115 protein-coding genes, 1 tRNA gene, 1 other RNA gene and 2 riboswitches (1 of these 119 running past the window's edge) are annotated in these 115343 nt (G+C 41.2%); of the genes, 95 read left to right on the top strand and 22 right to left on the bottom strand.

The window, feature by feature from the left end; translation table 11 throughout:
- Positions 1-1025, top strand: partial view of a PDZ domain-containing protein gene (locus BLW54_RS00580; protein WP_035506108.1) — the 3' portion only. The gene continues 163 nt to the left of window position 1, outside the view; 1025 of the gene's 1188 nt are visible here — the last part of the coding sequence; the start codon falls outside the window, past its left edge; it ends in the stop codon at positions 1023-1025.
- Positions 1026-1263: 238 nt separating this feature from the next.
- On the top strand, positions 1264-2103 hold the full coding sequence (locus tag BLW54_RS00575) for an ABC transporter ATP-binding protein (protein ID WP_035506106.1): 840 nt from the start codon (positions 1264-1266) through the stop codon (positions 2101-2103).
- A gap of 140 nt (positions 2104-2243) precedes the next feature.
- On the opposite strand, the gene BLW54_RS00570 is transcribed toward BLW54_RS00575, so the two are convergent.
- The gene (locus BLW54_RS00570) at positions 2244-2894 is read right to left on the bottom strand and encodes a haloacid dehalogenase type II (RefSeq protein WP_074732966.1); all 651 of its coding nucleotides are present in this window, start codon (positions 2892-2894) and stop codon (positions 2244-2246) included.
- Between the two features lie 230 nt (positions 2895-3124).
- Here BLW54_RS00570 and BLW54_RS00565 point away from each other — a divergent pair, with 230 nt between their 5' ends.
- The gene (locus BLW54_RS00565; protein ID WP_035507589.1) at positions 3125-4012 is read left to right on the top strand and encodes a COX15/CtaA family protein; all 888 of its coding nucleotides are present in this window, start codon (positions 3125-3127) and stop codon (positions 4010-4012) included.
- Positions 4013-4159: 147 nt separating this feature from the next.
- Here BLW54_RS00565 and BLW54_RS00560 read toward each other — a convergent pair whose 3' ends face one another.
- On the bottom strand, positions 4160-7360 hold the full coding sequence (locus tag BLW54_RS00560) for a DEAD/DEAH box helicase (protein ID WP_074732965.1): 3201 nt from the start codon (positions 7358-7360) through the stop codon (positions 4160-4162).
- 328 nt (positions 7361-7688) lie between these two features.
- Here BLW54_RS00560 and BLW54_RS00555 point away from each other — a divergent pair, with 328 nt between their 5' ends.
- The 35 genes from BLW54_RS00555 (at position 7689) to BLW54_RS00385 (ending at position 43893) form a co-directional block, all read left to right on the top strand.
- Positions 7689-9275, top strand: coding sequence for a peptide chain release factor 3 (locus BLW54_RS00555; protein WP_035506102.1), 1587 nt, complete (start codon positions 7689-7691; stop codon positions 9273-9275).
- Between the two features lie 219 nt (positions 9276-9494).
- Positions 9495-11474 (top strand): excinuclease ABC subunit UvrB, encoded by a 1980-nt coding sequence (uvrB, locus tag BLW54_RS00550; protein WP_035506100.1) that lies wholly within the window; start codon positions 9495-9497, stop codon positions 11472-11474.
- A 7-nt stretch (positions 11475-11481) separates the two neighbouring features.
- The gene (gene uvrA, locus BLW54_RS00545) at positions 11482-14358 is read left to right on the top strand and encodes an excinuclease ABC subunit UvrA (RefSeq protein ID WP_035506099.1); all 2877 of its coding nucleotides are present in this window, start codon (positions 11482-11484) and stop codon (positions 14356-14358) included.
- A gap of 66 nt (positions 14359-14424) precedes the next feature.
- On the top strand, positions 14425-14796 hold the full coding sequence (locus BLW54_RS00540) for a YojF family protein (protein ID WP_035506097.1): 372 nt from the start codon (positions 14425-14427) through the stop codon (positions 14794-14796).
- A complete protein-coding gene (gene bshB2, locus BLW54_RS00535) occupies positions 14789-15445 on the top strand; it encodes a bacillithiol biosynthesis deacetylase BshB2 (RefSeq protein WP_035506096.1) in 657 nt (218 codons plus the stop codon). The genes BLW54_RS00540 and bshB2 overlap by 8 nt, the downstream gene beginning before the upstream one ends.
- Positions 15446-15553: 108 nt before the next feature.
- Positions 15554-16591, top strand: coding sequence for a DUF4097 family beta strand repeat-containing protein (locus BLW54_RS00530; RefSeq protein ID WP_035506094.1), 1038 nt, complete (start codon positions 15554-15556; stop codon positions 16589-16591).
- Positions 16592-16623: 32 nt separating this feature from the next.
- Complete coding sequence (locus tag BLW54_RS00525) at positions 16624-16977, top strand: phage holin family protein (protein ID WP_081866989.1); 354 nt, start codon at positions 16624-16626, stop codon at positions 16975-16977.
- A 281-nt stretch (positions 16978-17258) separates the two neighbouring features.
- Positions 17259-18191 carry an HPr(Ser) kinase/phosphatase gene (gene hprK / locus BLW54_RS00520; RefSeq protein ID WP_035506091.1) on the top strand — a complete coding sequence of 311 codons (933 nt, stop codon included), beginning with the start codon at positions 17259-17261 and terminating at the stop codon, positions 18189-18191.
- A gap of 14 nt (positions 18192-18205) precedes the next feature.
- Positions 18206-19039 (top strand): prolipoprotein diacylglyceryl transferase, encoded by an 834-nt coding sequence (lgt, locus tag BLW54_RS00515; protein ID WP_074732964.1) that lies wholly within the window; start codon positions 18206-18208, stop codon positions 19037-19039.
- Positions 19040-19053: 14 nt separating this feature from the next.
- Entirely contained in the window at positions 19054-20010 is a 957-nt protein-coding gene (locus tag BLW54_RS00510; RefSeq protein WP_074732963.1) for a nucleoside recognition domain-containing protein, read from the top strand.
- On the top strand, positions 19985-20623 hold the full coding sequence (gene ppaX, locus BLW54_RS00505; protein ID WP_074732962.1) for a pyrophosphatase PpaX: 639 nt from the start codon (positions 19985-19987) through the stop codon (positions 20621-20623). Before BLW54_RS00510 ends, ppaX begins: the two co-directional genes overlap by 26 nt.
- Before the next feature lie 4 nt (positions 20624-20627).
- Positions 20628-21149, top strand: a complete 522-nt coding sequence (locus BLW54_RS00500) for an acyltransferase (RefSeq protein WP_035506086.1) — start codon at positions 20628-20630, stop codon at positions 21147-21149.
- Positions 21146-21706, top strand: a complete 561-nt coding sequence (locus BLW54_RS00495) for a glycerol-3-phosphate responsive antiterminator (protein ID WP_074732961.1) — start codon at positions 21146-21148, stop codon at positions 21704-21706. Before BLW54_RS00500 ends, BLW54_RS00495 begins: the two co-directional genes overlap by 4 nt.
- Positions 21707-21815: 109 nt before the next feature.
- Complete coding sequence (locus BLW54_RS00490; RefSeq protein WP_035506083.1) at positions 21816-22631, top strand: MIP/aquaporin family protein; 816 nt, start codon at positions 21816-21818, stop codon at positions 22629-22631.
- Positions 22631-24127: a glycerol kinase GlpK gene (glpK, locus tag BLW54_RS00485; RefSeq protein ID WP_035506081.1), complete on the top strand. Its 1497-nt coding sequence runs from the start codon at positions 22631-22633 to the stop codon at positions 24125-24127. The genes BLW54_RS00490 and glpK overlap by 1 nt, the downstream gene beginning before the upstream one ends.
- Positions 24128-24386: 259 nt before the next feature.
- Positions 24387-26054: a glycerol-3-phosphate dehydrogenase/oxidase gene (locus tag BLW54_RS00480; protein WP_074732960.1), complete on the top strand. Its 1668-nt coding sequence runs from the start codon at positions 24387-24389 to the stop codon at positions 26052-26054.
- A gap of 88 nt (positions 26055-26142) precedes the next feature.
- Positions 26143-26964 (top strand): hypothetical protein, encoded by an 822-nt coding sequence (locus BLW54_RS00475; protein ID WP_074732959.1) that lies wholly within the window; start codon positions 26143-26145, stop codon positions 26962-26964.
- A 231-nt stretch (positions 26965-27195) separates the two neighbouring features.
- The gene (locus BLW54_RS00470) at positions 27196-27588 is read left to right on the top strand and encodes a MerR family transcriptional regulator (protein ID WP_035506076.1); all 393 of its coding nucleotides are present in this window, start codon (positions 27196-27198) and stop codon (positions 27586-27588) included.
- Positions 27585-29102 carry a class I adenylate-forming enzyme family protein gene (locus tag BLW54_RS00465; RefSeq protein ID WP_074732958.1) on the top strand — a complete coding sequence of 506 codons (1518 nt, stop codon included), beginning with the start codon at positions 27585-27587 and terminating at the stop codon, positions 29100-29102. The genes BLW54_RS00470 and BLW54_RS00465 overlap by 4 nt, the downstream gene beginning before the upstream one ends.
- A gap of 12 nt (positions 29103-29114) precedes the next feature.
- Positions 29115-30767: an acyl-CoA dehydrogenase family protein gene (locus BLW54_RS00460; RefSeq protein WP_035506073.1), complete on the top strand. Its 1653-nt coding sequence runs from the start codon at positions 29115-29117 to the stop codon at positions 30765-30767.
- 266 nt (positions 30768-31033) lie between these two features.
- On the top strand, positions 31034-32218 hold the full coding sequence (locus BLW54_RS00455) for an ATP phosphoribosyltransferase regulatory subunit (RefSeq protein WP_081866990.1): 1185 nt from the start codon (positions 31034-31036) through the stop codon (positions 32216-32218).
- Entirely contained in the window at positions 32211-32864 is a 654-nt protein-coding gene (hisG, locus tag BLW54_RS00450) for an ATP phosphoribosyltransferase (RefSeq protein ID WP_074732957.1), read from the top strand. Before BLW54_RS00455 ends, hisG begins: the two co-directional genes overlap by 8 nt.
- The gene (gene hisD / locus BLW54_RS00445) at positions 32848-34122 is read left to right on the top strand and encodes a histidinol dehydrogenase (protein ID WP_074732956.1); all 1275 of its coding nucleotides are present in this window, start codon (positions 32848-32850) and stop codon (positions 34120-34122) included. The genes hisG and hisD overlap by 17 nt, the downstream gene beginning before the upstream one ends.
- A complete protein-coding gene (hisB, locus tag BLW54_RS00440; protein ID WP_035506067.1) occupies positions 34119-34712 on the top strand; it encodes an imidazoleglycerol-phosphate dehydratase HisB in 594 nt (197 codons plus the stop codon). The genes hisD and hisB overlap by 4 nt, the downstream gene beginning before the upstream one ends.
- The gene (hisH, locus tag BLW54_RS00435) at positions 34712-35344 is read left to right on the top strand and encodes an imidazole glycerol phosphate synthase subunit HisH (RefSeq protein ID WP_035506065.1); all 633 of its coding nucleotides are present in this window, start codon (positions 34712-34714) and stop codon (positions 35342-35344) included. Before hisB ends, hisH begins: the two co-directional genes overlap by 1 nt.
- Before the next feature lie 12 nt (positions 35345-35356).
- Complete coding sequence (hisA, locus tag BLW54_RS00430; protein WP_074732955.1) at positions 35357-36088, top strand: 1-(5-phosphoribosyl)-5-[(5-phosphoribosylamino)methylideneamino]imidazole-4-carboxamide isomerase; 732 nt, start codon at positions 35357-35359, stop codon at positions 36086-36088.
- Positions 36089-36847: an imidazole glycerol phosphate synthase subunit HisF gene (hisF, locus tag BLW54_RS00425; protein ID WP_074732954.1), complete on the top strand. Its 759-nt coding sequence runs from the start codon at positions 36089-36091 to the stop codon at positions 36845-36847.
- A complete protein-coding gene (gene hisIE, locus BLW54_RS00420; RefSeq protein ID WP_074732953.1) occupies positions 36844-37467 on the top strand; it encodes a bifunctional phosphoribosyl-AMP cyclohydrolase/phosphoribosyl-ATP diphosphatase HisIE in 624 nt (207 codons plus the stop codon). The genes hisF and hisIE overlap by 4 nt, the downstream gene beginning before the upstream one ends.
- A gap of 89 nt (positions 37468-37556) precedes the next feature.
- Complete coding sequence (locus tag BLW54_RS00415) at positions 37557-38573, top strand: tetratricopeptide repeat protein (protein WP_035506059.1); 1017 nt, start codon at positions 37557-37559, stop codon at positions 38571-38573.
- Positions 38574-38748: 175 nt separating this feature from the next.
- Positions 38749-39699 carry a thioredoxin-disulfide reductase gene (trxB, locus tag BLW54_RS00410; RefSeq protein ID WP_074732952.1) on the top strand — a complete coding sequence of 317 codons (951 nt, stop codon included), beginning with the start codon at positions 38749-38751 and terminating at the stop codon, positions 39697-39699.
- A gap of 491 nt (positions 39700-40190) precedes the next feature.
- On the top strand, positions 40191-40658 hold the full coding sequence (locus tag BLW54_RS00405; protein WP_035506056.1) for an 8-oxo-dGTP diphosphatase: 468 nt from the start codon (positions 40191-40193) through the stop codon (positions 40656-40658).
- 17 nt (positions 40659-40675) lie between these two features.
- Positions 40676-41560, top strand: a complete 885-nt coding sequence (gene rapZ / locus BLW54_RS00400) for an RNase adapter RapZ (protein ID WP_035506054.1) — start codon at positions 40676-40678, stop codon at positions 41558-41560.
- A gap of 3 nt (positions 41561-41563) precedes the next feature.
- Complete coding sequence (gene mgfK, locus BLW54_RS00395) at positions 41564-42517, top strand: gluconeogenesis morphogenetic factor MgfK (protein ID WP_074732951.1); 954 nt, start codon at positions 41564-41566, stop codon at positions 42515-42517.
- A gap of 34 nt (positions 42518-42551) precedes the next feature.
- On the top strand, positions 42552-43508 hold the full coding sequence (gene whiA, locus BLW54_RS00390) for a DNA-binding protein WhiA (protein ID WP_035506050.1): 957 nt from the start codon (positions 42552-42554) through the stop codon (positions 43506-43508).
- A gap of 130 nt (positions 43509-43638) precedes the next feature.
- Positions 43639-43893, top strand: a complete 255-nt coding sequence (locus tag BLW54_RS00385) for an HPr family phosphocarrier protein (protein ID WP_035506048.1) — start codon at positions 43639-43641, stop codon at positions 43891-43893.
- Between the two features lie 95 nt (positions 43894-43988).
- Here BLW54_RS00385 and clpP read toward each other — a convergent pair whose 3' ends face one another.
- The gene (clpP, locus tag BLW54_RS00380; RefSeq protein WP_035506046.1) at positions 43989-44579 is read right to left on the bottom strand and encodes an ATP-dependent Clp endopeptidase proteolytic subunit ClpP; all 591 of its coding nucleotides are present in this window, start codon (positions 44577-44579) and stop codon (positions 43989-43991) included.
- A gap of 420 nt (positions 44580-44999) precedes the next feature.
- On the opposite strand from clpP, the gene BLW54_RS00375 reads away from it, so the two are divergent.
- The 11 genes from BLW54_RS00375 to BLW54_RS00325 all read left to right on the top strand — a co-directional run bounded on the left by BLW54_RS00375 (position 45000) and on the right by BLW54_RS00325 (position 54350).
- Positions 45000-45075: transfer RNA gene (locus tag BLW54_RS00375), tRNA-Arg, on the top strand.
- Positions 45076-45342: 267 nt separating this feature from the next.
- A complete protein-coding gene (locus tag BLW54_RS00370; RefSeq protein WP_035506044.1) occupies positions 45343-45570 on the top strand; it encodes a hypothetical protein in 228 nt (75 codons plus the stop codon).
- An 81-nt stretch (positions 45571-45651) separates the two neighbouring features.
- Entirely contained in the window at positions 45652-45873 is a 222-nt protein-coding gene (locus BLW54_RS00365; RefSeq protein WP_074732950.1) for a glutaredoxin family protein, read from the top strand.
- Between the two features lie 152 nt (positions 45874-46025).
- Complete coding sequence (locus tag BLW54_RS00360; protein ID WP_074733348.1) at positions 46026-47054, top strand: sugar-binding transcriptional regulator; 1029 nt, start codon at positions 46026-46028, stop codon at positions 47052-47054.
- Positions 47055-47092: 38 nt separating this feature from the next.
- Positions 47093-48100 (top strand): type I glyceraldehyde-3-phosphate dehydrogenase, encoded by a 1008-nt coding sequence (gene gap / locus BLW54_RS00355; protein ID WP_035506038.1) that lies wholly within the window; start codon positions 47093-47095, stop codon positions 48098-48100.
- A 179-nt stretch (positions 48101-48279) separates the two neighbouring features.
- Positions 48280-49461 (top strand): phosphoglycerate kinase, encoded by a 1182-nt coding sequence (locus BLW54_RS00350; RefSeq protein WP_074732949.1) that lies wholly within the window; start codon positions 48280-48282, stop codon positions 49459-49461.
- Positions 49462-49482: 21 nt separating this feature from the next.
- Entirely contained in the window at positions 49483-50244 is a 762-nt protein-coding gene (tpiA, locus tag BLW54_RS00345) for a triose-phosphate isomerase (protein ID WP_035506035.1), read from the top strand.
- Positions 50237-51772 (top strand): 2,3-bisphosphoglycerate-independent phosphoglycerate mutase, encoded by a 1536-nt coding sequence (gene gpmI / locus BLW54_RS00340; protein WP_035506033.1) that lies wholly within the window; start codon positions 50237-50239, stop codon positions 51770-51772. The genes tpiA and gpmI overlap by 8 nt, the downstream gene beginning before the upstream one ends.
- Before the next feature lie 14 nt (positions 51773-51786).
- Positions 51787-53073 (top strand): phosphopyruvate hydratase, encoded by a 1287-nt coding sequence (gene eno / locus BLW54_RS00335; RefSeq protein WP_035506031.1) that lies wholly within the window; start codon positions 51787-51789, stop codon positions 53071-53073.
- Positions 53074-53162: 89 nt separating this feature from the next.
- On the top strand, positions 53163-53750 hold the full coding sequence (locus BLW54_RS00330) for a YdcF family protein (RefSeq protein ID WP_244153454.1): 588 nt from the start codon (positions 53163-53165) through the stop codon (positions 53748-53750).
- Positions 53751-53759: 9 nt separating this feature from the next.
- The gene (locus BLW54_RS00325; protein ID WP_074732948.1) at positions 53760-54350 is read left to right on the top strand and encodes a nitroreductase family protein; all 591 of its coding nucleotides are present in this window, start codon (positions 53760-53762) and stop codon (positions 54348-54350) included.
- Between the two features lie 5 nt (positions 54351-54355).
- Here the strand turns inward: BLW54_RS00325 and ytzI are convergent, their stop codons facing one another.
- From ytzI to BLW54_RS00295, 6 genes are all read right to left on the bottom strand, one after another.
- Entirely contained in the window at positions 54356-54517 is a 162-nt protein-coding gene (gene ytzI / locus BLW54_RS00320) for a YtzI protein (RefSeq protein WP_074732947.1), read from the bottom strand.
- Between the two features lie 67 nt (positions 54518-54584).
- Entirely contained in the window at positions 54585-56303 is a 1719-nt protein-coding gene (ptsP, locus tag BLW54_RS00315; RefSeq protein ID WP_074732946.1) for a phosphoenolpyruvate--protein phosphotransferase, read from the bottom strand.
- 4 nt (positions 56304-56307) lie between these two features.
- The gene (locus tag BLW54_RS00310) at positions 56308-56574 is read right to left on the bottom strand and encodes a phosphocarrier protein HPr (RefSeq protein ID WP_035506024.1); all 267 of its coding nucleotides are present in this window, start codon (positions 56572-56574) and stop codon (positions 56308-56310) included.
- 56 nt (positions 56575-56630) lie between these two features.
- A complete protein-coding gene (locus BLW54_RS00305) occupies positions 56631-58505 on the bottom strand; it encodes a PTS fructose transporter subunit IIABC (RefSeq protein WP_074732945.1) in 1875 nt (624 codons plus the stop codon).
- A gap of 6 nt (positions 58506-58511) precedes the next feature.
- Complete coding sequence (pfkB, locus tag BLW54_RS00300; protein WP_035506020.1) at positions 58512-59435, bottom strand: 1-phosphofructokinase; 924 nt, start codon at positions 59433-59435, stop codon at positions 58512-58514.
- A complete protein-coding gene (locus tag BLW54_RS00295) occupies positions 59432-60181 on the bottom strand; it encodes a DeoR/GlpR family DNA-binding transcription regulator (protein WP_035506018.1) in 750 nt (249 codons plus the stop codon). Before BLW54_RS00295 ends, pfkB begins: the two co-directional genes overlap by 4 nt.
- 453 nt (positions 60182-60634) lie before the next feature.
- Here BLW54_RS00295 and secG point away from each other — a divergent pair, with 453 nt between their 5' ends.
- The 3 genes from secG (at position 60635) to rnr (ending at position 64244) form a co-directional block, all read left to right on the top strand.
- Positions 60635-60868, top strand: a complete 234-nt coding sequence (gene secG, locus BLW54_RS00290; RefSeq protein ID WP_035506016.1) for a preprotein translocase subunit SecG — start codon at positions 60635-60637, stop codon at positions 60866-60868.
- 307 nt (positions 60869-61175) lie between these two features.
- Positions 61176-61919 (top strand): alpha/beta hydrolase, encoded by a 744-nt coding sequence (locus tag BLW54_RS00285; protein WP_035506015.1) that lies wholly within the window; start codon positions 61176-61178, stop codon positions 61917-61919.
- Positions 61920-61958: 39 nt separating this feature from the next.
- Complete coding sequence (rnr, locus tag BLW54_RS00280; RefSeq protein WP_035506013.1) at positions 61959-64244, top strand: ribonuclease R; 2286 nt, start codon at positions 61959-61961, stop codon at positions 64242-64244.
- Positions 64245-64291: 47 nt separating this feature from the next.
- Here rnr and BLW54_RS00275 read toward each other — a convergent pair whose 3' ends face one another.
- Positions 64292-64711 carry a Thoeris anti-defense Tad2 family protein gene (locus BLW54_RS00275; RefSeq protein ID WP_074732944.1) on the bottom strand — a complete coding sequence of 140 codons (420 nt, stop codon included), beginning with the start codon at positions 64709-64711 and terminating at the stop codon, positions 64292-64294.
- Positions 64712-64798: 87 nt separating this feature from the next.
- Complete coding sequence (locus tag BLW54_RS00270) at positions 64799-65671, bottom strand: GNAT family N-acetyltransferase (protein WP_074732943.1); 873 nt, start codon at positions 65669-65671, stop codon at positions 64799-64801.
- A 157-nt stretch (positions 65672-65828) separates the two neighbouring features.
- On the opposite strand from BLW54_RS00270, the gene smpB reads away from it, so the two are divergent.
- The gene (smpB, locus tag BLW54_RS00265; RefSeq protein ID WP_035506008.1) at positions 65829-66293 is read left to right on the top strand and encodes an SsrA-binding protein SmpB; all 465 of its coding nucleotides are present in this window, start codon (positions 65829-65831) and stop codon (positions 66291-66293) included.
- Between the two features lie 97 nt (positions 66294-66390).
- Positions 66391-66752: a transfer-messenger RNA gene (gene ssrA, locus BLW54_RS00260) on the top strand.
- 116 nt (positions 66753-66868) lie between these two features.
- Here the strand turns inward: ssrA and BLW54_RS00255 are convergent.
- Positions 66869-67321, bottom strand: coding sequence for a YndM family protein (locus BLW54_RS00255; RefSeq protein WP_231622334.1), 453 nt, complete (start codon positions 67319-67321; stop codon positions 66869-66871).
- Between the two features lie 462 nt (positions 67322-67783).
- Here BLW54_RS00255 and BLW54_RS00250 point away from each other — a divergent pair, with 462 nt between their 5' ends.
- Together BLW54_RS00250 and BLW54_RS00245 are read left to right on the top strand one after the other, a co-directional pair.
- The gene (locus tag BLW54_RS00250; protein WP_035505909.1) at positions 67784-68917 is read left to right on the top strand and encodes a zinc-dependent alcohol dehydrogenase; all 1134 of its coding nucleotides are present in this window, start codon (positions 67784-67786) and stop codon (positions 68915-68917) included.
- Positions 68918-69093: 176 nt separating this feature from the next.
- Positions 69094-69714 (top strand): YpjP family protein, encoded by a 621-nt coding sequence (locus BLW54_RS00245; RefSeq protein WP_035505907.1) that lies wholly within the window; start codon positions 69094-69096, stop codon positions 69712-69714.
- Between the two features lie 41 nt (positions 69715-69755).
- On the opposite strand, the gene murB is transcribed toward BLW54_RS00245, so the two are convergent.
- Entirely contained in the window at positions 69756-70676 is a 921-nt protein-coding gene (gene murB, locus BLW54_RS00240) for a UDP-N-acetylmuramate dehydrogenase (protein WP_035505906.1), read from the bottom strand.
- Between the two features lie 262 nt (positions 70677-70938).
- Between murB and BLW54_RS00235 the strand changes: the two genes are divergently transcribed.
- The 3 genes from BLW54_RS00235 (at position 70939) to BLW54_RS00225 (ending at position 73697) form a co-directional block, all read left to right on the top strand.
- Positions 70939-71097, top strand: a complete 159-nt coding sequence (locus BLW54_RS00235; protein ID WP_071414068.1) for a DUF1540 domain-containing protein — start codon at positions 70939-70941, stop codon at positions 71095-71097.
- A 195-nt stretch (positions 71098-71292) separates the two neighbouring features.
- Positions 71293-72990 carry a dihydroxy-acid dehydratase gene (ilvD, locus tag BLW54_RS00230; RefSeq protein WP_035505904.1) on the top strand — a complete coding sequence of 566 codons (1698 nt, stop codon included), beginning with the start codon at positions 71293-71295 and terminating at the stop codon, positions 72988-72990.
- A gap of 134 nt (positions 72991-73124) precedes the next feature.
- Complete coding sequence (locus tag BLW54_RS00225; protein WP_074732942.1) at positions 73125-73697, top strand: histidine phosphatase family protein; 573 nt, start codon at positions 73125-73127, stop codon at positions 73695-73697.
- Between the two features lie 78 nt (positions 73698-73775).
- Here BLW54_RS00225 and BLW54_RS00220 read toward each other — a convergent pair whose 3' ends face one another.
- On the bottom strand, positions 73776-74189 hold the full coding sequence (locus BLW54_RS00220; RefSeq protein ID WP_074732941.1) for a VOC family protein: 414 nt from the start codon (positions 74187-74189) through the stop codon (positions 73776-73778).
- A gap of 595 nt (positions 74190-74784) precedes the next feature.
- Here BLW54_RS00220 and aceB point away from each other — a divergent pair.
- From aceB to hpaB, 3 genes are all read left to right on the top strand, one after another.
- On the top strand, positions 74785-76377 hold the full coding sequence (gene aceB / locus BLW54_RS00215; protein ID WP_074732940.1) for a malate synthase A: 1593 nt from the start codon (positions 74785-74787) through the stop codon (positions 76375-76377).
- Between the two features lie 13 nt (positions 76378-76390).
- Positions 76391-77683 carry an isocitrate lyase gene (aceA, locus tag BLW54_RS00210; protein WP_074732939.1) on the top strand — a complete coding sequence of 431 codons (1293 nt, stop codon included), beginning with the start codon at positions 76391-76393 and terminating at the stop codon, positions 77681-77683.
- A 213-nt stretch (positions 77684-77896) separates the two neighbouring features.
- The gene (hpaB, locus tag BLW54_RS00205) at positions 77897-79336 is read left to right on the top strand and encodes a 4-hydroxyphenylacetate 3-monooxygenase, oxygenase component (RefSeq protein ID WP_074732938.1); all 1440 of its coding nucleotides are present in this window, start codon (positions 77897-77899) and stop codon (positions 79334-79336) included.
- Positions 79337-79347: 11 nt separating this feature from the next.
- Here the strand turns inward: hpaB and BLW54_RS20575 are convergent, their stop codons facing one another.
- Entirely contained in the window at positions 79348-79485 is a 138-nt protein-coding gene (locus BLW54_RS20575) for a hypothetical protein (protein WP_167358776.1), read from the bottom strand.
- A 125-nt stretch (positions 79486-79610) separates the two neighbouring features.
- On the opposite strand from BLW54_RS20575, the gene BLW54_RS00200 reads away from it, so the two are divergent.
- A complete protein-coding gene (locus tag BLW54_RS00200) occupies positions 79611-79826 on the top strand; it encodes a YozQ family protein (RefSeq protein WP_035505893.1) in 216 nt (71 codons plus the stop codon).
- A gap of 2 nt (positions 79827-79828) precedes the next feature.
- On the top strand, positions 79829-80086 hold the full coding sequence (locus BLW54_RS00195; RefSeq protein WP_035505891.1) for an alpha/beta-type small acid-soluble spore protein: 258 nt from the start codon (positions 79829-79831) through the stop codon (positions 80084-80086).
- Positions 80087-80148: 62 nt separating this feature from the next.
- On the opposite strand, the gene BLW54_RS00190 is transcribed toward BLW54_RS00195, so the two are convergent.
- Positions 80149-80529: a hypothetical protein gene (locus tag BLW54_RS00190; protein ID WP_035505890.1), complete on the bottom strand. Its 381-nt coding sequence runs from the start codon at positions 80527-80529 to the stop codon at positions 80149-80151.
- Positions 80530-80664: 135 nt separating this feature from the next.
- Here BLW54_RS00190 and BLW54_RS00185 point away from each other — a divergent pair, with 135 nt between their 5' ends.
- Positions 80665-81261: a serine/threonine-protein kinase gene (locus tag BLW54_RS00185; protein WP_035505888.1), complete on the top strand. Its 597-nt coding sequence runs from the start codon at positions 80665-80667 to the stop codon at positions 81259-81261.
- Between the two features lie 354 nt (positions 81262-81615).
- Here BLW54_RS00185 and BLW54_RS00180 read toward each other — a convergent pair whose 3' ends face one another.
- Complete coding sequence (locus BLW54_RS00180) at positions 81616-82374, bottom strand: TrmB family transcriptional regulator (RefSeq protein WP_035505886.1); 759 nt, start codon at positions 82372-82374, stop codon at positions 81616-81618.
- 310 nt (positions 82375-82684) lie between these two features.
- Here BLW54_RS00180 and BLW54_RS00175 point away from each other — a divergent pair, with 310 nt between their 5' ends.
- From BLW54_RS00175 to BLW54_RS00155, 5 genes are all read left to right on the top strand, one after another.
- Entirely contained in the window at positions 82685-83848 is a 1164-nt protein-coding gene (locus BLW54_RS00175) for an MFS transporter (RefSeq protein ID WP_035505885.1), read from the top strand.
- Between the two features lie 260 nt (positions 83849-84108).
- Positions 84109-84285: a YfhD family protein gene (locus tag BLW54_RS00170; protein WP_071414069.1), complete on the top strand. Its 177-nt coding sequence runs from the start codon at positions 84109-84111 to the stop codon at positions 84283-84285.
- A 184-nt stretch (positions 84286-84469) separates the two neighbouring features.
- Positions 84470-85381, top strand: a complete 912-nt coding sequence (locus BLW54_RS00165; RefSeq protein WP_244153453.1) for a glycine betaine ABC transporter substrate-binding protein — start codon at positions 84470-84472, stop codon at positions 85379-85381.
- Between the two features lie 202 nt (positions 85382-85583).
- Positions 85584-86390, top strand: a complete 807-nt coding sequence (locus BLW54_RS00160; RefSeq protein WP_035505884.1) for a VLRF1 family aeRF1-type release factor — start codon at positions 85584-85586, stop codon at positions 86388-86390.
- 477 nt (positions 86391-86867) lie between these two features.
- Positions 86868-87074, top strand: a complete 207-nt coding sequence (locus BLW54_RS00155) for a cation transporter (RefSeq protein WP_035505883.1) — start codon at positions 86868-86870, stop codon at positions 87072-87074.
- 170 nt (positions 87075-87244) lie between these two features.
- On the opposite strand, the gene BLW54_RS00150 is transcribed toward BLW54_RS00155, so the two are convergent.
- Together BLW54_RS00150 and BLW54_RS00145 are read right to left on the bottom strand one after the other, a co-directional pair.
- Positions 87245-87574, bottom strand: coding sequence for a spore coat protein (locus BLW54_RS00150; RefSeq protein ID WP_035505881.1), 330 nt, complete (start codon positions 87572-87574; stop codon positions 87245-87247).
- 12 nt (positions 87575-87586) lie between these two features.
- Positions 87587-87847: a ferritin family protein gene (locus BLW54_RS00145; RefSeq protein WP_035505880.1), complete on the bottom strand. Its 261-nt coding sequence runs from the start codon at positions 87845-87847 to the stop codon at positions 87587-87589.
- 242 nt (positions 87848-88089) lie between these two features.
- On the opposite strand from BLW54_RS00145, the gene BLW54_RS00140 reads away from it, so the two are divergent.
- The 8 genes from BLW54_RS00140 to BLW54_RS00105 all read left to right on the top strand — a co-directional run bounded on the left by BLW54_RS00140 (position 88090) and on the right by BLW54_RS00105 (position 96601).
- The gene (locus BLW54_RS00140; RefSeq protein ID WP_035505878.1) at positions 88090-89007 is read left to right on the top strand and encodes a proline dehydrogenase family protein; all 918 of its coding nucleotides are present in this window, start codon (positions 88090-88092) and stop codon (positions 89005-89007) included.
- A gap of 213 nt (positions 89008-89220) precedes the next feature.
- A complete protein-coding gene (locus BLW54_RS00135; RefSeq protein WP_035505874.1) occupies positions 89221-91620 on the top strand; it encodes a 3-hydroxyacyl-CoA dehydrogenase/enoyl-CoA hydratase family protein in 2400 nt (799 codons plus the stop codon).
- Positions 91621-91641: 21 nt separating this feature from the next.
- Complete coding sequence (locus BLW54_RS00130) at positions 91642-92817, top strand: acetyl-CoA C-acetyltransferase (protein ID WP_035505872.1); 1176 nt, start codon at positions 91642-91644, stop codon at positions 92815-92817.
- Positions 92818-92834: 17 nt separating this feature from the next.
- A complete protein-coding gene (locus BLW54_RS00125) occupies positions 92835-94616 on the top strand; it encodes an acyl-CoA dehydrogenase FadE (RefSeq protein ID WP_035505871.1) in 1782 nt (593 codons plus the stop codon).
- 364 nt (positions 94617-94980) lie between these two features.
- Positions 94981-95337: an arsenate reductase family protein gene (locus BLW54_RS00120; RefSeq protein ID WP_035505868.1), complete on the top strand. Its 357-nt coding sequence runs from the start codon at positions 94981-94983 to the stop codon at positions 95335-95337.
- Positions 95338-95419: 82 nt separating this feature from the next.
- Positions 95420-95803, top strand: a complete 384-nt coding sequence (gene gcvH / locus BLW54_RS00115) for a glycine cleavage system protein GcvH (RefSeq protein WP_035505867.1) — start codon at positions 95420-95422, stop codon at positions 95801-95803.
- Between the two features lie 125 nt (positions 95804-95928).
- Positions 95929-96276, top strand: coding sequence for a toprim domain-containing protein (locus BLW54_RS00110; protein ID WP_035505865.1), 348 nt, complete (start codon positions 95929-95931; stop codon positions 96274-96276).
- Between the two features lie 19 nt (positions 96277-96295).
- The gene (locus tag BLW54_RS00105) at positions 96296-96601 is read left to right on the top strand and encodes a thioredoxin family protein (protein WP_051744071.1); all 306 of its coding nucleotides are present in this window, start codon (positions 96296-96298) and stop codon (positions 96599-96601) included.
- A gap of 97 nt (positions 96602-96698) precedes the next feature.
- Here the strand turns inward: BLW54_RS00105 and BLW54_RS00100 are convergent, their stop codons facing one another.
- Entirely contained in the window at positions 96699-97118 is a 420-nt protein-coding gene (locus tag BLW54_RS00100) for a TlpA family protein disulfide reductase (RefSeq protein ID WP_035505863.1), read from the bottom strand.
- A 91-nt stretch (positions 97119-97209) separates the two neighbouring features.
- A riboswitch (SAM riboswitch) is annotated at positions 97210-97317 on the top strand.
- 286 nt (positions 97318-97603) lie between these two features.
- A riboswitch (SAM riboswitch) is annotated at positions 97604-97715 on the top strand.
- Positions 97716-97792: 77 nt separating this feature from the next.
- On the opposite strand from BLW54_RS00100, the gene BLW54_RS00095 reads away from it, so the two are divergent.
- The 12 genes from BLW54_RS00095 to BLW54_RS00045 all read left to right on the top strand — a co-directional run bounded on the left by BLW54_RS00095 (position 97793) and on the right by BLW54_RS00045 (position 108023).
- A complete protein-coding gene (locus tag BLW54_RS00095) occupies positions 97793-98818 on the top strand; it encodes a methionine ABC transporter ATP-binding protein (RefSeq protein ID WP_035505862.1) in 1026 nt (341 codons plus the stop codon).
- Positions 98811-99479, top strand: a complete 669-nt coding sequence (locus BLW54_RS00090; RefSeq protein WP_035505860.1) for a methionine ABC transporter permease — start codon at positions 98811-98813, stop codon at positions 99477-99479. The genes BLW54_RS00095 and BLW54_RS00090 overlap by 8 nt, the downstream gene beginning before the upstream one ends.
- A gap of 28 nt (positions 99480-99507) precedes the next feature.
- Positions 99508-100362, top strand: coding sequence for a MetQ/NlpA family ABC transporter substrate-binding protein (locus BLW54_RS00085; RefSeq protein ID WP_035505858.1), 855 nt, complete (start codon positions 99508-99510; stop codon positions 100360-100362).
- A gap of 67 nt (positions 100363-100429) precedes the next feature.
- Positions 100430-100795 (top strand): carboxymuconolactone decarboxylase family protein, encoded by a 366-nt coding sequence (locus tag BLW54_RS00080; protein WP_074732937.1) that lies wholly within the window; start codon positions 100430-100432, stop codon positions 100793-100795.
- 196 nt (positions 100796-100991) lie between these two features.
- Entirely contained in the window at positions 100992-101162 is a 171-nt protein-coding gene (locus tag BLW54_RS20570; protein WP_155996950.1) for a YuzK family famiily protein, read from the top strand.
- Positions 101163-101403: 241 nt separating this feature from the next.
- Positions 101404-102183: a Fe-S cluster assembly ATPase SufC gene (sufC, locus tag BLW54_RS00075; RefSeq protein WP_035505856.1), complete on the top strand. Its 780-nt coding sequence runs from the start codon at positions 101404-101406 to the stop codon at positions 102181-102183.
- A gap of 19 nt (positions 102184-102202) precedes the next feature.
- Complete coding sequence (sufD, locus tag BLW54_RS00070) at positions 102203-103510, top strand: Fe-S cluster assembly protein SufD (RefSeq protein ID WP_035505854.1); 1308 nt, start codon at positions 102203-102205, stop codon at positions 103508-103510.
- Complete coding sequence (locus tag BLW54_RS00065) at positions 103510-104730, top strand: cysteine desulfurase (RefSeq protein WP_035505852.1); 1221 nt, start codon at positions 103510-103512, stop codon at positions 104728-104730. The genes sufD and BLW54_RS00065 overlap by 1 nt, the downstream gene beginning before the upstream one ends.
- Positions 104720-105163 carry a Fe-S cluster assembly sulfur transfer protein SufU gene (gene sufU, locus BLW54_RS00060; RefSeq protein WP_035505850.1) on the top strand — a complete coding sequence of 148 codons (444 nt, stop codon included), beginning with the start codon at positions 104720-104722 and terminating at the stop codon, positions 105161-105163. Before BLW54_RS00065 ends, sufU begins: the two co-directional genes overlap by 11 nt.
- A 29-nt stretch (positions 105164-105192) precedes the next feature.
- Positions 105193-106590 carry a Fe-S cluster assembly protein SufB gene (sufB, locus tag BLW54_RS00055; RefSeq protein WP_035505849.1) on the top strand — a complete coding sequence of 466 codons (1398 nt, stop codon included), beginning with the start codon at positions 105193-105195 and terminating at the stop codon, positions 106588-106590.
- Positions 106591-106974: 384 nt separating this feature from the next.
- Positions 106975-107613: a hypothetical protein gene (locus BLW54_RS00050; RefSeq protein WP_035505843.1), complete on the top strand. Its 639-nt coding sequence runs from the start codon at positions 106975-106977 to the stop codon at positions 107611-107613.
- A 152-nt stretch (positions 107614-107765) separates the two neighbouring features.
- Complete coding sequence (locus BLW54_RS00045; protein WP_181949640.1) at positions 107766-108023, top strand: hypothetical protein; 258 nt, start codon at positions 107766-107768, stop codon at positions 108021-108023.
- 672 nt (positions 108024-108695) lie between these two features.
- Here BLW54_RS00045 and BLW54_RS00040 read toward each other — a convergent pair.
- On the bottom strand, positions 108696-109352 hold the full coding sequence (locus BLW54_RS00040; protein WP_035505839.1) for a hypothetical protein: 657 nt from the start codon (positions 109350-109352) through the stop codon (positions 108696-108698).
- Between the two features lie 1473 nt (positions 109353-110825).
- Here BLW54_RS00040 and BLW54_RS00030 point away from each other — a divergent pair.
- The 5 genes from BLW54_RS00030 (at position 110826) to BLW54_RS00010 (ending at position 114563) form a co-directional block, all read left to right on the top strand.
- Entirely contained in the window at positions 110826-111617 is a 792-nt protein-coding gene (locus BLW54_RS00030; RefSeq protein ID WP_074732936.1) for a phosphatidate cytidylyltransferase, read from the top strand.
- Positions 111618-111839: 222 nt separating this feature from the next.
- Positions 111840-112193, top strand: a complete 354-nt coding sequence (locus tag BLW54_RS00025; protein WP_035505834.1) for a hypothetical protein — start codon at positions 111840-111842, stop codon at positions 112191-112193.
- Positions 112194-112422: 229 nt separating this feature from the next.
- The gene (locus tag BLW54_RS00020; protein WP_074732935.1) at positions 112423-113241 is read left to right on the top strand and encodes a MerR family transcriptional regulator; all 819 of its coding nucleotides are present in this window, start codon (positions 112423-112425) and stop codon (positions 113239-113241) included.
- A gap of 61 nt (positions 113242-113302) precedes the next feature.
- Positions 113303-113986 (top strand): DUF554 domain-containing protein, encoded by a 684-nt coding sequence (locus BLW54_RS00015; protein ID WP_074733346.1) that lies wholly within the window; start codon positions 113303-113305, stop codon positions 113984-113986.
- 166 nt (positions 113987-114152) lie between these two features.
- Positions 114153-114563 (top strand): NUDIX hydrolase, encoded by a 411-nt coding sequence (locus BLW54_RS00010; protein WP_035510688.1) that lies wholly within the window; start codon positions 114153-114155, stop codon positions 114561-114563.
- A gap of 455 nt (positions 114564-115018) precedes the next feature.
- Here the strand turns inward: BLW54_RS00010 and BLW54_RS00005 are convergent.
- Positions 115019-115343, bottom strand: a 325-nt coding sequence (locus BLW54_RS00005) for an IS3 family transposase (RefSeq protein WP_139254039.1), incomplete at its 5' end; no start/stop codon positions are given.

The raw sequence follows: 115343 nt of genomic DNA, 5'->3' as shown, positions 1-115343 counted from the left end.
AGAGCACGTGGGGAGTGGCTTTGGGTGGAGGAGTAATTCTCTCATTGATCGCGGTTGGCGCTGGTATAGTGATTAGTTACTCGCTTCTTATCTTTATCTCAGCTATCCTACTGCTAGTAAGTGTGAGAGGCAGGTTAAGATGGTACTCTTCTGTTTATACACTGGGAGGGGCCTATCTTCTTTTACTTGTTTTGCCGTATCTCCCTGAGAACTTATCTACATACACCTGGATACAAACCTTGAAGGGCACTCCTTTAACCTTAATTGCCGTATTACTGGCTGTGCTTTTATTCACGGAGTCAATACTTATTTTACGAACATCAACACCTCATACCTTCCCAGAGCGATTAAAAGGCGCCCGTGGGATGTGGGTAGGACAGCATCGATCAAGGAAAATGACCATTGTTCCCTTCTTTGCCCTGCTGCCTGGAGGGGGTATTGAACCCATCACTTCTTGGTGGCCAATGATATCGCTAGGCGGAGAAACGTACGGGTTCATCCTTATTCCTTTTGTGATGGGATGGGAGTGGAAGGTACGGGCGCAATCGCCTGTGCTCGCGGCAAAAATAATAGGAAGGCATACATTCTTTTTATCGTTGATCATCATTGGTTTAGCGATCGGAAGCTTTTTTGTCTACTTTTTATCTTTAGCAGCGGTAATTATCGGTTTGTTAGGCCGCGAAGCTATTTTACTAGTGCATCGAATGCGTGAAAACAAAGCTCCTTTTTTCTCTTCCACGATGAGGGGGATTCGAATTCTAGGAATCATTCCGGGAAGTCCGGCCGATCAAATGGGACTGGTCCCCGGGGAGTTGATTGAACGCGTTAATGCGATTCCTGTAAGCACAGAATTGCAATTCTATGAAGCCTTGCAAAATTCAGGAGCTTTTACAAAAATTGAAGTTCGGGACGAATGGGGAGAAATACGCCATGTTCAACGGGCAATGTATGAAGGAGAGCATTACGAGCTAGGACTTGTCTTCGTTGAACCTCCGGCACGCGAGGCATCTATTGGGCTCTTTTAAGAAAAACAATAAGCGGTACTTCAGCATCTCTGAAAATAAAGGAATAAAGGTTTTTGTTCTTATTACGGCCCGTCACGCATACAATTTTCACAGTTCGGTGATGAAAATGATTCTCAAATTCATTGACAGAGTGGAATCAAGCCCATAAACTAGAAAGTAGAGAAAATAAAAAATTCGTGATTTATTATAAAACTCCAACAGCGATAGATTTCGTGAGACATAAAGGAGAGGTCAGTTTATGGATACACTGTTGGCTAACAATTTAACTCTAGGCTATGGAGATTCCATCATCATAGATTCTTTGGATATTAAAATTCCGAAAGGTGAAGTGACCGTACTCATCGGTGGAAACGGTTGCGGAAAATCGACACTCCTCCGTTCAATGGCTCGTCTCCTGCGCCCGAAATCAGGGGAAGTCGTACTGGATAGTTCCGATATTTCCAAGATGCGTACAAAAGATGTGGCGAAAAAGATGGCGATTCTTCCTCAAAGTCCGACGACTCCTGAAGGTCTCAGTGTCTATCAGCTCGTAAAGCAGGGGCGTTATCCCTATCAAGGCTTTGCTAAGCGCTGGTCTGATGAAGATGAAGCGGCTGTTACGCAGGCACTTGAGGATACAAACTTGATGGAATTGAAGGACCGCACAGTCGATTCTCTATCAGGTGGCCAGCGTCAGCGCGCATGGATTGCTATGACACTTGCTCAGGATACCGATATTTTGCTTTTGGATGAACCGACAACATATTTAGATATGACCCACCAAATTGAAATCCTTGATCTATTGTTTGATTTAAACCAGGATAAAGGTCGTACAGTCGTTATGGTTCTTCACGACATCAACCTCGCTTGCCGTTATGCGGACCATATTATCGCTGTAAAAGATAAAACGGTCTATGCGCAAGGGAAGCCGGAAGATGTTGTCACTTGTGATATGATGCAGCATGTTTTTGAAATGCTTTGCGATGTAAGAGAAGATCCTTTGTTCGGTACGCCTATGTGTATTCCACACGGGAAAGGTCGTTGCTTAATCAAACAGGCACAAGCGGAAGCCCAAGCCCAACAAAAACAAACGGTATAGATAAATGGACATAGATCTTCTAAGGAGCAATACGTGTTGGCGTATTGCTCTTTTGTTATGAGTTTGAAAGAGTTCTTGTTTTGGAAGTAAAAACAAGCAGATCTCCTGTATAGAACAAGGGGTCTGCCGAAACTCGTTTGTTATATGAGAATGTCATTTAATTGGTTGATGAGATAAGTGGGTTGGATGCCGATTTCTGGCCATTTTTGTTTTTTTCGGTTGACCCAGGCGGTATGAAAACCATAGGATGCCGCTCCAGTAATGTCCCAAGGGTTGCTGGAAAAGAAGAGAATTTCATCTTTGTTAACTTTCAGCGTTTTATGGGCGTATTGATAAGCCTTTGGGTGTGGCTTGTAAATATTAATGTCGTTAGCACTTAGCAGGTCGAAGTCTTTTGTCAGCCGGTTGTTTGCGAGAAGTGGATCAAGCATGGCACGCGTGCCATTAGAGAAAATGGTAAAGGTTTTGTCCGTATGGTTTTCTTTTAGAAGTGGTACTTCATCAAAAGGGAGAAGTTGTGTGTACTCGTGCATTAGTTCTTCAACGATATCAAACTCAGCGTCAATATTGTTAATAGCGAGAGCATCAAGAAGCGCCCACCGTGTTATATCATTGAAGGGTTTATATTCCTGAATAAGCTGACGGACGAGAAAATAATGAACCTGTCTGTTTCGCCATTCTTCACTAACAGAAGGGCCTTGGTCAGGGAAGAATTGATGAATTTTTTTCATGACACTGTGAACATCAAATAAGGTTCCGTAAGCGTCGAATACATAGGCTTTATATGACATAGACTAAGACTCCTTTCCTTGGAATAGAATTCCCTTTTGATAGTAAGGATAAACACGGGAGATCGTAAAATGAGGGGAAGTAGAGCTTTGATATATAAGGCCTTCATGCGTTCACAAAAAGTTCATGACTCATGACTGCGCTTTCCTTTCTCTATCATCCAGAATTCATGATATGATTTACTTAGGAAGCTTAGAATCCCATAATGATTATAGAGAGAAAGGGTAAGACGATGAAGAAATTTTCCATACTAACTACGTTTGTCACGTTTCTTGCATTAATTCTCGGAAATCTTGTTGTGGCGACAAATTCAGGAGATGCATGCGGAACGACGTGGCCGGTCTGTAATGGTCATGTGATCCCGGACTTTACAGATTATCACGTATTAATAGAGTATTCTCACCGTTTGATGGTTCCACTGCTTGTATTTCTTACTGCTATTAATGCGGTTGGTGCCATCTATAAATACCGTAAACAAAAATCTGTATTTGTTTTAGCTGTCCTAAGTCTAGTTTTACTTATCTTACAGTCCATGATCGGCGGGCTGAATGTGCTGCTGGGTACACCTCCAGGATTCACCACGTTCGATGTTACCTTCAGTCAATTGCTGTTGATTGTACTAGTCTTGTTAAGTTACAGCTTGCATGAAAAGAAAATCGAACTGAATCGGACGAGCTGGGAATCTGTTTCGATGAGTTACCGTGCTTTTTTAATTGGCTACATGGCCTATGTAGCCCAAGTGATTCTTGGGGCATTTTTCAAGCACAGCCGAGCAAGTAATGTCATGATGGACATTCCAGCCATGGAATATTTAATTACCAGTGAATCCGTGGCTAATGCTGTTTACTCCTTGCACTGGGTAGCAACATTCGTTGTTATTGTTGCAGCGATATGGTTTGTTATTTATGCATCGAGGTTCAACTATCACATTTTGCTGTCATGGTTGTATTTAATTTCGCTTCTGCTTAATGCAGTGGTTGGCTTTATCATCGTTGTGACAGGGAATGTTGTTCTTGCTTCCTCCATGCACATGCTTATTTCCACCGTAACCATGGTAATTGGGGCATGTATTCTAGGTGGATACTGGTTCAAACTCCAAAAGAAAACATTGAACGCCTAAAACAAAGCTGCCTATGATGGCAGCTTTTGTTTTAGGTTTGTATGGAAATTTTTGTATGGCCTGGTGTGGAAATATCCGCCACACCAGGTCATACAAAAAATACCAATTTAAAAGGAGAAAAGGAGCTGCCCAACGGGCGGCTCCTTTTTAGTTGAATAGTTGTTTGATTTCTTCTTCACTGAGGGACGTAAGCATGGACTCTCCTGGTTGAATGATTTGATCGACGAGATCACGTTTCTTTTGTTGTAGTTGATAAATCCGTTCTTCAATCGTTCCTTCTGAAATCATTCGGATAACCTGGACGACTTTTTCCTGACCAATGCGATGGGCACGTCCGGCCGCCTGTTCTTCAATCGCAGGGTTCCACCACAAATCATAAAGAATTACAGTATCAGCCCCTGTTAAGTTCAAACCGGTTCCTCCTGCTTTTAAGGAAATGAAAAAGGCATCTTTTTCACCTTTGTTGAACGCTTCGACCATTTCCATCCGCTTCTCTGATTTTGTACGGCCATCCAAGTAGAAGGAGTCCAGGCCTTCTTTAGTGAGTTCATCGTGCATCAGAGTAAGCATACTGGAGAATTGAGAGAAAATCAGTAGGCGATGCCCACTGTCTTTTAATTCTCTCGTTAATTCTTTCAATTGCTCCAGTTTTCCGGATGCCCCCTCGTAATTTTCCAAAAATAAGGAAGGGTGACAACAAATTTGCCGTAATCTTGTAAGGCCGGCAAGGATTTCGAGTTTGCCTCGCTGGATGCCTTTGGTTGCGATTGTCTCCTGAATATCGTCCTGAATCCGTTCCAAGTAGGCGAGGTAAACTTCCTTCTGTTCCCGAGTGAGTTCGGAATATTGGACGGTGTCAATCTTATCCGGCAATTCATCCAATACCTCTGTTTTCATTCGACGCAAAATGAATGGGCGTGTCATTAATGAAATTTTCTCTGGCTTCAATTGGAAGAACTTTTTCTTACTTGTGAAAAATCCCGGCATGATCGTACGGAAAAGGGACCAAAGTTCCTGTAGGGAATTTTCAATGGGCGTCCCGCTCAAGGCAAAGCGATGACGTGCTTGGATTGATCTTACAGATACAGCAGTCTTAGTCGTTTCGTTTTTAATCGCCTGAGATTCGTCAAGGATCATGGCGTGAAATTTTTGGTCTTCGTAGGCAGAAATGTCCTGCCTTAATAAAGGGTAAGACGTGATCCAAATATCTTTTTCAGGTGCCTCAGCGAGGGCCTTTTTTCTTGCTGCCGGATCGCCTGTCAAAATCTGTACAGATAACTGTGGGGCGAATTTTTCCAGTTCTTTTTTCCAATTGTAGACGAGAGACGCTGGCGTGATGATCATGGCTGGGTTTGTCATCGACCCTTTTACCTTTTCATCTAACAGGTAAGTAATGGTTTGAATCGTCTTCCCCAATCCCATGTCATCCGCAAGTACTCCTCCTAATCCGTAATGGCTGAGCATTTTCATCCATCGAAACCCTGTGAGCTGATAGGGGCGTAGGTCCGCCTGCAATGCAGCAGGGGGCTCAATCTCAAAGGACTGTGGGGATTTAAGTCGGTCCACAAGTTCCTGGAAGAGCTGGTTTCTTTCCGCTTCCTCAGGCTGCAAGGCATCCTCAACTTGTAAACTGCGTGCTGTGGATACTTGAATATGACTTTCCTCTAAATCTTTCGTATTCAAGTCGAGATCATCGACAAGCTTTTGGAAGCGCTCGAAAGAATCTGAAGTAAGAGCCATAAGCGCACCGTCTGATAACCGGTAATACTTCTTACGTTCAATGACTGCTTTCAATGCTTCTGTGACATCATGATCGCTAATGCCATCAATTGTGAAATTAATATCCAGCCAGCCGCCGTCGCTTTCAAGCTGGACCGATGTCTGAAGTTCATGATGTGAATCTTCGAGTAGAGAACGTACGGATGAGGAAAGGTAAACCTCACTATATTCCTTAAGCTTGGGTAAATATTGATAAAGGAATAGATCGAGCTGGTCTTCATCTTCAATGTAGACCATTTCACCGTCGAACTTGAATTCAGCCGCTTCGATGACTTGCATAATCTGCTGTTCTGTTTGCCTGTCTCTACGAACTATCGTTTGATTGCTGAGCGGCTGCTCATTGAATGGATCGATCGTCAAATCTCCGTAATGAAATTTCACCTCAACGGTTAATGTCCAATGGTTAAAATTTAAATAGGTTTCAGCAACTAATGGTTCTTGGATAATTTTTTCCTGAGCTGACCGGTCCAGCTGAATATGAGCGATGGTTTCTAATTCAGGCAGGACATAGGAAACGATCCCTTCCATGTCGTTCTGGCTGACGGTATGGTTCCCGTTAGAATTGTAGGGAAGAATGGTGTAGAGCGTTCGCATGACCTCTTCTTTGTCAGGTTCAATCGGATGAAACGTTCCCTGTTTATATAAAAGGTGGTAGTCAGCCAAGTAATCGTAGTCTTTTAAATGGTTCATGTGCATATGAAAATGTCCACGCTCTTCTGACACGTAGAAGGACAGGTGTGGGAATTCCTCAAAACGTATAACGCCCATGTTTTCTCCACGATCGATGACTTCTGCCTGTTGTTCTTCCAACAAAGGAAGCAATTGAGTCACTAGAGCTGGCGAAACTTTAAGTACTTTCGGTTCTGCTGAGTTCCATTGCTGTTCATAAAATTGTTCTTGTTCATATGCCCGCTGCAACAGTCTGAGAATTTTTTTGTCTAGTTCGGAAAAAGTGTGTTCAGACGGGTCATAAGTAAACTTTTTAGTAATCCGGTATGATTGTTCTTTACGTATATAGTCAAGCAAGTCGCGAATATTTTTTATGACATAGGGATAATCTTCGCCCAGTTTCAATTCGATACCCAGGCTCTTGGATCCTAGAATAGACTGAAGGTGTAGATAGTATTGAATTTGAAGAGGTTTCTTCAAATCCTGGGCCCCACGATTTTCCTGGCGTTGTCTGAACGCTTCAAACAAGCTGACGGCAAACATCCGATCCTGGCTGTTGACACTGGTTTGTGACTTCCTGCCTTTTTCTGCCAATTTTGGCGCAAGATCCTCTAACGTTCTTTCCCTGATGGCAATTAAAACAGCTGCAATATGTTTGCACGTGTAATACGTCGAATAGGCGGCACATTCACACGTCGCTTCCACATCCTCGTCCTCAAAAAAGAAAACACGGACTTCATAGTCGTGGGTACCTGCGACTACAGCCCGCCAAGAGCGTATGGCACTATTATGAGAAAGGCCATACACTTTCCCTCTTTCAAAATACTGTTTACCACGAGTGTAGAAAGTCTGGCCGGTAATTTTCTTAATATCGTTCGGTTGTAATAAGTAACTCTGCATAACTGGCATCCTTACTATCAGTTTTTATCCCTATTATAACAGGTTTGGAAACTTAGGGAGAATGAGAGGAATTGAAAATAATTGTCAGACCAGGTCATCCAGATTCTGGATGACCTGGTCTGACAATTATTTCCTTGTAACTTTTGTATATAGCTTATTGTGATTGATTTTAATGGTAGGTTATGCTAACTTTCAAAGTATAATAAAAAAATCGACGAAGGCGCTTAAAAGTGTGAGCGCTTTTTTTATGGAGTGAATCTGCCGATGTAAAACGTATATCCTACCCAACCTAAAATATAGAAATTCTGAAAAAACGGAGGATATCACGATGAGTCAAATCCAAGAAGAAATGAAAAAACGCCGGACGTTTGCTATTATCTCCCACCCGGACGCCGGAAAAACAACAATGACCGAGAAAATGCTTTTGTTCGGTAATCTAATCCGCTCAGCGGGTACCGTTAAAGGGAAAAAATCAGGAAAGTTTGCAACCTCGGACTGGATGGAAATTGAGAAACAGCGGGGAATTTCTGTTACGTCCAGTGTGATGAATTTTCCATATAAAGATTACCAGGTAAATATCCTTGATACACCTGGTCACGAGGACTTCAGTGAAGATACGTACCGGACACTGACGGCTGTTGACAGTGTTGTCATGGTTATCGATGGAACAAAAGGAATTGAGGCACAAACGCTTAAACTATTTAAAGTCTGTAAAATGCGCGGCATTCCAATTTTTACGTTTATTAACAAGATGGACCGCGAAGGACGCGAACCGTTCGAGTTGATGGAGGAAATTGAAGAAACGCTTAATATTGAGACCTATCCAATGACATGGCCGGCAGGGATGGGGAAACGTTTCCTCGGTGTGTTCGACCGTCATAATGAGCAATTTGTACAATACACAGGAAACGAAGAGGAAGAATATATCCCTTATAGTGAACTCGATCAGCACCCTGAGTTGACTGAAAATGTGACCTTCCAGGAAGCAGAAGAAGAGATGGAACTTGTTGCAGAAGCCGGGGACCACTTTGATATGGAAAAAGTGTTGCGTGGTGATCAGACGCCTGTCTTCTTCGGAAGTGCCCTCGCTCCGTTTGGAGTGGAGACGTTTTTCAATTCCTTCATTGATATGGCGCCTGAACCAGCGCCGAGAAAATCGACAGAAGGCGTGGTTTCTCCAGATCATGAAGAATTCTCCGGTTTTATCTTTAAAATCCAGGCGAATATGAATCCACAGCACCGTGACCGGATCGCCTTTGTCCGCATATGTTCTGGTAAATTTGAACGTGGCATGAACGTAACTTTGTCACGAACAGGAAAAGCGTTCAAGCTGGCTCAGTCGCAACAATTTGTCGCTTCCTCCCGCGGTACAGTAGAAGAAGGGTATGCCGGAGATATTATTGGTATATACGATCCGAATGTCTACCGCATTGGCGATACGATTGTGACTGGGAAATCGAAGTTTGAGTATGATGAACTTCCGCAATTCCCGCCGGAACTCTTTAAAAAAGTAACAGCAAAGAATGTTATGAAAGCAAAACAGTTCCGCAAAGGACTGGAGCAGCTCGTTCAGGAAGGTGCCATTCAGTTGTTTAAACGTTACCGGTTCGAAGATTACATCATCGGAGCTGTCGGAGAACTTCAATATGAAGTGTTTGAATATCGAATGAAGAACGAATACAATGTTGATATCGAACTGACACCATTAGGAGAACGGATCCCACGTTGGCTAAAAGAAGATCAGGTGGATGAATCCTTATTTGATGAGCGAAATATGCTTGCAGAAGACAGAGAAGGCAACCCGCTTGTCCTCTTCAAGAATGACTTCTCTCTAAGATGGTTCCAAGATAAGAACCCAGACATCCAATTAGTAGATCTATTTGAAGTAAACGAATACAATCAAACACTAGAATAAGCATCCTCTCAGAAAGCACTCTGTACACAAACAGAGTGCTTTCTTGTTTGTGGTATGGAATAAATTGGGTGACCTGGTGTGGAGATTCCTTCCGTACCAGGTCACCCAGTTATTTACAAATAAGTTCAAACGCGAATGTTTGTTCGTTAGATGTTAGAATGGTAAACTGTTGTGGTAAACTAAAAAGTACGAGTATAGACAAGAACGGAGGTTTTCGTCGTGGAGGGTAAGTTTGAATTAGTTTCACAGTATTCACCTCAAGGAGATCAGCCGCGAGCGATTGAAGAACTTGTTCAAGGAATTGAACGGGGCGAGAAACACCAAACGCTGCTTGGTGCTACAGGTACAGGAAAGACATTTACGATGTCTAATGTGATTGAGCAGGTTAACAAGCCTACTTTAATCATTGCCCATAATAAGACATTGGCAGGGCAGTTGTATAGTGAGTTCAAAGAGTTTTTCCCGAATAATGCTGTCGAATATTTTGTCAGTTACTATGATTATTACCAGCCTGAAGCTTATGTCCCTTCATCAGATACGTTTATAGAAAAAGATGCAAGCATCAATGATGAGATTGATAAATTACGGCACTCCGCTACTTCTGCTTTATTCGAGCGGAATGATGTCATCATCGTAGCGAGTGTATCTTGTATTTATGGTCTAGGTTCTCCCGACGAATACCGCAGTCAAGTTCTTTCGATAAGGGCAGGTATGGAAAAAGATCGGGATGAACTTTTGAGAAACCTTGTCGACATTCAATATGCAAGAAATGATATAGACTTCCAGCGTGGAACGTTTCGGGTTAGAGGCGACTCTGTAGAGATCATCCCTGCTTCAAGAGAAGAACACGCGATGCGAGTGGAATTTTTTGGAGATGAAATTGATCGCATCCGTGAAGTGGATGTACTGACAGGAGAAGTGATCGGCGACCGTGAACATGTCGCTATCTTTCCGGCCTCCCACTTCGTAACGCGTGAAGAAAAGTTGAAAAAAGCCATTAAGAATATAGAAAAAGAATTAGAAGGACGCCTCAAAGAGTTGCGCGATCAGGATAAACTGTTGGAAGCTCAACGTTTGGAGCAAAGGACAAACTATGACATTGAAATGATGAACGAGATGGGCTTTTGCTCTGGAATTGAAAACTATTCAAGACACTTGACTTTCAGGGAAGAAGGAGCAACTCCCTATACATTGCTTGATTATTTTCCTGAGGATTTTCTCATAATGGTGGATGAATCCCACGTTACTCTCCCGCAAGTAAGAGGGATGTATAACGGGGACAAGGCGCGGAAGCAAGTCCTGGTGGATCACGGTTTCCGATTACCTTCGGCGCTTGATAACCGGCCTCTTATGTTCCCGGAATTCGAAGATCATATCAATCAAATTGCGTATGTATCAGCGACTCCCGGACCTTATGAAATCGAACATACACCAAAAATGATTGAACAAATCATCCGTCCTACAGGGCTATTGGATCCGGAAATTGACGTTCGTCCAATTCATGGTCAAATTGATGACCTCATTGGAGAAATTAACAAGCGCAAAGACCGTAATGAACGTGTGCTTGTGACAACTTTGACGAAGAAGATGTCTGAGGATCTAACTGATTATTTGAAGGAGCTGGGAATAAAGGTTGCTTATTTGCACTCGGAAATAAAAACCTTGGAGCGAATTGAGATTATTCGTGATTTACGTGTTGGCAAATATGATGTCCTTATTGGAATTAACTTACTTCGAGAGGGCTTGGACATTCCTGAAGTTTCCCTTGTGACTATTTTGGATGCTGATAAAGAAGGCTTTTTACGTTCCGACCGTTCCCTTATTCAAACGATTGGACGAGCCGCACGGAACGAAAATGGCCGGGTGATTATGTATGCCGATAAAATTACAAAATCGATGCAGTTTGCCATCGATGAAACTTATCGCCGGCGTGAAAAACAAATCGCTTATAACGATGAACATGGCATTACGCCAAAAACGATCAATAAAGAAGTACGCGATGTTATTAAGGCAACGAATGTTGCAGAGGATGAAGCCAGTTACGAGACAGGCAAGAAACCTTCAGAAATGACGAAGAAAGAACGACAGGAAATGATCGATAATTTGGAAACAGAAATGAAACAAGCCGCACGCGATCTCGACTTCGAACGTGCTGCCGAACTGCGTGATGTGCTGTTGGAATTAAAAGCGGAGGGATGAGAAGAGTATGGCCAGTAAACATATTAGTATTAAAGGAGCCCGCGCTCACAACTTGAAAAATATCGATATCGATATCCCTAAAAACAAGCTGGTCGTGATGACCGGCCTGTCCGGATCAGGGAAATCGTCCTTAGCCTTCGATACCATATACGCGGAAGGTCAGCGTCGTTATGTTGAATCACTTAGTGCCTATGCCCGGCAATTTTTAGGGCAGATGGATAAACCAGATGTCGACTCCATCGAAGGTCTATCACCAGCCATTTCAATTGACCAGAAAACGACGAGTCGAAATCCACGTTCTACGGTCGGGACCGTCACCGAAATCTATGATTATCTGCGCCTTTTATTTGCCCGTATTGGTCGTCCGACATGTCCAAAGCACGGTGTGGAAATTAGTTCACAGACGGTGCAGCAAATGGTGGATCGCGTGATGGAATATCCAGAGCGGACTAAACTGCAAATTCTTGCTCCTGTTGTCTCAGGACGAAAAGGAGAACATGTGAAAATCTTTGAGCAGCTGCAAAAAGAAGGATACATCCGTTTGCGTGTAGACGGGGAAATGCGCGAAATTTCCGAGGAAATAAATTTAGATAAGAATAAAAAACACTCGATAGAAGTCGTTATTGACCGGATTGTAGTCAAAGATGGAGTGGAAGGTCGACTTTCTGACTCCATTGAGACTGCCCTTAAGCTTGGAGGCGGCCATACACTTGTTGATGTAATAGGTGAAGAAGAGCTCATGTTCAGTGAACACCATGCCTGCCCAATTTGCGGCTTCTCTGTTAGTGAGTTGGAACCACGCATGTTTTCATTCAACAGCCCGTTCGGTGCCTGTGACCGTTGTGATGGGTTAGGCACCCAATTGGAAGTGGATCTCGACCTTGTCATACCAGACCGGAGTCGTACGCTCAATGAACATGCGATAGCTCCATGGGAACCACAAAGCTCTCAGTATTATCCACAGCTCTTAAAAAGTGTAGCGAGCCATTATGGCATTGACATGGACAAACCATTCAACGAATTGTCCGAAGAGCATAAAGAAAAAATTCTGTATGGCAGCGGTGATGAAAAAATTCATTTTCGCTACGAAAATGATTTTGGTAAAGTACGGGAAAACGATATCTTCTTTGAAGGGGTCCTTCCAAATATCGCCCGTCGTTATAGAGAAACGAGTTCTGATTATATTCGTGAACAGATGGAAAAATATATGGCTCAAAAGCCTTGTCCAAAATGTAAAGGAAACCGCCTGAACGAAGAAGCTCTTGCCGTGCTGATTAACGGGAAGCATATTGGACTTACCACAGATTTTTCTGTGATAGAAGCGAAAGAGTTCTTTGAGTCTCTGGAACTAACGGAAAAAGAGGAGACAATCGCCCGCATGATTCTTAAGGAAATCTGCGAGCGGTTAAGCTTCTTAGCAAATGTAGGTTTAGATTATCTTACGCTTTCTCGTTCAGCAGGTACGTTATCAGGTGGAGAAGCGCAGCGTATTCGTCTTGCGACTCAAATCGGTTCCGCCCTCACTGGTGTCCTTTATGTACTGGATGAGCCCTCCATCGGTCTCCACCAGCGTGACAATGATCGATTAATTCATACACTTAAACGGATGCGTGACTTGGATAACACATTGATTGTTGTAGAACATGATGAAGACACCATGCTAGCTGCCGATTATCTCATTGATATCGGACCAGGGGCCGGTGCTCACGGGGGTGATATCGTCACTCAAGGTACACCGAAACAGGTGATGAAAAGCCGTAAGTCGTTGACAGGTCAATATCTGTCAGGGAAAAAATTCATTCCTCTTCCAACTGAACGGAGAAAGCCGGATGGACGCTTTTTGAAGGTGAAAGGTGCGGAAGAGAACAACTTGAAAAAGGTGAATGCTGACATTCCCTTAGGTTTATTTACCGCTGTTACAGGAGTATCCGGTTCTGGTAAAAGTACATTAATTAATGAAATCTTGTATAAATCCTTATCCATGAAACTTCATAACGGAAAACAAAAGCCTGGCAAGCACAAGACCATTGAAGGAATGGACCAGTTAGATAAAGTGATCGATATTAACCAGTCACCAATCGGCCGTACCCCTCGGTCTAATCCGGCAACTTATACAGGAGTTTTTGATGATATTCGAGATGTTTTTGCCCAGACAAATGAAGCAAAAATCAGAGGTTATAAAAAAGGCCGCTTCAGCTTCAACGTTAAAGGTGGGCGCTGTGAAGCCTGCCGGGGGGACGGGATCATTAAAATTGAAATGCATTTCCTTCCAGATGTCTATGTACCATGTGAAGTGTGTGATGGGAAACGATATAACCGGGAAACCCTTGAAGTGAAGTATAAAGGCAAAAGTATTGCTGATGTTTTAGGCATGACAATTGAAGAAGCCTTGGATTTCTTTGCCAATATTCCAAAGATCAAACGTAAACTCCAGACAGTGGCCGACGTCGGTCTTGAGTACATTAAACTTGGACAGCCAGCAACGACCCTCTCTGGTGGAGAAGCCCAACGTGTGAAACTCGCAAGTGAACTTCACCGCAGATCCAACGGTAAATCCTTTTATATATTGGATGAGCCGACAACAGGTCTTCACGTGGATGATATTTCACGACTGTTAAAAGTACTGCAAAGGTTAGTGGAAAACGGAGACTCTGTTCTGATCATTGAACATAACCTTGACGTGATCAAAGAAGCGGACCATATTATTGACCTTGGGCCTGAGGGTGGAGAGAACGGTGGAAGAATTATTGCCAGTGGAACACCTGAGCACGTTGCCGAGCAAGAAATTTCTTATACAGGCCGCTATTTGAAACCTATTTTAGAGCGGGACCGCAGACGGATGGAAGAGAAATTAAATGCCCGTGAAACAGTCAGCCAAAAGTAGATGTTTTGACGCTTGTTTATAAATTGAGTATCGTTAAACAAGAATCGTTTGACGGGAGGAATACATGTGGAAGCTATTCAGCAGAAAGTTGTACAGGATAAAATCGATCAACTATCAGATAAAGAAGTATATGTCCATTTAGAGACAACGAACGGAGCTTATGCCAGTCACTTTGATGAAAGTGCTTATAATGTAGGGGCATTTATCCGTAATGCCAAAGTTAAATATCAACATGGCAAAATTGTCAGTACCGGCGGTTCCTACCGTGTTGGTCTGAAGCTTGATCTTGGATGGGTGTATGCAGAAGGTGTGACAGATTTTGAAATTGATGAAAAAAATCGACTGCTTATGGCAGGGCATGACCGTGAGGGGCGCCTGATGGTTGCTTTGGAAATCAGTGAAACACCATTTTCATATGAGGCTGATCCGGATGAGTAAGGAAAAAGTAGTCGTGATTTTCCCGCATCCAGATGATGAATCATTTGGTGCATCTGGGACAATCTCAAAGTTTCGTGATGAAGGGGTGCCCGTCACTTATTTGTGCGGGACTCTTGGTGAAATGGGGCGAAATATGGGGAACCCTGTGTTTGCGAATCGGGAAACTCTTTCCACTTTCCGGAAAAAAGAGCTGGAGGAGGCTGCTAATCAGCTAGATATAGAGGTGGAAATGCTTGGATACCAAGATAAAACCTTAGAGTTTGAACCTCGGGATCTAGTGGCAAAGCACTTGAAAGAGCGTTTGGAAGCTTTAGAAGCTACGATTGTCATCACACACTATCCAGGGTATGCGGTCCACCCGGACCATGATGCTCTGGGTGCTGCTGTAGTGGATGCAGTCAGACAAATGGATGAGAGTCGACGCCCGGAAGTTTGGATGCATGCGATTTCGAATCATTCCAAGCAAGATCTTGGCGAACCGGAAATCATTTATGATGTACGGCCGTACTGGAAGCGGAAATTGGCTGCCATTAAGGCCCATTTGTCTCAAGCAGATGGGATGATGAATCTGATCGAAAATCATGAACAGACTTCAGAACAGCTGGAACGTTTAAAAACCGAACGTTTTTACCGCTATACTTTTTCATAATTTTAAACACCTGGGAAAGGCAATTGACTTGTTTTTCCAGGTGTTTTTAGTTTTTGAATCTTTTATATAGGGAATAACGTAAAAGGGGATATAAAGGAGCTGATACTCATGAATGAAGAACGTATGAAAATCTTGCGAATGATCGAAGAAGGGACCATTTCTGCTGAAGAAGGAGCCAACCTCCTCAGTGCAGTAGATGAATCGTCAAAAAAGGATTCAGCGCAGACCCAACAAGAAAAGAATAGATATGGAATTAGAAGCTTCTTAGGTGATGCTATGGAAAAAATTAAAAATGCAGATTTTGATTTATCCTTCGGTGAATATGTTGAATACCATGATGAAACCATATTTTATCAAGAATCTTTCAATGATGTCGATCTGTCTATTTCCAATGGTTCTGTAAAGATACACACCTGGGGAAAAGACGAAGTAAAAGCTTCCTATGGGGTGAAAGTGTATCAAGTGGAGAATGAGGAAGAAGCAAAAGAGAGATTTCAGGAAGAGGTTCAAATTGCCATAAAAAATGGAGTCTTCCGTCTAGCGAGTCCATCAAAGAAACTAAAAATAAATGTAGAATTGTTTCTTCCTGAGAAAATATATGCCTTTATTAAGTCACAATTAACAAATGGTAAGCTAAACATAGAAAATATCGAGAGTGATCACTTCCAACTGAAAACATCCAATGGACCGGTGTATGGGGAACGTGTTTCCGGGAAGACATGTAAAATCCAGACAGGGAATGGAGAGATTGAGTTGAAAGGCAGCCGGTTTGATGATTGTGAAGCAGATACCATTAATGGAGCTATAAAGATTACCGGGGATGTGGGTAAGATCGATGCTTCTGCCGTGAGTGGGGCCATTACGATTGACCACAAGGGAAAAGGTGCTCACACAGGGTTTTATAAGACAACAACAGGCCGTATTCAGGTTTCCCTTCCGTCCGAGAAAAGAATAGATGGAGTGTTAAAAACAAAAATTGGTTATGTTTCTTGTGAATTAGAGAATTATAAAATATTGAAAGACAAAAAAGATGTAATAAATAAAATGTTGGAGTTCGAAGCGTACGAACAATTTGAAGAGGCATATCATATAGAGGCAGAGACGAAAACAGGATCTGTAACCCTTCAACCACCTGTTAAGCTCTGATTAAAGATTACTGGTAAAGGAAGGTGGAAGTTTTGAAAAATTGGTTGATTCATATCGTTGTTAACGCGGTAGCCATTATTGCAGTTGGCGCACTCTTTTCTTCCGTAGAAATTGACGGTGTTGGTGGTGCGTTGCTGGCTGCACTGATTTTGTCCATACTAAATGCTATCGTAAGGCCAGTACTGGTAATCTTGACACTGCCGATTACTATCCTATCACTTGGTCTATTTCTCTTTATCATTAATGCTTTAACCTTATGGTTGACCGACCTGTTTCTAGGGAGAACCTTTGAAATTGATGGATTCGGGATGACCATTGTAGCTGCCATTATCATATCTCTTATTAATCTAATATTGAATAGCTTAATTAAGGATATGAAAAAATAAGACCCCGTACCGTATGATTCCCTCATACGGTATTTTTTGTTGATTAAACTCTGCGTAAAATGGCTGATCCTGAAAAAACGGTTCGCATGTTCGGACTGGCCATACACTAAATTACATTTTCGTTTCTTTTCTCTCACCTCCTTTCTTCATCCCAAGCATCTTAGGCATCGGTACTCTGGACCATTTAGAAAAGGTGCGGAGAAATATATACCTATCCAAGATTTCACGAAAACGTGCTACAATAGGGGACAGTGATTGATGAAAGAGGAGGTTAATGGACAATGAGCAAGGTCCGTACACAAGATTTGTTAGAGCAATTTGCACTTGAACTCGTTGCCGGTGTTGACGGCGTCCACCGTGAAATACATATGAGTGATATTTCTAGACCTGGTGTAGAAATGACGGGATACTTCAAGTTTTATCCGAAAGATCGCTTGCAATTATTAGGGAAAACAGAACTTTCTTACTTTAATGAACTGACAAAAGAACAGCGGAAAGAACGTGCAGAAAAGCTTTGTACGGATGTGACACCTGGGATCGTTATTACGCGGGGAATGGATATACCAGAAGAGCTTCGTACTGCAGCTAATGAAGCTGGTGTACCGCTTATGTTGTCGCCTTATAAAACGACAAGAGTCATCAGTCGTCTCACAAACTATTTGGAATCCAAGTTTGCTCCTTTCACAGCCATCCATGGTGTTCTCGTCGACATTTATGGAATCGGTGTCTTGATTACAGGGCAAAGTGGTGTCGGTAAAAGTGAAACAGCGTTGGAGTTAGTGAAACGCGGTCATCGCCTTGTTGCTGATGATAGTGTAGAAATTCGCCAGGAGGACTATGATACATTGATCGGAAATAGTCCACCTTTAATCGAGCATTTATTGGAAATTCGGGGACTGGGCATTATTAATGTCATGACATTATTTGGAGCAGGGGCGGTAAGAAGCTATAAGCGGATAACACTCGTCATAAACCTTGAATTATGGGATAAAAACAAACAGTATGATCGTCTGGGGTTAGAAGAAGAAACAATGAAGATTATGGATGTACAAGTTCCGAAAGCGACGATCCCTGTTAGACCCGGTCGTAACCTTGCTGTCATAATCGAAGTTGCTGCAATGAACTTCCGACTGAAGCGGATGGGTGTAAATGCGGCAGAGGAATTTTCTGAGCGTTTGACTAAAGTTATTGATCAGGATCAAAACCAAGGGTAAGGGAGGAAACCATAATGACTTGTACACCTGAACCGTTGAATCCGGTTTTCCTCCAATTAGGTCCAATCTCCATATACTGGTATGGCCTAATTATTGCAACTGGTGCCTTTTTAGGACTATGGATTGCAACGAGAGAAACCGAGCGCCTAGGCTTAAAAAAAGATTATATGGTGGACATTGTTGTTTTTGCCATTCCTGCTGCGATTGTATGTGCAAGGCTTTACTATGTCATTTTTGAATGGGATCGCTATGCCGGTGGGCCGTGGTGGAAAGTTTTCGCTGTATGGGAAGGCGGTATTGCCATTCATGGTGCGTTAATTGGATCAGTATTGACGGCTTATCTTTATACAAAAATAAAAGGACTTTCGTTCTGGAGAATGGCAGATATAGCAGCCCCTAGTATTATTGTCGGTCAGGCGATCGGACGCTGGGGCAACTTTATGAATCAGGAAGCCCATGGAGGACCTGTCTCTGAATCCTTTTATAATCACTTTATGCAGTACTTGCCTGGGTTCATCAATCAACAGATGTGTATTGATGGAACCATCTATCACCCGACATTCTTATATGAATCCGTTTGGAATATCATTGGATTTGTTCTTTTACTCGCTTTGCGTCACAAGTTCAACCCACGGCGTGGTGAAGTGTTCTTAAGTTATGTGATATGGTATTCTGTCGGTCGTTTCTTCATAGAGGGAATGCGTACGGATAGTCTGTATTTATTCGGAGAAATCCGGACAGCGCAGTTTATTTCCATTTTGCTCGTTATTGGGGCCATTGTTTTGATAACTTTCCGCCGAAAGAGTGGGATGGCTGATAAATATTATAACGGAAAGAATGTAAAATAAGGGAGCAGGGTAACATGAAGGGCATTTTACAACGTGGTAGTAAAAAAGGGGTGGAGCTGACGTGGACGCTTGGGAAAGTCATTTTTCCTGTTACGTTAATAGTTACCATTCTGCAATATACACCGGTTCTGCCTTGGGTGATGGAAAAGCTGGAACCCTTGATGGGGTGGATCGGATTATCCGGTGAGGCTGCTGTTCCCCTTGTACTTGGTAATTTCTTAAACCTTTATGCTGGGATTGCAGCCATTATCTCGTTTGAATTCACGGTCAAAGAAGTTTTCATTATGGCCGTGATGATGTCATTTTCTCATAATTTGATAATTGAATCGACCGTAGCTAAAAAGGTAGGGGTGAGCTGGTGGATTGTGGTGGGGGTTCGACTTGGTCTCGCCTTTTTTTCTGCTGCTCTTATCAACCTTTTTTGGAAAGGTGGCAGTGAGGTTGCTAAGTATGGCCTGGCCCCTGAAAAGTCAGCAGACCCCAGTGGTTGGAGCGAAATCATTCTACAAGGATTGCAGACGGCCATTATGGGCATCCTGCAGCTCGCGTTGATTGTTATTCCACTCATGATTTTCATGCAGTACCTGCGTGAAAAAGGGTGGTTGGACCGTTTTTCTGCCTGGGTCGCACCGGCTACAAAGTTTCTTGGAATGGAACGGAATACCTCTATGACCCTTGTGGCTGGGTTAACGATCGGATTAGCTTATGGGGCTGGCTTAATGATTCAAGCTGTGGAAGAAGACGGAGTGTCGAGAAAGGATATGTATTTAGCCATCCTTTTCCTGGTATCCTGCCACGCAGTAGTAGAAGACACACTGGTATTTATTCCTCTTGGCATTCCTGTTTGGCCATTATTGGTGATCCGTTTATTAACAGCGATTGTTTTGACGGCTGCGGTCGGTTTTGTTTGGAACAGACTACAACAGAAAAGAAAGGATCCTTCCAATGAGCATACGTACCATTCTGTTTGATTTAGATGGAACTTTAATCGATACCAATGAGTTGATCATTGCTTCTTTCACACATACGATAGAACAATATTCAGACCGCCCTTATGAGCGGGAAGAAATTCTGGATTTTATTGGTCCCCCTTTGAAAGAGAGTTTACAAAAAATTAATCCCGCTCGTGTAGAAGAAATGGTCGAGACCTATCGAAAGCATAATATTGAAAATCACAATCATTTTGTCAAAGCCTATGAAGGTGTTGTGGAGACCATCGAATCTTTGAAAGCAGAGGGATACAAGCTTGGAATTGTCACAACCAAAATGCGAAACACAGTTCAAATGGGGTTAGAGTTAACAAAATTGGATGATCTTTTTGAAACAGTTATTACATTGGATGATGTTAACAATGCGAAACCTCATCCTGAACCAATCGTGAAGGCTTTGAATAACCTGGATGCTCAGGCTTCTGAAGCGTTGATGGTCGGTGATAATACCCATGATATTGAAGCGGGACAAAATGCTGGAACGAAAACGGCAGGTGTAGCATGGACCATTAAAGGGAGAAAAATTTTGGACGACTTGAACCCGGATTACATGCTTACGAACATGCGTGACCTATTAAAAATAACAGGAGGATGACATTATGAGGAAAACGGAACGGTACCCGGTCAAAGGTGCTAACTCTCTTTGGCATATTTATAAGACGGTCCCGTTTTTCAAAGTGGTCAAAAATTTTGTTATCATTCAACTTGCCCGGTATACCCCTTTTCTTGGAATGAAAAATTGGTTGTACCGGACATTCCTTCATATGAAAGTGGGAGATCAGACAGCTTTTGCTCTGATGGTCATGGTAGATATTATGTTTCCGGAAAAAATAAAAGTGGGGCGAAATACAGTGATTGGATATAATACGACGATTCTCGCCCATGAGTATTTGATTGAGGAGTACCGACTTGGAGATGTTCATATTGGGGATGAAGTGCTGGTTGGTGCGAATACCACCATACTCCCTGGTGTGACGGTAGGGAACAGGGCTGTAATATCTGCAGGTACACTCGTTCATAAAAACGTTCCGGAAGGTTCATTTGTCGGGGGCAACCCCATGCAGCTGATCTATACGAAGGAGCAAATGGAAGAACGCAAAAGAAACGAGGGAGAAGGATGACTCTTACACAGTCCGTTCTACCTGCAGTAAAAAAGATTAAGGAATTTGAAGCCCTTTTACAAAGTAACACGGATTATATTATTCTTTTGGAAAGTCGTCTCGGGCTCTTAAGAAAGCTGGTAAGAGTCGGACAGAAAGCCGGTAAGAAAGTTTTCGTCCATGTCGATTTAATCCAAGGGTTAAAGGCTGATGATTATGGAATGGAGTACATTGGTCAGGAAGTTAAGCCTGACGGCGTCATATCAACTAGAGCTCATGTCATTCAGCAAGCGAAAAAGTACCACATTCTTTCTGTGCAGCGACTATTTTTAATAGACAGCCAGGCCATTGAGCATAATGTGAAAATCATCCAAAAAACAGCCCCTGATTTCGTAGAAGTTTTACCAGGGATTTTACCGGGAATGATAAAAGAAATCAGGGAACGTATAGGAGTTCCTGTTATAGCCGGTGGGTTGATCCGTAATTATGATGAAGTTGAACAGGCCTTGGCATCGGGGGCTTCTGCAGTCTCTACTTCGCGTTCTGATTTATGGCGTTTTACCAACAAGAATACATAACATCACCTTTCGTGAATGAGACTGACGAATCCACACAATGATTAGGGGAGACTAATAATTGTGTGGTTTTTTGTACGCCTATTGTGGTACACAGAAAGGAGGGTAAATCATGAATGAATTCATGGGTGAGTTAATTGGAACAATGATCTTAATTATATTCGGGGGCGGGGTTATTGCTGGTTCCAACTTGAAAGCGACAAAAGCAGAAGGGAACTGGGTGTTGATTACAATTGCCTGGGGGCTTGCGGTAGCGATGGGTGTCTATGCCGTAGGGCAAGTGACAGGTGCCCATATTAACCCGGCTGTGACTCTTGGCTTAGCAACTGTCGGAGATTTCCCATGGGACAAAGTACCGATGTATATAACAGCTCAAATGGCCGGCGCTTTTATTGGGGCTGTTATCGTGTTCTTCCATTATTTACCTCACTGGAAGGATACCGAAGACCAGTTGGCTATCAAATCGATTTTCTGTACAGATCCGGCTATTAGAAGCCCTATCTCCAACCTGGTCAGTGAAATTATTGGTACTTTTTTGTTGGTCATGGGCATCCTTTTCATAGGAGCCAATGATTTTACTGATGGATTGAACCCGCTGATTGTAGGTTTGCTCATTGTGGCGATTGGTATGTCACTCGGTTCAACAACCGGGTATGCGATCAACCCGGCTCGGGATTTAGGGCCGCGTCTGGCTCATGCTTTTTTACCGATCCCCGGTAAGGGAGGCTCCGATTGGGGTTATTCTTGGATTCCTGTTCTCGGACCGGTGATTGGAGGGATGTATGGAGGTTTATTTTATCAAGCCATTTTTGAAGGTGATACGAACAAATGGTTCTGGATGGGGACCGGTGTTATAATAATTATTTTCCTTTCATCCATGCGGGTGGAATTAAAGAAAGTACATCAACCTGAAAGAGGAGTGGAATAATGGGGAATTATATTTTATCAATTGACCAGGGGACGACAAGTTCACGAGCGATCTTATTTAATCATGAAGGAGAAATTATAGAAACAGCTCAGAAGGAATTTGAACAGTATTTTCCTAAGCCGGGCTGGGTTGAACATGATGCGAATGAAATTTGGACGTCTGTTCTAGCTTGTATTGCTGACGTACTTAGAAAATCAGATGTTGAGGCAGACCAGATTGAAGGAATTGGGATTACGAACCAACGTGAAACGACTGTGGTTTGGGACAAAAATACAGGGAAACCGATTCATAAAGCCATAGTATGGCAGTCCCGTCAAACCCAAGGGATTTGTAATGAATTAAAAGACCAGGGACTTGAAAAGACTTTCCGTGATAAAACAGGACTGTTGTTAGATCCTTATTTCGCAGGTACAAAAGTCAAGTGGATCCTTGATCATGTTGACGGTGCAAGGGAAAAAGCAGAAAATGGGGACCTTATGTTCGGGACAATTGATACATGGCTTGTGTACAAGCTTTCTGGTAAAAAAGCACACGTGACAGATTATTCGAATGCGTCCCGAACATTAATGTATAATATTTTTGATTTGAAATGGGACGATGAGCTCCTTGAGATCTTAGATGTTCCGAAAGATATGCTGCCAGAGGTGAAACCATCTTCTGAAATATATGCGAAAACGGTGGATTATCACTTTTTCGGGAAAGAAGTTCCAATTGCAGGTATAGCCGGCGATCAGCAGGCAGCTCTATTTGGTCAAGCTTGTTTTGAAAAGGGAATGGGTAAAAACACCTATGGTACAGGAGGTTTTATGCTGTTAAATACAGGTGAAGAAGCGGTCAAATCTGAAAATGGACTATTGACCACACTCGCCTGGGGTGTTGACGGAAAAGTAGAATACGCTCTGGAAGGAAGCATCTTTGTTTCGGGTTCGGCTATCCAATGGCTCCGTGACGGCTTGAAAATGGTTGAATCTTCACCGGAAAGTGAAGAAATTGCCGGCCAGGTGACATCAACAGAGGGTGTTTATGTTGTTCCCGCATTTGTAGGCCTAGGTACGCCCTATTGGGACAGTGAAGCGCGTGGTGCGGTGTTCGGTTTAACACGTGGCACAACAAAGGCTCATTTTGTAAGAGCAACACTGGAGTCTCTTGCCTATCAGACGAAAGATGTGGTCGATGCGATGATCGAGGATTCTGGAATTGAAGTGAAGAAGCTTCGTGTCGATGGAGGTGCTGTGAAAAATAATCTGCTCATGCAGTTTCAGAGTGATTTGTTGGATGTCACGGTTGAACGCCCTCAAGTCAATGAAACGACAGCGCTTGGGGCTGCTTATCTTGCTGGTCTTGCTGTTGGTTTCTGGAAAGACCGTAAGGAAATCGCGAGCCAGTGGAGAGTGGAACGCGAATTTGAACCTAGTATGAAAGAAGAGAAAAGTAAGAAACTATATAAAGGATGGCAAAAAGCTGTGGAAGCAACAAGGGTATTTAAAGAAGAATAATCCTTTGAAAACATCTCCCTCTCTGATATAATAGAAGCACAAGTTAATGGAAACGGTCGGAGATACGGAGAGACCACGGAGCTTTATGCAATCTGCATAAGGGTTTTCGTGGTCTCTTTTTTTATTTCACAAATGCAGTCGAGGGTACAAATGAAAAGATTCAACCGTGTCTGGGTAATCTTACACATAATCTTCGCTCAAAAAGGGAATACCCGTATCAGACCATAAATATGAAGACAACGGAAGAAGGAGAGATCGTATGCTATCATTTTCTAGTTATGAAAGAGAAAACCAGTTTAACCGCTTAGCTCAGGAAGAATGGGATGTCCTTGTCATTGGCGGGGGGATTACCGGCTCAGGAATCGCTCTAGATGCTGCAAGCCGTGGTATGAAAACAGCGGTTGTTGAAATGCAGGACTACGCTACAGGAACATCCAGTCGATCTACAAAGCTTGTGCATGGTGGCTTAAGATATTTGAAACAATTTGAAGTTAAAATGGTCGCAGAAGTTGGGAAAGAGCGTGAGATTGTTTATGAGAATGGTCCACACGTTACGACGCCAGAATGGATGTTGCTTCCATTCCATGAAGGTGGAAACTTTGGCCCATTCTCCACAAATATTGGCCTTCGGGTCTATGATTATCTTGCAGGGGTGAAAAAGTCCGAGCGCAGAACGATGATGAGTGCGGAGGAAGCCCTGAAGCGCGAGCCTCTTATTAAAAAAGAGGGACTAAAAGGTGCTGGATATTATGTGGAATACAAGACAGATGATGCCCGTTTAACATTGGAAGTTATGAAAAAAGCGGTGGAGTATGGCGCTTGTTCAGCCAACTATGCCAAAGTTGTAGACTTCATCTATGATGAGAACGGATCGATCGTTGGGGCAAAAGTTGAAGACACAATTACGGGTGAGCAATATCATGTTAAAGCGAAAAAAATTATCAATGCAGGCGGACCATGGGTAGATGAGCTTCGTGAAATTGATGGCTCAAAAAAAGGAAAGACTTTGCATTTGACGAAAGGTGTTCACCTTGTCTTTGATCAATCCGTCTTCCCATTAAAACAGGCGATTTATTTTGACAGCCCGGACGGCCGGATGATTTTCGCTATTCCTAGAGGTGGAAAAACCTATGTGGGGACGACAGATACGACCTATGATCAGGAAATTGCTCATCCAACAATGACAAAAGAAGATCGTGATTACATTCTTGATGCAATGAAGACGATGTTCCCATCTGTGGATGTCACACCAGATGATGTGGAATCCAGTTGGGCAGGCTTGCGTCCATTGATTCATGAAGAAGGAAAAGATCCTTCTGAGATCTCCCGTAAAGATGAAATCTTTGTCTCTGACTCTGGCCTCATTTCCATGGCTGGAGGGAAGCTTACTGGTTACCGAAAAATGGCCCAGACAGCTGTCAACCTTGTCCGTGATCAGTTGATGGAAGAGTTCGGTATACGCTATTCTGATTCCGAGACGAAGAAGATGCCGATTTCCGGCGGTGATGTTGGTGGTTCCAAAGGCTTCAAGAAATTCAAGGAAGAACGTCTTCAAATTGGAGAATCCCTGGGACTCAGCGAAGAAGAAGCGGACAAGTTGATCCAGCTTTATGGCTCTAATGTCGATACAGTCTTTAACCATTATAAAGACCGTAAAGAAGAAGCAGGTGAAGAAGGGATTGACCCTGTTGTATTCGCCCAACTCACTTATGCTCTTGAAGAGGAAATGACGTATAAACCTGTGGACTTTTTCGTACGCAGAACAGCCGCTCTCTTCTTTAACATTCAATGGGTAAGGGAGCATAAAACAGCGGTGATTGAATACATGGCTAAAACTCTTAACTATAATGAACAGCAAAAGCAAGAATACACAGAGCAGCTTAATCAATTATTAGAAGAAGCGGTTACTCCGATTGAATATGTTTAAAGAGGAAAGACTCCCCGAACTGTGGGGAGTCTTTTTTTTGGAACTTTTTTCTTCCTTAATTCGTAAAGGATAGAAAAGGAGGAGTACGATGACAATGGTTCAACAAATGATCTACGAGGATGCAAGACGTCAATTAATGGCGGGCGCATTTTTTTCAATGACTTCATTCATTTTTATTGTGGGTCTGATATTTTATAGATCCGGCAGTTTTTTAATTGCACTAGTATATAGTTTTATTTTTTCGATTACAGGGATAGCATTATTGAAAGCCGGATATAACGATTTACAAAAATCTAAAAAGGTAGAGGGGAACTTTTATTCCGATCATACCTTATCAACGATCAAGAAAGTACCTGCTCGAATGTATATGGGTCGAACAACCATCCAATCCTTTCAGTCCGGATTGTTTGCTATGGATGGGACATCTTACGGTGAAATTGCAGAAGATGTAGAAGCCAAACAAAAACCTTTTTACAAGTTAGCTGGTTTATTCTCTTATGATCAATTAAGGCCTGCTGTCTTCACCTATACCAACGAAGGTCATGAACCATTATACCGGGTGGAAAAGAAAGGCGGCTTTAAGTGGAGAGGTTATGTTCAAAATTCAAATGGGCAATATGTGGCTTACACAAAAGAATCGAAAGAAAAGGCGACAAAACAGCGAATAACGAGTTATGTTGAATCGGGTGGATGCCGGTGGAGTGCCAAGGGGGACGAATACATTGGTCATTTCACCATTAAGGATCAGGAAGGAAAGGTTTGGGCAGTTATTAAAAGAGGAGTGATTCCCCGTGAAGCTGCTGATCTTTTTGAACGTATGCCTGGATACTTAGTGGAATGGAAGGTTCGTGAAAATATCCCTTCCTCTCTTGTCGCCTTCCTCTTTTTATTACACTCCAGAGCGAGATAGATTCTTATATGAAACCGACATGTATGCAGCACTTTCACAATAGTGAAGGTGTTTTTTCGTCTAAGAGAGTGTGTATTAACCTTTGGTGGTAAGAGCCAGCCACCCCACTTACGCATAAGGCGCCTTGGGTGTTGTTCTTCTATAATTTCCATATTTTTATAGTTGAACTTTACGTTCACGTAAATGGTATAGTTTAATTGTTAGAATTTTCATTCATTGCGAGGGGATCGAATGACGGAACGGCTATCCATACAAAAAGTAGCTGAAAAGTTCGAAGTAACCCAGAGAACCATTCGTTACTACGAAGAACGCGGGCTTATCAAGCCTTCTCGAAATTCAGGGGGACATCGATCTTTTTCTCCGAAGGATGTGACACGTCTCGGGCTTGTTTTTCGTGGGAAGAAGTATGGTTTTCAGTTGGATGAAATCAAAGAGATGATTCACCTGTTCGATCAGGATCCTTCTGGAGTTAGGCAGCTCGAACGCACGTTGGATTATGGACATGAGAAGTTGCGGGAGGTGGACGATCGGATTCATGAACTGCAGGAGTTGAGAGCAGAGATGAGGCAGTGGCTGGTGAAATTTGAAGAAGAACTAAGAGAACGGAGAGGAGATCCTGTATGAATCTTTCTGAATTGTTGGCCTATCAATCTCGCAAATACCCGAAAAAGGAAGGGATCGTTACTCCAAAAGAATGTTTGACCTATGCAGAATGGAACGACCAGGTTAATCAATTGGCGAGAGCTTTGACACGATTGGGTATTCAAGCCGGAGATAAAGTAATGATTCATATGCCGAATACCAAGGAGTTTGTGGTTAGCTATTTTGCCATTCATCGTTTAGGGGCGGTCGTGGTGCCAGTTAATGCACGTCTTGTGAGGAGTGAGGTTTCGTATATTTATGACCATAGTGATGCCGTTGCTCTACTTACAGATGAGGGACTCATTGATCAAGTAAGAGGGCTTGCAGATGAAAAAGTCGGAGTCTTTATCAAGACAGGATCAGCGGAAGGGGTGTGGCATTCCTTTTCGGAACTCCTTGATAAAGAAGATCCGATAGAAATAGTTAATGAAGCCCATGAAGATGAAGAAGCATCCATATTATATACATCCGGGACAACCGGGCAGCCTAAGGGAGTAGTTTTTACCCATAAGAATATATGGACGGTCTCTTCGATGATGGCCGTTGAATTAGAAATGAAGCCATCGAGCCGTATGCTCCATATGATGCCTTTTAGTCATTCCGCACCCCTCCATTTATTTTTAGCAGGCGGTACGTTCGTCGGTGCCACCCACATCATTGCTCCCACTTTCACTCCTGATTTATTACTGCACCTTGCTTCGACTGAAAGAGCTACACACTTCTTTGGTGCTCCTGTTGCCTACTTGTTGACAGCTAAACATCCAAAAGTAAAGGAAACAGATTTAAGTTGGATGAAATACTGGACTTATGGCGGGGCCCCCCTTTCCAAAAATGAAGTCCAGTTTGTGAGAGAACAACTGGGGACAGACAGCCTTTGCTGCTTGTACGGTCTCACAGAAGCTGGACCTAGTGGTACTTTATTGCTTCCCCAGGACCATGAGGAGAAGGCTGGAAGTGTAGGAAAGAGGGCCGCCCTTCATTGTGAGTTCCGGATTGTGAATGAGGATGGACAAGAAGTAGAAGAAGGAGAAGTTGGCGAAATAGCCCTCAAAGGAGAAGGGATTATGAAGGGGTATCACAAAGATGGTCAAAAGACATCCGCTGTGTTGAGAGATGGGTGGCTTCTTACGGGAGACATGGGGAAGTTAGATGAAGATGGATTTCTATGGGTCATCGATCGGAAAAAAGATCTGATTATCTCTGGGGGTGTAAATATCTACCCTCGCGAAGTTGAAACCATTTTACTGAAGCATCCCCACATTGAGGATGTGGCAGTGGTTGGAGTTCCCCATCCTGACTGGGGCGAGACAGTCAAAGCGCATATCGTTCAAACCGGGCAGATGGCCGACTTGGAAACAGAGTGTCCAAATTTCTTAAAAGAACACCTGGCCGATTATAAAATTCCAAAGCTCTATGAGGAAAGGGTAGAATTGCCCAGGAATGCCACAGGTAAACTATTGAAACATCGTTTGCGTGAACAGGCAAAGCAAGTGTAGGGAGGGCGTGTCATGAATTTTTATGAAAGCGATGAAAATCTAAAGAGTCTGTTACGTACCAAATGGGATGACTCCTTCTATGAGTGGGCGGATAAAAAACTGAGACAGTTCGGCAGCAGGTGTGCTGGTGAAATTGACGAACGGGCTGTGCACACGGATCGAGAAGGTCAGCCTAGGTTGTACAAGTATGACAAAATGGGTAATGATATCTCGGAAGTCTGGTTGAATGAAGGTTACAAAAAAACAGTGCAAGAAACATATGGGGAAGGGATTGTGGGGTACTTACACAAAAATATACCCGAACTTGGACGTAAAGGGGATTATACGTACTCTTTTGCTCAAGGATATCTACTTTCTCAAGCGGAACCAGGGTTTTATTGTCCGGTCACCTTAACGATGGCCACCGCGTATTTAATTGACCATTATGCAAGTAAAGAGCTAAAAGACCATTACCTGCCTCATGTGCTTTCGACAGGCGAGGTAGATCTTTTTGAAGGTGCGACATTCCTTACCGAACGGCAAGGAGGATCAGATGTTGGAGCGAATGAGGTGGAAGCAGTCAAGGAAGGAGATCATTACCGTATTCACGGGGAAAAGTATTTTGCCAGCAATGCCGGTGCCTGCGGTGTGGCCATGGTCCTTGCAAGAACTGAAGGTGGCGTATCAGGGACGAAAGGGCTCAGTCTTTTCCTGGTGCCGTGGCGAAAAGAGGATGGAACTTTGAACGGCATTCAAATCCGGAGACTAAAAGATAAATTGGGTGTTCGTGCAGTTCCATCAGCGGAAGTGGAATTTGTAGGAGCAAAAGCTTATATGGTTGGAGAAGCAGATAGTGGTTTTTACTACATGATGGAAGCCTTAAATCTTTCCCGGGTTTGTAATGTCGTTGCTTCTATTGGAATTATGCGTCGTTCACTGGTGGAAGCTAGCCATTATGCGAAAAAAAGAAAGGCCTTTGGAAGCTCATTGATTGCATATCCAATGGTCAAAGATACACTTGTCTCCTTGACCGTAAATCAGGAAGTAGCGACTCAAACTGTCTTCGATTTAGTCCATAGTTTTGAGAAAGAGGCTCGAGAACCTGAAAACACGAGTGCGAGAAACCAAATTCTTAACCGTCTTCGAATCGCCATCATGAAAAAGGAAACAGCTGAGCAGGCGGTGACATTTACCCATGAGGCAATTGAAATGCATGGGGGGAATGGGTATATCGAAGACTTTGTCACACCAAGATTATTGCGTGATGCTCAGGTGTTGACCGTTTGGGAAGGAACAGCAAACATCCTGGGTCTCGAAGTTTTGAAACTCTTCAATAAGTACCAAGCCCATGAATTATTTATTCAGGATGTTATTGAACGAATCATAGGCCGGACGAAAGAACATATCCTGGTCAAGGAGGCTGTTCATAGCTTTGCTGATTACGTGGAGAATGTCCTTAAGCAATCTACTGAAGTGCAGACTTACTATAGTAAAGGACTGGCTGAAAAGACAGCCCTTCTATATGAGGCGGTCGTTGCGCTGGAAATGGTTGAGAAAGGAGGAAGGAGTCAAAAAATTGCTGAACTGTTTATTCATCATCATTTTGGAGAAGAAAAACCCCAAGCCCATCCGCTCGCTCTTCTCTATGCTGATGAAGTGTTAAATGTGAATAAAGCACACACGTGATTGGAGCAACCGAGTATACCTTTTAGGGGTGTACTCGGTTTTTTCATTTCTGAAGGTTGATTTTTCACTAGGGGACTGAAAAAGAAGTAATTTGGAAGTTCCGATCTTCTTATTTATTTTAGCAGCTTTTGGAAGAGAGCGAATTTGTTGAGCGGTTTCTGCTATGATAAGAAAAGGATATCTGTAAGAGAATTCTCAATTGACGCTCAATCTTTATCATGTTAGCATATTAGCAAGTTAAAGGATTTGGGAAAGGATGAATTCCATTGGTAAAAAGGTTGATGTTTGAAAAACCACTGGGAATGCGGGACACGCTTCCCTTTTTTTATAAACAAAAATCAAAAGCACGAAAAAATCTATCGGATGCCATTTCATCATACGGCTATTCGTTTATGGATACGCCAATCATGGAATATCATGAAACGGTTGGAAAAGTGAGTGCCACCCTTGATCAACAGTTGTTCAAACTTTTGGATCAACAGGGTCACACCCTTGTGCTAAGACCAGATATGACTTCGCCAATAGCCAGGGTCGCAGCTTCTCAATTGAAGAATTCTGAGTTTCCACTCCGTCTAGCTTACGAGGGACCTGTATTTCGTGCCCAGCAGACAGAGGGAGGGAAGCCGGCTCAATTCGAACAAGTAGGAACGGAATTAATCGGGGATCATTCCTCTTATGGGGATGCCGAAGTTATTGCCCTCCTTGTAGAATCTCTTCAAAAGACAGGGCTTGATGATTTTGTTATTACAGTTGGACACATTGGTTATGTGAAGGCTTTTTTTACAGATTTGCTCGGCGATGACGAAGAAACGATTGACACTCTTTTAAACAATTTATACCGAAAAAATTATGTCGGCTACAGGGAGGCTGTGAAAGAAGTACCGGTGCAGAAAGACAAAAAGGATGCACTTCTACAACTGTTGTCGTTAAAAGGTGGGGAAGAGATTTTTGAAAGCAGTCGATCGCTGGCACGGAATCAGGCGTGTATGCAGGCGGTCAATGAATTGAAACAGCTTTATCGTCTTCTTCAGGAGTATGAAGTAGAGAGGTATATCCATTTTGATTTGAACTTAATCAGCCATATGGATTATTACACAGGTATATTATTTGAAGGATATGCACCAAATCTTGGAGCTCTGCTTTGTAACGGTGGCCGGTATGATACATTGCTTCCTTCCTTTCAGTTAAGTGCATCCGCTACTGGATTCGCGGTTCATCTTGAACGTCTTTTGGAGGCATTGAACGAGCAGGAAACAAAGGATGAACGAATCGGAGTGATCGTGGATGATGACACATACAATAAGGGAGTTGTGGAATCGAAACGATATCGTCGAGAAGGTCTGTGCGTTCTTTTGCAGCATGTCGATCAAATTCCAGATATTAAAGCCTTCAAGGCGGAACTTTCAAGAACGATTGATTTGACAAAGGATGGGGGGGAGTTTGATGAGTAAACCACTGACGATTGCCATGCCCAAGGGGCGTATTTATGAAGAGGCTGCTGAACTTATGAAAAAGGCAGGCTATGAACTTGCAGCGGATATGGATGAATCACGGAAATTAATTTTGGAATTTCCTGAACAGAACATCCGTGTCATGATGGCCAAGCCGATGGATGTAGTGACGTATGTAGAATATGGAGCAGCCGATATTGGTATTGCCGGTAAAGATGTCCTCCTTGAACAGGACCGGGATGTATATGAAGTCCTGGATTTAAAGATCAGTCCTTGTTACGTGGCTGTTGCTGGTCTTCCCGATCAGCCGATGAGCAGGATTGCACCAAAGATTGCTACCAAATATCCAAAAGTCGCTTCTGACTATTTCCGTGAGCAAGGGGAGCAAATTGAAATTATTCCATTGAATGGTTCCATCGAGCTTGCCCCGTTAATTGGATTGGCAGACCGGATTGTGGATATTGTCTCTACTGGACGGACACTCAAAGAAAATGGTCTTGTCGAATATGAGAAAATCACCACTATTACTTCACGTTTGATCGTTAACCCTGTCAGTTATCGGGTCAAAAGTACTGAGATTGAAGAAATGGTCACGAAATTAAGTGAAGTTATGGAGAGGGGAAGCGCTGATGAAGGTTATCAATAAATCAGATATGAAGTCTTTGAAGCGTTCGGTCGACCAAGGCACGGAAGAGCAGCGAAAAGCCGTTCAGGAGATCATCGCCCAAGTGAAACGACGCGGAGATGAGGCGGTTAAAGAATACACGGTACGCTTTGACCAAGCAGTCCTCAAGTCATTGAGGGTATCTCAAGAAGAATTTGAACAGGCCTATGAATCACTAGAAGGTGAAATGGTTCAGATTTTACAGGAAGCTGCGGACAATATTTATTCGTTTCATGAAAAACAACGCTCTTCCTCCTGGTTTGAGAGTGCTGAGGACGGAACTATTTTGGGTCAAAAAGTTACACCGATTGAAGCAGCCGGCGTTTATGTTCCTGGAGGGACGGCCGCTTATCCTTCTTCTGTTTTTATGAATGTGATTCCTGCCCAAGTCGCAGGGGTGGGACGGGTCGTGATGGTTACTCCTCCAGGACCAGATGGGGAAGTTCCTGCAGGTGTGTTAGTTGCTGCTCAAATGATTGGTGTCGATGACGTGTATAAAGTTGGGGGTGCTCAGGCAATCGCTGCTCTTGCATACGGTACGGAAACGATTCCCTCTGTCGATAAAATCACAGGCCCGGGGAATGTGTTTGTAGCCCTTGCTAAAAGAGAAGTTTTCGGCGATGTTGATATCGATATGATCGCAGGCCCAAGTGAAATTGCCATATTGGCTGATGATCATGCCCACGCCTCGGAAATTGCTGCAGATCTTTTGTCACAGGCCGAACATGATGCCCGTTCCTCAAGTGTCCTTGTTACAACGAGTGAAAGGCTAGGGAAAGCCGTAGAGAAAGAAGTGCAGAAGCAATTAAATACCTTACCACGAGCTGATATTGCCAGACAAAGTGTGGAAAATTACGGAATGATCGTGCTTTGCGATTCATGGGAAGAAGCGTTGGATACAGTCAATAAGATGGCTCCAGAACATTTGGAAATTGTCTCTAAAGAACCGTTTCAAGATCTCGGAAAAATCAAACATGCAGGCGCAATTTTTCTTGGACCTTACAGCAGTGAACCGATCGGTGATTACTTTGCTGGACCGAATCATGTCCTTCCTACAAACGGCACGGCTCGCTTTTCAAGCCCGCTGAATGTTGACGACTTTGTGAAAAAGTCGAGCGTCATTTCCTACAGCAGTCAGGCGCTTCAAAATAATGCTGATAAAATCGCACGATTCGCTCGACTGGAAGGATTGGAAGCCCACGCACGCGCAGTAGAAACACGTAAGGAGCGATGGAAATGACAGATACAAGATCTGCTAGAATTGAACGGAAAACAAGAGAAACAGAGATACAGCTTGATTTATCTATAGATGGAAGAGGTCAGGCTAATTTGGATGTACAAGTCCCTTTCCTCTCCCACATGCTTGAGTTGTTCACAAAGCATGGACTTTTTGATTTATCTGTCGTCGGTCGTGGAGACGTTGAAGTAGATGATCATCACCTGACAGAGGACATCGGAATATGTCTCGGTCAGGCGATCAAAAAAGCTATTGGTGACAAATATGGAATGAAACGTTATGGATCAATGACACTACCGATGGACGAGACCCTTGTAACAGTAGCGGTGGATTTGAGTGACCGTCCACACCTGGAGTGGCGGGCCGAGCTTCCTAAAGATCGCGTTGGGACATTTGATACGGAAAATGTTCACGAATTTTTTTGGAAGCTTGCTGTAGAAGCTAGAATGAATTTACATATCGTTCTTCATCATGGTCATAACACTCACCATATTATAGAAGCGATGTTTAAAGCATTGGCTCGCGCCCTTGATGAGTCAACTCAGATTGACCCGCGTGTCAAAGGGGTGCCGAGTACGAAAGGAAGTTTATGATGATAGGCGTGATTGATTATGGCATGGGAAATTTGTTTAGTGTGTCAAAAGCCCTGGAAAGGATTCATGTGGAATACAAGCTTGGAGATCGTCCACAAGCTATTGAAGGCTGTGATGGATACATTCTTCCAGGTGTCGGAGCTTTTCCTGACGCCATAAGTGCTCTGGAGGAGCACGATTTCATTGATTTTATTAAGGAAAAAGTGACGGATGGAGTACCGGTGTACGGGATTTGCTTGGGGATGCAGCTGCTCTTTGATAGCAGTGAAGAAGGCGGGAGGAATACGAATGGTTTAGGTCTATTCCCGGGCACTATCACCCGCTTCCCGGGAATCGATGAACAAGGACGTTCTTACAAAGTCCCGCATATGGGCTGGAATGAGCTGGAGATTCACCATCCTGGGAAGGCACTCATGACCGATGTTGAAGAAGACCATGTCTACTTCGTTCATTCGTTTGTTGTGAAGACGGAAGAATCGTCAATTTTGTATGCGACAGCTGACTATCATATGGAAGTTCCAGCAATTGTCGGAAAAGGTAACCTTGTGGCAAGTCAATTCCACCCGGAAAAAAGCGGGAAGCCTGGTATGCAATTATTAGAGAATTTTTGTAAAGTAATGTGTAAACAGTGAGGGGTTTTATAGATGAGCTTTACGATTTATCCAGCCATTGATATGCGGCATGGAAAGTGTGTACGTCTGGAACAAGGCGATTTTGATAAAGAAACGGTCTACGGAGAGGATCCTTTTGAAGTAGCAAAAGAGTTTGCTGAAGAGGGATCTTCATGGATTCATATGGTGGACCTTGATGGAGCTAAAGAAGGTTCAAAGCAAAACGCCAAGCACGTACTAAAAGTAGCAAAGGAGCTGGACTGCCGTGTTCAGATCGGCGGGGGGATCCGTTCTGAGGAAGATGTACGCTTCTATCTGGATCGTGGTGTTGACAGAGTAATCATCGGTTCTCTTGCCGTTCGTAATGTTCACACGACGAAGAAGCTCCTTGCAAAATATAAGGAGCGGATCGCCATCGGTCTGGACGCACGGGATGGTTTGGTATCCACTGCTGGGTGGCTGGAGCAGTCTGAGGTGAAAGCAACAGAATTAGGGAAAGACTTAGCCCGGGCAGGAGCAAAAACATTCATTTATACGGACATTTCCAAAGACGGTATGTTATCAGGACCAAATACGAAGGAAATTGTCCGATTAGCGGAAGAAACAGGTGTCGATGTCATTGCATCCGGTGGGATAAAAGATTTGGAAGATCTTGTGGACCTGAAAACATATAGTGACCGCCATGTGATTGGATCGATTGTAGGCAAAGCCTTATATACAAAACAGTTCACGTTAAAAGAAGCCTTACAAGTGGAGGTGGAGTGAATGCTCTCCAAACGAATCATCCCTTGTTTGGATGTGAAAGAAGGACGTGTCGTTAAAGGGATTCAGTTCGTAGATATCCGCGATGCAGGGGATCCTGTTGAACTGGCAAAAGTGTATGACGAGCAGGGAGCGGACGAGCTTGTGTTTCTCGACATTTCCGCAAGTCATGAAGGAAAAAAAACGATGATTGATGTCGTACGGTCGGTAGCTTCTGAACTAGCGATCCCATTTACGGTAGGTGGGGGAATTCGAACGTTGGAAGACATAAAAGTAACGCTAAGAAATGGAGCCGATAAAGTCTCCTTGAACTCTTCAGCCGTAAATCGTCCTGCACTTATCACCGAAGGCGCCGACTATTTTGGTAGCCAGTGTATTGTTGTCGCTATAGATGCTAAATACGATGAGGCGTCCGAAAATTGGCACGTTTATACCCATGGGGGGCGGACACCGACAGATTGGCTTGTGACTGACTGGGCGAAAGAAGCTGTCCAATTAGGAGCCGGAGAAATTTTACTCACTTCCATGAATAAAGACGGAGAAAAGTCTGGGTTTGATCTTCCGTTATTAAGAGCTGTACAAGACGTTGTTCAAGTCCCTGTTATCGCTTCTGGCGGTGCAGGTTCAAGCGAACATTTTTATGACGTATTTACGGAAGTAGATGCAGACGCAGCCCTTGCGGCTTCCATTTTTCACTATAAAGAAACCTCCGTACAAAATGTCAAAGCTTATTTGAAGAAGAAAGGAGTGCCTGTACGATGAATATAAACGATATTAAATTCGATGAACAAGGGCTCGTTCCTGCGATTGTTCAGGATGCAAAATCAAAATCTGTCCTGACTTTAGCTTATATGAATGAAGAATCATTGAAAATAACGCTGGAGATTGGAGAGACTGTCTTTTTCAGTCGCTCTCGTCAGGAACTATGGCACAAAGGAGAAACCTCTGGAAATACCCAACAGGTGTCGAGTATTCACTATGATTGCGATGAGGATGCATTGCTGGTTCAAGTACTTCCAGCCGGGCCAGCTTGTCATAAAGGGAATTACACCTGTTTTACCGAGGAGCTGACAGATGCTTCATTCACCCAAAAAGAGGACCGTTATCAAATTCTTGATGAGCTGCAGACCGTGCTGGCAAATAGAAAGGCGACTCTTCCAGAAGGATCCTATACCTCATCCCTGTTCCAGGAAGGGGTCGATCGTATAGCTAAGAAAATCGGTGAGGAAGCAGGAGAAGTCATCATTGCTGCTAAAAATGATAACCCTGAAGAAATTGCATTAGAGTCTGCTGATTTGCTCTTCCATCTCTTGTTGATCTTAACGGATCGTGATGTTCCATTGGATGATGTTTTGACTGTACTCGAGAACCGCCATTCTTAAATAGATTACATTTTTCTCCTATTTCTCAGCACTGTTTTATGTTATACTGCATAATTAGTGAGATTTGAAACGGAAATAGGGGGACAGTCATGACCACAACAGTTAAAGGGACAACAGCACAACAGGATACGAATGTCATCCCATTTGTACCTACAGGGTCATTTTATTTTTCTCATGGGATTCAGGCTTTCCAAAAGCGTCGTTTCAGTGCTGCTGTCAAGTGGCTGAAAAAAGCGATCGAAGCCTCTCCCGATGAACCATTATATCCATGCCAACTTTCGGTCGTATACACGGAAGTTGGCTCTTATCATGCAGCCAATCAGGTATTAACAGAGGTTTTGGCGGAACACGGTAAAGAATATGTGGACTGTTACTATCTGATGGCCAATAATTACGCGCATCTCGGGCTTCTTAGCGATGCAAAAAAATATGTGGATACCTACCTTGAGCAACCTGGGGATGGGGAGTTCGAAGAAGCTGCTAAGCAGTTGAAAGAAATGCTTGACTCCTTAGAGGAAGAAGATGAGGATGACGACTGGGCGTTTGAAGACGAAGATGAACTTCTAATCTACCAAGAAACGGCCTTTTATCACCTTGAACATGAAGAATGGGAATACGCATTGAGTGTGTTGAGCGAAATGATGCAACTATTCCCGGAGTTTAATATAGCGAAACATAAATATGCCTATGCTCTATTTATGAATGGGGATCAAAAAGAAGCCATCCAGTTCGAACAGGAGAACCTTGAAAAAGACTCATCAAACATCCACTGTCATGTGAATTTGGCTACATTCTATTTGAAAATGGGGATGGCGAATGAAGCAACTTTTCATATAGAACGACTCCTTAATGTATTTCCTATGCATGAACAGCAAAAACTAGCAGTAGCTGAAACTTTGGCGAGGGCAGGTTATTACAAAGAAGCGGTCGAACGTTTTCGTTCGCTTCAGGATAAACAAGTTGTCCGCCGGAGGGTCTACTACAAATGGTATAGTGTTTCTGTTTATCATACGGGCAACCCTTCCAAAGCGTTGCAGCTTTGGGAAAAAGGATGCAAGCAATTTCCGAAAATGAGCGAAGAAGGCGGACCATGGGACGTAGAATAAAAGATAGCCAACCTGAAGGTGGGAAAGGGCTACGAGCAATAAAGACCTCTTTAGCATGGCATTTACTTTCCGCTTTTCAATAAGCACATTAATGGACGATTTTCGTATGATTTACTATGATATGGAGAGGAAATGCAACTGAGATTGATATGGATTCATAAGGAGTTGATGATAGATGAGTGAAGATCGTATTTATGATGTCATCATTGCTGGTGCTGGTCCAGCTGGTATGACGGCAGCTGTTTATACATCTCGTGCTAATTTGGATACCCTCATGATTGAGCGTGGGATTCCAGGTGGCCAAATGGCTAATACAGAAGATGTAGAAAACTATCCAGGTTTTGAAAGTATTCTAGGTCCAGACCTTTCTAATAAAATGTTCGAACATGCCAAGAAGTTCGGTGCTGAATATGCTTATGGGGATATTAAAGAAGTCGTGGATGGAAAAGAATACAAAGTTGTTAAAGCTGGTAATAAGGAATATAAAGCACGTGCCGTCATAGTGACTACAGGTGCACAGTATAAAGAACTTGGTGTATCAGGAGAAAAAGAACTAGGTGGACGCGGCGTTTCTTACTGCGCTGTTTGTGACGGAGCGTTCTTCCGAGATAAGGAGCTTGTCGTTGTTGGTGGAGGGGACTCTGCTGTTGAAGAAGGTGTTTACCTTACACGTTTTGCCAGCAAGGTAACAATTGTCCACCGCCGTGATGAATTACGTGCACAAAAGATTCTCCAGGATCGTGCATTTGATAATGAAAAAATTGAGTTCATCTGGGATACAGTCGTTAAGTCCATCAACGAAAAAGAAGGAAAAGTTGGAAGTGTAACGCTTTATAATAAAAAGACAAAGGAAGAATACGAATTTGATACAAATGGTGCATTCATTTATATTGGTATGATTCCTTTGAGCGCTCCTTTTGAGAGTCTCGGTATTACCAATGAACAAGGGTATATTGAGACAGACGAAAACATGGAAACAAAAGTACCAGGGGTGTTTGCAGCCGGAGATATTCGTGAGAAAGAACTGCGTCAAATTGTAACAGCTACAGGTGACGGTAGTATTGCAGCACAATCGGCACAGCACTATATTGAGAATCTTCTGGAGGAATTAAAAGTCGTCAATTAAAAAGAAACACCATCTTAACCAGGGTGTAATACCTGTGAAATAATCCTCTGTTATGATGGAACTGATTAATTGACCCCCTTTTAATAGATTTATCTCTATGAGGCACAGGTGCTCGTCATCTGTGTCTTTTTTTGTTGTTCGGGCAATCTATGATCATGGCCGCTTCCCCGAATTCTTCAGCTCAAGATACGCAGTCTTTTGGGGGTAGGTCGAATTAAAAGATGAGGAAGGCTGCGGTTATAGCCGTTCATTAAAAAATGGGCAGAAGAAGGAGAGGCTCCTATAGGGCGATTAGACAGATTCAGGTACTGTGGTATTGACTCGCGGAAAGCGGCTCATCTTCTGTCCGACTCCATATAACATAAAGAACCAAATCCTTTTACGGAACTACTATTTAATACTAGAGAAAAACATAATATTGTAGCCCCCTGAGTATTCATTGTATAATGGGTAAAGATGCCCTCTAGAAAGAAATTGAGGTGACCACAACCATGCAACGTGTAGCAAATTGTATTTTAAGAGTGGATGATTCTGTATTGATGTTGAAAAAACCCCGCAGAGGCTGGTATGTAGCTCCGGGTGGAAAGATGGAAGACGGAGAAAATATTAAAGACTCCGCTGTAAGAGAGTTCAAAGAAGAAACGGGACTTTCTATCGACAACCCTGAACTAAGAGGTTCATTCACATTCATCATGCGGGAGGGAGAGAAAACCGCTCAAGAATGGATGATGTTTACGTTTTACAGTACGAGCTATTCGGGAGATTTGCTGGAGGTCAGTGAAGAAGGGGAATTGGAATGGGTTCCTGTAGATGAAGTTCTTCAAAAACCGATGGCAGAGGGAGATCGGGAAATCTTCAAGCATATCTTAAGCAGCGAAGAGCAAGTATATGGAACATTTGTATATACGACGGATTTTCGCTTGATTGACCAAGATTTGGATCCGTCTCGACCTGACTAATGGGGAGCGATTAAAAGATGCAAGTAGATGCCAATGATACTCAGTTAGTAATCATCACCGGAATGTCAGGAGCAGGGAAAACCGTGGCTGTTCAAAGCTTTGAAGATCTCGGTTTTTTTTGTGTCGATAACTTGCCACCGGCCCTGCTTCCTAAATTTCTTGAGTTGATGAAAGACTCCAGTAATAATATTCAAAACGTAGCTCTTGTGATGGATTTACGCGGCCGTGAGTTTTTTGATGCGCTTTTTGATTCTCTGGACCGATTAGGGAAAGAAGAGTGGCTGCATGAACAAATTTTATTCCTGGATGCCGAAGACCAGGCACTGGTGTCCCGTTACAAAGAAACACGGCGCTCTCATCCTCTTGCCAAAGAAGGACTTCCTTTAGAAGGAATCCGTCGGGAACGGAAGATGCTGGATGAATTGAAAGGCCGTTCACAGTCAATCATTGATACGACTTCATTAAAGCCTAAAGAATTACGTGAACGAATCATTGAAAATTATCGTCAACAGGAACAGCAGGTTTTTTCAGTCCAACTGGTTTCCTTTGGTTTTAAATATGGCGTACCCATTGACGCAGATTTAATGTTCGATGTTCGTTTCCTGCCCAATCCGCATTATGTAGAGCACATGCGTCCGCTTACAGGTCTGAATACGGAAGTATCCTCTTACGTGTTTAAATGGACGGATACACAGAAGTTTCTTGAAAAGTTAAAAGATCTGCTTCATTTTATGCTTCCTCAGTATAAACGGGAAGGGAAAAGTCAGCTTGTTATAGCTATAGGCTGCACAGGCGGACAACACCGATCTGTTGCATTAGCGGAGCATTTATCGGAGTACTTTTCTTCTGATTTTGTTACACATGTAACCCACAGGGATATTGATAAAAGAAAGGGTTTGTAACGGATGGACCAAAAAACTAAGCCGCGTGTCGTCGTCGTTGGCGGCGGGACCGGGATGCCTGTGCTGCTGCGCGGGCTAAAAAACTTACCGATAGACTTGTCAGCCATTGTAACAGTTGCTGATGACGGCGGAAGCTCTGGCCGTTTAAGAAATGAGATGGCTATTCCAGCTCCAGGAGATATTAGAAATGTGGTGGCCGCCCTTTCTGATGCAGAGCCTATGCTCCTCGAACTATTTCAGCACCGTTTTTCCACCGGCAATGGTTTATCGGGTCATTCTATGGGAAACCTTTTACTTGCGGCAATGGCATCAATGACAGGGGATTTCTATAAAGGAATTAAAGAAATTTCCCGGGTTCTAAATGTTCGCGGTCATATTTATCCGATTGCAAACCATTCTATGAGTCTTCACGCTGAAATGGAAGATGGGAGTATTGTTACAGGTGAGTCGAGGATTCCGAAGCAGCATAAGAAAATTAAACGCGTATTTGTAAGCCCGACACCAATACAGCCGCTCCCAGAAGCTGTGGAGGCCATCAAATCGGCTGAACTGATTGTCATCTCACCAGGAAGTCTATATACAAGTATATTACCAAACATCATTATCCCGGAAATTGGGCAGGCATTGAAAGAGACAAAAGCAAAAGTGACGTATATTTGTAACGTTATGACCCAGGAAGGGGAGACTTCCGGGTATACAGCTGCTGACCATATTCAGGCCTTATTTGATCATATTGGTGAAGGTGTGCTACAGTCAGTGATTGTACACAATAAACCGATTGAAAAAGGAGTTAGAGCTGCGTATGCAGAAGAAAACGCAGAGCCTGTTGTATATGACATTGACCGAATAAAAGAAATGGGCTTAACAGTCATTGAGGAAGATATTATCGACCATAAAAAACCTATGTTACGTCATGACACAGAGAAGTTAGCTAAGTTACTTCACTCCATGTTGTAAAGAATGGCCGTGTGATAAAAGGGGGTGGACATCCATGTCATTTGCATCAGAAATTAAAAAAGAATTAACGAATGTAGAAGCAGAAACGTGCTGTCTTGAATCAGAGCTGGCTGCACTTGTGCGGATGAACGGGACGTTTTCCCTTTCAAACCGTGAGTATATTTTGGATGTGCAGACAGAGAATGCAGCTATAGCGAGAAAAATCTACACATTAATTAAGAAGCTGTACCCTTATCCTGTCGAACTCCTTGTTCGTAAGAAAATGCGTTTGAAGAAAAATAATGTCTATATCGTTCGGATGACGGAGAAAGCGGATGTTGTCCTGAAAGATTTGGAAATATTAAATGGGCCATTATCCATTAACCCGGAAATTCCTCAAAAATATTTGAAAGATACGTGTTGTAAAAGGGCCTATTTGCGTGGGGCTTTTTTGGCAGGCGGATCAGTCAACAATCCCGAAACTTCCTCCTACCATTTAGAGATCTATTCATCGGATGAGGAACACAACGAGGCGTTGTGTAAACTTATGAACAGTTTTGGATTACATGCCAGGACTCTCAGTCGGAAAAAAGGGTATATTACTTATTTAAAAGAAGCGGATAAAATCACAGAATTGATAAGTAATATCGGTGCTCACCAGGCTCTTTTCAAATTTGAAGATGTTCGGATTGTCAGAGATATGAGAAACTCCGTTAATCGACTGGTCAATTGTGAAACAGCTAATTTGAACAAAACGATTGGGGCTGCATTCCGTCAAGTTGAAAATATTAAATTTATTAAGCGTACAGTCGGGCTGGAAGCTTTGCCAGATAAACTTCAGGAAATTGCTTCGTTAAGACTGCAGCATCAAGAAGTTTCTCTCAAGGAGCTGGGTGAGTATGTCTCCGGTGCATCCATAAGTAAATCTGGAATCAATCACCGCCTACGAAAGATAGATGAATTTGCTGAAAAGGTCAGACGTGGCGAAGTCATAGAAAACACAAGAAATTAATGTTTTCCTCCACAAATTCATGCTATAATGAAATACAATTATAAACGCTTTCTGTTAGGAGAGAGCGTTCTTTTTCCTTCCCATTGAATCCGCTTACAAAAGTTATGAAATAGAGAGAGGAGAATGACAGGTGATTGAAAGGACGATAACCATCGAGCTTGAAACAGGGCTTCAGGCAAGGCCTGCTGCACAGTTTGTCCAAGAGGCTAATAAGTTCTCAGCTGATGTTTTTATTGAGAAAGATGAAAAACGTGTGAATGCCAAAAGTATTATGGGATTGATGAGTCTGGCTGTGGGCACAGATGAAGAAATTAAACTGATTGCTGATGGTTCAGATGAAGAAGAAGCTGTCCAAGTATTAGCAGCATTTGTAAAGGAATCTTAAGAACTATTCATGTGAAAAAATGAACGTTCTTCAAAAGATGAGGCGTCATCATAATCACAAGAAAATCCGCTGTGTCAGCCACAGCGGATTTGAATTTATTTATCAGTTGTGTTTTCCATAACTTTATCGATCAAACCGTAGTCAACAGCTTCGTGGGCAGACATGAAGTTGTCACGATCTGTGTCGCGCTCAATGACTTCCATAGGCTGACCAGTACGTTCAGCAAGAATTTTGTTTAATTTCTCGCGCATTTTAATAATACGTTTTGCGTGAATTTCAATGTCGGAGGCTTGACCTTGTGTACCACCAAGTGGTTGGTGAATCATAACTTCACTGTTAGGAAGTGCATATCGTTTTCCAGGTTCACCAGCGTTCAGTAGGAAAGCACCCATAGATGCAGCCATTCCTGTGCAAATCGTTGATACATTCGGTTTAATGAACTGCATAGTATCGTAAATAGCCATTCCGGCTGTAATTGATCCACCAGGTGAGTTGATGTATAGGGAAATATCCTTTTCTGGATCATCAGCAGCCAAGAATAGCAGCTGTGCAACAACAGAGTTCGAAATGTTATCATCAATCGGACTGCCAAGCATAATAATTCGATCTTTGAGCAGACGAGAATAAATATCGTATGCGCGTTCTCCACGGTTGGTTTGTTCAATAACTGTAGGGACTAAATTCATTTGAAATTCCTCCTTAACATCAAATTAATAATGATGGAATACATTCATCATACCTTTAAGGTCAATAAAGGTCAAACAAAAACATTCGACCTTTTTCATGCTGTTGTGGGTATGAAAAATACCTGTAGTTTATTCGTTCTATGTGAATTACGCTAATTCCTTCTACCATCATACCCTAAATTTGCCTATATAAACGTACAACTAAAATCTTTACCGATCACAAAACGGTAACAAGAGGCAGACGATGATAACTTTAGAAATGAAGGTATGGAACGGTGCCAAGCGAATGTCAGCTTAATCGAGTAACTTAGAGGAATTTGATGTTTTTCTATCCTATTCTCACAGAACTTTAAACAACTTTTAAAAAATGGGTTGCGTTTTTTGAGGATTCTCCTTATAATATTACTTACATGTCGATTTGCGCCCGTAGCTCAGTTGGATAGAGCGGTAGATTCCGGTTCTACGTCAGTCGGGGGTTCGAATCCTCTCGGGCGCGCTATTGAGCTATAAATAATAAAAAGGTCTCCCTTCAAGTTTAAGGGAGGCCTTTTTTGAAGTGAAAATATTAGATCTATATACCATTCTTTTTATGTTAAAGTGCGCTTACATTCGTTATATATATCTATTAGACAAAAATATTACAATAATTATACGAACATTTATTTGGTTTTGTTATCTGGATGTAATTTTTTTATGGGGGGTTCTGTGTTATGATTGAATAAATAAAGATAGACTTTTCGCTTTATAAAGAAGAGGGGTATTTATGACAAAACTCATCCGTTACAAAATGTTGGCGACTGAAGAAGTATCTGAAGACAGGCGGATCCATGTGTTCGACATGCAGGAGCAACAAAGGTTGTCATTCAATTATGAATCATTAAAACGGACACCAAATAGTTATGTGGGCGAAGAGTTAGCAGAATTTCTAGATAAACGTAAATTTAAAATTACTAGTGGTTATTATGATAATAAAAAAGGACACGCTTCTTGAAGCGTGTCCTTTTTAATGGGTTGATAGCTTCCATCCGCATACTTTGATATGATTAGGTTGTCATAGTGGAGGTGTCTGTAAATGCATAAAGTAGTATTGTTTGAGAAGAAGAATTGTGGTCTTTGTAAGGAAGTCAAAGACCTTTTGTCCCTATTCGATGTGACAGTGGAAGAGGTAAATATTGAAAAAGATTCTGCCTTAATGGAAAAATATATGTTTGAAGTCCCTGTCCTGCTGATTAACGGGGAAGAGTTGGACTACCGTACTATTGATTACATGGAGTTAGAAAAGCGTTTCCAATAAAAAACGTATGGTTTTACGCTTGCACGTGGACAACCCCACTGTTAATATAAAAGTTGAAATGAGATATTTTTTTGCTCCGAGCGGGACATAATATGACTGGCTGGGACGTAAAACATCCCGGTTGGCACCATATCAAAGAAGGGGCTTTTTCCATGAGAGCGTTCATCGACTTACAAAAAAAATTATTCCCGGATGTTCTGGAGGTTATTCAACGTCGTTATCAATTGTTGTATTATATCCAGATCATGCAGCCTGTAGGACGCAGAGCATTGGCTGAAAATGTGAAACTTGCGGAGCGTACGGTCCGAAGTGAAGTGGATTTCTTAAACGAACAAGGGGCTGTTGAGATTACTTCAAGAGGTATGCACTTGAGTTATGAAGGGCAGAACATACTAGAGCAGTTAGCTGAGTTTATTAAAGAAGTCTCGGGGATAGGAGTTTTAGAACAACAATTAAAGGATAAATTAAACCTAGACTATGCCATTGTTGTTCCTGGTGATAGTGATGAGCTGAATTGGGTAAAACAAGAGATGGGAAAAGCTTGTGTCCAGTATTTGAAAAAACATATGGTGCCTGATCAGGCCATTGCTATTACAGGTGGTACGACAATGGCATCTGTGGCACAGGTTATGACTCCATTTAAGGGAGCTGATCAGTGCTTGTACGTTCCTGCCCGTGGCGGCTTAGGTGAAAGAGTAGAAAATCAGGCCAACTCTATTTGTGCAGAAATGGCGAAGAAGGCTAAAGGTGATTATCGTCTCTTATATGTGCCGGACCCCCTTAGTGAGGAGTCTTATCAGACGATAAAAGAAGAACCTTCTATTAAAGAAGTGTTGGATATTATCCGTAACGCTGAAATCGTCATCCATGGTGTCGGTGATGCGCTTACCATGGCAGAACGCAGGAAAACATCTCCCGAACAATTGGAATTGATTAAAAAGCATAAGGCTGTTGGCGAAGCCTTTGGTTACTATTTCAATGTGAAGGGTGAGATCGTTCACAAGGTGCGTACGGTAGGACTTCAATTAGAAGACCTGAAAAGTGCTAACCATGTGATTGCTGTTGCCGGTGGCCGCTCGAAAGCTCAAGCCATCTCATCTTATTTCCAACCGGGCCAGAGTAATGTTCTAATTACAGACGAAGGTGCGGCCCAAGAATTAATAAGGGAATTTTCCCTTTAAATAAAATGGATTTCAATCATCCTAAGGAGGAATTTTGAATGACAGTAAGAATTGGTATTAACGGTTTTGGACGTATTGGACGTAATGTTTACCGTGCTTCTTTGAAGAACAATGATGTAGAGGTAGTAGCGGTTAACGATTTAACAGATGCAAATATGCTTGCACACTTGCTTCAACACGATACTGTACATGGTAAACTTGAAGAAGAAGTAACAACGAATGGGGACAATCTAATCGTTGGTGGCAAAGAGGTAAAAGTACTATCTGAGAAAGATCCAGCACAACTTGGCTGGGGAGATCTTGGCGTAGATATCGTTATCGAGTCCACAGGTCGTTTCACTCAACGTGATGACGCGAAGAAACACTTGGATGCAGGTGCGAAGAAAGTAATTATCTCTGCTCCAGCGAAACAAGAAGACCTTACAGTCGTTATGGGTGTTAACGAAGATCAATACGATAAAGATTCCCACCACGTTATTTCTAACGCTTCTTGCACGACAAACTGCCTGGCTCCATATGCGAAGGTTCTTGATGAGAAATTTGGTCTTAAACGTGGTATGATGACAACAGTCCACTCTTACACAAACGACCAGCAGATCCTTGATCTTCCACACAAAGATTACCGTCGTGCTCGTGCAGCGGCAGAAAACATCATTCCTACAACAACTGGTGCAGCTCAAGCCGTTGCAAAAGTTCTTCCACACCTTGATGGTAAACTTAGCGGTATGGCTATGCGTGTACCAACATCCAACGTTTCTATCGTAGACTTGGTTGCAGAACTAGATAAAGATGTTACGGCTGAAGAAGTTAATGAAGCCCTTCGTCAAGAAGCTGAAGGAAACCTTAAAGGCATCCTAGGGTACAGTGACGAGCCACTTGTTTCTACTGACTACAATGGCAATACTCATTCTTCTATCATCGATGGTCTTTCTACACTTACACTTGAAAACAATATGGTTAAAATTGTTTCCTGGTATGACAATGAAACTGGTTACTCTAACCGTTGTGTAGATTTGGCTGTATACCTTAAAAACCAAGGCTTGTAATAACTGAGCCACATTAGAAAATACTATGAAAAAGATGGAAAGGAGGAGGTCTCAGGTCCTCCTCCTTTATCCATGTTTTTTTACATCCTGCTTATCGGCGTTTCTGCAGATTTCATATGTGGAAACGTACATAAGGGTAGGCGATAATCCTGACCATAAACCAAGGAGGTTGTCATTCTATGAATAAGAAAACAATCCGCGATGTTGAAGTGAACGGAAAAACGGTCTTTTGCCGTGTTGACTTCAACGTACCGATGAGCGAGGGAGAGGTCACAGACGACACTCGAATTAAAGCTGCCCTCCCGACAATCAAGCATCTGACTGGAAACGGTGCTAAAGTCATTCTTGCCAGTCACCTTGGGCGCCCGAAAGGGGAAGCCGTTGATGATCTTCGCCTTGACCCTGTAGCTAAGCGTCTGAGTGATGTTCTCGGACAGACAGTTACGAAAACGGATGAAGTATATGGTGATGAAGTAAATCAAGCCATCTCAGAAATGGAAAATGGGGATGTTCTACTTATTGAAAACGTACGTTTCCACCCTGGTGAAGAGAAGAATGATGCGGAACTAGCCAAAGCATTTGCAGATATGGCTGATCTCTATGTGAACGATGCTTTCGGTGCTGCTCACCGTGCGCATGCGTCTACGGCGGGTGTTGCTGAGCATATCCCTGCCGTTGCTGGTTTCTTAATGGAGAAAGAAATTAACGTTCTCGGAAAAGCTCTTTCAAATCCTGACCGTCCATTTACAGCCATTATTGGTGGGGCAAAGGTTAAGGATAAGATCGGCGTCATTGACAATCTGATTGATAAAGTGGATAACTTGATCATCGGCGGAGGTTTAGCTTATACATTTGTCAAAGCGTTGGGGCACGAGATTGGTAAATCCTTGCTCGAAGAGGATAAAATTGATTTGGCGAAAGAATATATGAAGAAAGCCGAAGAGAAAGGCGTCAACTTCCTTATGCCGGAAGATGTTGTGGTCGCTGATGATTTTTCAGATTCTGCGAATAAAAAAGAAGTCGGAATCGACAGCATTCCATCGGATTGGGAAGCTCTTGATATCGGTTCGAAAACGAGAGAAAAATATGCAAAAGCCATTCAAGAATCTAAATTGGTCATTTGGAACGGACCAATGGGCGTTTTTGAAATCGAATCTTTTGCTAACGGCACTAAAGCTGTAGCGAATGCTCTTTCCGAAACAGAAGGATATACAGTGATTGGCGGAGGCGACTCTGCAGCAGCTGTTGAAAAATTCGGATACGCTGAAGATATGGATCATGTATCTACAGGCGGCGGTGCATCGCTTGAGTTTATGGAAGGTAAAGATCTTCCTGGTGTTTCCTTGTTGAATGATAAATAATAAAGGAGAGGTGAAACAGATATGCGCAAAAAAGTGATTGCAGGTAACTGGAAAATGAATAAAAACCACCGTGAAGCGGAAGATTTTATTCAAACGGCAAAAAATGAAGTACCATCTTCTGACCAGGTAGAGTCTATCGTTTGTGCTCCATTTCCTTTTCTACAGAAGCTGGTAGAAGAAACAGAAGGGACAAGCTTGAAAATCGGTGCTCAGAACATGCACTTTGAAGAAAGTGGTGCATTTACAGGTGAAGTGAGCCCGGTTATGTTGAAAGAACTTGGTGTTTCTTACGTAGTACTTGGACATTCTGAGCGTCGTGAAATTTTCAACGAGTCTGATGAAGACGTCAACAAAAAAGTTCACGCGGCATTCAAGCATGGTTTGACACCAATTATTTGTGTAGGAGAATCTCTCGAACAGCGTGAAGCAAACGAAACAATGAATGTTGTTGAGTCTCAGGTGAAAAAAGCATTGGACGGCTTAACAAACGATCAATGTGCACAAACGATTATTGCTTACGAACCTATCTGGGCGATCGGAACAGGACGTACAGCCACATCAGAACAAGCGAATGAAGTTTGTACACATATCCGTAAAGTTGTGAGCGATTTTGTAAATGCAGATGCTGCTGAAGCCGTTCGTATCCAATATGGCGGCAGTGTGAAACCAGCTAACGTTGATGAACTACTATCTCAGTCCGACATCGATGGTGCTCTAGTAGGAGGAGCTAGTCTTGAAGCTGACTCTTTCTTAAAATTAGTGGAGGCAGGTAAGAATGAGTAAGCAAAATCTTGCTGCCTTAATCATCCTTGATGGATTTGCTCTCCGTGATGAGGAGAAGGGAAATGCTGTCAAACAAGCGAATACACCAAACTTTGACCGTTACTGGAACCAATTCCCGCATTCTCAATTAACGGCATGCGGAGAAGCTGTCGGACTTCCAGAAGGTCAAATGGGCAACTCAGAAGTCGGACATTTAAATATTGGCGCTGGTCGTGTTGTTTACCAAAGCTTGACCCGAATCAATCTTTCCATTCGCGAAGGGGACTTCTTTAATAATGAAGTCCTGTTAAATGCCATCCGCGAAGCGAAAGCAAAAGGAAAAGCTCTTCATGTTTTCGGTTTGCTTTCAGATGGGGGGATTCATAGCCATATCGACCATATGATCGCCACATTGGAGCTTGCAAAAGGTGAAGGACTTGAAAAAGTCTTCATCCATGCCTTTCTGGATGGTCGGGATGTTGGTCAGCAATCTGCGAAAATGTATCTTAAACAAACCCAGGAAGCGATTGAAGAAATAGGTATTGGTCAAATAGCTACCCTTTCCGGCCGCTATTATGCGATGGACCGGGACAATCGTTGGGAACGTGTAAAGAAGGCTTATGATGCCATCGCTTATGGAGAAGGTCCAACGTACAAGGATCCGATTAAAGCCGTAGAGGATTCCTATGAACAGGAAGTATACGATGAGTTTGTTGAACCTGTGGTGATGACAGATGAAGATAATCATCCTGTTGGAACAGTAGAAGATGAAGACAGCGTTATTTTCTACAACTTCCGCCCAGACCGTGCGATTCAACTTTCTCGTGCATTTGCTAATGATGATTTTGATGACTACGAGCGTGGCCAGGCACCTAAGAACCTTCATTTCGTCGGTATGACGCAATATAGTGATAAGGTGGAAAGTAAAATTGCTTTCCCTCCAAATGATTTGAAAAACACAGTAGGGGAAGTCCTTGCAGATCACGATATGAAGCAACTGCGCATTGCTGAAACAGAGAAATACCCCCACGTTACGTTCTTCATGAGCGGTGGACGTGAAAAGGAATTCGAAGGGGAAGAACGTATCCTCATCGATTCTCCAAAGGTTGCAACCTATGATTTAAAACCTGAAATGAGTGCTTATGAAGTGACAGATGCCCTTCTAAGTGAACTGGATGCAGATAAGCACAATGCCATTATTTTGAACTTTGCCAATCCAGATATGGTTGGACATTCAGGAATGCTTGAACCGACTATTAAAGCGATTGAAGCAGTCGATGAATGCTTAGGTAAGATCGTTGATAAGATTCACGAAAAAGGTGGACATGCGATCATTACGGCTGATCACGGTAATTCTGATGAGGTGACGACCTTAGATGGAGATGCTATGACAGCCCATACGACCAATCCGGTACCCGTTATTGTGACAAAAGAAGAGGCAGAACTTCGGGATGGAGGAATTCTTGGTGACCTCTCACCAACACTTCTGGAACTCTTGAATATTGAGAAACCTGATGAAATGACAGGACAATCATTAATTAAAAAATAAGGGAGAGATATTAAATGCCATATATTACTGACGTATACGCACGCGAAGTCTTAGACTCTCGTGGTAATCCTACAGTTGAAGTTGAAGTTTATACAGAATCCGGAGCCTTTGGTACAGCACTAGTTCCTAGCGGTGCTTCTACTGGTGAATACGAAGCTGTAGAACTTCGTGATGGTGACAAAGAACGTTATCTTGGAAAAGGCGTTCAGAACGCAGTAGACAATGTTAATGAAAAAATTGCTCCAAACCTATTGGGTATGGATGTAACTCAACAAGTGATCATTGATCAAATGATGAGAGAACTTGATGGCACAGAAAACAAAGGGAACTTGGGAGCAAACGCCATTCTTGGTGTTTCCATGGCTGTTGCTCATGCAGCTGCCGATGTTGTGGGTCTTCCGCTTTACAAGTATCTTGGAGGTTTCACTGCTGCTACATTACCAACACCAATGATGAACATTCTAAACGGTGGAGAGCACGCCGATAACAACGTAGACATTCAAGAATTCATGATTATGCCTGTTGGTGCGCCGACATTCAAAGAAGGTTTGCGTATGGGGGCTGAGATTTTCCACTCTCTGAAAAAAGTTCTTAGTAAAAAGGGATACAACACCGGTGTAGGTGATGAAGGTGGCTTCGCTCCTGACCTGGGATCTAACGAAGAAGCTCTTTCCACAATCATCGAAGCCATTGAAGCAGCTGGTTACAAGCCGGATGCTGAAGTGAAGCTTGCGATGGACGTTGCTTCCTCTGAAATCTACGAGGACGGTAAATATAACCTTAAAGGTGAAGGTGTCGTGCGGACGTCCGAAGAAATGGTGGATTGGTACGAAGAGCTAGTTAACAAATATCCAATCGTTTCCATCGAGGATGGCCTGGATGAAAATGATTGGGAAGGTACGAAGCTTCTTACAGATCGTATTGGTGACCGTGTCCAGCTTGTCGGTGACGACTTGTTCGTTACAAACACAGAGAAATTAAGCCGCGCAATCGAAGAAGGTGTAGGGAACTCTATCCTTATCAAAGTGAACCAAATTGGTACACTTACAGAAACCTTCGAAGCCATTGAAATGGCAAAACGTGCGGGATACACGGCAGTGATTTCTCACCGCTCTGGTGAAACGGAAGATGCGACTATAGCTGATATCGCTGTAGCAACAAATGCTGGTCAAATCAAGACAGGTGCTCCTTCCCGTACAGACCGTGTAGCGAAATACAATCAACTTCTTCGTATCGAAGACCAGTTGCTTGGAACAGCGACATATGCTGGCGAGAAAGCATTCTACAACTTGAATAAGTAATTCTTAAAAAAAAGCCTCTCTGATGATTCAGAGGGGCTTTTTTCTATGATATGATGGGAACATCTATTGAGAAATAGGAGAACTAAAGTATGATGAAGAGAATTATTCAGGTTTTGGTCAGTATGACCCTTCTATATGCGCTCTATACAGGCTATTCCATTTGGACGTTCGGGGAAGGAAATCAAGATGCCTCAGCAGATGCAGCCGTTGTCCTCGGAGCCGCTCAATGGAATGGGAAGCCAAGTCCGATTTTTGAAGGACGCTTGAAGCAAGGGATCGAATTGTATAAAGAAGGACATGTAAAATACCTTGTATTAACAGGGGGTAAAAGTAAAGATGCCGCTTCATCAGAAGCTGTAGTCGGTAAGCAATATGCCATAGAAAATGGTGTAGATGAAGAAGATATCCTCTATGAGAACCGTTCTCTTGTTACGGAAGAGAATTTAATGAATGCCAAAGATGTAAGTGAAAAGAAAGAAATCGATACCTTTTTATTAGTGAGTGATCAATTTCATTTAAAAAGGGCTGTCGCGATGGCTGAGAATCAAGGAATGAGTGTAAAAGGGGTTCCTACTCAATATTCAGCTTACAAAAGCTTTGAAACTAAGGTCCCTTTCTTTTTTAAGGAATGGGGATATTGGATGGGACGTCACGTGACGAAGTTGTTGATTTTGTGAGGTGGACCAATGGAATTATTAGACGCTATTCGAAATAGACGATCGATTCACGAATATAAAAAAGAACGGGTGGCCTCGGAAGTTTTAGGACGTATTTTCTCTGAAGCTGCCTGGGCGCCTACCCACAGGATGAAAGAGCCCTGGCATATTCGAATATACCAGGATGAGGGGAAGAGTGAGTATGCTAAATCTGTATTAGATAGTTATGTTAGGCAAGGTTTCTTCGAAGGGTATGAGGCAGCGAAAGTAGATCAATTAGCATCGGGGATCCGTGATTTCCTTTTAAATATTCCCCACCATGCTTTAATTTATATGGAAAGGGATAAGGATTTTCGTAAATTTGAAGAAGATTATGCCGCAGTATGTGCATACATCCAGAATGTGCAGTTATTGGCCTGGAAAGAAGGAGTGGGTATTCTATGGACGACCAGTCCATATTTGTATGATGCTGAGTTTGCCAGACACATGGGCCTGGATCCGGGCCGTTATAAGCTGGTATCGGTATTGCAAATGGGCTACCCTAAGCGGGTGCCAAAGCCAAAGTCGCGCACGCCTATCCAAAAAAAACTACAAATTTATGATGGAAATGAAAAAAGCTGACGCAGTCAAGCGTCAGCTTTTTTATGGTCCTCTTCCAGATGATCTTCATCAGGCAATGGATCAACGGTGTGTTTATACTCATAGCCTTTAGAAACAGCCATGCCGAACATAGCTGCGATCCCAAGAACAATCGCGATACAGACGAGCATGATTACAGTAAATGCCATGGAAACACATCTCTTTCTTAAATAGCTTTCAGTACACACCTATTGTCCCATAAAGAAGGAGTAAGTACTACTTTACTTGTGTTTTTTCTTTAACAAATGCTACAACTTCTTCTGTTGTACCCATAGAAAGAATTTCATCTTTATAAGATGTCCATTCTTTCTTAGAAAGGTCTCTGATCTGCGTACGTGCAGGGAGAATGGATGTGGCACTCATACTGAATTCATCTAGTCCAAGGCCAAGGAGAAGTGGAATAGCGATCTCATCGCCGGCCATTTCCCCACACATGCCAGCCCATTTACCTTCAGCGTGGGCTGCCTCGATGACATTATTGACGAGGTTTAGAATGGCAGGGTTGTATGGCTGATACAAGTAAGATACTCGTTCGTTCATACGGTCAGCAGCCATCGTATACTGAATAAGGTCATTAGTACCGATACTGAAGAAGTCAACTTCTTTAGCGAATTGGCGTGCAATTACTGCTGTTGCTGGGATCTCCACCATCATTCCGACTTCGATGTTTTCAGAAATATTGTTCCCTTCTTCTTTTAGGTTCGTACGCTCTTCTTCAAGAATAGCTTTTGCTTGACGGAACTCTTCAAGCGTAGCGATCATTGGGAACATGATTTTCAAGTTTCCATGGACACTTGCGCGTAATAAAGCACGAAGCTGGACACGGAAGATGTCATCACGTTCAAGGCATAGACGAATTGCACGATACCCTAGGAATGGGTTCATTTCCTCAGGAAGGTCTAAGTAATCAAGCTCCTTATCTCCACCGATATCCAGGGTCCGAACCACAACAGGTTTATCACCCATTTGCTTTAGTACAGAAGAATAGGCGTCATATTGTTCTTCCTCTGTCGGCAGTTGGCTCTTACCCATGTAAAGGAACTCTGTACGGTAAAGGCCAACCCCTTCGCCGCCATTGTTTAGAACGCCTTCAACATCGTCAGGAGTACCAATGTTTGCGACAAGCTCTACATGGTCTCCTTCAGAAGTGACGGTTGCTTCATCTTTCAACTTCGCCCATTCTTGTTTTTGTTTTTCAAAGTCCTCTTGCTTTTGCTTGTATTCAGTCATTTGTTCTTCACTAGGATTGAGGATGACGTCACCGTTCATGCCATCAACGATAATCATGGTATCCTTCCCAGCCTGGGATGTAATGTTTTTAGTACCAACTACAGCAGGGATCTCGAGGGAACGGGCCATAATGGCAGAGTGGGATGTACGCCCGCCAATATCTGTGGTGAACCCTTTGACAAATTGTTTATTTAACTGCGCCGTATCTGATGGTGTTAGATCGTCAGCAACTATGACAACTTCTTCATTGATCAATGCTGGATCCGGGAATGTAACACCAAGAAGGTGAGCCATCACGCGTTTTGTCACATCATTTATATCGGCTGCACGCTCACGCATATATTCATTATCCATGCTTTTGAACATGTCGATGAACATATTGGCTGTTTCAGATAGTGCTGCTTCTGCATTGACGTTTTCACTCTTGATCTTATCTTCAATAGGGTGGATCAATTCAGGATCACTTAAGACTAGAAGGTGAGCAGAAAAGATCTCCGCGTGTTCATCACCAAGAGACTTTCTTGTATGTTCTTTTATTTTTTCAAGCTCTGTCTTGGATGTTTCTAGAGCTTCATGTAGACGTTTAACTTCTTGTTCCGGTTGCTCGATATCTTTCTTATCGAAAGAAAGGTCTGGAGCTTCCAAACGGTACACTTTTGCAATTGCAATACCACTGGAAGCTGCAATGCCTTGAAGCTGTGTCATGCTGTTATTCCCCCAAGCCTTCATTCTTCATCGTAGTTTCCAAGTGGTCGATGGCCTCTTGTTCGTCACTGCCTTCGGCCGTAATTTTTACTTCAGCGTCTGCTGGGATACCAAGACTCATGATACCCATAATCGATTTTAGGTTTACAGACTTTTCTTTGTAATGCAGGTTGATATCAGACTCGTATTTACCAGCATTTTGAACAAGTACAGTAGCAGGGCGAGCGTGTACACCGTCAGATGATGTTATTTTAAATGTTTTTTCTACCATTTATAATTCCTCCTTGAAATTAGATGTTGTTAATGAGATACCCTAACTTTATTATTTTAAGCCTTTTCGATGTCTTTTTTCAAGAATCCTACAATAATTGCTGAAAGAATTGATCCGGCAATAATTGCCACTAAATAAAGGACGATTTGCATGAATCCACCTTCCACAAGTGGTGTTACGATCACACCACCGTGCGGGGCGCGTAAACCGATGCCGAAAAGCATTGTCAGCATCCCTGTAAGAGCACTACCGGCTACCATTGAAGGGATTACTCGCGCCGGGTCGGCAGCAGCAAATGGAATCACTCCTTCTGTAATGAAGAAAGCCCCAAGTGGATAAGCCGCTTTTCCTGCTTCACGTTCTTGCTTCGTAAATTTATTTTTGAAGAAGGTCGTTGCTAGACCCATAGCGAGAGGTGGGACCATTCCACCTGCCATGGCAGCTGCTATAAATGTATAGTTCCCAGCATCTAGTGCGGCGATACCGAATGTATAGGCCGCTTTGTTAACAGGGCCTCCCATATCTACAGCCATCATTCCCCCAACAATTAAACCTAAAAGAGCGAGATTAGATCCACTCATGCTTTCAAGTAAATCAAACAACCAAGTATAAACGCTCGTTAACGCAGGGTTGATCAGTAACATGATCATTCCTGTACCGAAAATCGCGAGTACGGGATAGAAGAGAACCGTTTTCATCCCATCGAGAATGGCTGGTAAACCTTCTAACCATTTTTTAATGAGCAAGGTTAAGTAACCAGCTAAGAAACCAGCAATTAAGCCGCCAAGGAAACCAGAACCATTATCAGCACCCTCGACCGTTTGAGTAATCGCAATAAAACCGCCAATCATACCAGGAGCAAAGCCAGGTCGATCGGCGATACTCATTGCGATGAAACCGGCCAGTACAGGAACAAGTAAGAAGAAGGCAGCATCTCCGCCAATGGTTCCTAGCATTTGTGCGAACTGATTATCTGATTCGATACCGAAGAAGAAGGAAATCGCTATTAAAATCCCTCCACCGACAACGAAAGGCAGCATATTAGATACACCGTTCATTAAGTGTTTATAGAAGCCAGTACGCTGATCTTTTTCCTCTGAAGCCTCTTTTTTGCTTCCTCCCCCGTGATACACGGGAGCATCTTTATTTACGGCTTTATTTATCAATTCCTCTGGTTCATGAATCGCTTTTGCGACAGGGACTTCGATGACTGGCTTGCCATTGAATGGTTCCATATCGACTTTAGTGTCTGCAGCAACAATGATGGCGTCCGCTTCTGTGATATCCTCATCAGTCAGTCGGTTTTTAACGCCACCGGACCCGTTGGTTTGGACTTTAATGTTCACGCCCATTTCCTTTGCTGTAGCCTTCAATTTATCAGCAGCCATAAAGGTGTGAGCAATACCTGTTGGGCAGGCAGTCACGGCTAAAACTTTTCCGGTATGTTGATCTGGCGTATCGCTCTCATCTTCTTCCTCTGCTTCTTTTGCATTAATCGCTTCAATAACATCTTCTTCTGTTTTGGCTGCTTCCAATTGTTCGCGAAATTTAGTATCCATTAAAAAGGAAGAAAGGCGAGAAAGTGTTTCTAAGTGAGTGTTATTTGCACCTTCAGAAGCAGCAATCATGAAGAATAGATTTGTCGGTTGTCCATCCAGGGACTCATAATCCAGGCCCTTCTGTGAGCGGCCAAAAGCAATAGCAGGCGTTTGAACAGCTGATGTCTTTGCGTGTGGAATGGCGATACCTTCCCCAATTCCCGTCGTACTTTGTTCTTCACGGTCGTTGATGGCTTTTTTAAATGCATCACGGTCCTTAAGTTTACCTGCTGCATCTAATTTACCAACGAGTTCGTCGATCGCTTCAGGTTTAGAAGCAGCAGACATTTGAAGCAATATGGTGTCTTTCGTCAATAAATCTGTTATTTTCATGGTGATTCACTCCTTTTCATTTATAGCGGAAACGTCGATTTGACTTAGTAAATGTTCAACATCCTCTTTTTTACAAAGATCGTCTTGGAAAGCTGTGGCACTTCCTGAAGCTACCCCGTACCGGAAAGCATCCTCTATAGGTTCATCCTTTTCTAAAGCCGCAAGAAATCCGGATACAACAGAATCACCAGCTCCGACTGAGTTTTTAACCTCACCTTTTGGAACATTGGCATACAGCTCTTTCCTATGCCCGATATAAACGGCTCCTTCACCGCCCATCGATACAATCACATGTTTGACCCCTTGATCGATTAATTTCCTTCCATAAAAGGCTGCTTTTTTTCTTGAGTCGATGGTGACATTAAAGAGATCCCCTAGTTCATGATGGTTCGGTTTTAATAAAAACAAGGGATGTCCCAGTAGTTGTTCTAAAGCTGATCCGGATGTATCAGCAACTACTTTTGTATCATTTTCTGCACATATAGTTGACATTTGGACGTAAAAGTCTGCAGGAAGTGAAGAAGGAAGGCTTCCTGCAAGAACAAGCGTATCCTTATTTGAGAGTCTCTTAATTTTCCTAAGTAATTCTTGTTGAAGTTGTTCAGAAATCTCCGAACCGGGTCCATTGATTTCTGTTTCCTCGTTACTTTTTAGTTTTACGTTAATACGAGTGTGCTGTTTCGTATCAATGAAATCATGTTGAATGGATTCACTATCAAGGAATTGTTGAACAAACGCCCCTGTAAACCCCCCGATATACCCAATTGCTTGTGTTTGCACGTCCAGTCTGGACATAACGCGGGAGACGTTGATGCCTTTTCCTCCCGGATAATAAGAAGTGTCCTGAGCTCTATTCAGACCGCCTGCTTCAAACTCATTCACATGCATGATGTAATCGATAGAAGGGTTTAATGTACATGTGTAAATCATGTTGTCACAACCTTTATATTTGTTTTCCGTCTATACTCTTCTATAGCCTTTCCATTGTAGTTCGTAATCATTTCTGCATCGGATAAATCTGCGAATTTCAAAAAAGCAACTTCCTCAAATTTCGAATGGTCGACTAAGATATAGCGGTTCGTAGATAATGTCAAAGTCATCTGTTTGATGGCAGCTTCATCCGGGTCCGGAGTCGTGTAGCCATCGGTCAGAGTCACACCGTTCGCTCCAATAAAGCATTGATCAAAACGATATTGCTGGAGGTTTTTAATTGCTCCAGCTCCCACCACAGCTCCGGTCTGGTGCTTAACATGGCCGCCGAGAACGTACGTTTTAATTTGGTGTTTATTCAAAACATCAAGGTGGCTTAAACCATTGGTAACGACAATGATATTCTTTTCTTTTAAAAGTGGAATCATCTCATACGTAGTGGAACCAGCGTCGATGAATATGCAGTCTCCATCTTGAACGAGAGAAGCCGCGGATTTTGCTATGGCTTTCTTTTCATTATGAAATTTAGTGATTTTTTCAATCATTGGGGGTTCTTCGCTGGCAGAACTTCTTAACGATGCTCCACCGTGAACACGTCTAAGCAGGCCTTTTTCTTCTAACTGATCCAAGTCACGGCGTATGGTGGATTCTGAGGCTCCAGTGACTTCGACTAAACGTTTTATTTTTGATGTATGATCATTTTTGACTGTTTTTAAAATCAGCTGTTGGCGTTCTGGTGTAAGCATGTTTCATGCACCCCTTGTTGTTATCTGTATTCATCATAAAAGAAAACCCTTTCAAAGATCAACCCTAAACCATCATAAATAATCAAAAACATTCACAAATAATCATTGGAATTAATTAAAAAAAATGGAAAATATCTGATGCTCGGTTCCGAAAATGATGTATAGAGAAACGTGATGTTGGGTAACTCTCGTCTTCCGAACCCACATGAGGCAGGGCGGTCGATTCGAGTGCACCAAAACTTTTACACCGCAGAAAAGATAAGGTCTTCCTGCTCAAGTGCCCCGAAGCTGCGTCTTTAAGGTAAAGGAGATAGTATGGAGATGAGATGTAAGGGTATAATTTTGATTGAAATCGATCAGGGCTGGGAGGAGAAGAATAAGCTTGCTGATGAAAGCCTTTTATGCTACATTTAATCTAGTTATTTGTACGTCTTTAGGAGGTGTCGGCGCATCATGGAAACACTCGCAATTACTTTGTTAGCGATTGATACTATTGCATTGATCGTACTCGTTTTATTACAATCTGGAAAAAGTGCTGGTCTTTCAGGAGCCATTTCTGGAGGGGCGGAGCAATTATTCGGTAAACAAAAAGCACGTGGAATTGACGCGGTGTTGCACAAAGCAACCATTGTTACAGGCGTTTTATTTTTCGTTTTAGCTTTTTTGACGGCATATATCCTTGGTTAATAAGAAACTGCGCTTCCGTTTAGAAGCGCAGTTTCTTTGTTTATTATTTAGAAAATTATATAAATTAATAGAGGGAGACTTTTGAATGGAGCAGCTGCTTAGCTTCTGTGGGTGAAAAGGATAATGTAAGAATAGATCATACATAAAGTGGTTCCATATTTGGCGTTGTGATTCCTGGGATTATTGGTTGATGGGAGATTAAACGTAAAATGTGCCAGGGTAACTTAATTTTGGTAAAATAGAATACATTGCGTTTTTGGAATGAAATTTTAAAAAAAGGACATAGATGAAGTAAGGAGAGAATGACATGAAAATTAAACAACCTCAGCCATTTACGTTTGAGGAAGGAGAACGTGCGGTATTATTATTACATGGTTTTACTGGTCACTCTGCGGATGTGCGGATGCTTGGCCGCTTTCTGCAAAAGCACGGTTATACCACTCATGGTCCGATTTATGCGGGACATGGAAAAGAGCTTGAAGCATTAATTGAAGCAAGACCTGAAGATTGGTGGGCAGATGTCCAGAATGCTTTGAACCACCTGCGTGAGCTTGGTTACAAAAAAATAGCAGTAGCAGGTTTGTCGCTCGGTGGAGTGCTTGGTCTGAAACTTGCCTATTCGGAGCCAATCAAGGGAATTGTTACGATGTGTTCTCCGATGTTTTTTGATAATGAAAAACAACTCACCCAAGGATTTGAATTTAAAGCTAGACAATATAAACAATTAGAAGGAAAAGATAAAGAAACTATTGAACAGGAAGTAAAGGAATTGTTAAACGAATCTGAAGAAATGTTTAAACAATTAGGTGGGTTTATTAGAGAAGTTCATGATGAAGTCGATCAAATCTATACACCGACATTCGTAGTTCAAGCAGAAAATGATGAAATGATTAACACAGAAAGTGCAAACTATATTTATGAACAAGTAGAAGCCGATCAAAAGGAAATTAAATGGTACAAAAACTCTGGCCACGTGATCACAATGGATAAGGAAAAAGAGCAGCTTCATGAAGACATCCTCGCATTCCTTGAATCTCTGGACTGGTCATAAAGCCGGGGTCTTGTCCTCATTTAAAAGGAGGTAAGGCAATTGAGCACAGAATTAAAACAACAAATTTTGAATTTTTTCAAGGAAACAGCATCTAAACCATTATCTGTACAAGAACTTGAAGAAACGATGGATCTTGGCAGTTCCGATGAATTCAAGGACCTCATGAAGGTGCTGAATGAGCTGGAGGAAGAAGGGGAGCTTGTACGTACGCGAAAAAATCGTTTCGGACTGCCTGAGAAAATGAATCTGATTCGTGGTCGGATTCAAATGCACGCCAAAGGTTTCGCTTTTCTCATTCCCGATGAGGAAGATAAAGATGATGTATACATTCACCACTCTGATCTTCACTCTTCCATGAACAATGACAAAGTGTTAGTTCGTATAGAAAAGCGTAAAGAAGATGGAACGCGTCCAGAGGGGACCGTTATTCGTATTTTGGAAAGAGCAACGACAAGAGTGGTTGGAACCTATGAATCCAGCCGGAACTTCGGCTTTGTTATTGCGGATGACAAACGAATCCCCAATGATATTTTTATTCCGAAGGGACAGACAAATGGAGCCATTGACGGTCACAAAGTTATCGTCAATATCACAAAGTTTCCTGAGGATCGGATGAGTGCAGAAGGGGAAATTGTAGAGATTCTTGGTCACAAGAACGACCCGGGCATTGATATTATTTCTATCATTTATAAACATGGTATTAAAGTTGATTTTCCAGAGGAAGTGCTCCAACAAGCGGCAGACACACCTGATGAAATTGCAGAAGGTGAGATTCAAAACCGCCGTGATTTACGTGATGAAATGATAGTAACAATTGACGGAGCAGATGCTAAGGATCTTGACGATGCTGTTATGGTCAAGAAACTGGATAATGGAAACTATAAACTTGGCGTTTCCATAGCAGATGTAAGTTATTATGTAGAGGAAGGTTCGCCGATTGATAAAGAAGCACGTGAGCGTGCAACGAGCGTGTACTTAGTTGATCGTGTTATCCCGATGATTCCACACCGGTTATCCAACGGTATTTGTTCATTGAATCCACAAGTGGATCGTTTGACCTTAACATGTGAAATGGAAATTAATAGTGATGGTGAAATCGTTAACCATGAGATTTTTCAAAGTGTGATTAAAACGAATGAACGAATGACGTACAAAGATGTTAACAGTATTCTTCAAGATGAGGATCCAGAATTAATCCAAAAGTACGAGGACCTCGTGCCGATGTTCCGAGAAATGGAAAACCTGGCAAGTATTTTGAGAGGGAAACGTATGGGACGCGGTGCGATTGATTTCGATTTTAAAGAAGCGGGTGTTGTTGTCGATGAAGAAGGGAAAGCTGTAGACGTCCGCTTACGTGAACGATCAGTTGCTGAACGGTTAATTGAAGAGTTTATGCTCGCGGCGAACGAAACAGTAGCCGAACACTTTCATTGGATGGATGTCCCGTTTATTCACCGCATCCACCAGGACCCGGATGAAGATAAACTACAGAATTTCTTCGAATTTGTAGCTAATTTGGGGTATGTAGTCAAAGGATCTGCTGAAAATGTCCACCCTCAAGCCTTACAAAAGGTCCTGGAAGAAGTGAAGGGCACCCAGGAAGATATGATCATCTCAAAACTAATGCTGCGTTCAATGCAGCAGGCGAAGTACGACCCTCAAGGGCTTGGTCACTTTGGCCTTGCGACAGATTTTTATACGCATTTCACTTCACCGATTCGTCGTTATCCGGATTTGATTGTCCACCGCTTGATTCGCACTTATCTTGTAGAAGATAAGCTGGATTATAAGACAAGGAAGCATTGGAAAGACCAAATGCCGGAAATTGCCCGTCATTCGTCAGAAATGGAACGAGCGGCAGTTGATGCAGAACGAGAAACGGACGATTTGAAAAAGGCAGAATTCATGCAGGATAAAATCGGAGAAGAATTTGAAGGTGTGATCAGCTCTGTCACTAGCTTCGGAATGTTCGTAGAGCTTCCAAATACAGTGGAAGGACTTGTGCATGTCAGTACGTTAACAGATGATTACTACCACTATCATGAAAAGCAGTACGCTATGATTGGTGAACGAACAGGGAATGTTTACCGTATTGGTGACGAAGTGACGATTCGTGTGACAAATGTGAATATTGAGGAACGTGTGGTTGATTTTGAAATTGATGGCATGAAGCCTAGAAAAGAGCGAAAACGTCCAGAAAGGCCGAAGCAGATCAAATCAAAAGGACCGGATCGGAAGAAAGATAAGAAGAACAAACAAAAAGGTAATAAACCTTTTTACAGAAATAAGGGAGTTTCTAAAAAAGGCAGCAAAAAGAAAAAATAGATCATAAAAAAACGCGCGATCGAATCGCGCGTTTTTTTATGGAACCATTAGGCACTAATGGTATTTTGAATAGTAGCCACATCTTGTTTATTCAAGTAGCGGGCAGAATTTGCCAGGTCCAAATGAACGTAACGGGACCACTGGGATAATTCATCCTTGTCCACCAGGTGATTGTTTATGTGACGGCCACTATTTGCCGTACATATGTGATAGGAAACAAAGAGCTTGCCTCTCATTAATTCTCGATCGTGGGATACAGAAACAATTGTCCATTGGTCTTTGTTGACTTGTTCCCAATCTTCAGCTAATGCGTCTGATGTGGTTAATGAGTAAAAAGTTGGTTCATTATGATCGAAGAAAATGATTTTTCCTTTTGCATCTTTCACTATATATCCAGAGTTCTTCCATGTATGACGTTCCAAAGCATGACCTTCATCTAACAGCTTTACGGCTTGCATAAAGTTCATAGTCTTTAATCCTTTCTTACGTTAAAATATTTCCTTTGAGGATTTTAAATACTATGAAGGAGCTTGTCAATATATGCAGCAGAATTTTTATATTCGATTAGTTTTCCATGTGCCGTACAGGATCCATGGGTCCTGAACATCGTAAGCAGTCAATTCGGGGATGTTTTTGAACCCATGATCTGAAAAATCAATCCAACAACCGATATGGTCAGGATGATTATTCCAGTGGTGAAGAAGAGTTTCAAAGAAACCCGGTTGTTCGTAATGATCATTCCAAAAATACTTTACATGGGAATAATCGTATTTTTTCGTATCTTTTTTGATTATGATAAACCTACTTCTATCAGGACTTTCATAAAAAGAAGAATCATTAAGATATTCGTCCGTAAAGAGTGAGTAATCGAAGGGAAGAGGATAATAGCATTCGTAAGGAAAGGTCCCTAGTTCATTTTTATTCAATTGGGTTAATAATCGATATTTCTTCTTTAAATCATGAACCGGTTCCCAGATGGATCCAGGTGTATGACCAGACAAAAGGTCAGGGCGTGTCAATATTAGGTAGTGAATGACAGGCCCTTGTTCAATGCCCAGTTTTTCAAGAACACGGCGAGCCGGGAGGTTTCCTAAATGGGTGTTGGCGCCAATCCAATTGACGCGTCGGTTCATTTTCAACCGTTCCATAATAGGCTTTAATAGTTCTGTGGCATTCCCTTTCGTTTGAAAGCGGCGGTCACTTCGTAAACGGCCCAGCATAGCGAATTTACCATCTCCAAATAAACTGTATCCGCCTATAGCAAGCATTTGGTCACTTTGGAAAAGCCCAAATAGTTCATGCATGTCTGATTGGACAAGCCTGTCGAAGATACGAACAACATAGTCATCCTCTATTCCAGTATCCATTTTGGTGAGGGCGGGATAGTCCTCCATAGTCAGTTGTTTCACGTTCATCACTTCTGTCATGGATTTAGATCTCCTTTTTCAAACTTATGCTCTTTTATATTCTCACACGTTCATTGAAAAAGTCTATGAAGACAAACGGCCCCACCTTACTTTATAACAATTGGAAATGAGGGTGACATTTGATACAATAAAGGGACGCAATAGAGGAGGAAACGCTATGCCAAGAGGACATGGAAAAACGTTAGCTCAAAATAAAAAAGCCCGCCACGATTTCGCGATTGAAGAAACGTTTGAAGCAGGAATCGTTTTACAGGGAACAGAAATAAAATCCATTCGTAATGGCCGGTTAAATCTAAAAGACAGCTTTGCCCGCATTCATAAAGGGGAAGTGTTTCTGCATAATATGCATATTTCGCCGTATGAACAAGGCAATATATTCAATCACGATCCAACTCGTGCCCGTAAATTGTTAATGCACCGTAAGGAAATTAATCAATTGATTGGGCAGACTCAGCAAAAGGGATATTCTTTAGTGCCGTTAAAGGTGTATATCAAAAATGGCGTAGCCAAAATATTAATTGGTGTTGGACGAGGGAAGAAAAAATATGATAAACGGGAAGATTTGAAGCGGAAGCAGCAAAAGCGTGAAATCGATCGCGCGATTAAGGATAGCCTTCGATAACAGGTTCCCTTGAAAAAATATATACTATCTGCTATAATATGAATTGTCGTAAACACGACATGGATCAACAGCTTGACTGTTATTCCTTAATCCTAACGGGGACGTTACGGATTCGACGGGGATAGGTCGAGCTCGGGTCGCGAGTCGAGCGACGTCTCGTAAACCGTCATTTGCCTAAATATAACTGGCGAATCTAACGAAAACCTAGCTGTAGCTGCGTAAGTAGTCTATAGCTGATCCTTCCTGGTATCGCCCATGTGCTAGATGAAGGGTCTCAAACTAAAGTGGGCTACGCGTTTTTCCACCGCCTGAGGAAAAACGAAGAGAATAATCAGGCTAGCTCCTCGGAAGCCTGTTGGTAGGCTGAAGTGGTAGTGAAAGATAATATATCAACTACGCTCGTAGAAGCCCGAGTGCCGATATCTCCGGACGTGGGTTCGACTCCCACCGTCTCCACCAATACATAATTGGTGGTTTTTTTATGCTTGAATTTAATGAATTTCCTAAAATAGGAAGACCAGGCCATCCAGAAAATGGATGGCCTGGTCTTCTTGGTTATTATCATTTATTCCTCATTATTTGTCGTCATCGTCATAAGGCGTTAATTCTTCAGATGCTTCTGTTCTCAATTCACCTTTAGGCGCGAAGTTGTCTTGAGTATTTTCTTCCATTTTTTCTTCATCCAGATTTCTTGCCACGGATTTGTGGAAGAAGTATTCAAAAATCGTCAGTGCGATTGTAGAAAAGGCAGTAGCTTCGAATACATCATCACCGACTGTTAGCGCCTCTGTCATAAAATAGACGACACCAAAAATCAAGACAAAGTCAACGAGTGTTGCGGTGGTGTTTTTCGTTCGAGCTAACGTTAAACGATCACCAACGACATATCCGATGACGCTTAGTACTAAACTAATGAGAAATACATTTCCAAATGACACATCGAAGCCTGCACCAAGTATGGCAAACAGGATTGCGAAAGTGAAAATAAATTTCCACGCAAACAACTTGATATGTTCCAAAATAAGCACCTCCTCTTTTACTATGTTTTCTCAAATGCTTCATAATCATTCATTGTATTGAATGGAACTAATTGTAAAAAAGAGGGTGTGATTGATTTCACTAAAGGGAGGTTGTATGATGGATATTTTTAGTACTGATGATAATACTACTTCACCAGGGATTTCTTCCTTCCACTACCAATGAGGCAGATGTATTGGAGGGAGAGAATTATTCCTGATGTTCAGAAGTTTGCCAGTGAAAAAAATTACACGTGGGTCATTTCTTTTGTCTCTATGCCTTAAGAAAAACTCAATTATAATCTCCGGAAAATTCCCTATACTTATTTAGCGTTTCGACATTTTTACTTTCTATTCAAACATAATTCCTTCCTTAAAATATCACCGATTTATTCTTTGGATTCCTAGATAAAAGTATGATTTTGTCTTATTCGTTAAACATAACAGCATGGACGAACGATAGGAGCGAGTCATATGAAAGCTGTAACGTATCAAGGAAAATATTCAGTAGCTGTGAAGAAAGTTCCTTACCCGAAAATTGAGAGAGATGATGATATTATCATTCGGGTAACTTCTACGGCAATTTGCGGGTCTGACCTTCATTTATATCAAGGGAATTTCCCACTTCCGATCGGGTATATCATCGGACATGAACCAATGGGTATTGTGGAGGAAGCAGGTCCAAAAGTAACCAAAGTGAAAGTCGGAGATCGAGTAGTCATTCCATTTACAGTTGCATGTGGGGAGTGTCACTATTGCAACTCCCACCAAGAAAGTCAATGTGATCATGCTAATCCCCATTATGATTCTGGGGGGTATTTTGGTTATAGTGAAAAATTTGGAAACCACCCAGGAGGACAGGCGGAATATTTAAGGGTTCCGTTTGCGAATTACACCCCATTCAAAATCCCACAGCAATGTGAAATGGAGGATGAATCCTTATTATTTTTATCAGATGTCCTTCCGACCGCCTATTGGAGTGTTGAGAACGCAGGAGTAAAGCAGGGAGATACTGTGATTATCCTAGGATCTGGACCGGTGGGGTTAATGGCGCAGCATTTTGCCTGGAAGAAAGGGGCAGAAAGAGTCATCGGGGTCGACTATATTGAAGAGCGTTTGGAGCACGCAAGAAAAGTGAATCATAGCGAAGTTTTTAATTTTACCGATTATAAAGATATGGGCGAAGTCCTGAAAGAAGAAACAAAAGGGGGGGCTGATGTTGTCATTGATTGTGTTGGAATGGATGGAAAGAAATCGCCATTAGAATTGGCGGAGCAGAAGTTAAAACTGCAAGGAGGCACACTGGGGCCGATACAAATCGCATCAAAAGCGGTGAAAAAATGTGGGACACTTCAATTAACGGGAGTTTATGGAGGAAATTATAATCTTTTTCCGTTAGGGGCGTTTTTCTCAAGAAATGTCCAAATAAAAATGGGCCAGGCGCATGCAAGAAGCTATATGGAAAGAATTTATCAACACATTATTGCAGGTGACATTGACCCAACGCGGATTATCACCCACACCATGCCATTAGAAGAGGCATCTAAAGGTTATAAGATGTTTAATAAAAAGAAAGATGGCTGTATTAAAGTTGTCTTAAAGCCATAATAAAAATGGACATTCCTTTTAACGGGTGTCCATTTTTTTATGGGGGATAGAATCCTATTAAAGTAGGAAGGAAAAGTTGAAGCGTGAAAATAAAGGAAACGGTTTCTTAAATTATGGACAACCCCACCGAAAATGGTACAATAATAAGAGACTGAATAATAAGGGAGTTATCTGGAATGAAACCGTTAATGAGAAAAATATTCGTTGTTCTCATATCTGTAATGACCTTGGGACTTTATATACCACCCATGCAGATTGACACGGAAGCAGCGGATAAAAAAGGGTTGTCAGCTGACCGTCATATTGATGAATCTGCCCTTTTAGCTAATGCAGAAGAGCTGAAGGTAGAAGAATTTAATATCATCCCAGATCTGCCCGAAGAGCCCCTTACTACCAACGAGATGATAGAAACCATGACAGAACAAGCCAAAACACAAACCCTGGCAAAAATGGGGCCGCGTATTATTGAAAAAGTTGATGAAGACATGGCTCAGACGATATTACCAAAAATCGAAGAGGTTATGGAAGAGATCCTTACATCGGTGGACACAGAAGAAGTTCCTTACTATGAAATAACCGAAGAACCCACACAGGGTTATGGTGAAAGAATTTTTAATATATACAATAAACATACGGAAGAAGAAGTGGCGCGTTTTCATGTACGAAGAGATAAGCGACCGGGAGAAGGGTACTGGTTTAATTTTCATTACCACTTACAGGAAGATAACTTTATGAAGCACAGAGAAATCGGCGAAATTTATTGGGAAAAAAATACCCCCCCAAAATGGATGTCATAAAAAGCATAGAGGAGCCTGCGCTTTAAGCCCAGGCTCCATTATTATTCCTTATCTTCTCCGATGATACGGACTTCTCTTTCAAGAGTAACACCGAACTTTTCCTTCACCGTCTTTTGGACATGTTCAATTAAAGAGATATAATCCGAGGTTGTTGCATTGTTTTTATTAATGATAAATCCTGCATGTTTTTTAGATACTTCTGCTCCACCGATATTTGTCCCTTGAAGATTGCTGTCTTGAATGAGCTTACCGGCAAAATATCCTGGAGGTCTCTTAAAGACACTTCCACAGGACGGATATTCAAGCGGCTGTTTTGATTCTCGCTTATAAGTAAGGTCATCCATCACTTCTTTAATTTTGTTATAGGAGGCCGGTTTAAGATTGAAAGTCGCTTCCACAACAATATCACCATTATCCGGGATGTTACTTGTACGATAATCGAGGTCAAGCTCAGAAGCCATACGTTTCACTAAATTTCCATGTTTATCGACCACATAGGCATAGTCAAGTACATCTTTGATTTCTCCACCGTAGGCACCAGCATTCATATACAAGGCACCGCCAACTGTGCCTGGAATACCACATGCAAATTCCAGCCCTGATAATTTTTCCTCGAGAGCATAGCGAGAGGCGTCGATAATGCGAGCTCCGCTTTGAGCAACTACTTTATGGCCTTCAGATGTAATCGAATCCAGATGTTTAAGGTTGATGACGATTCCACGAATGCCCCCGTCTTTAATAATTAAGTTCGATCCATTCCCTAGCAGAGTAAAGGGGATGTGGTCTTCATTAGAAAGCTTAACGACATTCTGTACTTCTTCATATGAAGTAGGAGTAATGAAAAAGTCAGCTTTTCCTCCAAGTTTTGTGTACAAATGGTCTCTCAGCATTTCATCCACTTTTACATTTTCCTCTTTCACAAGCTCTAACAATTTATTATAAATCTCTTGTTTCCTATTCATAAACACCAGTCCTATTAAGAGTTGTTATAATCGAATGTTCTTATTATTTTTCCTCAATCATTTCAAACGTCCATCTTTTATACAATTTATGAAGTACTGTGTAAAAAGTTCTTTGACTTTTTCACAATCACGCTTTCTATTTTATCACAAATCTCTATGGTCATTGAGTCGGATTTTAACTCAGGAATCGTGTGGAGATTACTGACAAGAATATTCCCGAAAGTGTTCGTTGACAATACTTAGCATAGGGAGGTGTAAGAAGATGGCACTAGATGTGAAATGTGAAGTGAAAAACTGTGTTCACAACCGTGATGGAATATCTTGCGGAGCAGATGAGATTTTCGTTGTCAGTCATAAAGGGAAAAAAGCAAGTCATAGTAAAGAAACAGATTGTAAGACATTTGAACCTGCTAATGTGTAACCCCCCTATATAGAAAGGTCTGCCTATGTGCAGGCCTTTTTTTCATTTTTTTCGGAGAAAGAAAGCGCTTTTATTGTATGCAATGTTTATTATTTTCAGAAAAGTTATTGCCATGTACTCCTCTTGTTAGTATCATCATGGTAAGTTGTTTTCATAAACGAAAATGTTCGACATTTATTTTAAGGGGTGTAAGGGATGGAGAAAACGAAAAAAGATTTAAGGATAAAAAGTAAAGTCATCAGTGAAGGCGTCAATCGTGTCCCGAACCGCTCGATGTTAAGGGCTGTTGGATTTACAGATGAAGATTTTAAAAAGCCAATGATAGGAATTGCCAGTACATGGAGTGAAGTGACTCCGTGCAATGTACATATCGATAAATTGGCAAGGGAAGCTAAAAGTGGAGCAGGTGAAAGTGGAGGAGCTCCGATGATCTTTAATACCATTACCGTGGCAGATGGTATTGCTATGGGACACGAAGGCATGTTCTATTCTTTGCCGAGTCGTGAGGTTATAGCTGATTCTATTGAAACGGTAACAAATGCAGAGCGTCTGGATGGTATCGTTGCCATCGGGGGGTGTGATAAGACAACCCCTGGGTGCTTGATTTCAATTGGACGGATGAATATCCCTTCTGTATATGTTTACGGCGGCACGATTCAGCCAGGGAAGTTGAACGGTGAGGATATTGATATTGTTTCCTCCTTTGAAGCTGTGGGCCAATATCATGAAGGACAAATTGATGATGAACAACTTCATAAAGTAGAATGTCATGCTTGTCCCGGAGCAGGAGCTTGTGGAGGGATGTACACAGCTAATACAATGGCCTCTGCTGTAGAAGCATTAGGCATGAGTATTCCTGGCTCTTCTTCTACTCCTGCTGTAAATGATTATAAAGAATCGGAATGCAAGCAGGCAGGAGAACTTGTGATTGAGCTGTTGGAAAAAGAGATCTATCCACGAGACATCATGACCAAAGAAGCATTTGAAAATGCGATAACTGTCGTTATGGCTTTAGGTGGGTCAACAAATGCATTCCTTCACCTACTGGCAATTGCTCATTCAGCAGGTGTCGATTTAACCTTAGATGATTTTGAGAGAATCAGACAAGAAGTACCACATATTGCGGACATGAAGCCAAGCGGGAAATACGTTATGCAGGATCTGTATGAAAGTGGCGGTGTACCAGCTGTCATGAAATTACTCCTAGAAGAAGGATTGCTTCATGGAGACTGTCTGACTGTTACTGGCAAAACGGTTGCAGAAAACCTAAAGGAAGTACCTTCCCTTAAAGAAGGTCAGAAGGTCATTGTTCCTTTTGACCAGCCGATTAAGGAAAAAGGACCACTTGTGGTATTAAAAGGGAATCTCGCCCCAGAAGGTGCTGTAGCGAAAATGTCTGGACAGAAAATCAGCCGTTTTGAAGGTCCTGCCCGTGTTTATGACGGTGAAGACGAAGCTACAACAGCTATCGTCAATGATGAGATTAAACCTGGAGATGTGCTTGTCATTCGGAACGTAGGACCTAAGGGCGGACCGGGAATGCCTGAGATGCTCTCGATCACGGCAATGATTGTCGGTAAAGGGTTAGGAGGAAAGGTCGCATTGCTAACAGATGGTCGTTTTTCAGGAGGTTCGCACGGGTTCGTTATCGGGCATGTGGCTCCTGAGGCCTTTGTTGGTGGTCCAATCGGATTGCTGAAAGAAGGAGACATGGTAACTATAGACAGTGATACTCAACAAATCAACTTTGAGGTGAGTGATGAGGAGTATGAGCGCAGAAAGCGTGATTGGAAGCGTCCCGAACCTAAGCACAAGTCTGGGGTACTTGCCAAATATGCACGTCTGGTTTCTTCCTCTTCAAAAGGGGCAGTTACAGACCTGGATTTAGATTAATGATAAGAAGACCGCTGATTAAAGCGGTCTTCTTTTAATTGGGAGAAAGGAATATCGTCCAATAATAGCGGCACTTTTTAAAAGAGGATTTTTATAAAAATATGTAGAACTTTTAATAAAGATGAGGTGATCATATGACTAAAGTTGCGCTGATTAGACATGGAAGTACTCCTTGGAATAAGGAAAAAAGAGCACAAGGAACATCGGATATCCGGTTGGATGAAGAAGGGAAGAGAGAGGCAATAAAATTAGCTGAACGGTTAAAAAATGGGACATGGGATGTATTGTATTCCAGCCCTCTATTAAGAGCGAAACAAACAGCTGAATTTATCAGTGAAAAAGTAGGATTAGACATTCTATTCGATTCACGTCTGAAAGAAGCAGGCGGCGGCCAAATTGAAGGGACTACAGAAATTGAACGCAAGGAACGATGGGGGAATGACTGGAGAACACTTGATCTTGGGATGGAGAAACCTGAAAAAGTTGTTGCTCGAGGAATTGGTTTTATGAGTGAAGTATTGGATAAACATGAGAATCAGAGCATTATCGTTGTCAGCCATGGAGCGTGGATCAGTCATTTATTAAGAGAGTTAGATGAGGATAATATAGGCGAAGAACATATGAAAAATGCTTCGTTCTCAGAGGTGTTTTTCCGTGAAGGGAAATGGTTTTGTGATCGCTTCAATTGTACACTCCATTTGGAATAGGAAAGGCGGCTCTTACAGGGGAGCCGTCTTTTTTATGATTAAGAAAACTTGGGCTCCAGAAATAGGGCCCTCTCGCTCTTACTGATCTTTAGTGAAATTCAGATCCCAGGTAATTCCATAAGGGTCTTTCACTTTGGCGTACGTTGCTCCCCAAAAAGTATCCTGTAATTCCATAAGAGTGGTTCCCTTTTCTTTTAGGAGGCTATAATAATTCTGGATTTCCTCAAGGCTGTCCAACTCTAATGCAAGCGAAATACTGCTTCCAAGTTCAACATCTTGACCAGGAAATGAATCAGACACCATGAAGAAGAGGGCATCCTTTTTGAATTGTGCGTGCATAACCCGGTCATCCGCTCCTTTAGGGGTATCAAAATCAGCTTCTCCATATGTCTGGCAGGTGATTATTTCCCCTTTAAAAACCTCTTTGTAGTACTCTAGAGCATCTCGGGCATTTCCAGTGAACGTAAAATAAGGTGTAGCTTGAGCCTTCATAAGTGAACCACTCCTTTTAGAATTTTTTATCCAACTTCATTATACTCGTTTTCTGAAAAGGAAACAAGAACAAACGTTCTCGTCCGGGGAGTAGTTCAGCGTATCTTCTCTCCTGATGGACCATACAAGGAGAGATATGGGGATCACCGTTGTTTTAGAGGGTTGTACTAAAACAGATGGAAAGAATACAGTTTTATGGAATACTCCAAGTAGCCTCGCACTTGTCCTGATATAAGATTATTATAAAATTTTTAGAGATGCTAACCCTTATTATGGCGCCTTTTTTCCATTTATTTCACGCCTAAATTAAAAAAATCTTCAGAAAACGGTTGCAATTCATCTTCTCTCGCAGTAAACTGTACCATAACAGATAAATAATAAAGTTTCTGTTATACCAAAGGAGGAGTTTAAAAATGAAAAAACAACAACATGTCCCATGTCCGCAATGTGGTTCGAAAATCGAAGGTCATACGTATAACTACATGATGGAATGCGATCGCTGCCTTGCTAAAAAAGATGAGTAGTTTTATATGGTTTCTGTTATATATCAGGTAAGGTGATTGATTTTTAATATACAACAGAAGGTGGAGGATGAATGGAAACGAAATTGTCTGGAATCCAAATTAATGGTGTTATGAGTCCGGGTTTTAAAGAGATTTTGACAGATGAGGCTTTAGAATTCCTTGCTCATTTGCATAAAAGGTTCAATGGACAAAGAAAACAGCTGCTCAAAGATAGAGCGGAAATACAAAAGAGAATCGATCAAGGAGAGCGACCGGATTTTTTAGAGGAAACCAAAGATATAAGAAATGCAGAATGGACAATAGCGCCGATCCCTGAGGAACTAGAGGATCGGCGGGTAGAAATCACCGGACCTGTTGATCGTAAAATGGTGATTAATGGTCTTAACTCAGGAGCAAAAGTATTTATGGCAGATTTCGAAGATGCAAATTCTCCGACATGGTCCAACACCATCAATGGTCAAATAAACCTCCGAGATGCCATTCAAAAAACGATTCGCTTTGAGAGCAATCAAGGGAAAGTGTATCAATTGAACGAAGAAACTGCAGTTCTTAAGGTTCGGCCGCGAGGATGGCATTTAGAAGAAAAGCATTTGTCCTATAATCAGGAAGCACTCTCAGCCAGTCTAGTCGACTTTGGGCTTTATTTCTTCCATAATGCTCAGCGTTTAATGGAAAATGGCTCCGCTCCTTATTTTTACCTTCCAAAGCTAGAAAATCACCAGGAGGCCAAGCTTTGGAACGAAGTTTTTATTTTTGCTCAGGATTATTTGAACATTCCGAAAGGTACAATCAAAGCGACCGTTTTAATTGAAACGATATTAGCCGCATTTGAAATGGATGAAATTCTTTATGAATTAAAGGATCATTCAGCAGGGTTGAACTGTGGGCGTTGGGATTATATTTTCAGTTATCTGAAAAAATTTCGCAACCACAAAGATTTTCTTTTACCTGATCGTTCGCAAGTGACGATGACTGTGCCATTTATGCGTTCCTACTCCCTTTTGACAATCCAAATCTGCCATAAACGAAATGCCCCCGCTATAGGAGGGATGGCTGCACAGATTCCTGTAAAAAATGATGCTGAGAAAAATGAACAGGCTTTTGAAAAAGTCCGTTCGGATAAAGAAAGAGAAGTGACCGATGGCCACGATGGGACGTGGGTCGCCCACCCGGCCATGGTAGAGACAGCAATGGATACTTTTGACAAGTATCTTCCAGGAGACAATCAAATCAACAAAACGAAAACACCTATTGCTATTAACGCAGATCAGTTGCTGGAAGTACCTGAAGGATCGATAACCGAGCAAGGTCTACGAACAAATATCAATGTTGGTATACAGTATATCGCTTCTTGGTTGGATGGGAAAGGAGCCGCACCAATCCATCACCTGATGGAGGATGCAGCCACTGCGGAAATTTCCAGAGCTCAAGTATGGCAGTGGATCAGACATCCGCAAGGAACTTTAGAAGACGGAAGGAATATAACAATGGAGCTTTACGCAGCCCTTAAAGAAGAGGAGATGGAGGCGATTCGGTGGGAAGTAGGAAAAGATGCCTTTGAAAAAGGTTCCTACCATCAAGCTGCAGAATTGTTCGATCGATTGATCCGGAACGATGAATTCGCTGAATTTTTAACATTGGAAGCTTATACTTATTTAACTTAAGGAGGAGTTATAAATGAATGAACGTGTTAAAAAATTGCGTGAGGATTGGCAGAATCAAACTCGGTGGAACGGTATAACAAGACCTTATGAAGCGGAGGAAGTCATCCGCTTGAGAGGTTCAATGGATATTCAGTATACATTGGCACAAAAGGGCTCTGAAAAGTTATGGAACCTGATGAACGAGGAAGATTATGTCCATGCGCTCGGTGCACTTACAGGAAATCAGGCGATGCAGCAAGTAAAGGCGGGGTTGAAAGCCATCTATTTGAGCGGCTGGCAGGTTGCAGCAGATGCCAACCTTTCAGGACATATGTATCCTGACCAGAGTTTATACCCAGCCAACAGTGTGCCGCAGGTGGTTAAAAGGATTAATCAAGCTCTTCAAAGAGCAGATCAAATCCATCATATGGAAGGAAATGATGAGATTGACTGGTTCGCTCCAATTGTGGCGGATGCGGAAGCCGGCTTTGGTGGTCAACTGAATGTCTTTGAACTTATGAAGGGTATGATTGAAGCAGGAGCAGCAGCGGTTCATTTTGAAGATCAGCTTTCTTCTGAAAAGAAATGCGGCCATCTTGGTGGAAAGGTCCTGTTGCCAACGCAAACGGCTGTTAGGAATCTTATATCAGCCAGGTTCGCAGCTGATGTTATGGGCGTCCCAACTATTATTATTGCACGTACGGATGCAAATGCAGCAGATTTGATCACAAGTGATATCGATGTCTATGATGAACCATTTCTCACTGGTGAACGAACAGCCGAAGGATTCTTCAAAACGAGATCAGGGTTGGATCAAGCTATTGCCAGAGGGTTAGCGTATGCTCCTTATGCCGACCTTGTCTGGTGTGAAACATCTGAACCCGATTTAGAGGAAGCTCGTCGTTTTGCCGAGGCGATTCATGAACAATTTCCTGGTAAACGACTTGCTTATAACTGTTCCCCTTCTTTCAACTGGAAGAAAAAGTTGGATGATGAGACTATCGCGAATTTTCAGCGAGAGTTAGGAGAGTTGGGGTATAAGTTCCAATTCGTAACTCTTGCGGGATTCCATGCTTTGAATCATGGGATGTTTGAGCTGGCCCGACATTATAAGGACCGTGGTATGGAGGCATATTCTGAACTTCAGCAGGCTGAATTCGCAAGTGAAACTCATGGGTATACGGCAACCCGACACCAGCGGGAAGTTGGTACAGGGTATTTTGATGAGGTCGCTCAAGTGATCTCTGGTGGAACTTCATCTACTACTGCATTAAAAGGGTCTACTGAATCCGAACAATTTACTTCTGAAACCGTTCGTTCAACATGATTCTTTAAAAGAAAGAGAAGATATAACAAAGAAACGTCCAATCTTATGGGCGTTTCTTTGTTGTCTTCCTGGATCACTTAGCAGGTGCTAATGCCTGCCTCCTATTCCCCGACTTTCTAGATAAATCTAGCTCCTATAGGCACATTTCTGAACCAATTTAATATGGTATGATATCTGTTATTTTCAGTGAATGTGAAAAGCAGGAGTGATATCATGCCGGTGATTACAGGAGAAGAATATATAAAGCGTATCGATGCATTGGGTGCAGAGGTTTGGATGGCGGGGGATAAAGTGAAGGGAAATATTTCTGAACATCCAGCATTTCGGGGGATTATCCAAAGCCAAGCTGAACTTTATGACCTCCAACATTCAAATAAAAAAAGCATGACCTTTTCTTCGGAAACTACAGGTAATGCTATCGGCTTATCCTATTTAATTCCGAAAACAAGAGGGGACTTAGAGAGAAGACGAAGAATGATTCAACGGTGGGCCTGGTATTCAGGAGGGCTGATGGGCAGGAGTCCGGACTATATGAATACAGTATTGGCCGCTTTTGCGGCTTCGGTGGATATCTTGGATGGGGAAGAGAATTGTTATCCAGAGCGGCTGCTTCATTTTTATGAGTACGCACGTGAAAGGGATTTATCTTTTACACATACGTTTGTGAATCCGCAAAGTAACCGGTCGAAACTTGCATTTATGGAGGAAGATGTAACCAATGCACGCATTATCGATCGAAACAGGGAAGGTTTAATCATTAAAGGAGCTAAATTGCTGGCCACTCAGGGGGGGATAACGGATGAAATGATTGTTTTTTCAGCCCCGGGTGCTCAGGAAAATGCTCATGCTTATGGATTTTCTATTCCGAGCAATACACAAGGGTTGAAGTTTGTTTGTAGGGAGTCTTTTGTGTGCAATGGATCCATGTATGATTATCCGTTTTCTTCACGGTTTGAAGAGATGGATACGATTGTCATTTTTGATGAGGTCCTTGTTCCATGGGAGCGAGTATTTTTACATGATAATATCAGAGCAGCCGCTCAATTTTATGTGAAAGGCAAGTTTGTGCCATTTACTTTACATCAAATTGCTTCAAGGCAAATAATCAAGACAGAACTCCTTTTAGGCATTGCGCAGAGAATTGTAGACACGATTCAAATTGGAGAGTATCAGCACGTTCAAAGTAAAATCGTCGAAATCATGAAAGGCTTGGAAGTCATGAAAGCGTTGGTATTAAAAGCGGAGCATGAAGCTGTCGTGGATGCATCAGGAATCATGGTTCCAGCGAGACAGCCACTGTATATTTCTGTGAATCAATTCCAAGAAATGTACCCTAGGTTTACTGAGATTATTGAGTTACTGGGAGCTAGTGGGATGATGTCGATTCCGAAAGAGTCTGATTTTAGTGGGCAGCTGGGTAAACAGCTTGATCATTTCTTACAGGGAGTTGATGTGAAAGGGACCGATCGGGTCGCCCTTTTCCGACTGGCTTGGGATTTAACGATGAGTAGCTTTGGATCAAGACAGACCTTGTATGAACGTTTTTTCTTCGGTGATCCAGTAAGGCTATCACAGACGATTTATCACATGTACGAGAATAAAAACTCATCAGATTTAGTCGATCATTTTTTAGCGAAAAAAGCTGACTCGTAAAAGTCAGCTTCTTAGCGTTTAGCATTGGCTTTCTTTGCTTTTTGTTCCAGTTGGGATCGTGGTTGCTGATCTGCCACATCTTCTGAAAGCCCTTGGGGATTCACAGTGTTTCCGGCATTTCTTTTATAGGCATTGCTCTTTTTGCTCATGACCACACCTCCTGTCATTTAGTCTGGTATACCTGCACCTTTTTATCCGTAAAATTTACAGGCAAAAGCTTACAACGAATCGCATTTAAAAACCTGTAAAAGCTAAGGAAAAGGAGGTTAACATCATGAAGAAAAAGCAGGAACAACCTACTCGAAATTATCAGTCCTCGGACTATGGAAAAGAGGACTTTACCTCTCAAGGACTGGCAACAACCCACGAACAAGTTAATGATACACTCACCGAAGGTACCTTTGACGCGAAAATTGATAAGGTAGATGAAAATGGTCAATTAATTAGTCACCAAGGTGAAGCCATTAAAAAAGGAAAGAAGCGTGACTAATCATGACTCGTAAGAATAAAATCCTAGTCCCGGAAGCAAGAGCAGGACTGGACCAAATGAAAGCGGACTTGATGAACTCCTCCACTCCTGATCAGACGAAATATGAAGTTGCACAGGAGCAGGGGATACCGTTGAAAAAAGGAAACAACGGTGAATTATCAACGAGGGACGCTGGAAAAATCGGTGGGCAAATCGGTGGACAAATGGTTAAAGAGTTAATTCGCCGTGCTCAACACCAAATAGAAAAAGAACAAACTTGAGGGGCGCGTCACGCGCCTCTTTTCAATTTAAAAGTGGACTCACACATTAAGTTATAAAGGATTTATTGGGCATACATGTTATCTGGGGTGATGGCCATCAGTTTATCAAGTTCTTCGGTATGGTATAAGAATGCTGCTTTGTCTTTAGAAATAAGAGATTGATCGATTTGGAATTGATGAATATTGATAGCTAACTCCCTATCCATTTCTGTGAATAGAGATCGATCCTCATATTTCTCATCAATGAATGGAATGGACATATAAAATGGGGACTTATCGTTTTTTTGGACCGCAATGTACCACCCCACTTGATCTACATAAAAAGGGTCATCCAAAATCCATAAGAAATCCCCTTGTTCAAACGTTATATATTCATGACAAGAACAACCGTTATTGCCTTTTTCATATGTGAAGGGGTGTATAACAGATAAGAGATTTGGCATAACCACCCTCCTTTCTAATGATAACACTATAATAATTGATAATGATTATCATTGTCAAACAAAATACACTTCTTTCATCGCAATTTTTGTTATATTTATATAGAGACAATGTCTGTTTCATAGAGGAGAATCTTTATGGAGAAAATGAAAGATTTGGTTGAAAAAGTACAATTTGAAGGAGATCAAGTCACTTGTATTCCTCAAGAACTTCAAATGATTGGGCAAGGTAGGAGTGCTTCTGTATTCCGAATGAAGGGAACGGATATAGCAATTAAAATTTTTTATCCGGGATTTGAACATCTCGCTCATATTGAGGGGGATGTTTATCAAAAGCTGAACAATCATGAGTTTTTCCCTGCTTTTTTTGAAAAGGGTGAAGGATACATTACGATGCAATATGTAGAGGGCATTACATTTTATGATTGTCTAGTAAACGGTGTAGCCATAACAGATGAGATGGTTCAACGTGTGGATGAGGCGCTGGAATTTGCTTGTAATTTAGGGTTTAATCCGTCTGACACTCATTTGAAGAATATATTGCTTACGACAGACGGCCAAGTAAAAGTTATTGATGTTGTACGCTTTACACAGGAGTTCGACTGTCCGCATTGGCGTGATTTAAAGAAAGCCTATGAAACATTTTATCAACGGCGATATGTCCCTAAAAAAATCCCTGCGTTTTTTATTGAATTTATTATTAAGCTTTATCGCCGAAGGTTGTTGCCCATTTAAAACGGTGTGGCCGCTCCATATTTCTGGGGATTTGACACAGAAAAGTGGAAGGGGAAATACCACTATGTCGATGAAGTGATATCACAGTAGGAAACCATTAAGGCTGTGGAGTAGACAGTTTCTTATCCACTATGAAGGTGTTGCTCTTTATAAGGAAGACCACTTTTCACTGTACCTGTGCGGGTATAAAGTGATTCCTATGTTCGAGCCGTTTTTTTGATCCGATATAATGAAGTATTTTGTGAAAAGAAAGTTTATTCGTGGAAAAATACAGGAAAAGCAAAAAGCGCCCAACTTCCGGGCGCTTTTTTAGTGATAAGAAACTTGAAGCAAATGAGAGGTAATGAATATATGTTAATATCTCAGTTTCATAAGAGTTTCTTTAATTTCTTCGTCGGCCATTAGCACATCTTGATATTTTTTTGTGATCACTGTCAAAGCAACATCGTGATAAAAGAACTCTGTAAAGAATTTCACCAGTGGTTTCGATAATGTATGAATGCCTTGAAAATCGCTTCGTTCTACCCCAGCGAATAAAATTTCTTTGTGGTCAATAATGATTAATTTATGCCGTTCGAGGGCGTCGTGTCTTTCATCAGGTAGAAGTACATGTGCATGTAGACTACCAGGTTCGAGGTCACCGACAGAAAGGAGTTCAACCTTTACGCCTTCTTTCTTTTTTTCTTCCAGGAGAGGGAGAAAGTGTTGTAACTCATCGCTCCAACCTGTAAGAAGGATTTCTCTTTTGGCTTTTTGAATACATTCACTTGCGAGAGCTTTGATGGATTTTTCGTTCTGAATTGTCCATACCCGTTCATCTGAATCGTGTAGTTTGTACGTCGTATTTCTTATTTCATCTACATTAGCTTGGAACTCAGCTGTCAGTTTTTCGATAGTAGTTTCCAGTGAGAGGGCGGTGTATAGTTTTTTTCTTTCCTGGAAAGACGTTAAGATTAGTCCTTTCTCTACGAGCCTCTGCAAAACTTCATACACCTTAGATTTAGGGACTTGAGAGTACTTTACGATTGATGTGGCATCCATGGGTTCACTGCTGGCTGTCAGGGCTTCAAAAACTTGACTTTCATATTGTGTAAAACCGAATTTTTGTAGCATGTTGTACCTCACTTTTATTTTTAGAAGAAGTGTTTATATTGAATTTAACATAAAGTGTTAAGGAACGAGGAGTATTATCGATCTTGTGTTTAGCTTATCTCATTAGTTGCAAAACGGCATATTGGGCCTCCAAAGTAAAAAGGGGCAAAAAAGGTTTTTCTTTTATTTTAAATGACTAAAATGACGAATGAATTCAGGTGTTTATTTTAGAATACATGGCGTCAAAAATAAACATCAATATTTTCTCTTGTTTTCTCCTTTATATATAGTTACCATTATAGTGGTAACCTAAAAGGAAGGGACATTATTTATGAATAAAAAAGTTTATTTACTTGCACTTGTTGCCTTTGTTGTTGGAACAGTTGAATTGATAATAGGGGGCATCCTGGACCTTGTCGCACAGGATCTTGGAGTTTCTCTTGGTCAAGCAGGGTTTTTAATTACAATCTTCTCCCTTGTATTTGGGATAGCTTCCCCAATTTTACTAACAGCGACCGCCCGTTTTGATCGGAAGAAATTAATGCTCGTTACCTTAGTGATATTCTTTATGGGCAATATGCTTGCTTATTGGAGTCCTAACTATTCTACGATTATGGCAGCCCGCATATTAACGGCAGGTAGTGGTTCTTTACTTGTAGTACTAGCTGTAACTATCGCCTCTGCCATTGTTGCAAAGGAATACAGAGGGAGAGCTATTGGTACAATTTTTATGGGAATCAGTGGGTCACTCGTTCTTGGGGTCCCCATTGGGTTAACCATTGGTAATAGCTTCGGATGGAGAGCGCCATTTTTACTAATTAGTGTACTCAGCCTGTTATCCATTATAGCTGTAGCTATTTCGTTAGGTGAAATGGCTCCCAAACCAGTCATATCCTTAAAGGATCAATTACGAACGCTTAAAGATAAAAAAATCTTTTCAGCCCAACTGACATCATTTTTGTTTCTTACAGGCCACTTGGTTTTGTATGCATATTTGACTCCTTTTCTAAAAGAGGAAATGGGCATGAATGCGGCCTGGGTGAGTATTGTATACTTTATTTTCGGTGTAGCAGCCGTCATGGGCGGGGGAGTAGGTGGATTCTTATCGGATAAATTTGGGTCTGATAAGAGTATTCTAGGGATTATCATGGTCTTTGCAGTTGCCATCTTTACCATCCCACATGTCACCTTCTCCCTTCCGGTGTTTCTAATCGTCTTAATCATTTGGAGTGCTTTGAGTTGGGCTGTCACCCCAGCACAGCAAAACTATCTCATTTCATCTGCTCCTGAGACATCTGATATTCAACAAAGTTTAAATAACTCCGCTCTACACTTTGGAATTGCTTTTGGATCATCCATTGGGGGGATTGTTATTGAACAGGCTTCTGTGACTCACAACGCTACTGTCGGCGGTTTTTTCGTATTGCTTGCCTTGGCTACTGCTTATTTCTCTATTACACGTGGTCAAGAAGCCTACAAACAGGAAGCTGTTTAACAATCATAAAAAAACGGACAAAAATAGCGCAGGTCATATGGAACGGAATAAAACACCTTCAAGTTGTAAACATTCATTTTACATTTGGAGGTGTTTTTTTCTTAGTAAACGGATATCGCGGATTTCTGTTTAGAAAAAGGAAACACAGGAACGTTCAATCGTAGCACTCCTTTGAGTTAAGGAATATGCCTGATGTTCAGAGAATATTTGCTTTAAACCGCTACATACTACTAATATTCGACAAAAAGGAGGGGTAGAACATGGGTAGAGATGACCACCGAAAGAATAAAGGCAAACAAAAGGGTAAATTGCCTCAAACTCCAAAGAATCAGAAGAACATCGATGTTGAGTTCTCTGAGGAATTAGCTGATCGCGAAGATAAAATCGCACAAGAAAGAGCAGAAGCAGCCGATCGCCGTGCACATAAAAGACAGTAGGTTATGAGAAATAGTTCCACACCAGGTCATCCATATATTGGATGACCTGGTGTGGAAGAATGTTACAAATGATAATTCTATACAGTTTGTATTGTTTGTACTTTTATTTTTTTGTGTTATAATTTCGAATTGTGTTTCAACAATTTATAACATAATTAAACAAGAATACTTAGAGGAGGTCTTTATGGCTATGGAAAATTGGCGAAAATGGTTACCAGCTCTATTCTTGGGTATTCTTCTAACCCTTGCTGCTTGTGGTGGGGCAGAAGATGATTCAAATGGGAATGAAAATGGTGGGGATAACGCTGAAAACTCAGATGATAAAGGTACAATCAGCATCGGTATGAACAATTGGGCTGAAAATGTTGCTGTGTCCAATATGTGGAAACTAGTACTTGAAGAAAAAGGGTATACTGTAGAACTTGAGCAAGTGGAAAAAGGATTTTTGTACGAAGCTTTATCCAGTGGTGATTTGGATATCGGTATGGAAATCTGGCTGCCCAATACGGATAAAGCATTTTATGAAAAATATGAAGAGGATATTGACTGGCGTGAAACTTGGTATGAGGGAACAAAGCTTGGTTTAGCCGTTCCAAGTTATATGGAAGACATTAATACGATTGAGGATTTGAAAGGGTCCGATGCATTTCCGGATAAGCAAATTGTAGGGATTGATGCAGGGGCAAGCATTATGTCATTTACTGATGAGGTTATCAATGAATATGACTTGGATTATACGCTTGCTTCTTCTTCAGAACCAACAATGATTACCGAACTTAAGAATTCTCTTGAGAGTGAAGAGCCAATCGTAGCTACACTCTGGAAACCTCACTGGGTGTTCGCGGAAATGGACCTTAAGTTCTTGGAAGATCCGAAAAATGTTTATGGTGATTCTGAAGATATTTCTTATGCAGCACGTAAAGGTCTTGAAGAAGATCAACCAGAAGTAGTGAAATGGTTTGATAAATTCAAATTGAGTGACGATCAGCTCTCTAGTTTAATGGCAGAAATTAATGAAGCTGGCGATGCTGAAGAAGGTGCACAGAAGTGGATCGATGAAAACCAAGAAGCTATTGATGAATGGACAAAAGAATAATTAGAACAAAGACCCGCTTATTGAGAGCGGGTTTTTGTTGTTGGATAGGAATTAAAAAGATTTTGAAAGACTCCTTCCCTCGAGAGCAAACTTGGTAAATTTTGCCTGAAAAATGTCCGCGTTTGAAAAGAAGTTTAAACAGTCCCTTTATAGGAAACATACCTTATAGATTCGATTTACTAGTGAAAGGAGTCGCTGTTTTATGGACTTGAATAAAGAAATAAAGAAACTAGAGCAAGTACACTTAGAGAAACCACAAAAAGTTTTGACCATGTATTTAAACACCGACCCTTCTGACCCTGAACAACAAGGGGGGGAATGGAAGATCCATTTGAAGAACGGACTGAATAACTTTGAATCCTATCTTCAGGAAGATGGTGATTCAGATGAAAAAAGAAACTATTGGGCAGTCAAAGAAAAAGTTGAACAATTTATAGAAGAAAACGAACAGAATTTCGCTAAAAGTGTCGTTTTATTTGCGACTGGTGATGATACCATTTGGTTTGCGGAACGTTTCCAGATGCCTGTGAAAACAGAGTTTTATTGGGAAGAAACACCAGTTCTGGATCAGTTGAGAGAGATGCAGGATAAGTTTCCGAAAACAGGAGTTGTATTGACCCAGAAAAACCAGATTAAACTGATTGACGCGGAGCTTGGAACACTTAAGGATACCCAGTTATTTGAACTTGATTTGGATACAGAAGACTGGCGGCAGCATCAGGGACCACATCGCGCCCAACCTTCTATGGGCACGGGCGGAGCTAAGACCTCTAAACAAGATCAATTTCAGGAGCGGTTTGAGGCCAACCGTTATCGCTGGTATAAGAGTGTAGCACCGAAAATCGATAAATTAGCGAAAGATTATGGTTGGGAACGCTTTTACCTTGTAGGGGATAAAGAAGAATTAAAGGACCTTCAGGATCATATGAATAAGAGGGCGGAAGACATGATTAATAAAAATCTTCTTGATCATGAAGAAATGCACGTGCTTAATGAGGTTGTGCAATAACGTGTAAAAGGTGCTGGTCATTAGCCCAGCACCTTTTACTGTTTACTTACGTTTTTAAATGATGTTTGGGTTACACATACTACGATATCTAGATTCATCTTTTATCGTACCCATAGGGGGAAAAGAAACAGGTAGGCTAAGTATTATGTCAAAATAATAAATCGAATGGGGGTGAATTTTTATATGGGTGGCGTAGATTCTAATCTGGTGTTCCTCAGAGTGTAAAGCTGATGAATCAATATTTATACTTATCTCGCCTGGGATCCTTTGTATTGGAAAACATGATACTCCCTCACGATCAATTTTATGAATGCATTACAACAAGCCTTGAAGAAATATTGCAATTGGTAAACTCCCCCGGGCCTTCTATGGTCGCGGGATTTTTAATGAAAGAATTTTAAAAGACGTTAGGAACGCTGTTCAATGTGGAATATTGTCTATAAACGTATTAATTAGCAGGAAAGGTTGTGAAATAATATGGAACTGACGCTAGAAGTCAATGGAATGTCATGCGGTCACTGTGAACAATCAGTCAAAAGTGCTCTGGAAGAATTAGAGGGTATACATGGGGTGGAAGTAGATACAGATAGCGGTAAAGTAAATATCGCTTATGACGAAGCGTATGTTTCAAAAACGATGATGAAAGGTGCTATTGAGGCCCAGGGTTATGATCCAGTCGGATAATATTTAAAAGGCCCGGATTCCCGGGCCTTTGTTTTTGTCTAGGCTTTTTATTAAACTCCATGTCCCCCATGTCTTATGGAATTGGATAGGATGTAATTCTATTCCCTGAGGGAGTTGAAAACTTCCTTTTACACCCAAAATAAACGAGGGGAAAAATAACCTTATGTCGTTTACTGTACAGTATAGGGTAATTGAGTTTTATAACCTGTGAATTGCTGATAAGTCTGGTCCATTTTTTGTTTTTCTTCTTGTTCTAATGCATACCAACCATTTTTGAACATTAAGTTATACAAATTACGCTGGCAGTCCTGTGTCTCTTTAAAAATTGTCGCAAGATCCTGATAGAGGTTTTGGTTGCTTGCTTCGTTCAAAGCAATATTGTATGAACTTGTCATATATTTCTCTGTAGTTAATTGATCATTAATAAAATCTCTTTCATTCATTTGTGGCGTTTTAGGTACTTTGGTTTCAGGGTTTTGGATCTTTTGAGCTTGGTTCATGGTGGTCCTCCTTTAATTGGTTGTTTTTGATTGTGTATCCAAGTGTTTCAGCAATTTATCATAATGACGTTGGTGCATTTGTCCTGCCTCTTCCAAAGCTGCTTTAATTTCAGGTGTTTGGCAATTTTGAGCAAAGAAATGTGCCTTCTTGCATGCATTTAAGTTCCATGAAAGCATGTCAGAAAGATAAAGCTGATCTTTCGTACTTACAATGTTAGGTACCTGCGACATTGGTTGCGATTGTTGCATGGGTGATTGATTTTGTTGTTGCATCACGTTTTCCTCCTTCTTTTTTTCATTTTTATTATGACCGTCCTCCATCTTTCTATAGATGAAAAATATACCACTTGGGTAAAGTTGAAAGACAAGGAAGAGTTAAAGCGTGTGTCGAAAAAGTCATTATTTTTCCCCATATGAAAAAATAAGTGATAAAATAGTTGTATGGTAGCGGTTACATCCTGATGAAGTCAGCAGCCACTTTAGTGAACGGGAACAAGGTTTTAGGAGGTTGGAGAATGGAACGGATACTCAGGAACTTTTTTCTTTTTTTATCTAAAAATCGTTTTTTTACAAAGTTGGCTAAAAGATATGGGCTACGATTCGGAGCAGGGAAGTTTGTAGCAGGAGAAACAGTTCCGGATGCTGTAAAAACTATTCAAGAATTAAATGATAAAGGGATGTCCGTAACGATTGATCATCTGGGGGAGTTTATAGATAGTGAGTCGGAGGCAAGAGAAGCTGCCGAAAATTGTATCAAAGCCGTTGAAGCCATAGCTGAACATAAGTTGGATTCCCAATTGTCCTTAAAGCTGACATCTATGGGACTTGATATATCGGAAGGTCTTGTTATGGAGAATATGCGCCGCATTCTTGATGTCGCTCAGGAGAAAGATGTGTTTGTCACCATAGATATGGAGGACTACGAAAGGTGTGAAAAGACACTCTCCATTTTTAAGAGTCTTAGAAATGATTATGAGCATATTGGAACAGTATTACAGTCTTATTTATATAGAACAGTGGGAGATATTGAAGACTTGAACCAGTACCATCCTAATCTCCGACTAGTTAAAGGAGCATATAAAGAGTCACCGAAAGTAGCCTTTCCTGATAAGAAGGACGTAGATGATAATTTAAAGAAAATTATACGAATCCATCTACTTCATGGGAATTACACGGCTATAGCCAGTCATGACGACGAGGTGATTGAATATACAAAAAAACTTGTAAAAGAAAATAATATATCCAGAGATTTATTTGAATTTCAAATGCTTTTTGGTATTCGAGTAGAACGGCAAAAGGAATTGGTGAAAGAGGGATATAAAGTGCGTGTATACGTTCCATACGGGAATGACTGGTACGGTTATTTCATGAGAAGACTTGCGGAGCGACCGGCAAATATTGCCTTTGTACTGAAAGGTGTATGGGGTAAATAAAGAGATGTCTGCTTATTGTGGGCATCTTTTTAAAAAGACTGCATAAAGTTTAGGTAGGGGATTAGGGAAGTGGAAGAAATTACAGAATTATGGAGAAAAGGATTGCGAAATGTCTGAAAATATTTTATATTATACATAGATACGAATTAGCGTACTTATTTTTTTGGCTGTAAAATGAATGAGTATTCATTCAAATGGATAGGGGGAAAAATAATGAATCACAAAATCAAGCGTGCAGCCGTCCTTGGATCAGGGGTTATGGGCGCAGGAATCGCCGCACATTTAGCGAATGTAGGCATACCTACATTAATGTTAGATATAGTCCCTCGTGAACTGACGGATGCAGAAATGAAAAAAGGCCTCACACTTGAAGAGCCTGCTGTGAGAAATCGGATAGCTGCTGAAAATAAGAAAGCATTATTAAAACAAAAGCCTTCACCATTAACTAGTAAACAAAACATTGAGTTAATTGAAGTCGGCAATTTCACAGATGACATGGAACGTTTATCTGAAGTGGACTGGGTGATTGAAGTAGTTGTGGAAAATCTGGATATTAAAAAGAAGGTTTTAGCTAATGTTGACCGTCACCGTAAGGAAGGTTCTTTTGTGAGTTCCAACACTTCTGGAATTTCCATTGAAGCGATGGCTGAGGAGTGTAGTGATGATTTTAAGAAACATTTTCTAGGGACGCACTTTTTTAATCCTCCACGGTATCTCAAGTTGTTAGAGGTAATCCCTACAAAACATACCAGCCAGGAAGTCCTTAGCTTTATGAAGGAATTTGGCGAAAACATCCTAGGAAAAGGTGTGGTAGAAGCGAAAGATACACCGAATTTTATCGCAAACCGCATCGGAACATACGGTCTATTAATAACAGTTCAACAAATGTTGGAAAAGGGATATTCCGTGGGAGAAGTAGATTCTGTAACGGGACCAATGATTGGACGACCGAAGAGTGCTACTTTTCGTACACTTGATGTCGTTGGACTAGATACTTTCATCCATGTAGCCAACAATGTTTATGATCAGGTCAAGGGAGAAGAGAAAAGAGCTTTTGAAGTCCCTGATTTTATGAAGAAGATGCTTGAAAAAGGGTGGCTGGGATCTAAGAGTGGCCAGGGATTCTTCCTTAAGAAAAAAGGGGAGAAGGGAAGCGAAATTCTTCAACTTAACCCAGAAACTCTTGAATATGAAAAACGAGGAAAGTTAAAGACAAAAGCTACAGAATTGGCCAAACAAGAAAAAGGCACACAGCGTAAGTTGAAAGCTCTTGTTCACGCAGAGGGAGACCGCGCAGGCGATTTAGTTTGGTCTGTAATCAAACCGGTCCTCCTTTATTCAGCCGAACTGTACGGGGAAATTGCTGATGATGTTCCTTCCATCGATGAAGCGATGAGGTGGGGATTCGGCTGGGAACTTGGTCCCTTTGAGATATGGGACAGTATCGGAGTTCAATCCTCTATTGAACGGATGAAAAAAGAAGGAGAGACAATCCCGGCATGGGTGGAAGATATGTTGGAAAAAGGAAACTCCAGCTTTTATAAGAAGGGAAATGGAAACGTTTACTTTTACCATGATGGAGACTATAAACAACAACAATTTAATGAAAAGGTTATCCATCTTAATCGCTTAAAAGAAGAACGTGAAGTTATCAAAAAGAATGCTGGAGCAAGTTTAATTGACCTTGGCGACGGGGTTGCCGGTTTAGAATTCCATTCACGGAGCAACGCCATTGGGCTGGATATTATACAAATGATCAATTATGCGGTCGATCATGTTGATAAGAACTTTGAAGGTCTAGTTATTGGAAACCAGGCCAAGAACTTCTGCGTGGGGGCTAATCTTGGCATGATCCTTATGGAAGCCCAGGATTTTAACTTTTTCGAGATTGAAATGGTAGTGAAAGGTTTTCAGGATAGCATGATGAAGCTGAAGTACTCAGATAAACCAGTCGTTGCAGCTCCATTTGGAATGACGCTCGGAGGCGGAGCAGAGGTATGTCTCCCTGCTGATGCCATTCAAGCTTCCCAAGAGACGTATATGGGTCTTGTGGAAACCGGAGTCGGTCTAATACCAGGAGGAGGAGGAAACAAAGAACTTTACATCAAGCAAATACGTAATATGCCGAAAGATGTAGAGATTGACCTTCAGAAAGTGGCTAATAGTGTGTTTGAAAAAATCGCCATGGCAAAGGTTTCGACCTCTGGTGAAGAAGCAAAAGATAACGGTTTTCTTGACGAGAAAGATGCTATTAGCGTAAACGGGGATCATCTGCTTTACGACGCTAAGCAAAAGGTACTTGGTTTAGCTGGAGCAGGATATCAAGCTCCTAAACGAACGAAAATCCCTGTTGTTGGAGAACAAGGGTACGCCACGATGGTACTTGGAGCAAAATCGTTAGCACTTAGCGGATATGCGAGTGAACATGACTTGAAAATTGCTGAAAAGCTTGCTTATGTACTCGCTGGCGGTCGATTGAAACAGGGAACACTAGTGGATGAACAATACCTATTGGATTTAGAAAGGGAAGCATTCTTAAGCCTTGTCGGTGAGCCTAAATCCCAAGCACGGATGCAGCACATGCTGATGAAAGGAAAACCACTACGTAATTAATTCATTAAAGGGGGAAGATCCGTGAAAGAAGCAGTTATTGTATCAGGTGCTCGTACACCAGTCGGCCGGGCGAAAAAAGGGTCACTCGCACACACACGTCCTGACGATCTGGCAGCATTGACAATAAAGGAAACATTAAAAAGAGCGAACAGTTATGAAGGTCATATAGATGATGTCATAATCGGATGTGCCATGCCAGAAGCTGAACAAGGGATGAACATGGCGAGAAACATTGCTGGTTTAGCAGGACTTCACCATAAAGTGCCTGCGATAACTATTAATCGTTACTGCTCATCAGGACTACAAAGCATTGCTTATGCTGCTGAAAAAATTATGCTTGGTCATAGTAATACAGCAATCGCAGGAGGGGCAGAGTCCATGAGTCTGATACCAATGGGCGGCCATGTCATAAAGCCTAATATTCAGCTGGTAGAAAATGCGCCAGAGTATTATATGTCCATGGGGCATACGGCTGAAGAGGTTGCAAACAGATTTAATATATCCAGAGAAGATCAAGATGCGTTTGCGGTCCAAAGCCATAAGCGGGCGGCGAAGGCTATTCAGGAAGGAAAATTTGAAGATGAAATTGTTCCGGTTGAAGTGACTGATCGTGAGTTGGATGCTGATCATAAGGTGAAAGAAACGACAAGGATGTTCACCATGGATGAAGGTGTTCGCGCTGGAACTACTTCTGATGTCCTTGGGAAGCTTAAACCGGCTTTTTCTACGACAGGTTCAGTAACAGCCGGGAATTCCTCACAAATGAGTGATGGTGCAGCTGCAGTGATGGTTATGGACCGTGAGAAGGCGGAATCTGAAGGGTTGACACCCCTTGTTAAATTTCGCTCTTTTGCTGTAGCAGGTGTTGAACCTGAAATAATGGGGGTTGGACCGATTGAAGCAGTACCAAAAGCTTTACAAATGGCGGGGCTTTCTCTGTCGGACATCGGTTTATTTGAACTGAATGAAGCTTTTGCTTCACAATCCTTGCGTGTGATTCGTGAACTTGGTTTGGATGAAGAAAAAGTAAATGTGAATGGGGGGGCCATCGCCCTTGGACACCCATTAGGGTGCACAGGAACGAAGCTTACTCTGAGTTTAATACATGAAATGAAACGGAGAAACGAACAATTTGGAGTTGTAACGATGTGTATCGGGGGCGGTATGGGGGCCGCAGGAGTCTTTGAATTAATTTAAACGGGGAGGAACACGAGATGAGTGATTTGAAAGAAATGATTAAAGGTGGAGGATTTATTGTTGAGGATTTGTCAGCCGATGATGTGATCACACCAGAGGATTTTACAGATGAACATTTGATGATTGCAAAAACAGCAGAAGATTTTGTTCTAGGAGAGGTCGTTCCTAAGATTGATAACCTTGAAAACCATGAATTTGAGCATTCCATAGCTTTGTTGAAGCAAGCTGGAGACCTGGGATTGTTAGGAGCTGATGTACCAGAAGAATATGGAGGCTTACAATTAGATAAAATCAGTTCTTCTCTTATTACTGAAAAGTTTTCCCGTGCCGGTGGATTTTCTGTTACACATGGAGCGCATGTAGGAATCGGCTCTCTTCCCATTGTATTCTTCGGTAACGATGCCCAGAAACAGAAGTATTTACCGACGCTTGCAACAGGAGAAAAAATTGCTGCTTATGCACTAACTGAACCCGGGTCTGGATCAGATGCACTCGGAGCTAAAACAACGGCTAAATTGAATGATGCAGGTACACATTATGTGTTGAATGGTGAAAAACAATGGATTACAAACTCTGCCTTTGCTGATGTGTTTGTTGTCTACGCAAAAATTGATGGGGATAAATTTACAGCTTTCATTATTGAACGCGATTTCCCGGGAGTATCCACAGGGCCTGAGGAGAAGAAAATGGGAATTAAGAGTTCCTCCACTCGCACATTGATCCTTGAAGATGTAGAAGTACCAGTAGAAAATGTACTCGGGGAAATCGGCCGCGGCCATGTTATCGCTTTCAATATCCTGAATGTAGGTCGCTACAAGCTTGCCATCGGGGGAGTTGGAGGCGCGAAAAGAGCAATTGAGCTTTCTGTTAAATATGCTAAAGAACGTAAACAATTTAAAACATCTATTGCGAATTTCCCATTAATACAGGAAAAAATCGGGTCAGTAGCAGCAAATACGTACGCGAATGAAAGCTCTGTATACCGTACAGTTGGGTTATTTGAACAAAGTATGGGTAAATTATCTGAGGAAGAATTAAAAGATGGTGCCGCAGTGGCCAAAGTTATAGCTGAATATGCGATTGAATGCTCCTTGAATAAGGTTTTTGGGACAGAGTTGCTTGACTTTGCCACAGATGAAGCCGTTCAAATCCACGGTGGTTACGGTTTTATGGCTGAGTATGAAGTCGAGAGAATGTATCGAGATTCGCGTATTAATCGGATCTTTGAAGGAACCAATGAAATTAATCGTATGATTGTTCCTGGTACATTACTGAAAAAGGCGATGAAAGGCGAATTACCGTTGCTTCAGAAAGCTCAAGAACTTCAAGATGAAATCATGATGATGATGCCGGAAGAGCCTGGCGTAGATGTATTGGAACAAGAAAAATACTTGTTAAAGAATGCGAAGAAAATCGGCTTGCTGGCTGCAGGTTTGGCGGCTCAGAAATATGGAGAAAAACTTGAAAATGAACAAGAGATTCTTGTGAATATTGCGGATATGGTCGGAGAGATTTACAACATGGAATCCGCTTTACTTCGTACCGAAAAAGCAATAAATAAATCTGGGGAAGAGAAAAATAAACAGAAGCTGCTTTATACCCAAGTCTACATTCAAGAAGCGTTTAACCGAATCGAAGGGCACGCGAAAGAAACGTTGATTGCAGCTGAAACTGGTGATTCATTACGAATGATGTTAGGGGCGCTCCGTAAACTTACACGCCATACCCCGACAAATGTCATTCCTAAGAAGCGAGAAATCGCGCAGACACTAATTGAAGCTGAAAAGTACATCGTATAAGAGTTTGAATTATGAATGTGATACAGGGCCTGCATCTTCGAATAATGCGAAGGTGTGGGTCTTTGTTAATCCTTGATTTAAGTGATTTCGGCACTCTCTCTATGCGTATACCATTCCTATGGGGGACGGTATGGTGAAAAATAACAAAAAATCATATAAATTTGGGCGATTGGCCGCTTCTCAAATCATGAGTGAGCAGCCTCAATCTTTATATATAAGAAAAGACCATATTTTTTATTGTATGGATATAATGGAAAATAACTAAACTCTTTATTCTGGATTTCAGACAATCGTAGAAATAAATGAAATATTTCCCTTCATTATGATAAAATATAAAACAACAAGTTTGAAGGAGGGTGTGTAGATGTCTTTAACCTTCTATTGGTATCCGAATTGCGGTACTTGTAAAAAGGCTAAAAAATGGTTGGACGACGAAGGGCTTGACTACGAATCTGTACATATTGTCAATGATCCCCCTTCTAAAGAACAACTGAAGAATTTAATTGCTTCCAGTAATCAACCGGCAAAGAAATTCTTCAATACAAGTGGTAAAAAGTATAGAGAGTTAAATATGAAGGAAAAGTTAAAAGAAGCGGAAGAAGATGAAATGATCGCATGGCTAGCCTCTGATGGAATGCTGATCAAACGTCCGATTCTTACAGATGGTGAAAAAACAACAGTAGGATTCAAGCCGGAAGAGTTTGAAAGAGTCTGGAAATAAGCAGAACATTAGAAATAAAAGCCATAAGCTTTTATGTTTATATTTGTTTTAAACTATAATTATTTTGCTGGAGGTATTTTTTATGAGTTTACCTAAAGACTTACGTTACTCCGAAGAACATGAATGGGTTAAAGAAGAAGGGGAAAGAGTAAGAGTAGGAATCACTGAATTTGCACAATCTGAACTCGGCGATATCGTATTTGTAGAATTGCCGGAAGTCGGCGATGAGTTGGAAGCTGATGAGCCATTTGGTAGCGTTGAGTCTGTTAAAACAGTATCAGAACTGTATGCACCCCTTAGTGGTAAAGTTGTAGAAGTTAATGAAGAGCTTGAAGATAGCCCTGAGTTTGTAAATGAATCTCCTTATGACAAAGCTTGGATGGTTGTTGTGGAACCAAAGGACAGCTCTGAAGTAAACAACTTGATGACACCGGAAGAATACGAAGCGATGATCGACGAGGACTAAGGAATAGTGCACCGTACAGGCAGGGCTTTATAGCATTCCTTGTCTGACATGATCACGTTTGATTCTTAATCATGTTCAGACCATGCCCGACGGCATGGTCTGTTTCTATATAGTAGGTGATGAAGATGGATGGAGAACGAATTGTCATTGTTGAAGGAATCACAGATAAAAAGAAGTTGAATAAGGTTCTGGATGAGGAGATTGAGATCATATGTACACACGGCACATTGGGGATTGAGCGAATGGAAGAAATGATTTTTGATCACAACTTAGATGAAAGAACCGTATATATATTAGTGGATGAAGACGATTCTGGGTACAAGTTACGCAAACAATTGACAGAAGAGCTCCCTCACGCCGATCACATTTATATCGACAAAGCTTTCAGGGAAGTGGCCGCCACGCCAGAACCAGAGTTGGCGAGAGCTCTACTTAACAGACATTTTAATGTGAAGTCCATTTACTTAATTTAGGAGGATATATGTGCAGGAAATGCAGTCAGGGGATGGAAAACGAACGTTGGATGCACCAGGTACGACACTTATTTTTATACACAGTCCCTTTTGCGGTACTTGTCACTTAGCTCGTAAAATGCTCACTACGTTAGAAGTGGTGTTTAATAGAGAGGTTTTTAAAGAATTGAATGCATCTCTTTACCCAGAACTCATGAAAAAGTACAAGATAGAAAGCGTCCCTTGTTTGGTAGTAACTAAACAAGGGCAAATCAAGCAGAAAATATATGCTTTTCATTCAGTTTCCCACATGTATGAGCAAGTTGTTAAGTATGTAGAATATTAGGGGAATTTCCCGGGAAATGATGGAATTTCGTCAGGTTCAAAGTATACGGTAGTGAATTAATAATCAAAAAACAGGGAAGTGTCCGATCCCTGTTTTTTTATATGATTTCTCCCAGTTTACTTACGATATCCAAAAAAGAAGCTTGATCGCCGAAGTTGGCATGAACCTCTCCTTTTTGATTGATTATTACAGTTGACGGGACTCCTTCACATTTATAAAGATCATAAATAGAGCGGCCTTCATCAGCAAGAGTAGGCTGCGACAAAAACTTTTGCGAGTATTCTAGACCTTCTTCAGCATTTCTCTCACGCCCTGTTACATTTATGGTCATCATCTGCACTTTTTCATGGTCCATTGTCTTATAAAGTTGCTCTTTTTTGGGTAGGTCTTTCCCACAATCTGGGCACCAGGACACCCAAAATGTCAGGAGGACGACCTTTCCAAGATCATTTTTTAGCTTATACGTTTTTTCCCCATTAATATAAGGCAATTCGAATAAAGGTGCTTTTTCACTCAAGTTGATTCTCCTTCTTTTTGGATGAAAGTTTTTTATTGACGAGTCTATATTCCTCATGCTAACATAACTATTAATTTCATATCGACATTTTCACTTATCCAGAGAGGCGGAGGGACAGGCCCTGCGATGCCCAGCAACCGGCAAGTTTGTTTGTACGGTGCTAATTCCTGCGAAGTCTGTAGACTTTGATAGATGAGAAAAGAACCTGAGGATCTCTTCTATTAAAGAAGGGATTTTTTTATTGTCCAAAAAATAATAATTGAGTGTTGTCTCCACTCGAGGTCTTAAGTCATTCACCCGGGACAAAAAACTTACTCTCAGGCTAGACTTAAGCCGATAGACAGGAGCTTCAAGTTATAATGTTCATTTGTATTTTTTTCAGAACAATCTGCATTTATAAGTTGACACAAAATTCTTACGGTGCTAAAATCCTTTTTGTACTGATTAATTGAGTTAAAGTGATAATAATTTAATAAGTTAAAAATCTCTTATCCAGAGAGGCGGAGGGACTGGCCCTACGATGCCCGGCAACCAGCAAGTACACACACTTGACAAGGTGCCAAATCCTGCAAAGCGATAGGCTTTGAAAGATGAGAGAACAGACAATGTATTGTGAAACGCCATTCTGTTCTCCTAACAGCGTGGCGTTTTTTTGAAGTGGAGGGAAAAACAGCATGATTACAATCAAAGGATTATCAAAAATATTCCACACGAAAGATCAGGATGTTCGGGCTGTAGATGATCTAAGTCTGGAAATTAATAAAGGGGAAATATATGGCGTCATTGGTTACAGTGGGGCTGGAAAGAGTACATTTATTCGTTTACTTAATCGTTTGGAAGATCCAACTGAAGGTAGTATTTGGGTAGATGATCAAAACTTAACTTCCATGAACAAAGGAAAGTTAAGGCTGGCACGTCAGGAAATCGGGATGATCTTCCAGCATTTCAATCTGCTCTGGTCACGTACGGTTCATGACAATATAGCTTTCCCCCTGGAAATAGCAGGTGTTCCGAGAGCTGAAAGACAAAAGCGTGTCAATGACTTAATTGAGCTTGTTGGTTTAAAAGGGCGCGGAGGATCATATCCTTCTCAACTAAGCGGTGGCCAAAAGCAAAGAGTTGGGATAGCGCGTGCACTCGCCAATAACCCGAAAGTCCTTTTGTGTGATGAGGCTACATCAGCATTAGACCCGGAAACCACGGATTCAATTCTTGATCTTTTGGTTGATATCAATGAAAAATTAGGCCTCACCATTGTACTCATTACCCACGAAATGCATGTAATTAGAAAGATTTGTCACCAGGTGGCTGTCATGGAACAAGGGAAAATCGTCGAACAGGGCGAGGTCTTAGATGTTTTCTTACACCCACAAAGACAAGTGACGAAGAAGTTTGTGGATCAAGTGATGGGAGATCCAGAAAAAGAGACATCCATGCAAGTGATTAAGAACAATTACGAAGCAGGTGAAATCATCCGTTTACATTTTGTGGGTGAAAGTACCAATCAGGCGTTGATTAGTGAGATTTCACGAAAATTCACAGTTGATGTCAACATTCTTCATGGGAAAATAACCCAAACTCAAAAGGGAGCCTACGGGACAATGTATGTCCAGTTTGAAGGGGAACAAGATGAAATAAACCGGGCTATTCATTATATTCAATCCACCTCAGTAGAAGTGGAGGTGGACCCAGATGCTTAATCAATGGTTTCCTAATGTGAGTATGGAAGATATGGTTACAGCTACAAATGAAACGTTGTACATGACGTTAATTTCCGTTGCAGGAACATTCATTATTGGCCTTTTCTTAGGCCTGCTTCTGTTCTTGTCCGGCCCTGGAGGTCTTTGGCAAAACAAAATTTTGAACATGATTACTGCGTCTGTAGTCAATGTGTTCCGTGCCATTCCATTCATTATATTAATTTTGTTATTATTCCCGTTTACTGATTTCTTAGTGGGAACTATCCGCGGACCGAATGCTGCGTTACCTGCGTTAATTATTGGCGGAGCTCCTTTTTACGCTCGTTTAGTTGAAATAGCTTTGAAGGAAGTGGATAAAGGGGTCGTGGAAGCGGCAAAATCAATGGGATCTAAATATTCCACGATCGTTTTCAAAGTATTACTTCCAGAATCAATGCCTGCTCTTATTTCAGGCATTACAGTAACGGCTATCGCTTTGATTGGGTATACAGCTGTTGCAGGTGCAATTGGAGCTGGTGGATTAGGCGACTTTGCTTATTTTTATGGATTCCAGCGTAGTAACTGGGATGTAGTGTTTATGTGCACTATACTCATAATTATCATTGTGTTTGTTTTCCAGTTCATCGGAGACTTAGTGACCCGTAAATTAGATAAAAGATAAAAATATAGATAAAAGGGAGAGGTTATCAATGAAAAAAATATGGACAGGCGCACTTGCCTTATTATTTGTCCTTGTACTTGCTGCATGTGGTTCATCTGAAGATGATGCTTCAGGTTCTGAAGAAGGAGGCAGTGAAGAAAGCTCTGAAATTAAAGTTGGGGCCACTAGTGTTCCTCACGCAGAAGTTTTAGAGGAAGCAAAGCCACTTCTTGAGGAAGAAGGTATTACATTAAAAATCGAAGAGTATCAAGACTATATTTTACCTAATAAAGATTTATCAGAAGGTCGGATAGATGCGAACTATTTTCAAACCATTCCTTATTTAGAAGTACAAGAAAAAGAGAATGGATATGATTTCGCAAATCTTGGTGGTATTCATATTGAACCCATCGGTGTTTACTCTCAAAAATATGATGATATTGATGATATTGAGGAAGGTACTACATTGGTTATGAGCCGTTCTGTTTCTACTCATGGTCGTGTCTTATCTATTTTAGAAAAAGAAGGACTGATCAAATTGGACGAGAGCGTTGAAAAAGTAGAAGCTACGGTAGATGATATCGTGGAAAATCCTAAAAATATCGAATTTGATACAGGTGTTGATGCTGCAGGACTTCCAGAAGTTTATAAACGCGAAGAAAATGTGCTTGTAGCTATTAATACGAACTATGCTATTGAAGCAGGCCTTGTACCAAAAGAAGATGCAATCATTCTTGAGGGTACGAACTCTCCTTATGTGAATGTAGTAGCAGCTCAAAGTAAAGATAAAGATAATGAAGCACTCAACAAGCTTGTGGAGGTCCTACGTTCTGAAGAAATTCAAAACTTTATAAAAGAAGAATACGATGGAGCAGTTGTCCCTGTTTCAGCTGATTCAGAATAAAGGATAAAAAGAGTGACTGTGGTTTATACTAACCGCAGTCACTTATTTTTATTGGGAGGTTCAATAGATGCAAGAGCAGAATATGACTTGGACGCAGAATTATTTGCATGATTTTAAAGAAGGAATGGGAGCCTTTACAGACCACATGCCAGAAGTGGCTCATAAGTTTAGTGAGTTTACAGAAGAATGTTTTAAGGGTGGAGAAATATCCAAAAAAGAAAAACAATTAATGGCTCTAGGCATCAGTATTGTAGCTCAAGATGAGTACTGCATGATCTATCATACGAAAGGGTGTGTAGATCAAGGCGCAACGGAGAAAGAAATATTGGAAGCCTGTGGTGTGGCCGCAGCTTTTGGCGGTGGTGCAGCTTTAAGTCAGGCCGTAACTCTTGTGCAGGACGCTTATACGGATCTCACTTCATCTATCAACTGATTGAATTGTTAGAAAATTTAAGGAAATGCCATGTATTCTATATTTTCACCCGCAGCAAACGCTTACATCTAATGTGGAGTGCAGTTTTAGAATTATTTGGAGTTTTAAAGCCCTTTATTTGAGTATAGGATGTATGATATTTTTAATTGTGTAAATAATCTGAAAGGGTTGATTCGTTATTAGTGACGATCTGAATTTGAATTATACTGCTGACATGGAAAAAGCGATGCATCAAGCGCATAACATGAGTTATGCAGAGTACAGCAGAAAGTTGGACACACGCTTAAAAGTGGAAGAAAAACGCCAACGAGAATTCGAAGAGAGTCAGAAGATGATTGCCCAAGTTGACCGTCAACTGCATAAATAATAATTTGTTCTATTTAAAAAATCAGGTGTGTTTAGCCACCTGATTTTTTCATGTTATAATATTGATGAAAAATGCAAAAATTTGTAGTTCGCATGTCCAAAAACCTTTGTTTTACATGAGGGCAAAAAGTTGATAACAAATACTATTTGATATAAGATTGTAATGAGAATAAATTGAGAATGGTTCTTTGATCTTAATCAACTTGGACATTCAATAAAAATAGATACTGGAGGTATACATTATGGCAGGATCAACTCTAGAAATTAAAGATCTTCACGTAGAAATTGAAGGTCAAGAAATCCTTAAAGGTGTAAATTTAACGATCAACGGCGGTGAGTTCCACGCTGTTATGGGACCGAACGGAACAGGTAAGTCAACCTTAGCTTCCGCGATTATGGGACACCCGAAATATGAAGTAACCAAAGGTGAAGTTTTGCTTGATGGCGAGAACGTCCTTGAAATGGAAGTAGATGAACGCGCCCAGGCAGGTCTATTCCTTGCAATGCAATACCCTAGTGAAATCAGTGGTGTAACAAACTCCGACTTCTTGCGTTCTGCAATTAACGCTCACCGTGAAGAAGGTGATGAGATCTCTCTAATGAAGTTCATTAAAGACATGGATTCTAAAATGGATACGCTTGAAATGGATAAAAACATGGCCCAGCGCTATCTAAATGAAGGTTTCTCCGGTGGGGAGAAAAAACGTAACGAAATTCTCCAACTTATGATGATTCAACCTGCGATTGCAATCTTGGATGAAATTGACTCCGGGCTTGACATCGACGCACTGAAGGTTGTTGCAAACGGCATTAATGAAATGCGTAATGACGCTTTCGGATGCTTGATCATCACTCACTACCAACGTCTTTTGAACTACATCACTCCTGATAAAGTACACGTTATGATGCAAGGACGCGTTGTTAAATCTGGTGGACCTGAACTTTCCCAGCGTCTGGAAGCGGAAGGTTATGACTGGATTAAGCAGGAGCTTGGCATCGAAGACGAAACCGTTAACGCGTAATCAAGATAGGAGGGTAATCATGACAGTAGAAGTCTCACTACCATACGATAAAGAGTATGTCACACAATTCTCCCAGGGGCAGCAGGAACCTGAATGGATGAAAAAACTTCGTCTTAGCGCCCTAGAGAAATCGGAATCTTTACCACTTCCGAAACCTGATAAAACAAACATTTCCAAATGGAACTTCACTGAGTTTGATCATCATGTAACAAGTGATCGTATCGAATCATTAGAAGAACTCCCAGTGGAGATTAAAGACTTTTTAGATGAAGAGAAAGAACAACAGAATCTTGTCATTCAACGGAACCACACAGTGGCTTATGGATCAATTGATCAGAAGTTGAAAGATCAAGGTGTGATTTTCACTGATATCGCAACCGCACTTCGCGAACATAGTGATCTTGTGGAGAAATATTATATGAACGATGCTGTTCATGTGGATGAGCACCGTCTGACTGCGCTTCATGCTGCTCTTATGAACGGAGGTATTTTCCTCTATGTTCCTAAGAATGTCCAAATCGAGGAACCTATCCAAGCGATTTTCTGGCAGGAAGATCCGAAAGCTTCCCTGATTAACCACATTCTTGTTGTAGCTGAAGAAAATAGTTCTGTCACGTATGTGGAGAATTACATTTCTCACAATAAAGAAGAGAAAACTTCCGCAAATATTGTGACGGAAGTCATTGCTAAAGATGGAGCTAAGGTTTCCTTCGGAGCAGTGGATAACTTTGAGGCGGGAACAACGGTTTACACAAACCGACGTGGCGTTGCTTACCGTGATTCTGTTATCGAATGGGCACTTGGTCAAATGAACGAAGGAAATACAGTGTCGGAAAATATCACTCATTTAATTGGGGATAATTCCCACTCCAACGCTAAAACAGTTGCTATTGGGCGAGGCTCTCAGAAGCAGAATTTCACAGCTAATATTACCCACTTTGGTAAAGGCTCTGATGGTTATATTCTGCAGCATGGAGTTATGAAAGACAAAGCTTCTGCGATCTTTAATGGCATCGGTAAAATTGAACATGGAGCAAGCAAGTCAAACGCAGAACAAGAGTCTCGCGTTCTTATGCTAAGCAGTGATGCTCGTGGTGATGCTAACCCGATCCTTCTTATTGATGAAGATGATGTTACCGCAGGTCACGCTGCTTCCGTTGGTCGTGTCGATCCGGTTCAGTTGTACTACTTGATGAGCCGTGGGATTTCGAAGTTTGAAGCAGAGCGTTTGATTATTCATGGATTCCTTGCACCAGTGGTGAAACAATTGCCTGTTGAAGCCGTAAAACGTCAGTTGCAGCAAGTGATTGAAAGGAAAGTATATTAATGGATGTGAAAGCGGTACGCGACGAATTTCCAATCCTGCATCAGGAAGTGAATGGACATCCGCTCGTGTATTTGGATTCATCTGCGACTTCTCAAAAGCCAATCAGGGTAATTGAGAAGCTTGATGAGTACTATCGTGGATATAATTCCAATGTTCACAGAGGGGTTCATACACTTGGAACAAAAGCCACAGATGAATATGAAGGAGCTCGTGAAAAGGTGCGGCGTTTCATTAACGCATCCAGTACTCAGGAAGTTATTTTTACCCGTGGAACAACAACTGCCATTAATACAGTTGCTGCCAGTTACGGACGAGCGAATTTGAGTGAAGGTGACGAAGTTGTCATCACTCCTATGGAACACCATAGTAACATCATCCCATGGCAGCAGATCGTTAAGGAAACGGGGGCGACTCTTAAATATATTCCTTTACAGCCCGACGGTACAATTCGTTTAGAAGATGTGAAAGAAACCGTTACTTCCAATACTAAAATTGTAGCTGTTATGCATGTTTCAAACGTCCTCGGAACGGTTAACCCTGTGAAGGAAATCGCTCAAATTGCACACGATCAAGGTGCAGTCATGCTTGTAGACGGTGCTCAAAGTGCGCCTCACATGAAAATCGATGTTCAAGATTTGAACGCAGATTTTTATGCTTTCTCAGGGCATAAAATGTGTGGCCCGACAGGAATTGGAGTGCTTTATGGAAAGAAAGCACTCCTTGAAAAAATGGAGCCTGTGGAATTTGGGGGCGAAATGATTGATTTTGTTAACCTCTATGATTCCACCTGGAAAGAGCTTCCTTGGAAGTTTGAAGGCGGCACACCTATTATTGCGGGTGCTGTAGGTCTTGGGGCAGCGATCGATTTCCTTACAGATATCGGTCTAGAGGAAATTATGGAGCATGAAAATAAACTTGCTGCTTATGCTATGCAGGAAATGAATAAAGTGGATGGGATGACGATCTACGGTCCTGAGAACCGTGCTGGCCTCATTACTTTTAACTTATCTGATGTTCACCCACATGATCTTGCTACTGTACTGGATTCTGAAGGGATTGCAGTCCGGGCCGGACACCATTGTGCTCAGCCTTTAATGCGCTGGCTGGAAGTGTCAGCTACAGCAAGAGCAAGTTTTTATCTTTATAATACAGAAGAAGAAATCGACCGTCTCGTTGCAGGATTAAAAACAACAAAGGAGTATTTTGGCGATGTCTTTTAATAACTTGGATACACTTTATCGTCAAGTCATCATGGATCATTATAAAAATCCGCGCAACCGTGGTTCCATTGAAGGAAACCCAATGACTGTAGATATGAATAACCCTACATGTGGGGATCGCATCCAGCTTCAATTGCTGGTGGATGATGGCATTGTGAAGGATGCCAAGTTTGATGGAGAGGGCTGTTCAATCAGTCTTTCCTCGGCTTCCATGATGACACAGGCAGTAAAAGGAAAGCCAGTTGACGAAGCACTGAAAATGTCCGAACTATTCTCTGATCTCATGCAAGGAAAAGATATCGATGAAGAGGATATTGATCTTGGAGATATTGAAGCACTGCAAGGGGTTTCCAAGTTCCCTGCGCGCATAAAATGCGCTACATTAGCTTGGAAGGCAATGGAAAAGGGTGTCGAGGAAGAGAAAGAAGACTAAGCTTTCTATACCAAAAGGAGGTATATACTATGGCCAAAAAAGCGCCAGAAGTGGGAGAGTACCAATACGGATTCCATGAAAAAGATGTTTCGATTTTCCGTACGCAAAAAGGTTTGACGAAAGAAGTTGTCGAACAAATCTCCAACTATAAAGAAGAACCGAAATGGATGCTTGATTTCCGTTTGAAATCTTTAGAGCAATTCTATAAAATGCCGATGCCACAATGGGGCGGCGACCTTTCTGAGCTTGATTTTGACGATATCACTTACTATGTGAAGCCATCTGAGCGTTCAGAACGTTCCTGGGACGAAGTTCCTGAAGAAATCAAAAACACATTTGACCGGCTTGGAATTCCTGAAGCTGAGCAGAAGTACCTTGCAGGTGTATCTGCCCAGTATGAATCTGAAGTGGTTTATCACAACATGGAAAAAGATCTTGAAGAGCTGGGGGTTATCTTTAAGGATACCGATTCTGCCCTTAAAGAAAACGAAGATATCTTCAAAGAATACTTCGGGAAAGTAATCCCGCCGTCAGACAACAAATTCGCTGCCCTGAACTCAGCGGTTTGGTCTGGAGGTTCTTTCATCTACGTTCCGAAAGATACTAAAGTAGAAACACCTCTTCAGGCTTATTTCAGAATTAACTCTGAAAATATGGGACAATTCGAGCGTACCTTGATCATCGCTGATGAAGGATCATCTGTACACTACGTTGAAGGTTGTACAGCACCTACGTATTCTTCAAGCTCCCTGCACAGTGCAGTTGTTGAGATTTTTGTTAAGGATAACGCCTACTGCCGTTATACAACGATTCAAAACTGGGCGAATAACGTATATAACCTGGTTACGAAACGCGCAGTGGCTGAGTCTAATGCAACCATGGAATGGGTCGACGGAAACCTTGGATCTAAGCTGACCATGAAATACCCTGCTGTTCTTCTTAAAGGAGAAGGAGCACGTGGTATGACTCTATCTATCGCGCTTGCAGGTAAAGGACAGCACCAAGATGCCGGTGCAAAAATGCACCACCTGGCACCGAATACGTCTTCCACAATCGTTTCTAAGTCCATTTCTAAACATGGTGGTAAAGTAACTTATCGTGGGATCGTTCAATTCGGTCGTAAAGCCGAAGGTGCCCGTTCAAACGTTGAGTGTGATACGCTCATCATGGATAACGAGTCCACATCTGATACAATTCCTTACAATGAGATCATGAATGAGAATATCTCTCTTGAACACGAAGCGAAAGTTTCTAAAGTATCAGAGGAGCAGTTGTTCTACTTGATGAGTCGCGGAATTTCCGAAGAAGAAGCGACTGAAATGATCGTCATGGGCTTCATTGAACCATTTACGAAAGAATTACCAATGGAATATGCCGTTGAAATGAACCGCCTGATTAAGTTCGAAATGGAAGGTTCTATCGGTTAATAACTTTAAACCCTTGTCACAAACATTACTGTGACAAGGGTTTTTTATTTAGTGAGCTTTTGTTCCCTATTTATGTCATCCAGCCGAATATGTTTTGTGTATTTAAACCTCCAATTGTTTCCCAACTTTGTGGAGGGAGTGTTAGGGGGGTTATAAGTATGAAACTTAACAGGGGAAGTACAGGTTTGGGCACTAATAAAATTTATTTTTGTACGGTTCCAACACAGAATTTATTGTTTTATCTCGAAACTGAGTCTTCAACTAAAGGGCAGGTTTGTGGAAGACTCAGTTTCGAGATAATTAAAGAATAAAAACACAACATAAATTCCTATATATGGTAAAATAGGGCAAGTATTACCCATTGCAAAGTGATTGGAGGTACATATGAGAAAAGCAACTAAATGGTTTTTATTAACTATCGGATGTGTAGTAGGTTTGGTTGGATTAATCATTATTATTTTTATTGTGGAAATGACCCCTAGTACCGGCAAAGAAGAAGAAGTGAAAGAAAAAGCAAGTGCTTATCTAGAATCTCAATTTTCTGGACAAATGGAGATTTATGATACGTTATACGATAATATGGGGAACTTTAATGGGTTTGAGTATGCTGCCAAGGTAACAAACACTACTAATGGAGTTGATTTTTTAGTATATGAACAGAAGGATACTGGAGAAATGGTGGATACTTATGCAGTAAGTTTTTTTGAAGAAAAGTTAAATAATCTCATTATTGATGATATCAAAACAAGATTTAGCGAAGCAGAGATGATTGTATCTAGTTATTCTGGGACAGATATTGATAGTGAATATGTAGGGGAGGTAGCCCTGCCAAATATTCAAGATCTAAATGTTTCACCTACAATATCCATATGGCTTAATAGAGGAAGAAAAGCTAATGATGAAAAAAAGATCAATGAATTGATCGATATCTTAAAAAGTGAGGTGGAACTTCCTCATGCTAGTATTAAAGTAGAATATCAAGGTGGTAATGAAAACGATGGAATATTAATAAGAGAATATTAAGGATAGAGAGAAAGGGTATATTACCATGAATTCAAGTCTTTCGGATAAGGGGGGGCGATACTTGAACAGTTGTTATAGCTCGTTGTACTAACAGGGCAAGTAGTGAACCTTTTTGGAAGTTAATTATTAAATACAATAATAGTTTTGAGGAGATGAAGAATTTGAAAATAGAAATCGAAGTTCAAGCATTTGGAGAGATTGAAGTCCAAGGTACGGCAGGTGCTCATAAAGGTGTTGAATTAATGGAGGTACATAACCTTTCTAAAGATACAACATTAGGAGAAGTTGAAAATCTGTTATCCAGGCTATTTCAAGAAGTAGAAAATGGATATAACAACCCAGAACAAAATGCGGGGAAAATTACGATACGATGCAAAAAGGAAAATAGTGAAATTGTATATTTAGGATAAAAGAATTGTTGAGAGAAAGAGTACTAAAGTAAGAGCATCCTTAGATTATATCTCGAATTCAAGTTTTGATGAAAAGGGGGGCTTTTCTTTATTAATTAATGGCTTTGGAGGTGACTATTTCTGGGGAACCAAAGGTCCTCAAAATTAGATAGATGGCGAGACAAATATGGAGCATTTGGTTTCTTTGATATTAATTTTCAATGACAAAGTTTCAAGGTTGATTTATCCAAAATGTGATCTATATTATTCCAATATAACCCTTATCGTTAAAGAAAGATGGGTTAATATTACTTTGAATACGAGTATTCTATTAACGGAGAAGATTGCTTAAAAGAGTATTCGCCCTTTTTATATTTGCATAGGGTTGTGATAGTTACGATGGAGCAGAATACTTTAACAAGCATTTTTGTATTGGAACCTTTTCTCAAAGCCTTTCGTAAGAAATAAATAAAGGAAAATTAGATGTGTTTGGACTTATGGTAGGAGAGGGCATGGCTTGAAGTATATATCTATCCTTCAACCAATATAGATAAGGACTTCAAGCTTGTATAAAGTAGAAAAGCCCTGGCAAATGCCAGGGCTCTATTCTTCAAGCCGTTGATTTCATAATCAATACTTTATATACAAAGGATTTAGCTTTCTTTATCAAAAATGAGCTTTTTTATTAATAATTTAATGAAATACTGTTTCGTAGTATTCATTATGAGAAGAGTCTAAGTAGAATACAGTGGTACGTTTCGTAAGTGCTGATGGACAGAAGCAAGTGACGTATATTGATTTTTCATACCATACATTATCAGCTTCTATTGAATATAAACCTGAAGCAATAGAAGTTACGATTGCAGATCCCGCAGCTAATCCAGTTAAAGGTACAGCAATAACACCAGCTATAAGACTAATTACCGCATAATCTACATTTATGCTCCCATTTCTAGTAGTGCTGTGAAGCCAAGTATTATCAGTAGTGGATTGCATAGATAGAGTGGCATTCTGTTTACTCAAATTAGTAACATTCTCTTTATTAACTTTTTCTCCATTAACTAAAACGTTTCCTTCGGATGTTGTAATTTCATAACTTTTTCCATTAGCTGATTTTGCTACTAAAATTTCTTTACCATCCTTCATTACTTTCTCTAAAGTACTGTTATCTTCAAATTTTAGTTTCTGCCAGTTTTCTTCAGTACCTTCAACAACCTCTGAATTACCATTCTCTGTTGCAACTATATTCGACTTAGTCGTTGCTGCTGAAACAGTTGATTGTATGGAAAAAGTAAAAACAGACATTATTGTTAGTATTAAACCGGTCTTCTTTAATGTGTTTTTTAACATAATGTATGTCCTCCAATAAAATTTATTGAAGAAACTATTTTTTGTGACCTTTGCTTTTGATGTAAGTAACTAAATTATGGATAAGCCCAGCTATAACTATTCCAACTCCTATGTAAAAGAAATTGTGAAATATGTCCCTTTGAAAGTTGTGGTACAAGAATAGTGATATGATGCTAGCAAATACCCCAATCAGCATAATTACTTTACTAGTGTTAAACATTAAATTCACCTCCTAATAATATATTAGCAAAAGCGCAAAAACCTTTTTCTTCCAACACTTGATAATTTAACAATTTATTCAAAAGTTTATCAATGGATATTGATAAAAATGAACTTTTGTACTCATAATAAGTATTTTGCAACGGTCCATTAAGGAATGTTTGTTTGTAATTATTTGTAATATATAGGTGCGTTTATGATTGTTTTAAAAAATGAATTTAGACGCAATATATTGGTTGAATTGATTAATTATTGGGGGGATTAAATGTGGTTTTCGTTAAAATCTAAAACGTTGATAATCTAAATTATCTTTCTGAGGATTATTGATGTAGAGGGAGGGTGGGCTTTTAAGGTATAGAATATACCTACCAATTTCATTAATGGCATCTACTACTTTAATAATCGCCTTCTAATATCCTTTTAGTAATATAGAGAATGAGTGGATCTTTTCTTGGATAAAGCTTATATATAGAAGAAACTTAACAATATAAATGCGGATGAGCTATGTTGGAACAGTTGCTTGTCTTATCTTTGATAGGTTGTCAAACAAACAACAGTACTAGTCAAGAAAAGAACGAAAAGCCAGGAAGTTGAAGTATTGAAATTTAACATAGGAAGCGAGGGAACGGTTCTAGCGCTTCCGACAAAGGCATAAGAACCACCCCTGGCTTTGATTATCTTGAATTCGAGTCTTATAAAAACGGGGCAATTCTATAATAGTGGGATTGCCTCTTTTTATGTTTGGTCAGGATTGTGAAAACTCATATTTCGATATAACAGCCATTTTTGAAACTAAATCCTTTTATCTCGTATATAAGTTACATCGTATTTATAAATACTTTTGAAAGGGGCTATGTGATGTAATGGATTATAGAAAGGAAGACGAAGTATTTCATTATTTAATAGCGTCTATAGCGTTGGTTTCTTGGCTATTTTATTTTATTCTCACCCATATACTATTGAATAAATAAGATCTGGATTAAATTTTATTTGTTTGGCTGCCCCTTTTTATGCACTTTGTGTGTTCTCTTATTATAGATTCTCTTAGAGATAATTAACGAAAGAGGTTTTTATGATAAGGAAGTATTTATTACACCTGGATTCGAACATTTATGAATCGGTACCAAGTACAGTGCTATCCCTGTGTAAGTGAATTTTAATTTTCCAGGTTGTGGTACCGACGTAATTTTGAAATAATTGTAATTGTACTTGGGTATAACGTTAGAAACTTTATATGATGTTTGGGGGTTAACAATGAAAGAACGTCTTAGTACTGGAATATTAATAGCCTTATTGTTCTTAATAGTGTTTTTTATAGGTCAACAGTGGTTTATTTACTCCATGTTATTACTAGCCTTAGTTGGATATAATGAATTTACTACGATCATACAGATTAAGAAATGGGGAAGAAAATGGTTTATAGGGGCTTTAGGAGTTATTCTTTTGTTCATTCCTATGTTTGATCCCTCTTATGAAGATATACATATCAAAGTAATACTCGCTCTGATCGTTTCATTTCTCACAGCTACGATCTTAAGTGAAGAAATAGCTACGGAAAAATTCTCTATTGAAAAGGCTGGAACCCTTTTAATTGGGGTGTTATATATTGGATTTGGTTTCCAGTTGTTAGTTCAAGCGAGATTAGAGGAAGGAATCATTTGGACATTCACAGTTTTAATTATTATTTGGTCCACAGATTCTGGGGCTTACTTTGTTGGTAAGTCACTCGGGAAAACAAAGCTTGCTCCCAATACTAGTCCTAACAAGACGGTTGAAGGTTCATTGGGAGGAATACTAGTTGCTTTATTAGTAGGACTTTTCATGCAATGGCAATTGGGAGTTTTCTCCAGCTATTTTGTTTCCGTTATCTTAATTATTTTCATTTCAATGTTAGGACAAATAGGTGACTTAGCAGAATCAGCATTAAAGCGTTACTTCCACGTTAAAGATTCAGGTAAAATATTTCCTGGACATGGAGGAGTGTTAGATCGTTTGGATAGCTGGATATTTGTATTTATAGGGTTAAAAATTATCGGTATCATTTAAATTTGGTAGCAGGCTCTTGTTCAAAAGAGCAATTGTTCTATCTACCTTTTTAGCTTAGCAAGAAAGATGAAGTTAACACTTTCTAAATCATTTATCCCACGTTATCTCGAAACTGAGTCTTCAACTAACGGGGGCGTTAGCTGAACAGTGGCTATCGCTTATTGTTGTAACAAAGTAGTTAAACTAAAAATTGGATTTCTCCAATTTTTATGGAGGTACACAATGAAATGCTTTCTTATCTTAATGGTGATTATAGTTAGTTTTGCAACTGGGTGTAATAAAGAAGAAATTAGTTCGCCTTATTTTGTTTGGGAGGGGCAGTTTTATATAACTACCCATGAACCTATAGCCAAAAATGAATTAAGTGAAAAAATTGGTAAAATAAGAGAAATTGCCAGTAAACCTTATGAAAACGGTCAAGCCAAAGGGCTTCCTGAAGGTACTATGCTATTTATGGTGGAAGGACAACATCTTGGAACAGATAAAACTAATGATGGCATTATAGCTTTCGAAAGAGATGGAGAGTTTAACATAGCTAGACAAATAGAGCCAGAGTTAAAAGGAGAATTGAAATAACTGTTCAAAGGAAATTTCTAACCAATGTATTGAACAAATATGTACTAAAATGAAGGACTTCTGAAGATATATCTCGGTTTCGAGTCTTAATGAAACGGGGGCAAATCATGAACAATGGTTTGATCCTTTTCTAACGATAAAAAATTTTAAACTAACTATCAGGTTAGTTTCACATCACATAATCGAGTATTATAGTGATATTATAAAAAATTATTTAAGGAAGATTAAAATGAAGAATCGATTTTTGATAGGGGAAATGGCTAAGCTTCATAATACGACCATAAAAACTTTAAGATATTATGACGAAATTGGATTGTTGAAGCCTATTCAAATTGATAAAAACAACGGATATAGATACTATTCAACCGAGCAATTTGAACAGCTAAACACCATTCATTACTTAAAGGAGTTAGGTTTTTCTTTAAGGGAAATTAAGGAGCATTTAGAACAAAGGGACATTGATAGTTTTTTGGATTTGTTAGAAAAACAAAAAGAATTAACAGAAAATAAAATAAGGGAATTAGAACGTGTTAACCGTAGATTTCAAAATCGAATAAATGATATTAAACTTGCTCGGAGAATAGAGAAATTAGGTGTTCCAACCATAGAGCATTTAATGGAAAGAAAAATAGTAAGGTTAATGGAAAAAATCAGTTCAGAACCAGAGCTGGAGGTTTCCTTGAGACAATTAGAAAATAAGTCTAATATGAATTCTTCTATATTTATCGGAGGGGTTGGTCTTTCGGTAAGTATGAGTAACATAAAAGGAACCAAGTTCGATGAATATAACTCCATTTTTATTCTAGTCGAAGAAGAAGATATTAAAAGTCCATGGGTAGAAACTCTACAGGAAGGAAAGTATGCCTGCATTTATTATAGGGGGAATCATAATGATTCACCTCAATATTACAGGGTCCTACTGAACTGCATCAAAGAAAACGGACTTCAAATAATCGGCGATTCCATTGAAAGGACGCTCATTGACCAATATATTTCAAAAGATAAAGAAGACTATCTGACTGAAATACAAATACCAGTACAGTATTGACCCTCCTTTTACAGGAGGGTCTATATTTTTGTTGAGACTATTGCTTAAAGGAGAAGTGATTATGTTTGGAACGATATTTAATACAACGATGATAATAGTCGGAAGTATTGTCGGAAGTATCTTTAAAAAGGGAATAAAAGATGAATACCATAATATCCTAATGCAGGCTATGGGATTAGTAGCTATGGGATTAGGAATTAATGCACTAGTACAACATTTACCTTCCAGCAAGTATCCAGTGCTGTTTATTGTTAGTTTAGCTGTAGGGGGATTACTTGGTCAAAAAATTAATTTGGAATCAAAATTTAATGTTTTAGTTAATAAATATTCTAAAGGTAATTTAGCTGAAGGGTTATCGACTGCTATCTTACTATTTTGTATTGGGTCGTTATCTATATTAGGTCCCGTAGAGGCTGCGTTAAAGGGAGATTATACGTATTTGCTTGCAAATGGTATGTTAGATGGAATAACTTCGATTGTTTTAGCATCCACATTTGGTATTGGGATAGCTGCTTCAGGGATTGTGTTATTTGTATGGCAAGGTTCCATTTATTTGATTGCTATTTTAATGGAGAATTCAATAAATAATGACCTACTAAACGAAGTGACTATTGTAGGAGGTATATTGATATTAGCATCTGGTTTAAGTATTTTAGGCATTAAGAAATGTAATACCTTAAATCTACTGCCATCAATACTGGTTCCTCCTATAGTATTTTTGGTTATACACTTATTCCATTTATAATATTTGTGAATTAACGCACTTAAACTAACGGGTGCGGTATTTGAAGATCAACTACAAAGTATCTCGAATTCGAGTCTTATAGAAACGGGGGCGTTTGGTGAATATAGACAATCATTAACTAGCAGGAAGCAAATGATATACAACAATTGAGTAGGAGTGATTTAAGGTGGATCGAGTTGATGTAGCTTACGCCTTTATCTTTAATGAAATCGAAGAAAGGGTTCTGATGGTGAAGAATAAAGGTAGTGGTTGGTCTCTTCCTGGGGGTGCTGTTGAAGAAGGTGAAACATTTGAACAAGCAGCTATTCGAGAAAGTAAGGAAGAAACAAATTTAACAATAGAAACGGAAAACATAGTTGCTGTAAATGAAGCGTTCTTTGAAAATAAGGGCCATCATGCTCTTTTCATTACTTACAAAGCGAAGATTGTAGAAGGTGCTATACAAATAATACATAAAGATGAGATAGATGATATTAAGTGGATGGATATAAATACCGCAAACCAACTAATGCCTTACCATGCTGGTGGAGTAGAAAGTTTGCTGGAATCGTCTGCACCATATACCTTCCAAGGTTAAGAATACTTTTGGGAATCTTAATATGAACGGGTGAAAGTATGGAAATAGAAGTTAAAAGTTATACAGAAAAACCAATAAAAGCAGCTGAACTTAAAAGACTTTATAATGAGGCAGGCTGGTGGGAAAAAAGAAAAGAAGAGGACACTTGATCTTCCGTTTTTTATCGAAATGTTTCAAGTGCCAGAAACTCAAATTCTTCTTACAGCCTTTTCAGGTCTTTTATTTATTCGGTCACTTGATGGAAGGCAAAATTAAGATCCTCCACTAAGAGTCCTAAAGTAAAATATAAGATATATCTCGATATCGAGTCTTCATAAAACGGGGGCGATTGTTTTATAAGATGATTGCCCCTAATTCTGTTGTAAAACAAAATTTATAAAGCATCTGCTTAACTACAAATTTTCTTTGGTGTGAGCATACACTTTCAGTACGGAGGTTGGATTGTCAACACAAAACTAGACAAATTTGTTAAGGTGCTTCTTCTTAAACTCTATAGGGCTCGAATAGCCTAAACTTCCGTGAATACGGATATGGTTGTACCAGTGGACATAGTCAAATAAAGCCAGGTCTAATTGTTCTTGGGTTGCGAAAGTTTCTCCATAAACAAACTCTGTCTTAATCACTTTATATGTAGCTTCAGCGACCGCGTTGTCATAAGGGCAGCCTTTCATACTTAAAGACCGGTCAATGTTAAAGGTTTCTAGTAACTCTTCAATGGCTTGATTCTTAAACTCACTTCCACGATCGGTATGGAAAAGTTCTAAATCACGTAAATTTCCA

The organism is Halobacillus karajensis (assembly GCF_900108515.1).
Classification (GTDB): domain Bacteria; phylum Bacillota; class Bacilli; order Bacillales; family Halobacillaceae; genus Halobacillus; species Halobacillus karajensis.
The sequence above is the reverse complement of the archived record's forward strand: the minus strand, read 5'-3'. Positions and strand labels throughout refer to the sequence as shown.

Coding starts and splice junctions, on each gene's coding strand:
- BLW54_RS00575 (WP_035506106.1), top strand. CDS start 1,264: ATGGATACACTGTTGGCTAACAATTTAACTCTAGGCTATGGAGATTCC.
- BLW54_RS00570 (WP_074732966.1), bottom strand. CDS start 2,894: ATGTCATATAAAGCCTATGTATTCGACGCTTACGGAACCTTATTTGAT.
- BLW54_RS00565 (WP_035507589.1), top strand. CDS start 3,125: ATGAAGAAATTTTCCATACTAACTACGTTTGTCACGTTTCTTGCATTA.
- BLW54_RS00560 (WP_074732965.1), bottom strand. CDS start 7,360: ATGCAGAGTTACTTATTACAACCGAACGATATTAAGAAAATTACCGGC.
- BLW54_RS00555 (WP_035506102.1), top strand. CDS start 7,689: ATGAGTCAAATCCAAGAAGAAATGAAAAAACGCCGGACGTTTGCTATT.
- uvrA (WP_035506099.1), top strand. CDS start 11,482: ATGGCCAGTAAACATATTAGTATTAAAGGAGCCCGCGCTCACAACTTG.
- bshB2 (WP_035506096.1), top strand. CDS start 14,789: ATGAGTAAGGAAAAAGTAGTCGTGATTTTCCCGCATCCAGATGATGAA.
- BLW54_RS00530 (WP_035506094.1), top strand. CDS start 15,554: ATGAATGAAGAACGTATGAAAATCTTGCGAATGATCGAAGAAGGGACC.
- hprK (WP_035506091.1), top strand. CDS start 17,259: ATGAGCAAGGTCCGTACACAAGATTTGTTAGAGCAATTTGCACTTGAA.
- lgt (WP_074732964.1), top strand. CDS start 18,206: ATGACTTGTACACCTGAACCGTTGAATCCGGTTTTCCTCCAATTAGGT.
- BLW54_RS00510 (WP_074732963.1), top strand. CDS start 19,054: ATGAAGGGCATTTTACAACGTGGTAGTAAAAAAGGGGTGGAGCTGACG.
- ppaX (WP_074732962.1), top strand. CDS start 19,985: ATGAGCATACGTACCATTCTGTTTGATTTAGATGGAACTTTAATCGAT.
- BLW54_RS00500 (WP_035506086.1), top strand. CDS start 20,628: ATGAGGAAAACGGAACGGTACCCGGTCAAAGGTGCTAACTCTCTTTGG.
- BLW54_RS00495 (WP_074732961.1), top strand. CDS start 21,146: ATGACTCTTACACAGTCCGTTCTACCTGCAGTAAAAAAGATTAAGGAA.
- BLW54_RS00490 (WP_035506083.1), top strand. CDS start 21,816: ATGAATGAATTCATGGGTGAGTTAATTGGAACAATGATCTTAATTATA.
- glpK (WP_035506081.1), top strand. CDS start 22,631: ATGGGGAATTATATTTTATCAATTGACCAGGGGACGACAAGTTCACGA.
- BLW54_RS00480 (WP_074732960.1), top strand. CDS start 24,387: ATGCTATCATTTTCTAGTTATGAAAGAGAAAACCAGTTTAACCGCTTA.
- BLW54_RS00475 (WP_074732959.1), top strand. CDS start 26,143: ATGACAATGGTTCAACAAATGATCTACGAGGATGCAAGACGTCAATTA.
- BLW54_RS00470 (WP_035506076.1), top strand. CDS start 27,196: ATGACGGAACGGCTATCCATACAAAAAGTAGCTGAAAAGTTCGAAGTA.
- BLW54_RS00465 (WP_074732958.1), top strand. CDS start 27,585: ATGAATCTTTCTGAATTGTTGGCCTATCAATCTCGCAAATACCCGAAA.
- BLW54_RS00460 (WP_035506073.1), top strand. CDS start 29,115: ATGAATTTTTATGAAAGCGATGAAAATCTAAAGAGTCTGTTACGTACC.
- hisG (WP_074732957.1), top strand. CDS start 32,211: ATGAGTAAACCACTGACGATTGCCATGCCCAAGGGGCGTATTTATGAA.
- hisD (WP_074732956.1), top strand. CDS start 32,848: ATGAAGGTTATCAATAAATCAGATATGAAGTCTTTGAAGCGTTCGGTC.
- hisB (WP_035506067.1), top strand. CDS start 34,119: ATGACAGATACAAGATCTGCTAGAATTGAACGGAAAACAAGAGAAACA.
- hisH (WP_035506065.1), top strand. CDS start 34,712: ATGATAGGCGTGATTGATTATGGCATGGGAAATTTGTTTAGTGTGTCA.
- hisA (WP_074732955.1), top strand. CDS start 35,357: ATGAGCTTTACGATTTATCCAGCCATTGATATGCGGCATGGAAAGTGT.
- hisF (WP_074732954.1), top strand. CDS start 36,089: ATGCTCTCCAAACGAATCATCCCTTGTTTGGATGTGAAAGAAGGACGT.
- hisIE (WP_074732953.1), top strand. CDS start 36,844: ATGAATATAAACGATATTAAATTCGATGAACAAGGGCTCGTTCCTGCG.
- BLW54_RS00415 (WP_035506059.1), top strand. CDS start 37,557: ATGACCACAACAGTTAAAGGGACAACAGCACAACAGGATACGAATGTC.
- trxB (WP_074732952.1), top strand. CDS start 38,749: ATGAGTGAAGATCGTATTTATGATGTCATCATTGCTGGTGCTGGTCCA.
- BLW54_RS00405 (WP_035506056.1), top strand. CDS start 40,191: ATGCAACGTGTAGCAAATTGTATTTTAAGAGTGGATGATTCTGTATTG.
- rapZ (WP_035506054.1), top strand. CDS start 40,676: ATGCAAGTAGATGCCAATGATACTCAGTTAGTAATCATCACCGGAATG.
- mgfK (WP_074732951.1), top strand. CDS start 41,564: ATGGACCAAAAAACTAAGCCGCGTGTCGTCGTCGTTGGCGGCGGGACC.
- whiA (WP_035506050.1), top strand. CDS start 42,552: ATGTCATTTGCATCAGAAATTAAAAAAGAATTAACGAATGTAGAAGCA.
- clpP (WP_035506046.1), bottom strand. CDS start 44,579: ATGAATTTAGTCCCTACAGTTATTGAACAAACCAACCGTGGAGAACGC.
- BLW54_RS00370 (WP_035506044.1), top strand. CDS start 45,343: ATGACAAAACTCATCCGTTACAAAATGTTGGCGACTGAAGAAGTATCT.
- BLW54_RS00365 (WP_074732950.1), top strand. CDS start 45,652: ATGCATAAAGTAGTATTGTTTGAGAAGAAGAATTGTGGTCTTTGTAAG.
- BLW54_RS00360 (WP_074733348.1), top strand. CDS start 46,026: ATGAGAGCGTTCATCGACTTACAAAAAAAATTATTCCCGGATGTTCTG.
- gap (WP_035506038.1), top strand. CDS start 47,093: ATGACAGTAAGAATTGGTATTAACGGTTTTGGACGTATTGGACGTAAT.
- BLW54_RS00350 (WP_074732949.1), top strand. CDS start 48,280: ATGAATAAGAAAACAATCCGCGATGTTGAAGTGAACGGAAAAACGGTC.
- tpiA (WP_035506035.1), top strand. CDS start 49,483: ATGCGCAAAAAAGTGATTGCAGGTAACTGGAAAATGAATAAAAACCAC.
- gpmI (WP_035506033.1), top strand. CDS start 50,237: ATGAGTAAGCAAAATCTTGCTGCCTTAATCATCCTTGATGGATTTGCT.
- eno (WP_035506031.1), top strand. CDS start 51,787: ATGCCATATATTACTGACGTATACGCACGCGAAGTCTTAGACTCTCGT.
- BLW54_RS00330 (WP_244153454.1), top strand. CDS start 53,163: ATGATGAAGAGAATTATTCAGGTTTTGGTCAGTATGACCCTTCTATAT.
- BLW54_RS00325 (WP_074732948.1), top strand. CDS start 53,760: ATGGAATTATTAGACGCTATTCGAAATAGACGATCGATTCACGAATAT.
- ytzI (WP_074732947.1), bottom strand. CDS start 54,517: ATGGCATTTACTGTAATCATGCTCGTCTGTATCGCGATTGTTCTTGGG.
- ptsP (WP_074732946.1), bottom strand. CDS start 56,303: ATGACACAGCTTCAAGGCATTGCAGCTTCCAGTGGTATTGCAATTGCA.
- BLW54_RS00310 (WP_035506024.1), bottom strand. CDS start 56,574: ATGGTAGAAAAAACATTTAAAATAACATCATCTGACGGTGTACACGCT.
- BLW54_RS00305 (WP_074732945.1), bottom strand. CDS start 58,505: ATGAAAATAACAGATTTATTGACGAAAGACACCATATTGCTTCAAATG.
- pfkB (WP_035506020.1), bottom strand. CDS start 59,435: ATGATTTACACATGTACATTAAACCCTTCTATCGATTACATCATGCAT.
- BLW54_RS00295 (WP_035506018.1), bottom strand. CDS start 60,181: ATGCTTACACCAGAACGCCAACAGCTGATTTTAAAAACAGTCAAAAAT.
- secG (WP_035506016.1), top strand. CDS start 60,635: ATGGAAACACTCGCAATTACTTTGTTAGCGATTGATACTATTGCATTG.
- BLW54_RS00285 (WP_035506015.1), top strand. CDS start 61,176: ATGAAAATTAAACAACCTCAGCCATTTACGTTTGAGGAAGGAGAACGT.
- BLW54_RS00275 (WP_074732944.1), bottom strand. CDS start 64,711: ATGAACTTTATGCAAGCCGTAAAGCTGTTAGATGAAGGTCATGCTTTG.
- BLW54_RS00270 (WP_074732943.1), bottom strand. CDS start 65,671: ATGACAGAAGTGATGAACGTGAAACAACTGACTATGGAGGACTATCCC.
- smpB (WP_035506008.1), top strand. CDS start 65,829: ATGCCAAGAGGACATGGAAAAACGTTAGCTCAAAATAAAAAAGCCCGC.
- BLW54_RS00250 (WP_035505909.1), top strand. CDS start 67,784: ATGAAAGCTGTAACGTATCAAGGAAAATATTCAGTAGCTGTGAAGAAA.
- BLW54_RS00245 (WP_035505907.1), top strand. CDS start 69,094: ATGAAACCGTTAATGAGAAAAATATTCGTTGTTCTCATATCTGTAATG.
- murB (WP_035505906.1), bottom strand. CDS start 70,676: ATGAATAGGAAACAAGAGATTTATAATAAATTGTTAGAGCTTGTGAAA.
- BLW54_RS00235 (WP_071414068.1), top strand. CDS start 70,939: ATGGCACTAGATGTGAAATGTGAAGTGAAAAACTGTGTTCACAACCGT.
- ilvD (WP_035505904.1), top strand. CDS start 71,293: ATGGAGAAAACGAAAAAAGATTTAAGGATAAAAAGTAAAGTCATCAGT.
- BLW54_RS00225 (WP_074732942.1), top strand. CDS start 73,125: ATGACTAAAGTTGCGCTGATTAGACATGGAAGTACTCCTTGGAATAAG.
- BLW54_RS00220 (WP_074732941.1), bottom strand. CDS start 74,189: ATGAAGGCTCAAGCTACACCTTATTTTACGTTCACTGGAAATGCCCGA.
- aceB (WP_074732940.1), top strand. CDS start 74,785: ATGGAAACGAAATTGTCTGGAATCCAAATTAATGGTGTTATGAGTCCG.
- aceA (WP_074732939.1), top strand. CDS start 76,391: ATGAATGAACGTGTTAAAAAATTGCGTGAGGATTGGCAGAATCAAACT.
- hpaB (WP_074732938.1), top strand. CDS start 77,897: ATGCCGGTGATTACAGGAGAAGAATATATAAAGCGTATCGATGCATTG.
- BLW54_RS20575 (WP_167358776.1), bottom strand. CDS start 79,485: ATGAGCAAAAAGAGCAATGCCTATAAAAGAAATGCCGGAAACACTGTG.
- BLW54_RS00200 (WP_035505893.1), top strand. CDS start 79,611: ATGAAGAAAAAGCAGGAACAACCTACTCGAAATTATCAGTCCTCGGAC.
- BLW54_RS00195 (WP_035505891.1), top strand. CDS start 79,829: ATGACTCGTAAGAATAAAATCCTAGTCCCGGAAGCAAGAGCAGGACTG.
- BLW54_RS00190 (WP_035505890.1), bottom strand. CDS start 80,529: ATGCCAAATCTCTTATCTGTTATACACCCCTTCACATATGAAAAAGGC.
- BLW54_RS00185 (WP_035505888.1), top strand. CDS start 80,665: ATGGAGAAAATGAAAGATTTGGTTGAAAAAGTACAATTTGAAGGAGAT.
- BLW54_RS00180 (WP_035505886.1), bottom strand. CDS start 82,374: ATGCTACAAAAATTCGGTTTTACACAATATGAAAGTCAAGTTTTTGAA.
- BLW54_RS00175 (WP_035505885.1), top strand. CDS start 82,685: ATGAATAAAAAAGTTTATTTACTTGCACTTGTTGCCTTTGTTGTTGGA.
- BLW54_RS00170 (WP_071414069.1), top strand. CDS start 84,109: ATGGGTAGAGATGACCACCGAAAGAATAAAGGCAAACAAAAGGGTAAA.
- BLW54_RS00165 (WP_244153453.1), top strand. CDS start 84,470: ATGGCTATGGAAAATTGGCGAAAATGGTTACCAGCTCTATTCTTGGGT.
- BLW54_RS00160 (WP_035505884.1), top strand. CDS start 85,584: ATGGACTTGAATAAAGAAATAAAGAAACTAGAGCAAGTACACTTAGAG.
- BLW54_RS00155 (WP_035505883.1), top strand. CDS start 86,868: ATGGAACTGACGCTAGAAGTCAATGGAATGTCATGCGGTCACTGTGAA.
- BLW54_RS00150 (WP_035505881.1), bottom strand. CDS start 87,574: ATGAACCAAGCTCAAAAGATCCAAAACCCTGAAACCAAAGTACCTAAA.
- BLW54_RS00145 (WP_035505880.1), bottom strand. CDS start 87,847: ATGCAACAACAAAATCAATCACCCATGCAACAATCGCAACCAATGTCG.
- BLW54_RS00140 (WP_035505878.1), top strand. CDS start 88,090: ATGGAACGGATACTCAGGAACTTTTTTCTTTTTTTATCTAAAAATCGT.
- BLW54_RS00135 (WP_035505874.1), top strand. CDS start 89,221: ATGAATCACAAAATCAAGCGTGCAGCCGTCCTTGGATCAGGGGTTATG.
- BLW54_RS00125 (WP_035505871.1), top strand. CDS start 92,835: ATGAGTGATTTGAAAGAAATGATTAAAGGTGGAGGATTTATTGTTGAG.
- BLW54_RS00120 (WP_035505868.1), top strand. CDS start 94,981: ATGTCTTTAACCTTCTATTGGTATCCGAATTGCGGTACTTGTAAAAAG.
- gcvH (WP_035505867.1), top strand. CDS start 95,420: ATGAGTTTACCTAAAGACTTACGTTACTCCGAAGAACATGAATGGGTT.
- BLW54_RS00110 (WP_035505865.1), top strand. CDS start 95,929: ATGGATGGAGAACGAATTGTCATTGTTGAAGGAATCACAGATAAAAAG.
- BLW54_RS00105 (WP_051744071.1), top strand. CDS start 96,296: ATGCAGTCAGGGGATGGAAAACGAACGTTGGATGCACCAGGTACGACA.
- BLW54_RS00095 (WP_035505862.1), top strand. CDS start 97,793: ATGATTACAATCAAAGGATTATCAAAAATATTCCACACGAAAGATCAG.
- BLW54_RS00090 (WP_035505860.1), top strand. CDS start 98,811: ATGCTTAATCAATGGTTTCCTAATGTGAGTATGGAAGATATGGTTACA.
- BLW54_RS00085 (WP_035505858.1), top strand. CDS start 99,508: ATGAAAAAAATATGGACAGGCGCACTTGCCTTATTATTTGTCCTTGTA.
- BLW54_RS00080 (WP_074732937.1), top strand. CDS start 100,430: ATGCAAGAGCAGAATATGACTTGGACGCAGAATTATTTGCATGATTTT.
- sufC (WP_035505856.1), top strand. CDS start 101,404: ATGGCAGGATCAACTCTAGAAATTAAAGATCTTCACGTAGAAATTGAA.
- sufD (WP_035505854.1), top strand. CDS start 102,203: ATGACAGTAGAAGTCTCACTACCATACGATAAAGAGTATGTCACACAA.
- BLW54_RS00065 (WP_035505852.1), top strand. CDS start 103,510: ATGGATGTGAAAGCGGTACGCGACGAATTTCCAATCCTGCATCAGGAA.
- sufU (WP_035505850.1), top strand. CDS start 104,720: ATGTCTTTTAATAACTTGGATACACTTTATCGTCAAGTCATCATGGAT.
- sufB (WP_035505849.1), top strand. CDS start 105,193: ATGGCCAAAAAAGCGCCAGAAGTGGGAGAGTACCAATACGGATTCCAT.
- BLW54_RS00050 (WP_035505843.1), top strand. CDS start 106,975: ATGAGAAAAGCAACTAAATGGTTTTTATTAACTATCGGATGTGTAGTA.
- BLW54_RS00045 (WP_181949640.1), top strand. CDS start 107,766: ATGAAGAATTTGAAAATAGAAATCGAAGTTCAAGCATTTGGAGAGATT.
- BLW54_RS00040 (WP_035505839.1), bottom strand. CDS start 109,352: ATGTTAAAAAACACATTAAAGAAGACCGGTTTAATACTAACAATAATG.
- BLW54_RS00030 (WP_074732936.1), top strand. CDS start 110,826: ATGAAAGAACGTCTTAGTACTGGAATATTAATAGCCTTATTGTTCTTA.
- BLW54_RS00025 (WP_035505834.1), top strand. CDS start 111,840: ATGAAATGCTTTCTTATCTTAATGGTGATTATAGTTAGTTTTGCAACT.
- BLW54_RS00020 (WP_074732935.1), top strand. CDS start 112,423: ATGAAGAATCGATTTTTGATAGGGGAAATGGCTAAGCTTCATAATACG.
- BLW54_RS00015 (WP_074733346.1), top strand. CDS start 113,303: ATGTTTGGAACGATATTTAATACAACGATGATAATAGTCGGAAGTATT.